The 113251-nt window shown below is 65.8% G+C and carries 108 protein-coding genes and 2 pseudogenes (1 of these 110 cut by a window edge); 44 read left to right on the top strand and 66 right to left on the bottom strand.

Annotated elements, in window-relative coordinates; translation table 11 throughout:
- Window positions 1-652: 652 nt before the first annotated feature.
- Window positions 653-2026, top strand: coding sequence for a M23 family metallopeptidase (locus tag DT069_RS15795; RefSeq protein WP_119461289.1), 1374 nt, complete (start codon window positions 653-655; stop codon window positions 2024-2026).
- 65 nt (window positions 2027-2091) lie between these two features.
- Here DT069_RS15795 and clpB read toward each other — a convergent pair whose 3' ends face one another.
- The 11 genes from clpB to DT069_RS15850 all read right to left on the bottom strand — a co-directional run bounded on the left by clpB (window position 2092) and on the right by DT069_RS15850 (window position 17511).
- The gene (gene clpB / locus DT069_RS15800; RefSeq protein WP_119461290.1) at window positions 2092-4686 is read right to left on the bottom strand and encodes an ATP-dependent chaperone ClpB; all 2595 of its coding nucleotides are present in this window, start codon (window positions 4684-4686) and stop codon (window positions 2092-2094) included.
- A gap of 249 nt (window positions 4687-4935) precedes the next feature.
- Window positions 4936-5439 (bottom strand): DUF4167 domain-containing protein, encoded by a 504-nt coding sequence (locus DT069_RS15805; protein ID WP_119461291.1) that lies wholly within the window; start codon window positions 5437-5439, stop codon window positions 4936-4938.
- Window positions 5440-5671: 232 nt separating this feature from the next.
- Window positions 5672-6523 carry a peptide chain release factor N(5)-glutamine methyltransferase gene (prmC, locus tag DT069_RS15810; RefSeq protein ID WP_119461292.1) on the bottom strand — a complete coding sequence of 284 codons (852 nt, stop codon included), beginning with the start codon at window positions 6521-6523 and terminating at the stop codon, window positions 5672-5674.
- Window positions 6520-7596, bottom strand: coding sequence for a peptide chain release factor 1 (gene prfA, locus DT069_RS15815; protein ID WP_119461293.1), 1077 nt, complete (start codon window positions 7594-7596; stop codon window positions 6520-6522). The genes prmC and prfA overlap by 4 nt, the downstream gene beginning before the upstream one ends.
- On the bottom strand, window positions 7593-8894 hold the full coding sequence (gene hemA, locus DT069_RS15820) for a glutamyl-tRNA reductase (RefSeq protein ID WP_425450285.1): 1302 nt from the start codon (window positions 8892-8894) through the stop codon (window positions 7593-7595). The genes prfA and hemA overlap by 4 nt, the downstream gene beginning before the upstream one ends.
- Before the next feature lie 40 nt (window positions 8895-8934).
- Window positions 8935-10179, bottom strand: coding sequence for a histidine--tRNA ligase (gene hisS, locus DT069_RS15825; RefSeq protein ID WP_119461295.1), 1245 nt, complete (start codon window positions 10177-10179; stop codon window positions 8935-8937).
- 33 nt (window positions 10180-10212) lie between these two features.
- Entirely contained in the window at window positions 10213-11376 is a 1164-nt protein-coding gene (gene ispG / locus DT069_RS15830; RefSeq protein WP_119461296.1) for a flavodoxin-dependent (E)-4-hydroxy-3-methylbut-2-enyl-diphosphate synthase, read from the bottom strand.
- A gap of 153 nt (window positions 11377-11529) precedes the next feature.
- Complete coding sequence (locus DT069_RS15835; RefSeq protein ID WP_162913235.1) at window positions 11530-12669, bottom strand: helix-turn-helix domain-containing protein; 1140 nt, start codon at window positions 12667-12669, stop codon at window positions 11530-11532.
- A 295-nt stretch (window positions 12670-12964) separates the two neighbouring features.
- Window positions 12965-15235, bottom strand: a complete 2271-nt coding sequence (gene ptsP, locus DT069_RS15840) for a phosphoenolpyruvate--protein phosphotransferase (protein ID WP_119461298.1) — start codon at window positions 15233-15235, stop codon at window positions 12965-12967.
- Window positions 15235-16266, bottom strand: a complete 1032-nt coding sequence (locus DT069_RS15845; protein ID WP_425450286.1) for an NAD(P)H-dependent flavin oxidoreductase — start codon at window positions 16264-16266, stop codon at window positions 15235-15237. The genes ptsP and DT069_RS15845 overlap by 1 nt, the downstream gene beginning before the upstream one ends.
- Before the next feature lie 24 nt (window positions 16267-16290).
- Complete coding sequence (locus DT069_RS15850) at window positions 16291-17511, bottom strand: aspartate kinase (RefSeq protein ID WP_119461487.1); 1221 nt, start codon at window positions 17509-17511, stop codon at window positions 16291-16293.
- Window positions 17512-17668: 157 nt separating this feature from the next.
- Here DT069_RS15850 and ubiG point away from each other — a divergent pair, with 157 nt between their 5' ends.
- On the top strand, window positions 17669-18451 hold the full coding sequence (ubiG, locus tag DT069_RS15855; RefSeq protein ID WP_119461300.1) for a bifunctional 2-polyprenyl-6-hydroxyphenol methylase/3-demethylubiquinol 3-O-methyltransferase UbiG: 783 nt from the start codon (window positions 17669-17671) through the stop codon (window positions 18449-18451).
- Between the two features lie 18 nt (window positions 18452-18469).
- Here the strand turns inward: ubiG and DT069_RS15860 are convergent, their stop codons facing one another.
- Both DT069_RS15860 and DT069_RS15865 read right to left on the bottom strand, forming a co-directional pair.
- Entirely contained in the window at window positions 18470-19417 is a 948-nt protein-coding gene (locus DT069_RS15860) for a bifunctional helix-turn-helix transcriptional regulator/GNAT family N-acetyltransferase (protein ID WP_425450322.1), read from the bottom strand.
- 87 nt (window positions 19418-19504) lie between these two features.
- Window positions 19505-19921, bottom strand: a complete 417-nt coding sequence (locus DT069_RS15865; protein WP_119461302.1) for a DUF1178 family protein — start codon at window positions 19919-19921, stop codon at window positions 19505-19507.
- A gap of 107 nt (window positions 19922-20028) precedes the next feature.
- On the opposite strand from DT069_RS15865, the gene DT069_RS15870 reads away from it, so the two are divergent.
- Together DT069_RS15870 and DT069_RS15875 are read left to right on the top strand one after the other, a co-directional pair.
- The gene (locus tag DT069_RS15870; protein ID WP_119461488.1) at window positions 20029-20589 is read left to right on the top strand and encodes a class I SAM-dependent methyltransferase; all 561 of its coding nucleotides are present in this window, start codon (window positions 20029-20031) and stop codon (window positions 20587-20589) included.
- 116 nt (window positions 20590-20705) lie between these two features.
- Window positions 20706-21365 carry a peroxiredoxin gene (locus tag DT069_RS15875; RefSeq protein ID WP_119461303.1) on the top strand — a complete coding sequence of 220 codons (660 nt, stop codon included), beginning with the start codon at window positions 20706-20708 and terminating at the stop codon, window positions 21363-21365.
- 16 nt (window positions 21366-21381) lie between these two features.
- Here DT069_RS15875 and DT069_RS15880 read toward each other — a convergent pair whose 3' ends face one another.
- From DT069_RS15880 to DT069_RS15890, 3 genes are all read right to left on the bottom strand, one after another.
- Entirely contained in the window at window positions 21382-22242 is an 861-nt protein-coding gene (locus tag DT069_RS15880; RefSeq protein ID WP_119461304.1) for a carbon-nitrogen hydrolase family protein, read from the bottom strand.
- Window positions 22239-22502 carry a glutaredoxin 3 gene (gene grxC / locus DT069_RS15885; protein WP_119461305.1) on the bottom strand — a complete coding sequence of 88 codons (264 nt, stop codon included), beginning with the start codon at window positions 22500-22502 and terminating at the stop codon, window positions 22239-22241. The genes DT069_RS15880 and grxC overlap by 4 nt, the downstream gene beginning before the upstream one ends.
- 107 nt (window positions 22503-22609) lie before the next feature.
- Window positions 22610-23368 carry a ComFC family protein gene (locus DT069_RS15890; RefSeq protein WP_425450287.1) on the bottom strand — a complete coding sequence of 253 codons (759 nt, stop codon included), beginning with the start codon at window positions 23366-23368 and terminating at the stop codon, window positions 22610-22612.
- An 83-nt stretch (window positions 23369-23451) separates the two neighbouring features.
- Between DT069_RS15890 and DT069_RS15895 the strand changes: the two genes are divergently transcribed.
- The gene (locus tag DT069_RS15895; RefSeq protein ID WP_119461307.1) at window positions 23452-24375 is read left to right on the top strand and encodes a methyltransferase domain-containing protein; all 924 of its coding nucleotides are present in this window, start codon (window positions 23452-23454) and stop codon (window positions 24373-24375) included.
- Between the two features lie 5 nt (window positions 24376-24380).
- Here DT069_RS15895 and DT069_RS24990 read toward each other — a convergent pair whose 3' ends face one another.
- The 4 genes and pseudogenes from DT069_RS24990 to DT069_RS15910 form a co-directional block, all read right to left on the bottom strand.
- Entirely contained in the window at window positions 24381-24785 is a 405-nt protein-coding gene (locus DT069_RS24990; protein ID WP_425450323.1) for a (deoxy)nucleoside triphosphate pyrophosphohydrolase, read from the bottom strand.
- Between the two features lie 129 nt (window positions 24786-24914).
- Window positions 24915-25343, bottom strand: a pseudogene (locus DT069_RS24995) (GNAT family N-acetyltransferase); the annotation flags it as partial.
- Between the two features lie 37 nt (window positions 25344-25380).
- Window positions 25381-26613 (bottom strand): bifunctional glutamate N-acetyltransferase/amino-acid acetyltransferase ArgJ, encoded by a 1233-nt coding sequence (gene argJ, locus DT069_RS15905; RefSeq protein WP_119461309.1) that lies wholly within the window; start codon window positions 26611-26613, stop codon window positions 25381-25383.
- 27 nt (window positions 26614-26640) lie between these two features.
- Complete coding sequence (locus DT069_RS15910; RefSeq protein WP_162913236.1) at window positions 26641-27531, bottom strand: peptidylprolyl isomerase; 891 nt, start codon at window positions 27529-27531, stop codon at window positions 26641-26643.
- A 176-nt stretch (window positions 27532-27707) separates the two neighbouring features.
- Here DT069_RS15910 and DT069_RS15915 point away from each other — a divergent pair, with 176 nt between their 5' ends.
- Window positions 27708-29552 (top strand): cation:proton antiporter, encoded by a 1845-nt coding sequence (locus DT069_RS15915; protein ID WP_162913237.1) that lies wholly within the window; start codon window positions 27708-27710, stop codon window positions 29550-29552.
- A 79-nt stretch (window positions 29553-29631) separates the two neighbouring features.
- Complete coding sequence (gene secA, locus DT069_RS15920; protein ID WP_119461489.1) at window positions 29632-32373, top strand: preprotein translocase subunit SecA; 2742 nt, start codon at window positions 29632-29634, stop codon at window positions 32371-32373.
- A gap of 85 nt (window positions 32374-32458) precedes the next feature.
- Here the strand turns inward: secA and DT069_RS15925 are convergent, their stop codons facing one another.
- The 5 genes from DT069_RS15925 to DT069_RS24670 form a co-directional block, all read right to left on the bottom strand.
- Window positions 32459-33415 carry an acetyl-CoA carboxylase carboxyltransferase subunit alpha gene (locus DT069_RS15925; protein ID WP_119461312.1) on the bottom strand — a complete coding sequence of 319 codons (957 nt, stop codon included), beginning with the start codon at window positions 33413-33415 and terminating at the stop codon, window positions 32459-32461.
- A gap of 276 nt (window positions 33416-33691) precedes the next feature.
- Window positions 33692-34672, bottom strand: coding sequence for an HpcH/HpaI aldolase/citrate lyase family protein (locus DT069_RS15930; RefSeq protein WP_119461313.1), 981 nt, complete (start codon window positions 34670-34672; stop codon window positions 33692-33694).
- Between the two features lie 132 nt (window positions 34673-34804).
- Window positions 34805-35806, bottom strand: a complete 1002-nt coding sequence (gene xerD / locus DT069_RS15935; RefSeq protein ID WP_425450288.1) for a site-specific tyrosine recombinase XerD — start codon at window positions 35804-35806, stop codon at window positions 34805-34807.
- A 9-nt stretch (window positions 35807-35815) separates the two neighbouring features.
- The gene (locus DT069_RS15940; RefSeq protein ID WP_425450289.1) at window positions 35816-37666 is read right to left on the bottom strand and encodes a serine/threonine-protein kinase; all 1851 of its coding nucleotides are present in this window, start codon (window positions 37664-37666) and stop codon (window positions 35816-35818) included.
- Window positions 37667-37700: 34 nt separating this feature from the next.
- Entirely contained in the window at window positions 37701-37841 is a 141-nt protein-coding gene (locus tag DT069_RS24670; RefSeq protein WP_162913238.1) for a hypothetical protein, read from the bottom strand.
- A gap of 249 nt (window positions 37842-38090) precedes the next feature.
- Between DT069_RS24670 and DT069_RS15945 the strand changes: the two genes are divergently transcribed.
- The 4 genes from DT069_RS15945 (at window position 38091) to DT069_RS15960 (ending at window position 41822) form a co-directional block, all read left to right on the top strand.
- Entirely contained in the window at window positions 38091-38678 is a 588-nt protein-coding gene (locus tag DT069_RS15945; RefSeq protein ID WP_119461491.1) for a shikimate kinase, read from the top strand.
- Window positions 38675-39790 (top strand): 3-dehydroquinate synthase, encoded by a 1116-nt coding sequence (aroB, locus tag DT069_RS15950; protein ID WP_425450290.1) that lies wholly within the window; start codon window positions 38675-38677, stop codon window positions 39788-39790. The genes DT069_RS15945 and aroB overlap by 4 nt, the downstream gene beginning before the upstream one ends.
- Before the next feature lie 91 nt (window positions 39791-39881).
- Entirely contained in the window at window positions 39882-41180 is a 1299-nt protein-coding gene (locus DT069_RS15955) for an HlyC/CorC family transporter (RefSeq protein WP_119461316.1), read from the top strand.
- 93 nt (window positions 41181-41273) lie between these two features.
- Window positions 41274-41822, top strand: a complete 549-nt coding sequence (locus DT069_RS15960; RefSeq protein ID WP_119461317.1) for a DUF2889 domain-containing protein — start codon at window positions 41274-41276, stop codon at window positions 41820-41822.
- A 193-nt stretch (window positions 41823-42015) separates the two neighbouring features.
- Here DT069_RS15960 and DT069_RS15965 read toward each other — a convergent pair whose 3' ends face one another.
- Window positions 42016-42294, bottom strand: a complete 279-nt coding sequence (locus tag DT069_RS15965; RefSeq protein ID WP_119461318.1) for a BolA family protein — start codon at window positions 42292-42294, stop codon at window positions 42016-42018.
- A gap of 166 nt (window positions 42295-42460) precedes the next feature.
- On the opposite strand from DT069_RS15965, the gene DT069_RS15970 reads away from it, so the two are divergent.
- The 9 genes from DT069_RS15970 (at window position 42461) to queG (ending at window position 52161) form a co-directional block, all read left to right on the top strand.
- Window positions 42461-43324 (top strand): DMT family transporter, encoded by an 864-nt coding sequence (locus DT069_RS15970; RefSeq protein WP_425450291.1) that lies wholly within the window; start codon window positions 42461-42463, stop codon window positions 43322-43324.
- Window positions 43325-43394: 70 nt separating this feature from the next.
- The gene (locus DT069_RS15975) at window positions 43395-43991 is read left to right on the top strand and encodes a J domain-containing protein (protein WP_119461319.1); all 597 of its coding nucleotides are present in this window, start codon (window positions 43395-43397) and stop codon (window positions 43989-43991) included.
- Between the two features lie 69 nt (window positions 43992-44060).
- A complete protein-coding gene (cobS, locus tag DT069_RS15980) occupies window positions 44061-45023 on the top strand; it encodes a cobaltochelatase subunit CobS (protein WP_425450324.1) in 963 nt (320 codons plus the stop codon).
- A 26-nt stretch (window positions 45024-45049) separates the two neighbouring features.
- Window positions 45050-46969 (top strand): cobaltochelatase subunit CobT, encoded by a 1920-nt coding sequence (gene cobT, locus DT069_RS15985; RefSeq protein WP_119461321.1) that lies wholly within the window; start codon window positions 45050-45052, stop codon window positions 46967-46969.
- 17 nt (window positions 46970-46986) lie between these two features.
- A complete protein-coding gene (locus DT069_RS15990) occupies window positions 46987-48006 on the top strand; it encodes an esterase-like activity of phytase family protein (RefSeq protein WP_119461322.1) in 1020 nt (339 codons plus the stop codon).
- Between the two features lie 186 nt (window positions 48007-48192).
- Window positions 48193-49230 carry a tRNA preQ1(34) S-adenosylmethionine ribosyltransferase-isomerase QueA gene (queA, locus tag DT069_RS15995; RefSeq protein ID WP_119461323.1) on the top strand — a complete coding sequence of 346 codons (1038 nt, stop codon included), beginning with the start codon at window positions 48193-48195 and terminating at the stop codon, window positions 49228-49230.
- Window positions 49227-50366 carry a tRNA guanosine(34) transglycosylase Tgt gene (tgt, locus tag DT069_RS16000; RefSeq protein ID WP_119461324.1) on the top strand — a complete coding sequence of 380 codons (1140 nt, stop codon included), beginning with the start codon at window positions 49227-49229 and terminating at the stop codon, window positions 50364-50366. The genes queA and tgt overlap by 4 nt, the downstream gene beginning before the upstream one ends.
- 98 nt (window positions 50367-50464) lie before the next feature.
- Window positions 50465-50929, top strand: coding sequence for a preQ(1) synthase (gene queF, locus DT069_RS16005; RefSeq protein ID WP_119461492.1), 465 nt, complete (start codon window positions 50465-50467; stop codon window positions 50927-50929).
- A 95-nt stretch (window positions 50930-51024) separates the two neighbouring features.
- Window positions 51025-52161, top strand: coding sequence for a tRNA epoxyqueuosine(34) reductase QueG (gene queG, locus DT069_RS16010; protein ID WP_119461325.1), 1137 nt, complete (start codon window positions 51025-51027; stop codon window positions 52159-52161).
- A gap of 41 nt (window positions 52162-52202) precedes the next feature.
- Here the strand turns inward: queG and DT069_RS16015 are convergent, their stop codons facing one another.
- The 6 genes from DT069_RS16015 to DT069_RS16040 form a co-directional block, all read right to left on the bottom strand.
- Window positions 52203-52976, bottom strand: coding sequence for a hypothetical protein (locus tag DT069_RS16015; protein ID WP_119461326.1), 774 nt, complete (start codon window positions 52974-52976; stop codon window positions 52203-52205).
- Between the two features lie 269 nt (window positions 52977-53245).
- Window positions 53246-53545 carry a 50S ribosomal protein L28 gene (gene rpmB, locus DT069_RS16020; RefSeq protein ID WP_119461327.1) on the bottom strand — a complete coding sequence of 100 codons (300 nt, stop codon included), beginning with the start codon at window positions 53543-53545 and terminating at the stop codon, window positions 53246-53248.
- Between the two features lie 151 nt (window positions 53546-53696).
- Complete coding sequence (locus DT069_RS16025) at window positions 53697-54203, bottom strand: GNAT family N-acetyltransferase (RefSeq protein WP_425450292.1); 507 nt, start codon at window positions 54201-54203, stop codon at window positions 53697-53699.
- A gap of 33 nt (window positions 54204-54236) precedes the next feature.
- Complete coding sequence (gene meaB, locus DT069_RS16030) at window positions 54237-55247, bottom strand: methylmalonyl Co-A mutase-associated GTPase MeaB (protein ID WP_119461329.1); 1011 nt, start codon at window positions 55245-55247, stop codon at window positions 54237-54239.
- Window positions 55248-55253: 6 nt separating this feature from the next.
- Window positions 55254-55676, bottom strand: coding sequence for a VOC family protein (locus tag DT069_RS16035; RefSeq protein WP_119461493.1), 423 nt, complete (start codon window positions 55674-55676; stop codon window positions 55254-55256).
- A gap of 72 nt (window positions 55677-55748) precedes the next feature.
- Entirely contained in the window at window positions 55749-55994 is a 246-nt protein-coding gene (locus tag DT069_RS16040; protein ID WP_119461330.1) for a hypothetical protein, read from the bottom strand.
- A gap of 123 nt (window positions 55995-56117) precedes the next feature.
- Here DT069_RS16040 and DT069_RS16045 point away from each other — a divergent pair, with 123 nt between their 5' ends.
- Window positions 56118-56864 carry a class I SAM-dependent methyltransferase gene (locus DT069_RS16045; RefSeq protein ID WP_119461331.1) on the top strand — a complete coding sequence of 249 codons (747 nt, stop codon included), beginning with the start codon at window positions 56118-56120 and terminating at the stop codon, window positions 56862-56864.
- Window positions 56865-56873: 9 nt separating this feature from the next.
- Here the strand turns inward: DT069_RS16045 and DT069_RS16050 are convergent, their stop codons facing one another.
- The 5 genes from DT069_RS16050 to DT069_RS16070 form a co-directional block, all read right to left on the bottom strand.
- A complete protein-coding gene (locus DT069_RS16050) occupies window positions 56874-58703 on the bottom strand; it encodes an ABCB family ABC transporter ATP-binding protein/permease (protein ID WP_119461332.1) in 1830 nt (609 codons plus the stop codon).
- A gap of 145 nt (window positions 58704-58848) precedes the next feature.
- Window positions 58849-60996, bottom strand: a complete 2148-nt coding sequence (gene scpA, locus DT069_RS16055) for a methylmalonyl-CoA mutase (protein ID WP_119461333.1) — start codon at window positions 60994-60996, stop codon at window positions 58849-58851.
- Window positions 60997-61094: 98 nt separating this feature from the next.
- Window positions 61095-62204 carry an ABC transporter substrate-binding protein gene (locus tag DT069_RS16060; protein ID WP_425450293.1) on the bottom strand — a complete coding sequence of 370 codons (1110 nt, stop codon included), beginning with the start codon at window positions 62202-62204 and terminating at the stop codon, window positions 61095-61097.
- Window positions 62205-62330: 126 nt separating this feature from the next.
- On the bottom strand, window positions 62331-63224 hold the full coding sequence (locus tag DT069_RS16065) for a TIGR01459 family HAD-type hydrolase (protein WP_119461334.1): 894 nt from the start codon (window positions 63222-63224) through the stop codon (window positions 62331-62333).
- Window positions 63221-64288 carry a quinone-dependent dihydroorotate dehydrogenase gene (locus tag DT069_RS16070; RefSeq protein WP_425450325.1) on the bottom strand — a complete coding sequence of 356 codons (1068 nt, stop codon included), beginning with the start codon at window positions 64286-64288 and terminating at the stop codon, window positions 63221-63223. Before DT069_RS16070 ends, DT069_RS16065 begins: the two co-directional genes overlap by 4 nt.
- Window positions 64289-64473: 185 nt before the next feature.
- Between DT069_RS16070 and DT069_RS16075 the strand changes: the two genes are divergently transcribed.
- The 4 genes from DT069_RS16075 (at window position 64474) to DT069_RS16090 (ending at window position 66939) form a co-directional block, all read left to right on the top strand.
- Complete coding sequence (locus DT069_RS16075; RefSeq protein WP_119461335.1) at window positions 64474-65109, top strand: S24 family peptidase; 636 nt, start codon at window positions 64474-64476, stop codon at window positions 65107-65109.
- Between the two features lie 108 nt (window positions 65110-65217).
- Window positions 65218-65484, top strand: coding sequence for a hypothetical protein (locus DT069_RS16080; RefSeq protein ID WP_119461336.1), 267 nt, complete (start codon window positions 65218-65220; stop codon window positions 65482-65484).
- A 129-nt stretch (window positions 65485-65613) separates the two neighbouring features.
- Complete coding sequence (locus DT069_RS16085; protein ID WP_119461337.1) at window positions 65614-66450, top strand: branched-chain amino acid aminotransferase; 837 nt, start codon at window positions 65614-65616, stop codon at window positions 66448-66450.
- 21 nt (window positions 66451-66471) lie between these two features.
- Window positions 66472-66939, top strand: coding sequence for a GFA family protein (locus DT069_RS16090; RefSeq protein WP_119461338.1), 468 nt, complete (start codon window positions 66472-66474; stop codon window positions 66937-66939).
- 24 nt (window positions 66940-66963) lie between these two features.
- On the opposite strand, the gene DT069_RS16095 is transcribed toward DT069_RS16090, so the two are convergent.
- Together DT069_RS16095 and rnk are read right to left on the bottom strand one after the other, a co-directional pair.
- Window positions 66964-67881, bottom strand: a complete 918-nt coding sequence (locus DT069_RS16095) for a glutaminase (RefSeq protein WP_119461339.1) — start codon at window positions 67879-67881, stop codon at window positions 66964-66966.
- A gap of 20 nt (window positions 67882-67901) precedes the next feature.
- Window positions 67902-68339 carry a nucleoside diphosphate kinase regulator gene (gene rnk / locus DT069_RS16100; protein WP_119461340.1) on the bottom strand — a complete coding sequence of 146 codons (438 nt, stop codon included), beginning with the start codon at window positions 68337-68339 and terminating at the stop codon, window positions 67902-67904.
- Between the two features lie 553 nt (window positions 68340-68892).
- Here rnk and DT069_RS16105 point away from each other — a divergent pair.
- The gene (locus DT069_RS16105; RefSeq protein ID WP_119461341.1) at window positions 68893-69279 is read left to right on the top strand and encodes an SgcJ/EcaC family oxidoreductase; all 387 of its coding nucleotides are present in this window, start codon (window positions 68893-68895) and stop codon (window positions 69277-69279) included.
- A 75-nt stretch (window positions 69280-69354) separates the two neighbouring features.
- Here DT069_RS16105 and DT069_RS16110 read toward each other — a convergent pair whose 3' ends face one another.
- A complete protein-coding gene (locus tag DT069_RS16110; RefSeq protein WP_119461342.1) occupies window positions 69355-70941 on the bottom strand; it encodes a lysine--tRNA ligase in 1587 nt (528 codons plus the stop codon).
- A gap of 164 nt (window positions 70942-71105) precedes the next feature.
- Between DT069_RS16110 and DT069_RS16115 the strand changes: the two genes are divergently transcribed.
- From DT069_RS16115 to DT069_RS16125, 3 genes are all read left to right on the top strand, one after another.
- Window positions 71106-72563 carry an AMP nucleosidase gene (locus DT069_RS16115; RefSeq protein WP_119461496.1) on the top strand — a complete coding sequence of 486 codons (1458 nt, stop codon included), beginning with the start codon at window positions 71106-71108 and terminating at the stop codon, window positions 72561-72563.
- A 124-nt stretch (window positions 72564-72687) separates the two neighbouring features.
- Window positions 72688-75507 (top strand): ATP-dependent DNA helicase, encoded by a 2820-nt coding sequence (locus DT069_RS16120; protein ID WP_119461497.1) that lies wholly within the window; start codon window positions 72688-72690, stop codon window positions 75505-75507.
- Window positions 75508-75650: 143 nt separating this feature from the next.
- Window positions 75651-75824, top strand: a complete 174-nt coding sequence (locus DT069_RS16125) for a DUF1059 domain-containing protein (protein ID WP_119461343.1) — start codon at window positions 75651-75653, stop codon at window positions 75822-75824.
- A 166-nt stretch (window positions 75825-75990) separates the two neighbouring features.
- Here the strand turns inward: DT069_RS16125 and DT069_RS16130 are convergent, their stop codons facing one another.
- The 3 genes from DT069_RS16130 to DT069_RS16140 form a co-directional block, all read right to left on the bottom strand.
- Window positions 75991-76401: a DUF2852 domain-containing protein gene (locus DT069_RS16130; RefSeq protein ID WP_119461344.1), complete on the bottom strand. Its 411-nt coding sequence runs from the start codon at window positions 76399-76401 to the stop codon at window positions 75991-75993.
- Window positions 76402-76494: 93 nt separating this feature from the next.
- On the bottom strand, window positions 76495-77142 hold the full coding sequence (locus tag DT069_RS16135) for a TetR/AcrR family transcriptional regulator (protein WP_119461345.1): 648 nt from the start codon (window positions 77140-77142) through the stop codon (window positions 76495-76497).
- Window positions 77143-77312: 170 nt separating this feature from the next.
- Window positions 77313-77555 (bottom strand): hypothetical protein, encoded by a 243-nt coding sequence (locus DT069_RS16140; RefSeq protein ID WP_119461346.1) that lies wholly within the window; start codon window positions 77553-77555, stop codon window positions 77313-77315.
- Window positions 77556-77778: 223 nt separating this feature from the next.
- Between DT069_RS16140 and DT069_RS16145 the strand changes: the two genes are divergently transcribed.
- Entirely contained in the window at window positions 77779-78183 is a 405-nt protein-coding gene (locus DT069_RS16145; protein WP_425450326.1) for a tellurite resistance TerB family protein, read from the top strand.
- A 12-nt stretch (window positions 78184-78195) separates the two neighbouring features.
- Window positions 78196-79116, top strand: coding sequence for an NAD(P)-dependent oxidoreductase (locus DT069_RS16150; RefSeq protein WP_119461348.1), 921 nt, complete (start codon window positions 78196-78198; stop codon window positions 79114-79116).
- Between the two features lie 60 nt (window positions 79117-79176).
- Here the strand turns inward: DT069_RS16150 and groL are convergent, their stop codons facing one another.
- Both groL and DT069_RS16160 read right to left on the bottom strand, forming a co-directional pair.
- On the bottom strand, window positions 79177-80835 hold the full coding sequence (gene groL / locus DT069_RS16155) for a chaperonin GroEL (protein ID WP_119461349.1): 1659 nt from the start codon (window positions 80833-80835) through the stop codon (window positions 79177-79179).
- Between the two features lie 15 nt (window positions 80836-80850).
- The gene (locus tag DT069_RS16160) at window positions 80851-81171 is read right to left on the bottom strand and encodes a co-chaperone GroES (protein ID WP_119461350.1); all 321 of its coding nucleotides are present in this window, start codon (window positions 81169-81171) and stop codon (window positions 80851-80853) included.
- Window positions 81172-81420: 249 nt separating this feature from the next.
- Here DT069_RS16160 and DT069_RS16165 point away from each other — a divergent pair, with 249 nt between their 5' ends.
- Entirely contained in the window at window positions 81421-82071 is a 651-nt protein-coding gene (locus DT069_RS16165; protein ID WP_119461351.1) for a hypothetical protein, read from the top strand.
- A gap of 20 nt (window positions 82072-82091) precedes the next feature.
- Here the strand turns inward: DT069_RS16165 and DT069_RS16170 are convergent, their stop codons facing one another.
- From DT069_RS16170 to DT069_RS16180, 3 genes are all read right to left on the bottom strand, one after another.
- Complete coding sequence (locus DT069_RS16170) at window positions 82092-83141, bottom strand: hypothetical protein (RefSeq protein WP_119461352.1); 1050 nt, start codon at window positions 83139-83141, stop codon at window positions 82092-82094.
- Window positions 83138-84070 (bottom strand): hypothetical protein, encoded by a 933-nt coding sequence (locus DT069_RS16175; protein ID WP_119461353.1) that lies wholly within the window; start codon window positions 84068-84070, stop codon window positions 83138-83140. Before DT069_RS16175 ends, DT069_RS16170 begins: the two co-directional genes overlap by 4 nt.
- 102 nt (window positions 84071-84172) lie before the next feature.
- Window positions 84173-84943: a hypothetical protein gene (locus DT069_RS16180; RefSeq protein ID WP_119461354.1), complete on the bottom strand. Its 771-nt coding sequence runs from the start codon at window positions 84941-84943 to the stop codon at window positions 84173-84175.
- Window positions 84944-85314: 371 nt separating this feature from the next.
- On the opposite strand from DT069_RS16180, the gene DT069_RS16185 reads away from it, so the two are divergent.
- Both DT069_RS16185 and DT069_RS16190 read left to right on the top strand, forming a co-directional pair.
- On the top strand, window positions 85315-85581 hold the full coding sequence (locus DT069_RS16185; RefSeq protein ID WP_119461355.1) for an usg protein: 267 nt from the start codon (window positions 85315-85317) through the stop codon (window positions 85579-85581).
- A 175-nt stretch (window positions 85582-85756) separates the two neighbouring features.
- The gene (locus DT069_RS16190) at window positions 85757-86830 is read left to right on the top strand and encodes a COX15/CtaA family protein (protein ID WP_425450294.1); all 1074 of its coding nucleotides are present in this window, start codon (window positions 85757-85759) and stop codon (window positions 86828-86830) included.
- A gap of 110 nt (window positions 86831-86940) precedes the next feature.
- Here DT069_RS16190 and DT069_RS16195 read toward each other — a convergent pair.
- The 3 genes and pseudogenes from DT069_RS16195 to DT069_RS16205 form a co-directional block, all read right to left on the bottom strand.
- Window positions 86941-87423 (bottom strand): annotated as a pseudogene (locus DT069_RS16195) (SRPBCC family protein).
- 135 nt (window positions 87424-87558) lie between these two features.
- Entirely contained in the window at window positions 87559-88077 is a 519-nt protein-coding gene (locus DT069_RS16200; RefSeq protein WP_119461357.1) for a DUF1697 domain-containing protein, read from the bottom strand.
- Window positions 88078-88353: 276 nt separating this feature from the next.
- Window positions 88354-89601, bottom strand: coding sequence for an O-antigen ligase family protein (locus DT069_RS16205; RefSeq protein WP_119461358.1), 1248 nt, complete (start codon window positions 89599-89601; stop codon window positions 88354-88356).
- Window positions 89602-89927: 326 nt separating this feature from the next.
- Here DT069_RS16205 and DT069_RS16210 point away from each other — a divergent pair, with 326 nt between their 5' ends.
- On the top strand, window positions 89928-90137 hold the full coding sequence (locus DT069_RS16210) for a cold-shock protein (protein WP_119461359.1): 210 nt from the start codon (window positions 89928-89930) through the stop codon (window positions 90135-90137).
- 284 nt (window positions 90138-90421) lie between these two features.
- On the opposite strand, the gene DT069_RS16215 is transcribed toward DT069_RS16210, so the two are convergent.
- Complete coding sequence (locus tag DT069_RS16215) at window positions 90422-90880, bottom strand: chromate resistance protein ChrB domain-containing protein (RefSeq protein WP_119461360.1); 459 nt, start codon at window positions 90878-90880, stop codon at window positions 90422-90424.
- Window positions 90877-91866, bottom strand: coding sequence for a Fe-Mn family superoxide dismutase (locus tag DT069_RS16220; RefSeq protein WP_119461361.1), 990 nt, complete (start codon window positions 91864-91866; stop codon window positions 90877-90879). The genes DT069_RS16215 and DT069_RS16220 overlap by 4 nt, the downstream gene beginning before the upstream one ends.
- 101 nt (window positions 91867-91967) lie before the next feature.
- On the opposite strand from DT069_RS16220, the gene DT069_RS16225 reads away from it, so the two are divergent.
- The 3 genes from DT069_RS16225 to DT069_RS16235 are packed head-to-tail and all read left to right on the top strand — an operon-like array spanning window position 91968 to window position 95704.
- Window positions 91968-92981: a chromate resistance protein ChrB domain-containing protein gene (locus DT069_RS16225; protein ID WP_425450295.1), complete on the top strand. Its 1014-nt coding sequence runs from the start codon at window positions 91968-91970 to the stop codon at window positions 92979-92981.
- A gap of 16 nt (window positions 92982-92997) precedes the next feature.
- Window positions 92998-94419: a chromate efflux transporter gene (chrA, locus tag DT069_RS16230; protein WP_119461362.1), complete on the top strand. Its 1422-nt coding sequence runs from the start codon at window positions 92998-93000 to the stop codon at window positions 94417-94419.
- Window positions 94420-94435: 16 nt separating this feature from the next.
- The gene (locus DT069_RS16235; protein WP_119461363.1) at window positions 94436-95704 is read left to right on the top strand and encodes an MFS transporter; all 1269 of its coding nucleotides are present in this window, start codon (window positions 94436-94438) and stop codon (window positions 95702-95704) included.
- Here the strand turns inward: DT069_RS16235 and DT069_RS16240 are convergent.
- From DT069_RS16240 to betC, 4 genes are all read right to left on the bottom strand, one after another.
- On the bottom strand, window positions 95668-96459 hold the full coding sequence (locus tag DT069_RS16240; protein ID WP_119461364.1) for an ABC-2 family transporter protein: 792 nt from the start codon (window positions 96457-96459) through the stop codon (window positions 95668-95670). The two genes, DT069_RS16235 and DT069_RS16240, sit on opposite strands and share 37 nt — an antisense overlap.
- Before the next feature lie 16 nt (window positions 96460-96475).
- The gene (locus tag DT069_RS16245) at window positions 96476-97279 is read right to left on the bottom strand and encodes an ABC-2 family transporter protein (protein ID WP_119461365.1); all 804 of its coding nucleotides are present in this window, start codon (window positions 97277-97279) and stop codon (window positions 96476-96478) included.
- Entirely contained in the window at window positions 97260-98273 is a 1014-nt protein-coding gene (locus DT069_RS16250; RefSeq protein ID WP_119461366.1) for an ABC transporter ATP-binding protein, read from the bottom strand. The genes DT069_RS16245 and DT069_RS16250 overlap by 20 nt, the downstream gene beginning before the upstream one ends.
- A 291-nt stretch (window positions 98274-98564) precedes the next feature.
- A complete protein-coding gene (gene betC, locus DT069_RS16255) occupies window positions 98565-100115 on the bottom strand; it encodes a choline-sulfatase (RefSeq protein WP_119461367.1) in 1551 nt (516 codons plus the stop codon).
- A gap of 151 nt (window positions 100116-100266) precedes the next feature.
- Here betC and DT069_RS16260 point away from each other — a divergent pair, with 151 nt between their 5' ends.
- The 4 genes from DT069_RS16260 (at window position 100267) to DT069_RS16275 (ending at window position 104322) form a co-directional block, all read left to right on the top strand.
- On the top strand, window positions 100267-101214 hold the full coding sequence (locus tag DT069_RS16260; protein WP_119461368.1) for a choline sulfate utilization transcriptional regulator: 948 nt from the start codon (window positions 100267-100269) through the stop codon (window positions 101212-101214).
- 130 nt (window positions 101215-101344) lie between these two features.
- Window positions 101345-102331: a tripartite tricarboxylate transporter substrate binding protein gene (locus DT069_RS16265; RefSeq protein WP_425450296.1), complete on the top strand. Its 987-nt coding sequence runs from the start codon at window positions 101345-101347 to the stop codon at window positions 102329-102331.
- Window positions 102332-102360: 29 nt separating this feature from the next.
- Window positions 102361-102822: a tripartite tricarboxylate transporter TctB family protein gene (locus DT069_RS16270; RefSeq protein ID WP_162913239.1), complete on the top strand. Its 462-nt coding sequence runs from the start codon at window positions 102361-102363 to the stop codon at window positions 102820-102822.
- A complete protein-coding gene (locus tag DT069_RS16275; protein ID WP_119461370.1) occupies window positions 102823-104322 on the top strand; it encodes a tripartite tricarboxylate transporter permease in 1500 nt (499 codons plus the stop codon).
- Window positions 104323-104368: 46 nt separating this feature from the next.
- Here DT069_RS16275 and DT069_RS16280 read toward each other — a convergent pair whose 3' ends face one another.
- Together DT069_RS16280 and DT069_RS16285 are read right to left on the bottom strand one after the other, a co-directional pair.
- Window positions 104369-104767, bottom strand: a complete 399-nt coding sequence (locus DT069_RS16280; protein WP_119461371.1) for a VOC family protein — start codon at window positions 104765-104767, stop codon at window positions 104369-104371.
- A gap of 81 nt (window positions 104768-104848) precedes the next feature.
- Window positions 104849-105271 (bottom strand): VOC family protein, encoded by a 423-nt coding sequence (locus tag DT069_RS16285; protein WP_119461372.1) that lies wholly within the window; start codon window positions 105269-105271, stop codon window positions 104849-104851.
- A 106-nt stretch (window positions 105272-105377) separates the two neighbouring features.
- Here DT069_RS16285 and DT069_RS16290 point away from each other — a divergent pair, with 106 nt between their 5' ends.
- Window positions 105378-105986 carry a TetR/AcrR family transcriptional regulator gene (locus tag DT069_RS16290; RefSeq protein ID WP_119461373.1) on the top strand — a complete coding sequence of 203 codons (609 nt, stop codon included), beginning with the start codon at window positions 105378-105380 and terminating at the stop codon, window positions 105984-105986.
- Between the two features lie 20 nt (window positions 105987-106006).
- On the opposite strand, the gene panE is transcribed toward DT069_RS16290, so the two are convergent.
- The 6 genes from panE to DT069_RS16320 all read right to left on the bottom strand — a co-directional run bounded on the left by panE (window position 106007) and on the right by DT069_RS16320 (window position 111383).
- Window positions 106007-106960 (bottom strand): 2-dehydropantoate 2-reductase, encoded by a 954-nt coding sequence (gene panE, locus DT069_RS16295; protein ID WP_119461374.1) that lies wholly within the window; start codon window positions 106958-106960, stop codon window positions 106007-106009.
- 148 nt (window positions 106961-107108) lie between these two features.
- Window positions 107109-107624 carry a hypothetical protein gene (locus tag DT069_RS16300; protein ID WP_119461375.1) on the bottom strand — a complete coding sequence of 172 codons (516 nt, stop codon included), beginning with the start codon at window positions 107622-107624 and terminating at the stop codon, window positions 107109-107111.
- Window positions 107624-108235 carry a hypothetical protein gene (locus DT069_RS16305; protein ID WP_119461376.1) on the bottom strand — a complete coding sequence of 204 codons (612 nt, stop codon included), beginning with the start codon at window positions 108233-108235 and terminating at the stop codon, window positions 107624-107626. Before DT069_RS16305 ends, DT069_RS16300 begins: the two co-directional genes overlap by 1 nt.
- Window positions 108222-108992, bottom strand: a complete 771-nt coding sequence (locus DT069_RS16310; protein WP_425450297.1) for a MotA/TolQ/ExbB proton channel family protein — start codon at window positions 108990-108992, stop codon at window positions 108222-108224. Before DT069_RS16310 ends, DT069_RS16305 begins: the two co-directional genes overlap by 14 nt.
- Window positions 108993-109239: 247 nt before the next feature.
- The gene (locus DT069_RS16315; RefSeq protein WP_425450298.1) at window positions 109240-110610 is read right to left on the bottom strand and encodes an MATE family efflux transporter; all 1371 of its coding nucleotides are present in this window, start codon (window positions 110608-110610) and stop codon (window positions 109240-109242) included.
- A 158-nt stretch (window positions 110611-110768) separates the two neighbouring features.
- Complete coding sequence (locus DT069_RS16320; protein ID WP_162913240.1) at window positions 110769-111383, bottom strand: sigma factor-like helix-turn-helix DNA-binding protein; 615 nt, start codon at window positions 111381-111383, stop codon at window positions 110769-110771.
- A 659-nt stretch (window positions 111384-112042) separates the two neighbouring features.
- Here DT069_RS16320 and DT069_RS16325 point away from each other — a divergent pair.
- Entirely contained in the window at window positions 112043-112312 is a 270-nt protein-coding gene (locus DT069_RS16325) for a hypothetical protein (protein ID WP_119461378.1), read from the top strand.
- Between the two features lie 168 nt (window positions 112313-112480).
- Here DT069_RS16325 and DT069_RS16330 read toward each other — a convergent pair whose 3' ends face one another.
- Window positions 112481-113251, bottom strand: the 3' portion of a protein-coding gene (locus tag DT069_RS16330; protein WP_425450299.1) for a Crp/Fnr family transcriptional regulator. Its footprint extends 33 nt past the window's final position; the window shows 771 of its 804 coding nt (coding positions 34-804); its start codon lies off the right edge, out of view — the gene reads right to left on this strand; the stop codon is at window positions 112481-112483.

Below are 113251 nucleotides of genomic sequence, written 5' to 3' on the forward strand. Positions count from 1 at the left end.
CGAAACACCCAGTTGCAACCAGGCTCCTGTCCCGGCGACACCGCCGCCGATCAAGCCGGCCCACCGTGTCGCGGAGCGGGCTTATACGCCCCTCACACAGAATGTGTCAAACGCTTTTCACAAACTTTTTCTGAACCATGATCGAGCCACTCGCCCGACGCCGGACCTTTCGGCAAACATGCCGGGCTTCGACGCCGAATATCGCTCGATTCCGTTCCGGCGGATCGCCTAGATAATCCCCTGCCGAGACCGGTTCAAGACCCCCTCGAAGAGCGTCCCACCCCGATAACACGACCTTGCTTGAAATAGCGATCCCGCACCCGCATTCAAGGGCCGGGTGCGAAGAATCTGTTTTAATTTCAGGTGCTTCAATCTTGACAGCGGCATATATGGCCGCGCAAGCACCGATAACAAGAGCCTTCCTCGAAGATGCCGGGCTCCGGGGCGTTTCAACGCTCCCTTCCGGTCCCCGCCATGTTCTGCTTTATAGTTGACAGACCGAAGGGCGCTCGGCATCCTGCGCTCGTTATTCTAAGTTAACTCTTTGAAAATCTTCCAGTTCTAACGTCCTTAAACTTGAAGAACGCGGCATTAGCAGTGCGTTGCCGCCGACTATCCTGTGTGAGGGGGGCAGGTATTGCCGGGGAAGCATTTGAAATTAGCCGCGCCGTTTCGGCATTGGGCCGTCAAGTCCGGAGTCGGGCTTGCCGTCGTCGGGTTGGCCAGCGCCTCTTGGTATACGACCTCCTTCATCGGTTCGCGCGTCGACGCAGCCGATTTCCCCCCACCCTCCGATCTGGAACAGCAACTGCCGCCGGAGCATTTCGTGCTGCTGCACAGCGTGCCCGACAGCTTGCTTGAGGACGTTCATCTCGGCAAGGCCGGCCGTCTCGTCGAGGAGGTCGTCGAGGTTCGGAGCGGCGACACGCTGATAGGGCTCCTGGTCGATGCCGGGATCAATCGCGGCGAGGCCTATGAGGCGGTCACCGCCCTTGAGAAGGTGTTCGCACCGAGGGAACTCAAGCCGGGCCAGGAGCTTCGGCTCAATCTGAGCACGCCGGGCCAAACATCCGAGGCGCGCGAGCGCCAGTTGGTCGAGATGAGCCTGCAGCCGGATGTCGAGCGCGACGTCCATGTGACACGAAATGACGATGGCGGGTTCGTCGCGGCGACCATTGAGCGCCCGCTCACCGTTGAGGTTGCGCATGCGTCGTCAAGCATCAGTTCCAGCCTGTTCGAAGCGAGCCTGGCGCAGGGCGTTCCCCTTGGCGCGATGGCCGAAATCATCCGGGCTTTCAGCTACGATGTCGATTTTCAGCGAGAGATCCATCCGGGCGACCGCTTCGAAATTCTGTACGAGGAATATCGCGACGAGCAGGGCAATTTAGCCAAGGTCGGCGATGTTCTTTTTGCCGCACTGACGTTGAAGGACCGAGAGCTTAACATCTATCGCTTCACGCCGAGCGATGATCGCGCCGACTACTTCAACCCCAAAGGGGAGAGCATTCGCAAGGCACTGTTGCGGACCCCGATCGACGGCGCGCGCATATCGTCGGGCTTCGGCCTGCGGAAGCATCCGATTCTCGGTTACAGCAGGATGCACAAGGGCACCGACTTCGCCGCGCCGACGGGCACGCCGATCTTCGCCGCGGGCGACGGCGTGATCGCCAGGATCGGCCGGAACGGCGGCTATGGAAACTATATCCAGATCCGTCACAATTCCGAGTTCTCGACCGCATATGCCCATACCAGCCGCTTCGCCAAGGGGCTCAAGAAAGGCAGTCGCGTGGAGCAGGGCCAGGTGATCGCCTATGTCGGGACGACGGGCCGTTCGACGGGCCCGCACTTGCATTATGAAGTGCTGCAGAACGGCAAGCAGACCAATCCGCTGAGCATCAAGCTGCCGACGGGCAAAATACTCGAAGGCAAGGACCTACAGGCGTTCCAGGCGGTAAAGGACGATATCGACCAGTTGCGGAAGACGCTGCATCAGGATCGGGTCCTTATCGCTCGTCAGCCCTCCTGACGCCTCGCGGCGGAGCCGATCAAGGGCTCCGCCGCAAAGACACCTGAGCGAATACCGGACCGCCCCTACTGCGCCGCAGCGACCATGTCGCTGTTGATCACGAGGCCGCTATCATCGGCGGTGACCCGCACCGTATCGCCGTCCTTGATGCGCCCTTCGAGGATCATGCCGGCCAGCGGATTCTGCAGCTCGCGCTGGATCACCCGCTTCAACGGCCGTGCGCCATAGACCGCGTCGTAACCGGCTTCGGCCAGCCAGGCGCGAGCCCGCTCATCCAGCTCGAGCGTGATCTTCCGGTCGGCCAGAAGCGCCCGCAGCCGCTGCAGCTGGATGTCGACGATTCCGGTCATCTGCGGCCGAGTCAGCCTATGGAACAGCAGGATCTCATCGACTCGGTTGAGGAATTCCGGCCGGAACGCCCCCCGCACCACCGCCATGACCTGCTCGCGCACCGCGGCGGAGTCCTGACCTTCCGGCTGGCCGGCCAGAATATCGCTGCCGAGGTTCGAAGTGAGCACGATCAGCGTGTTGCGGAAATCGACCGTCCGGCCCTGGCCGTCCGTCAGGCGGCCGTCGTCGAGAACCTGCAGCAGGACGTTGAACACATCCGGATGCGCCTTCTCGATTTCGTCGAACAAGATCACTTGATAGGGCCGGCGGCGAACCGCTTCGGTCAGGGAGCCGCCTTCCTCGTAACCGACATAGCCGGGCGGCGCGCCGATCAGCCGGGCCACGGAATGCTTTTCCATATACTCCGACATGTCGATCCGGATCATCGCCGATTCGTCGTCGAACAGAAAAGCCGCCAGAGCCTTCGTGAGCTCCGTCTTGCCCACGCCCGTCGGACCCAGGAACATGAAGGAGCCGATCGGCCGGTTCGGGTCCTGCAATCCGGCGCGCGCGCGACGCACAGCGTTGGCGACGGCGACGATCGCCTCGTCCTGGCCGATGACGCGGGTCCGCAGCGCCTCTTCCATCTGCAGCAGCTTCTCGCGCTCGCCCTCGAGCATCTTGTCGACGGGAATGCCGGTCCAGCGTGACACGACGGCGGCGATGTCCTCTTCTGTCACCACCTCGTTCAGCATGTGATGCTCACCAGCCGACTCGCCGTCCTTAAGCTTTCGCGTCAGGTCGGGAATGATCCCGTAGGCGAGTTCGCCGGCCCGCTCCAGATTGCCCGTCCGCTGCGCCTGCTCGAGCTCGATGCGCGCATGGTCCAGCTGCTCCTTCAGCTTCTGGGCGCCGACGAGCTTTTCCTTCTCCGCCTGCCAGACGGCCGTCAGATCGGCCGACTTCTTCTCCAGTTCGGCGACTTCGCCTTCGAGTTTCTGGAGGCGGTCCTTCGATGCCGGGTCCGCCTCCTTCTTCAGCGCCTCACGCTCGATCTTCAGCTGGATCAGCCGCCGGTCGAGCTCGTCGATCTCCTCCGGCTTCGAGTCGACCTCCATCCGCAGGCGGCTTGCCGCCTCATCGACGAGGTCGATCGCCTTGTCCGGCAGGAACCGATCGGTGATATAGCGATTCGACAAGGTCGCAGCACTGACGATTGCGGAGTCCGTGATCCGCACGCCGTGATGCAACTCGTACTTCTCCTTCAGGCCGCGCAGGATCGAGATCGTCTCCTCGACCGAGGGCTCGCTGACGAAGACCGGCTGGAACCGCCGGGCAAGCGCCGCATCCTTCTCGATATGCTTGCGGTACTCGTCCAGCGTCGTCGCGCCGACGCAATGCAGCTCGCCGCGGGCAAGCGCCGGCTTCAGCATGTTGGACGCATCCATCGCGCCTTCGGCCGCACCGGCGCCGACAAGCGTATGAAGCTCGTCGATGAATAGAACGACGTCGCCGGCCGCAGCGGAGATCTCCTGCAGCACCGCCTTCAGACGCTCTTCGAACTCGCCACGGAATTTGGCGCCGGCCACCAGCGCCCCGAGATCAAGCGCCATCAGCCGCTTGTCGCGCAGGCTTTCCGGCACGTCGCCATTCACCATCCGCAGGGCCAACCCCTCAACGATGGCGGTCTTGCCGACACCGGGCTCGCCGATCAGCACCGGGTTGTTCTTGGTGCGTCGCGACAGCACCTGGATCGTCCGGCGGATCTCCTCATCCCGGCCGATCACCGGATCGAGCTTGCCTTCCCGCGCCGCCGCCGTCATGTCCCGCGCATATTTCTTCAGCGCGTCATAGCTGTCTTCCGCCGTCGCGCTGTTCGCCGATCGTCCCTTGCGAACGTCGTTGATCGCCTGGTTGAGCGACTGAGCGGTAACGCCGGCCTGCCCAAGGGCACGCGCCGCCGGAGTGCCGGTGGCGAGCGCCAAGGCGAGCAGCAGCCGCTCCGCGGTGACGAAGCTGTCGCCGGCCTTTTCCGCGAGTTGCTCCGCGGAGTCGAACATGCGCGCCGTCTCCGGCGCGAGATAGACTTGCCCCGCCCCGCCGCCTTCGACTTTCGGGAGCTTTGCCAACTCGGTCTCGATGCCTTGGAGGGCCTCGGCGGGGTCGCCGCCGGCGGCCCGAATCAGATTGGCCGCCAACCCCTCTCGGTCGTCGAGCAGAACCTTCAGCAGATGTTCCGGGGTCAGGCGCTGATGTCCGCTGCGCAGAGCCAGACCTTGCGCCGCTTGGATGAACCCGCGCGAACGTTCGGTGTATTTTTCAAAGTCCATTTTCGCCCTCTAGCGTCTGCGCCCGACCATTACGGCACGCAGTCGTTGATGCATTGAACCCAATCAACCCTAGCTCCGATATGGGTTTTTAGGAACAACACGCAAGAGGGCACAAGAGGGCGTCCATGGGCACGCTCAGCACCCGTCTGGCGGCATCCGTCCGGGCAAGAGCGCCATGAGGCTCCGTCGATTAAATTTTGAACTGCGGACCGGGCGAAGGGGTATCCGCCCCGCTATGCGCCTGTCCGCTTAGGCGATGCCTTCCGTCGGCTCGTCGGCCCCATCGATGTCGGCGCCGGCCGAGTTCTCTCCCATGCTCTGCCCGATGCCTTGCTCGGGGCCTTGCGATGATGCGCCTCGCGCCGAACGACGCCGGCTCGGCGGCCCGGCCTCATCTTCCCCATCGTCTCGAGCTTCGTCATCCCGGGCCTCTTCGTTGTTCCGGTCGAAGCCGTTCGTTTCGGATCGACCGTTGCCGCGGCTTCGGCCGTTCGGCCCGTGCTGCTCGCCGGAATTGGCATTCAGGATGCGATAGTAATGCTCCGCGTGCTGCAGATAGTTTTCCGCTGCAATCCGGTCACCAGCAGATGTCGCATCGCGCGCCATAGCGAGATACTTCTCGAGAACTTGGTAAGCGCTTCCCCGAACCCGGATATCCGGTCCGTTACTGTCGAACGTCTGCTTCCCCCCGCCCGCATGCGGTTTCCGTGGGCCGCGCCCGCGCGACCGCCTGGGATTGGAACCTTGTCTCATTGCAATTTCACTTCATGTTGATGATAAATTCCCGCTCCGACGCCTGACGGGTCATTCTCGCCACGGCCGCAGCACGCGTCGTTCGGAGCAACTTTTGGGAATAGAACAGGGGGCCTAGCTTCACAAAGCCTTATCGGTGCCCCTCCGTCGCAGATACCCTAAACAGTAAATGCTGGCATTCCAACTGTTTTCTTCTTCGACTTTCGAAGCGCCGGCCATCATAGACTGGCTGTCATTCTCGCTCGAAAACAAGGCACCTTTCGACCCCGCTGAGGTCGTGAGCCCGTCTCAGCGGCCGTAGCCCGACCGCGGCAAGAATACCCTGTACCTTGTCGGCCTGCCCCAGGCCGACCTCCACAACCGCATGGCCCCCCTTCTTCAGAAGGCGATGCAAGTCCGGCGCTATGGCGCGATAACAATCGAGTCCGTCGGGACCACCAGCCAGAGCCAATCGCGGCTCGTAAAGCGCCACCTCGGGTGCGAGGCCGTGGATCTCCGTAACTGGAATATAGGGTGGATTGGTAAGGATCAAATGAAAATCTTCATCCAGACCCTTTCCCCAGTCGCCGGAGGCGAACACCGCCCGGTCGGCAAAGCCGAGCGCGGCCGCATTGGCTCGCGCGACCTCGACCGCGTCCGGATTGCGGTCGACGCCAATGCCGGTCGCATGCGGCCGTTCGCTCAGCACAGCCAAGAGAAGGCAGCCCGTCCCGCTCCCTAGGTCGAGGACCCGTACCGGCAGCACCGGATCCGCAATGCAGTCGAGCGCCGCCTGCACCAACGTCTCGCTGTCCGGCCGGGGATCCAGCGTCTCCGCCGTGACCCGGAAAGGAAGACTCCAGAACTCCCGCCAGCCGAGAATATGCGAGAGCGGTTCGCGACGGACTCTCCGTCCGGCGGACTCGGCAAGCCGATCGCTTTCGGCGACCGTCAGGCTCCGCTCGGGGCCGGCGATGATGGCCTCCGGCCCGATCCCGAGCACATGACCGACGAGGAGTCGGGCCTCGCGACGCGGTGACTCGATGCCGGCCTGTCGCAGTCGTCTGGCAATCTCGGCGAGCGCGGCTGAGACAGTCTGCGTCACTCGATCTCCGTCAGGCGGGCCGCCTGATCCTCGGCGATCAGGGCCTCGACGATCTCGTCAAGCGCCTCGCCCGCCATGACGCGATCGATCTTGTAGAGCGTCAGGTTGATTCGATGGTCGGTGACGCGCCCCTGCGGGAAGTTGTAGGTGCGAATCCGCTCGGAGCGATCGCCGCTGCCGACCTGCGTGCGGCGCGAGGCGGCGCGCTCCGCCTCGCGCGCCGTCCGCTCGAGGTCGTAGAGCCGCGCCCGGAGAACCTTGAGCGCCTTGGCCTTGTTCTTGTGCTGCGATTTCTCGTCCTGCTGCTGCACCACCAGCCCCGTCGGCAGATGCGTGATGCGCACGGCGCTGTCCGTGGTGTTGACGGACTGCCCGCCCGGACCGCTGGATCGAAAGACGTCGATGCGAAGATCCTTTTCATCGATGTCGACGTCGACCTCCTCTGCCTCCGGCAGGACCGCCACGGTCGCAGCCGAGGTGTGGATCCGGCCGCCAGCCTCCGTCTGCGGAACGCGCTGCACCCGATGCACGCCGGATTCGAACTTCAGTCGTGCGAAGACGTTGCGCCCCGAGATCGTGGCCGTGGCTTCCTTGTAGCCGCCGATGCCGGTCTCGTTGACGCTCAAGATCTCCACGCGCCAGCCATGCAGTTCGGCATAGCGCAGATACATGCGAAACAACTCGGCCGCGAAGAGCGCTGCTTCCTCGCCGCCGGTGCCGGCGCGAACTTCGAGAATCGCGTTGCGCGCGTCCGCCTCATCCTTCGGCAGGAGGAGAATCTTCATGCGCTGCTCGAGCTCCGGTACGCGCTCCTTCAGCGCAAGGAACTCCTCTTCGGCCAGCGCTTTCATGTCCGCGTCAGCGCCGGGATCCGCCATCATCGCGGCGAGGTCGCTCATTTCCACCTTGGCCTTCTCCAGAGCCATGACGCCGTCGACGACGGGCGTCAGTTCTGCATATTCCTTCGACAGGCGCGCATAATCCTGGGAGTCCAGCGATCCGGGACTCGACATTACGGCGCTCAACTCCTCGTGGCGCTGCACCACACGCCTCAGCTTGTCTTGCAGACTCACTCGCCCTCCTTCTGACGCTTCCGATCCGCGTTGGTCAGATCGTCCGGCATCTCGTCACATTCGGCCTCGGTCAAGCCAAAGATGGCGCAGAGAAGCTGCGCCGCCGCCTCCGGCTCCACCGGTCCGCCCGCCCGCCGCGCAGCCGCCATGGCGCGCAGCATTTCCGATGGGTCATGCAGTAGCTTGTTGACCAGCAGCCGCGTGGCCTCTTCCGCGTCGCCGGGCCGCGTCGCCTCCAACACCTCCGTGCGCAGCGCCTCGAAGTGGCGGCGCAGGGCGATCAAGGGCGGCACGCCGGCCCGTTCGTCCCGCTTCCGCAGGAAGTCCATAACCTCCTGATCGACGATGCCCCAGGCCTCTTCCGCCGCCGCAGCGCGCGTCGAGCGACCCTGCATCGCGAGCCGCTCGAGATCGTCGAGATCGTAGAGGAAAGCCTCCTCGATCTCTCCGACCGTCATCTCGATGTCTCCCGGCACGGCGACGTCCAGCAGGAGAATCGGCCGCCGCCGCCGCATCTTCAACGCCGCCCGGATCATGGGAGCCGTCACGACGGACTTGCCGGTACCCAAGGAGCCGATGATGATATCCGCCGCCTCGAGGCCCGGCGGCACGCCGTTCAGACCAAGGAAATGACACGCCAGGCGCTGCGCGGTCAATTCCGCCCGCTTTTGCGAGGGGTGCGCAACGGTCAGGCGAGCCAACCCGGCCTTGGCAAGCTGGTCGGCCATCAACTCGCCCATCTCGCCGGTTCCGATCAGCAATCCGCTGCATCGCCCCAGGTCGCCATGGACCTTCCGGGCGAGCTGGACCGCCGCCGCGGCAATCGAGACCGGCTGTTGGGCCAGGGCCGTTTCGGTCCGAACCCGCTTGGCCGCCCGGTAAGCGCCCTGCAGCGCCGCCTCCAGATCTCCGCCGACCAGCCCGGCCTCACGGGCGATCCGGTGGCTGGCCTTGAGCTGCCCGAGAACCTGCGGCTCGCCGATCACCAGGCTGTCCAGCGAGGCGGCAACCGCGAAGATATGGCGCAGCGCCGCCTCATCCGTCAGCCGGTAGGCTTGGCTCGCCAGCTCTGCCGGCGCGACCGCCGAGCGGCCCGCGAGAATGGCGATGATACGCTCGGCCGCCACGGTCGGCTCGGCATGCACCGCCTGCACCTCGGTACGATCACAGGTCGAAAGCACCAACGCCTGTTCGAATCCGGCCGCCTTCAGACCGGCAAGCGCTTCGGGTTGCGCCGCCTCCTCGACGAACAGATGATCCCGCAGGGCGGCCGTTCCGCTACGGTGGCTGATGCCCACGACGATAAGATCCGCGCGCGTCCTCGACGGCGCCATGACGCTAGCGGTAGCGGGCGAGGTGATCCCTCAGCGCGTTGAGCGGCACCTCCTCCTGCTCGCCCGAATCGAGGTCGCGCACGGCGGCGACGCCGCGAGCCTGCTCGTCCTCACCCAGAATGACGGCGGCCGACGCGTTCATCCGGTTGGCGCGCTTCATTCGCTTGCCGAGATTTCCTCCATAGCCGAGATCGACGGTAATGCCCGCCCGCCGCAACGACTCCGTGAGCCGCAGGGCCGCGGCCTCTTCAGCGGCGCCGACCGGGATCACCGCGATCGGCCGGATCGCCGGCGTCTCCGCGGCGAGAAGCATCGCGAGACGTTCGATGCCGGCGGCCCAGCCGATGCCCGGCGTGGCGGGGCCGCCCATCATCGCGACCAACCCGTCATAGCGGCCGCCGGCCATCACCGTCCCCTGCGCGCCAAGCGCCTCGGTCGTGAACTCGAAGGCGGTGTGGCAGTAATAGTCGAGGCCGCGTACCAGACGCGGGTTCAGCTTGTAAGGAATGCCGAGACTCTCCAGCCCGGCAGTCACGGCCGCGAAGAAGTCGCGGCTTGCGTCGTTCAGAAAGTCGGTGAACAGCGGCGCCTCGGCAACCAGCCGCCGATCGCCCTCGTCCTTCGAATCGAGAATGCGGAGCGGATTGCGTTCCAGCCGGCCGAGGCTGTCCTCGGAGAGACGGTCCCGATGCGCCTTGAAATAGTCGACCAGAACGGCGCGGTAGGCTTGGCGGCTCTCGGTGTCGCCGAGCGTGTTGAGCTCCAGCACGACGCGGTCGTAGACACCCAGTTCCCGAAGGATCTGGGCACCGAGCGCGATCACCTCGATATCGCCGAGCGGCTGCGCAACGCCCAGAAGCTCCACGTCGATCTGGTGGAACTGCCGGAGCCGCCCCTTCTGCGGGCGCTCGTACCGGAACATCGGGCCGTGACAAAAGAACTTCAACGGAAGCTGCTGGGACAACCCGCCCGATATCAGGGCCCGCGCGACTCCTGCGGTCGCCTCCGGCCGAAGCGTCAACTGTTCGCCGCCCCGGTCGGTAAAGCTGTACATCTCCTTGGTGACGATATCGGACGTGTCGCCCAAAGTCCGCTTGAACACCTCCGAGAACTCGAAGATCGGTGTCGCTATTTCCTGATAGCCGTAGCATTCGGCCACGCGGCGCGCGATATCGATGACCGCGCGATGCCGGCGCGCAGTCTCGGGCAGAAGGTCATGCGTGCCGCGGACGGGCTGCAGGGAAGACAAGGGGGACTCCGAAATCGTTATTGGCCAAACTCGTTATTGGGCGACGGCGGCCGTCGATCTTGCCGCTTGCGAAGTCGCATTGTCCGCGTCCTCCGCGGCCTTTGCAGCCTCGATATCGGCCGCCTTCTTCTCGATCAGCCCGACAAGATGGTCGACGATATCGCTGTCCTTCAGGCGGTGGTCCGGCAGGCCGTTGACATAGACCATGTGCGTACCGTTGCCGCCGCCGGTGAACCCGATATCCGTCTCGCGCGCCTCGCCGGGGCCATTCACCACACAACCGATCACCGACACCGTCATCGGCGTCGTGATATGGGACAGGCGCCCCTCCAGAACCTCGACGGTTTGGATCACGTCGAACTGCTGCCGGGCGCAGGACGGGCAGGAAATCACGTTGACGCCGCGATGGCGCAGGTTCAGCGACTTCAGCATGTCGAAGCCGACCTTGACCTCCTCCACCGGATCGGCGGACAGCGACACGCGGATGGTATCGCCGATCCCCGACCAGAGCAGCATGCCGAGCCCGACGGAGGACTTCACCGTCCCGATCCGCTGACCGCCGGCCTCCGTGATTCCGAGATGCAGCGGATAGTCGCAGGCCTCCGCCAGGCCCTGATAGGCGGCAACGGCCAGGAAGACGTCGGACGCCTTGACGCTGATCTTGAACTCGAAGAAGTCGTTGTCTTCCAGGATGCGCGCATGGTTGAGCGCGCTCTCGATCATCGCCTCGGGGCAGGGCTCGCCGTATTTCTCCAGAAGATCCCGTTCGAGGCTGCCGGCATTGACGCCGATGCGCATCGAGCAGCCGTGATCCTTGGCCGCCTGGATCACCTCGCGAACGCGCGCGGCGGAACCGATATTGCCCGGATTGATCCGCAGGCAGGCGGCCCCGGCCTGCGCCGCCTCGATCGCCCGTTTATAGTGGAAATGGATGTCGGCAACGATCGGCACCGAAGTCTGAGCGACGATCTGGCGGAGAGCCGCCGTCGATGCCTCGTCGGGACAGGAGACACGCACGATATCGGCGCCCGCCGCCTCGAGCCGCCGCACCTGCTCCACCGTCGCCGCAGCATCCGCCGTCAACGTATTGGTCATCGACTGGACCGAGATCGGGGCGTTGCCGCCGACAGCCACCTTGCCGACATGGATCGTCCGGCAAGAACGGCGTTGAATATCCCGATAGGGCCGAATGCTCATGACAGACGCTCACTTGATCATACAGGATCCCCGCCGACAGGACTCGGCGATCATGGGATCGGGAGGTCGGAGTCGAGGCCGAAGATGCGCAAACGCTTCGGAAAGATCAAGGGTTGCGGCGGGGCCTGCCGTGAAGGCTGCCGTGGGCAGCCGCTATCTCTGCAGGGCCGTCCCGGAGACCAGCCGCTCCGGATCGAGCAGGATGTCGCGACGCACGACCCCGACCGGTCCCAAAGGCGGCATTGCGCGGCCATCGACAACGATATCGAGACCGCCGGCATTGCCGGTCGCCAAGGTCAGCCCCGGCCGGTCCGGAACCTGATATCTGTCGCCGACCCGCAACACGCGGGTCAGGAGAATCCGGTCGGCGGCATCGGTGACCTGAACCCAGCTTTCCAACCGGGCACGGAGCACGATGCGAAACTCCGTGTTGGCGGAACCGAAGACCTGCGGATCGGGTTCGGCAACAGGAGCGGCCGGCGCGGCGGGAATGGCGGCAACCGTCGTTTCGGTTTCCGCCTCGTTCGCCCCGCTTGCCGGCGCGGGTGGGGGGGCGCTGGCTGCGGCCTGTGATTCGACCTCAAGCTGTGGTTCGGGCTCGCTAGACGGCGCCGCCTCGCTTGACGCCTCGTCGACGACCGCCGGTGGCTCCGCAACTGCGACGTCGTCATCGGCTGCTTCCGGCTCGCGCGCCTCGGCCACGGCCTGTGCCTCGGCCGCCTGTGGCTCGGCCGCCTCTGACTCGACTGTCCCTGATATCGACGGATCAGCGGCACCTCCCGCCGGCGCCAGGTTCCCGGACACCAACCCCATGATCTGCTCGGGCACCGCCGGGATCAGATCGAGGACGTTCGCCCGCTGGTCCGAGAGGTAGTACCAGGCACCGTAGGCGATGCCGGCGAGCAGGACCGACAGCAGCAGAATGGCGCCGCCCGGGAACTTGCCCTCGGTCGCGGCCGCCGGAAAGATCAACTGCGTTTGCCCGCTGACTTCCGCCGCCTCCTCGCGGAACCGGCGCAGCACCTCCTGGGCATCGAGCCCCAGATACTCCGCATAGGTCCGGACAAAGCCGACGGCATAGGTGGAACCCGGCAGATCCCTGAACCGCCCCGTCTCGATGGCCCGCAGATAATTGTTGCGGATACGCAGCTGCATGGCCACGGCGTCGATGTCCTGGCCAAAGCCTTCTCGCGTGCGCCGGAGCAGATCCCCAACGGTCCCGCCTGCCGCGGGGTCGTACCTTTCGGGATCGAAGTGGGAATCGCGCCGCAGTTCTTCCGCCGGTGAAACCATTAAGCGCGCTTTCTTTCCTGGCATTATGAGATTACCCGCACTTGCCCGGGATCCTGTCGTCGCCGACGGCTCCTCAATGTCCCGCTGGCACCGGAAGCAGCCTCGACCATCTTCCGGGAAATCCCCTAAGAAGTCGTCTAGCCGAACCGATCCGCGTTCGCAGTGCGTTCTGCAGGTAACCCCCCCGAGTCGTTCCTGCCCGAGGTCTTTCTACCAAAACAAGCAGCGGCGGAGCAACGGCTTAAGAATGCCTAACAGTATTTAATCACGGTTTAGGCATTCTAAATCGCGCGCTCTAAATCGCGACTCCATGATCTTGAGCATAGGCGCGAAGCTGCCGCCGCAGGCTCGGAACCGGCTGCGGGAGCAATCGATCGAGATAGCGCCGCAGCGGATCGGCCTCCAGGCTGCGGATCATCGTCTTGATCGGTCCGATGGACGACGGTGACATGGACAGGCTGCGAAAACCGAGCCCGATCAGGGCCATGGCTTCGAGCGGCTGCCCCGCCATTTCCCCGCACAGGCTCAAAGGAACGCCAGCCGCCCCGCAGGCCCGCACCAGCTCGGCGAGCAATCCCAGCATCGGCGGCGACAACACGTCATAGCGATCGCTCATCTGCGGGTTGCCGCGATCGCTTGCGAACAGGAACTGGCGCAGATCGTTGCTGCCGATCGAGACGAAATCTACGCGAGGCAGCAGCAGCGGCAGCTGCCATGCCAGGGCGGGGATCTCGAACATGATGCCGACCTTGATGTCGGCCGGCAGCACGGCGCCGAGCCGCCGCGCGCGGTCTAGCTCGATCTCGAAGAGGCGCCGGGCGGCATCGAACTCCGGAACATCTGCGATCATCGGGAACATAATGTTGAGCGAGCGCCCCGCGGCGGCCGTGATCATCGCGCGCAGTTGCTGTCGCAGCATGGCCGGACGGTCGAGGGCGATGCGGATAGCCCGCCAGCCCATGGCCGGATTCTCGCCGCCGGTCCCGCGCCAGTAGGGCAGCAGCTTGTCGCCGCCGATGTCGAGCGTGCGGAAGACCACCGGCCTGTCGCCGGCCTGCTCTAGGGTCTTGCGGTACAGATCGGTCTGGGCGGCGACGTCGGGAAAGGCATGGCGCGCCATGAAATGGATCTCGGTGCGGTAAAGGCCGACTCCATCGGCCCCGCTCTCCGCGAGATGCAACATATCGATCAGCAGGCCCGCATTGATGTTGAGCGAGATCCGGACGCCGTCGCGGCTGTCCGCCGGCAAGCCGCGTGTCGCGACGAAGGCCGCCTGCCGCTGCGCGCGGACCTGCATGCTTTCGGAATAGATCTGCTGAATATCCTCGGCCGGTCGGATGAACAGCTGTTCGTGGTCGGCGTCGACGATGACACCGTCGCCCGATTCCACATAGCTCAGCGCATTCGGGACCCGCCCGAGGACGGGGATGTCGAGCGCCCGCGCGACGATCGCGACATGCGCGGTCGGCGACCCTTCCTCGAGGACCAGACCCCGAAGGCGGTCCCTGTCGTAATCGAGCAGCTCGGCGGGACCCATCGTACGGGCGAAGAGCACCACATCGTTAAACAGGAGATCCGCGGATTGCGAGATCACGTCGCCAGCGAGGTGTTGGATCAAGCGGTTCGCAAGGTCGTCGAGGTCGAGCAGCCGTTCACGCAAATAGGGGTCGACGATCTGCCCCATGCGCGCCCGGGTATCGTTCTTCACCTTCAGGACGGCGGCCTCAGCGGTCAGACCGCTGTTGATCGCCTCGGCGATCCGGCCGAGCCAACCGCGGTCCGCCGCGAACATCCGATAGCTTTCGAGAATGTCGCGATGCTCGCCGCCATCGGCGATATCGCTCGCCGCAAGCATGTCGTCGAGCGCATTGTGCATGCCCGCCACGGCGGCGCGGAAGCGCTCCAGCTCCTGGCGCGGGTCCTCCGCGACGGTCTGGCTCAGAAGGATACGCGGCTCGTGCAGCACCGCCTGACCGGTCGCTAGGCCCTTGTGGAGGGCGACACCCTCGAGGCGCAGCGGCAACAGGCCGATTCCTTCGATCGGACGCATCTCGTCGGGGCTGACGAGTTCACCGCTCGCGACCAGTTCCGCCAGGACCATCGCAACGGTCTCGAGCGCTTCGGCCTCCTCCTCGGCATAATGCCGTCGGGTCCGGTTCTGGACGACCAGAACGCCGACGACGCGACCGCCATGCAGGATCGGGACCCCCATGAGCGACTGGTAGACTTCCTCGCCCGTTTCCGGACGATAGGCGAAGTTGGGATGGGACTGGGCGTCGGACAGGGCGAGCGGACGCGGGTGGGCCGCGATGTGGCCCACGAGACCCTCGCCGATCCTCAGGCGGGTCTTGTGCACCGCCTCCCGCTTCAGGCCCTCGGTCGCGAACAGCTCCAGGACATCGCCGGCGCGCCGGACATAGGCGGAACAGACCTCGGCGACCATATCGGCCGCGATGATCGTGACGACCTTGTTGAGCCGGTCCTGGGCGCTGCCGCCGCCGGCCATCACGTCGCGCAAGCGTCGGAGAAGCAGACGGGAGCCCGTAAGGCCGCCGCTCTGCGGCATCAGCCGACCGCCCCGATCCGCTCTTTCTCCGCCTCCTCCCTGGCCAACAGCGCCGTAAGCGCCTGATCCACCAGTTCGCGCAGAATGACGGCGGTCGCCTGTTCCTCGCTGACCATGCCGACGCTCTGTCCGGCCATGATCGAGCCGTTGTCGACATCGCCGTCGATCACGGCGCGGCGCAGCGCGCCCGCCCAGAAATGCTCGATCTCGAGCTGCGCCGCCTTCTGGTCGATTTCACCGCGGTTGAAGCGCTCGATCACCGAGCGCTGCATCTCCATGAACCGCTGCGTGGCGGCATTGGCCAGCGCGCGGACCGGAATCACCGGGAAGCGGGGGTCGAGCTGGACCGACGGCACCGCATCGCGGGCGCTGGCGCGCAAGAAGGCCTGCTTGAACCGGGGATGGGCGATCGACTCCGAAGCGCAGGCGAAGCGGGTGCCCAGTTGGCAGCCGGACGCCCCCATCTCGAGATAGCCCAGGATCGCTTCGCCGCGGCCGATTCCGCCGGCGACGAACACCGGCACGTCACGAACCGCCGGCAGGATCTCCTGCGCAAGCACGCTGGTCGAGACCGGGCCGATATGCCCGCCCGCCTCCATGCCCTCGATGATCAGGGCGTCCGCGCCCGAGCGCACCAGCTTCTTCGCCAGCACGAGGGCCGGTGCGAAGCACATCACCTTGGCACCGCCACCGCGGGCGCGGGCGATAGCGGCGCCAGACGGCAGCCCTCCGGCGAGGACGATATGCCTGACCCGATGATCGAGGCAGACGTCGATCAGGTCCAAAAGCTGCGGATGGAGGGTGATGAGGTTCACCCCGAAGGGACGGTCGGTCAGGGCGGCCGTCGCGGTGATCTCGGCGGACAGCAGATCCGGCGTCATCGAGCCGGAGGCAATGATCCCGAAACCGCCGCCGTTCGAGATGGCAGAGACCAGATGCCGCTCGGAAACCCAGGTCATGGCGCCACCGAGGATGGCGTAGTCGCAACCAAGGAACGCCCGGCCGCGCTGCCAGAGCCGATCGAGCCTCATCTGCACAGATCCGTCGGACATACGCTAGGCGGCGTCCAGGCCATAGGCCGTATGAAGGCTGCGGACCGCGAGTTCGGTGTATTCCTCCGCGATCAGAACGCTGACCTTGATCTCCGAGGTCGAGATGACTTGGATGTTGATCCCCTTCTCGGCGAGCGCGCTGAACATCCGCTGGGCGACTCCGGCATGGCTGCGCATGCCGACCCCGATGACCGAAACCTTGACCACGTCGGAGTCGGGCACGAGCGCCCGGTAACCGAGCCGGTCGCGTCGCTCTTCGAGCACCTTGATCGCGCGGTCGAGATCGCTCTTCGCCACCGTGAAGGTGAGATCGGTCGTTCCGCCGCCCTCCGACACGTTCTGAACGATCATGTCGACGTTCATGCTGGCCTCCGCCAGCGGCCCGAAGATAGCGGCGGCCACACCGGGCCGGTCGGGCACGCCGGTGAGCGTGATCTTGGCTTCGTCGCGGCTATAGGCGATTCCGCTGACAAGTTCCTGTTCCACGATCTCGTCCTCATCAACGACCAGCGTTCCCGGCTGGTCGACAAAACTCGAGAGCACCTGCAGGCGGACGCGGTGCTTCATCGCCATCTCGACCGAGCGGATCTGCAGCACCTTGGCGCCGAGCGACGCCATCTCCAGCATTTCCTCGTAGGTGATCTTATCCAGCTTGCGCGCCTTGGCAACGATACGCGGATCGGTGGTATAGACGCCATCGACATCAGTGAAAATGTCGCATCGATCCGCCTTCAAGGCCGCCGCCAGCGCCACCGCCGAGGTGTCGGAGCCGCCCCGGCCGAGCGTCGTGATCCGGTTGTCGCCGCCCAGCCCCTGGAAACCCGCGACGACGGCGACTTGCCCTTGGGCGAAGCGCTTCTCGATCTCGTCGGTCCCGATGCCGTTGATCCGCGCCTTGCCGTGGACGTCGTCCGTGTGGACCGGAATCTGCCACCCCAGCCAGGACCGGGCCGGCACGCCGAGCTCCTGCAGGGCCAGGGCGAGAAGCCCGCTCGTCACCTGCTCGCCCGCCGAGACGACGACGTCATATTCCCGCGCATCATGGAGGCGGGAGATCGCGCGGGTCCACTCGACGAGCTGGTTCGTCGTGCCGGCCATGGCTGAGACGACGACCGCAACCTCATTGCCCCGATCCACCTCCGCCTTGACCCGGCGGGCCACCGCGTTGATGCGATCGACATCGGCCACCGAGGTGCCGCCGAACTTCATGACGATTCGCGCAATATGCGGCTTGGATGCCATTGGACCTCTTGGTAGGGCTTCTCGCCGGCGAGCGGACAAGCGGCAGTCGCGGGTTGCCCGCCCAGCGGCGCGTATCCATACTCATTCAAGACAGCCGAGGCAAGAGCACTCCGGCCGAGCAGAAGGGAGAGGGAGTCCGATGGGTGGTGGCGCGGTGAACCGGGAACCGTCGGCGGAGACCACGTCCGTCGACGCCGCGAGCGTCGACCCGGCGGAGATCGCCAAGTTCACGGCAATGGCCGAGGCGTGGTGGGACCCTCGGGGCAAGTTCCGCCCGCTGCACAAATTCAACCCGACCCGAATCGCCTTCATCCGCGACCGGGTTGCGGCGCGTTTCGGCCGCGATTCGCTCGCCGGGCGGCCGTTTGAAGGTCTGCGGCTTCTCGATGTCGGCTGCGGCGGCGGCCTCCTGGCCGAGCCGATGGCCCGGCTCGGCGCGCAGGTGACCGGCCTGGACGCCGCGGCCCGCAACATCGCCATCGCCCGCTCGCATGCCGCGCAAAGCGGCCTGGATATCGACTATCGCTGCGACACGGTCGAGGCCCTCGCCACGGAGGGGACCCGGTTCGACGTCGTCCTGAACATGGAGGTGGTCGAGCATGTCGCAGATCTGAGGGCCTTCCTCAGCAGTTGCTGCGAGCTTCTGAAGCCGAACGGCGTGATGATCGTCGCGACGCTGAACCGGACGCCCAAGGCTTTCGCCCTCGCGGTCGTCGGGGCCGAATATGTCCTGCGGTGGCTGCCGCGCGGCACGCATGATTGGCGCAAGTTCGTCCGCCCGTCCGAGCTTGCGGCGGCGCTCCGTCCGAGCGGGGTGGACATCGTCGAGATGACCGGGGTCAGCTACAACCCCCTCTCGGATCGTTGGTCGCTGTCGAAGGATCTCGACGTCAACTACATGATCGTTGCGACGCCCCGCTAGATCGACGAGAGCCGGGGACTACAGCTTCAGCTCCCAGGTTTGGCCATTGAGATCATGGCCGAAGCTGTGATGCGGTTCTTCGTGAACCAGGCGGAAGCCGGCCGCTTCGTAGATATGCCGGGCGGCATACAGCACGTCGTTGGTCCACAGCGTGATCTTCCGATAGTCCGCCTGCCGGGCAAAGCGCACGCACTCGCCGACCAGCCGGGCACCGATGCCCAGCCCACGCGCTTTGGGCTCGACCAGCAGCAGGCGCAGCTTGGCTACCGTCTTCGACGATGCGACGAGGAACACCGAGCCGACATTCTCGCCATCCTTTTCGGCGATCCAGCAGCGCTCCCGCTTCGGGTCGTAGTTCCGGATGAACGTTGCCACGATTTCCGCGACCAGCGCCTCGAACCGTTCATCCCACCCATACTCCCGGGCATACAAAACACCGTGCCGGTTGACGACCCAGCCCATGTCGCCCGGCTGAGGAGGCCGGAGAAGGTAAGAAGCCTTCTGCTCGGGCGGGATGCCGAGCAATGACTCGATCGTCCGCATCGCTTCGGTCAGGCGGTCTTGCTGAGCCGTGGGCAGGCCGCTCAGCATTGCACCGATTTCATCTCGCGAGCGCGCATTGAGCAGTGCGAAGGCCTCCCGCCCCTGCTCCGTCAGCCATAGGAGGCTTTGCCGGCCGTCGGTTTCCGACGGCCCCTTCTCGATCAAGCCGCGCTTTTCGAAACCGCGCAGGATACGGCTCAGATAGCCGGCATCCAAGCCCAGCTCCCGGCCGAGTTCGCTCGCCGCGGGCTTCTCGCGGTGGGCAAGCTCGTAGAGCACGCGCGCCTCGGCCAGGGAGAAGGGGCTGCTCAACAATCCGTCCCGCAGCACGCCGATCTGCCTCGTGTAGAACCGATTGAAGCGCCGCACCGCTTCCACGCACTGATCGAAATTGCCCTCAACCACCATCACCCCCTGGAGCACGCTCAAAGATCATGCCAGAGTCAATTATATCTTTGACTTTGTCAACTTTCTGGTCGCGAATCAACTTCCGCAGATAACGGAACTGCGCTAACTATCCTGCCGCGGGAGCCAGGGAATCTGCGCGAACTCGACCCCTTCTTCGGTCAGGGCACTCGCCTCCTCGTCGGAGGCCTCGCCATAGATGCCGCGCGGATCGACCTCGCCATAATGGATGCGCCGGGCTTCCTCGGCGAACTTGTCGCCGACATAGTCGCAGTTCGATTCGACCTTCTTGCGAAGCTCCTTCAATTCCCGAAGCACGGCCGCCTGTATTTCCGTCTGCTTCGCTTCCTTCGCACCATGCTTGCCGATCCGCGGAGCCATGAGCGCCTTGGTGATGCGGCGACTGCCGCAGATCGGGCAATTGATCTTCTTCGCCGCGGCCTGGGCGTCGAAGGCATCGCCGTCGCGGAACCATCCCTCGAACTGGTGGTCCTTGGCGCATTTCAAATTGAACAGAATCATGGTCGAACCGCGCTAAGCTCCTCCGGAGCCGTAAAAAATTCGTTACGTCTAATAGATGGAGCAAGAAACGATGCCAGACAAGCACCCGAACGTGGGGAGTGCCAACCGTGGCGAACGCGGGTGAAGTCCCTTCATCCGGGCCATGCGCGGACGCACCGCCGCCCTCGGCCTGGGTCCAACGATTTGCACCATTGATTCCGGCGGTAGGAGAAGTCCTGGATCTTGCCTGCGGCAGCGGCCGGCATCTGCGCCTCCTGCTGGCGCGCGGCCAGCCGATGGTGGGCGTCGACCGCGACTTGTCGCAGCTTCAGGATCTAGCCGGCACGCCCGCCCTCGAGCTGATCGCGGCCGATCTCGAGGAGGGCCGTTCGTGGCCGCTCGGCGAGCGGCGGTTTGCCGGCGTGGTCGTAACCAATTATCTGCATCGTCCGCTGCTGCCGGCGATCGTGCGGGCTGTCGCACCGGGCGGAATGCTGATCTACGAAACCTTCGCCCTCGGAAACGAACGCTTCGGGCGGCCGCGCAATCCCGACTTCCTGCTCCGTCCGGGTGAGCTTCTGGATGCGGTCACGGGCCAGCTGGAGGTTCTTGCCTATGAGAACCTGGAAGTCGACAAGCCCCGGCCGGCGGCCGTCCAGCGGATTGCCGCGCGTCGTCCAACGCCCTGACCGCATGCCGCCAGGGCCGTTCTCGGTGAGGCAATTGTCATCACAACGACACTCCACTACGATCGCCATGTTCACGGATCATGCAGGGGACGGTTTACGGGGAGGAGAAGTAAGCCATGTCATTGCGGATCAACTCGGAAGCACCGAACTTCACTGCGGAAACCACACAAGGCACGATCAACTTCCATGACTGGATCGGGGACGGATGGGCCATTCTGTTTTCGCATCCGAAGGACTTCACCCCGGTCTGCACCACCGAACTCGGCTATATGGCGGGGCTGAACCCGGAGTTCGAGAAGCGCAACTGCAAGATCATCGGTCTCAGCGTCGACCCGGTCGACAATCACATGAAATGGTCGAAGGACATTGAGGAAACGCAAGGGCATGCGGTGAATTACCCGATGATCGGCGACCCCGAGCTGAAGGTGGCGAAGCTCTACGACATGCTGCCGGACGATGCGGGCGACACCTCCGAGGGCCGGACGCCGGCGGATAATGCAACCGTGCGGTCAGTCTTCGTGATCGGACCCGACAAGAAGATCAAGGCGATGCTAACCTATCCCATGAGCACGGGCCGGAACTTCGACGAGGTGCTCCGTCTGCTCGACTCCTGCCAACTGACGGCCACGCACTCCGTTGCGACGCCGGTCAACTGGAGGCAGGGCGACGATGTCATTATCCCGCCCTCGGTTTCGGACGAGCAAGCCAAGGAAAAGTTCCCCGGCGGCTGGAAAACGCTGAAGCCTTACCTGCGGGTCACGTCGCAACCGGGATAAAGGCGCCGGCTCCCGTTTACGCGCCGGCCGCGTTCAGTGGCGGCCGTACGGTCGGCGGCACGGTGAACGGCCTGTCATGAGAGAGTGCCGGCACCATGCGGCGCGCCTCCTCAGTTTTGGCAGGATCGATCTCCGCCAGGATCAGGCCGGGCTCCTCTCCGCCTTCCGCCAAGATTTCGCCCCAGGGCGCAACGATCAAGGAATGGCCGTAGGTCTTCCGCCCCTCGGCATGCTCGCCGCACTGCGCCGGCGCAAAGACAAAGCAGCCGGTCTCGATCGCGCGGGCACGCAGCAGCACATGCCAATGCGCCTGCCCGGTCGGGCGGGTAAAGGCGGCCGGCACGGTCAGGAAATCGGCGCCGGCTTGGGCCAGCGCCCGGTAGAGATGCGCGAAGCGCAGATCGTAGCAGACGGAGAGGCCGACCCGGCCCCAGGGCGTGTCCGCGACCACCGCCTCGCCGCCCGGCCGGAAGCTGGCGGATTCCCGGTAGCGCTCGCCGCCGGCGAGATCGACGTCGAACATATGAATCTTGTCATACCGCGCGGCGATGCGGCCGGCATCATCGAGCAGGAAGGAGCGATTGGCGCAGCGCCCGTCCTCGAGCCGGATCGTCAGCGAGCCGATCAGCAGCCAGGCGCCAATCTCGGCGGCCAGCGCCTGAAAGGCCGGCAAGGCGGGATGCTCCGCCTCGGGCTTGGCCTTCTCAAGCAGAAGCGCGCGCTTCGACTCGATCATGGTCGTGTTCTCCGGCGTCAGGATGAAGTCCGCACCGGCGGCCCGCGCCTCCCGGATCGCCGTCGACGCCGCTGCGATATTGGATTCGATTTCGCGGCCCGCGGTCATCTGCACGCAGGCCGCCGTGAATGGTCCGCTCATCCTGTCGCCTCCAGCATGGATGCCAGCCGGCCCGAACGCTCCAGCGCGTAAAGCTCGTCGCAGCCGCCGATATGCGTGCCGTTAATGAAGATCTGGGGCACCGACGTGCGTCCGCCGGAGCGCGCTACCATCTCCTGCCGCCGCGAAGGTTCCGCAAAGACATCATAGTCCGTGACGGCGACGTCCTTCGTGCTCAGCAGCCGCTTCGCCCGCATACAATATCCGCAGAACTGGGTGCTGTAGATTTCGACCGAGGCCATGGCTTCCTTTCCGCCAGTGATCCACGACACCCCAATAAGTGGCATCGCCAGTCGAATTTGTCACTATTCGGCCCGGAGTCCGGCAATACGGGACGCAAGACCGCCCCTCATTGCGAGGGCCGGACGACCTGCGCCACCGTAAGGATATCGACCGCTGCCGCGCCGCCCCGGCGCAAGGCCCGGGTACAGGCGTTTACCGTTGCACCCGTGGTCAGCACGTCGTCGACCAGGAGGACGCGGCGATCGGCGATCCGGTCCCGCCGCTCCGGCTTCACGACAAAGGCTCCCTCGACATTGCGGCGGCGGGCCGTGGCGCTCATCCGGCCCTGAGGCGGGGTCGCGCGGCGACGGCGCAGGACATCGACCGCGACCGGGACGCCCGAGCTCCGCGACAGAGCGAGCGCGAGCAGAGCCGCCTGGTTATACCGGCGGGTGAACAGGCGCAGCCAATGCAGCGGCACCGGCACGATCACCTCCGCCTCGGCCAGCAGCTCGGCGCCCGCCCGCGCCATCCATCGGCCGAGCGCCGAAGCGCCGTCGGTGCGATCGCCATGCTTGAAACCGAGAATGATGTCCCGGCTCGCCTCGTCATAGCGCAGCACGGCCCGTGCCCGGTCATAGAGCGGGCGATCGCGGCTGCAGGCACCGCACAGCGCCCCCTCGCCCATCGCGAACTCGAAGGGATAGCCACAGGCGGCGCAGCAAGGCGGCGCCAGGAAGGTCACCGATGCCCAGCAGCTCGGGCAGAGCAGCCCTGGCTGATCGACGACGGCGCCGCATTTCAGGCAACGCGGCGGCAGGACCGCGTTGAGCGCCGCGCGTCCGATGCGACGGACGCCGTTAACCATTGTCGCGCGACTAAGCATTACTGATTTTCGACTGCGTGCTGGCAAGCCGTCAATGAGCGAACAGATTTGCAGACGACACCGGCCGCCGCCATATTGGCAACATGTCCGACCCCATGAACCTCTTCGACCGACGGCTGGTGCGCCGGCACCGCGACCGCGCCGCCGCAGATCTCGACTCCCACGATTTCCTGTTACGCGAGACGGCCGAGCGGCTGACCGATCGGCTGGACGACGTGACCCGCAAGTTTCCCCGGGCGCTCGACCTCGGCTGCCATGGCGGCGAACTGGCCGATGCGATCGGTACGCGCGGGGGCATTCGGGAACTCGTGCAGTGCGACCTCTCGCCCATCATGGCGCGGCGCGCGGCGGACCGGCGCGGCGGTGTGCCGACGGCCGTCGTCGACGAGGAGTTCCTCCCTTTCGCTCCCGCCTCCTTTGATCTGGTCCTGAGCAATCTCAGCCTGCATTGGGTCAACGACCTGCCCGGCTGCCTGCGGCAGATCCGTCAGATCCTGAAGCCGGACGGCCTGTTCCTCGGGACGATGCTGGGCGGCGCCACCCTGGCGGAACTGCGAACGGCGCTTTTGGAGGCCGAGCTCGCCGAAACCGGCGGCGCCAGCCCGCGAATCTCGCCCTTCGCCGATCTGAGCGACGCGGGCGGGCTGCTGCAGCGCGCGGGCTTCGCCCTGCCGGTCATCGACACGGATGTCCTGACCGTCACCTACCCCGATCCCTTCCGGCTGATGCGCGACCTGCGCGGCATGGGCGAGACGAACGCCGTGCGCGAGCGGTCCCGGCACCCGACGCGCCGCGCCACCCTGTTCCGCGCCGCCGCGACCTATCAGGAGCGCCATGCGGATGATGACGGACGCCTTCCGGCAACCTTCCAGATCGTCTACCTGACCGGATGGGCGCCGCATGAGTCCCAGCAGACAGCGCTTCGCCCTGGCAGCGCCCAATCACGCCTGGCGGATGCGTTGGACACGACGGAGATCCCGGCCGGCGCGAAAACGCGGCCGCATTGAATCCGCTACAGCAGGTCGCGCAGCATCGCGACGAGCGGCTTGTCGGCCGGCGGCATCGGATAGTCGGTAATTCGGTTCGGCCGGACCCAGGCCAGCGCCTGCCCCTCCAGAGCCCGAACCTGCCCTTTCCAGACCCGGCAGACATAGAGCGGCATCAGAAGATGGAACGTCTCATAGCGGTGCGACGCGAAGGTAAAGGGCGCGAGGCAGCTTTCCGCCACATCGATTCCCAGTTCCTCCTGCAGCTCGCGGATCAGCGCCGCTTCCGGCGTTTCCCCCGGATGGACCTTGCCGCCGGGAAACTCCCACAGCCCGGCCAGGGGCTTGCCTTCCGGCCGTTGCGCGAGCAGCACCCGTCCGTCCAGATCGACGAGCGCCACGGCCACGACCAGGACGATCGGAAGCGCCAGATCTGCTTGTGTTCCGGCGGCCCGCGATTGCTCAAACGCCGCGCGGGTCAGGAGACGGCGCTCGACCTTGATCGGCCCGCCGCGCGCCGGCGCCGGCTCCTCGCCCTCATCCACGAAGGTGAACCCCACCTTTTCCTGAACACGGATCGAACCGCGGTTTTCCGGCATCGCCGAGGCGGTCACCTGTGCCAATCCGAAATGATCGAAGGCGAAGCCGACAAACGCCGCGAGGGCTTCGGTGGCATAGCCCTGTCCCCAGAAGGGCCGACCGAGCCAGTAACCGACTTCGGCCGTTCCCGCGGCTGGATCCGGCGACAGCCCGATGCAGCCCAGGAACGCGCCGTCGGCCCGGCGCTCGACGGCCAGCACGATCTCCGCGTCCTCGTCGGTCGGCTGCTGTAGGCTGGCGAGCCAGGACTCGGCCATGCCGTCCTCATAGGGGTGCGGAATTCGAGCCGTATAGCGAGCAACCTCCCAGTCGCCGGCAAGGCGACGGATCGCCGGAGCGTCCGCAAGGTCGGGCGGCCGCAGGATCAGCCGATCGGTTTCCAACCGCATGGTATCGAGCCATCGCTAGAAGAAGGCGGACGGCCGCTCAGCTCCGGTAGTCCGCGTTGATGTCGATATAGCCGTGGGTGAGATCGCAGGTCCAGACGCGGGCCCGGCCGTTGCCCACGCCGACATCGATCGCGATGTCGATCTCCTGGCCCTTCATATGTGCGGCCACAGGCCCTTCGTCGTAGCCGAGGCAGCGCTGGCCCTTCTCGGCAATGGTAACGCCGCCGATCGCGATGGCGAGCCGGTCGCGGTCGGCCTTCTCGCCGGCCTTGCCGACGGCCATGACGATGCGGCCCCAATTGGCGTCCTCACCAGCGATCGCCGTCTTGACCAGCGGCGAGTTGGCGACGGCGAAGCCGATCCGCCGGGCCGCGCGGGCAGAGGCGGCGCCGGTCACGGTAATGGTCACGAACTTCCGCGCGCCTTCGCCGTCGCGCACCACTTGGCAGGCCAGATCGATCAGAAGATCCTCGAGCTTGGCGCGGAAATCGGAGAGCCTGCGATCCCCGGGCTCCCGCACGGCGGCGTGGCGCGGCCCCTGTCCGGTGGCGCAGAGCAGCAGCGTATCGCTGGTCGAGGTGTCGCTGTCGACGGTAATCGCGTTGAAGGATCGATCCGCCCCCCGCCGCAGCAGCGGCTGCAGCACGGCGGCGGGAAGCTTGGCATCCGTGGCGACGAAGGCCAGCATCGTCGCCATGTCCGGCGCGATCATACCGGAGCCTTTCGCGATTCCGTTCAGCGTCACCGCCACGCCGTTGATCGTCGCGGTCCGCGTCGCGAGCTTCGGAAAGGTGTCCGTCGTCATGATCGCCTCGGCCGCCGCGCGCCAGCTCGCCGGATCGAGATCCTGCGCTAGGCCGTCAAGTCCGGCGATGATCCGCTCGTCGGGCAGCGTTTCGCCGATGACGCCGGTGGAGGCGATGAACACCTCACGCGGCCGACAGCCGATCCGCTCGGCAACCTGCTTGACGATCCCGTTGACGGAGGCAACGCCGACGCCGCCGGTGAACGCATTGGCGTTACCGGCATTGACCAGAATCGCCCGCGCCTTCCCTCCGGCCAGATGCTTCCGGCAGAGCTCGACGGGTGCCGAGGCCGTTAGCGAGCGGGTGAAGACGCCGGCGACTGCCGTTCCGGCGGCGAATTCCAGGAGGCAGACATCCTTGCGCCCGCGATAGCGTACGGCGCATTCGCGCGCGGCCAGCCGCACGCCGGCGATCGACGGCAGAGCGGCCGGGACCTCCGGCGCGAGGGGCGAACGGGGCAGCATCGGAGCGGCGCGCGAGAGAGGCCGGCGCTACTCGGCCGGCTCACCCGCCCCTTCCGCCGGCGATTCGGCGGGCGCTTCGGCGGCAGGCGGGGTTTCCGGAATGAACTTCTCGATCTCGGCGTCCTCGCGCAGGTCGGCAAGGAACGCCGTGACCAGCTCCTGCGACAGCTCGCCTTCGATTTCCGCCCGCATCTCTTCGAGGCTCGGCGCCTCCCGTTCACGGCGGTCCTCGACCTTGATTACGTGCCAGCCGAACTGCGTCTGCACCGGCTCCTGGGTGATCGCGCCCTCCTCGAGGGCGAAGGCGGCTTCGGCGAACTCGGGCACCATCTGGTCGGCGACGAAGTAGCCCAGATCGCCACCCTCCGGTCCCGAGGGGCCGGTCGAGCGGCTCTGCGCCAGCTCCTCGAAGTTTGCGCCAGCCTTCAGTTCCTCGATGATCGCTTCCGCCTCTTCCTTGGTCTCGACCAAAATATGGCGCGCCCGAACCTCCGGCACCGGCTCGAAATCCTCGACGCGTTCGGCATAGCGCTGCTGCACCGCCTCGTCAGTTAAGGCTTCTTCCAGATAGCGCTGCAGCAGGATTTCCCGGATCGCCTGATCCTCGAAATCGGTCACCATCGCGCGGACGGTTTCGTCGTCCTGCAGATCGCGCTCGCGCCCTTCCTTCGCCAAGAGGGTCAGGTCGATCAGCCGGTCCAGCAGCGCCGGAAAGATCCGGTCGATGTTCTGCTGATAGGCGGGGGGCAGCGAACTGGCCGATTCAATCACGTCTGACCGATGCAACTCCTGGCCGTCGACGACCGCCACAACGGGATCCGCCGCCGGATCTTCGGACTGCGCCTGGACGACCGCAACCGCTAAAAGGAGGAGGCCGGCCGCCGCCGCCCCGATGACCCCAAAGACTTTAACTCGCATGAACTCTACCTCGAGAGCCGATGACCGCACCGCCTGCGGCCTTCTCCGGGCAAGCATCATGCACAGGCCGCCGCGCAGCACAAGGCCGCAATCCGGGGGCGGACCGGGGGCCGAATTGGGCCAGTTCCCAAGCTCCGGCAGTCGGCGAGGCCCTCTTCGGTGTATATAACCTAGAAATGGAAGAGCACCTCCTTCTGCTGATCGTTCTGGTCAGCACCGCGGGGATCGCGGCTCAATGGATCGCCTGGCGGTTCAGCCTGCCCGCGATCGTGATCCTGCTCGCCGCGGGATTTCTGCTCGGTCCGCTCACGCGGATTCTCAGTCCCGAGCAGAATTTCGGCGCCCTGCTCGACCCGGCCATCGGCCTCGCCGTCGCCATCATCGTCCTGGAGGAGAGCCTTGGCCTGAACTTCGCGGAGCTCCGGGCGAGCGGCCGGGGCATCGCACGGATCGTCGGCTTGGGAGTCCCCCTGATCGCGGCCATGGGCACGGCGGCCGCGCATTTCATCGCCGGCCTCTCCTGGCCCATTGCCGCCCTCGTGGGCGTGATGCTGGTCATTACCGGGCCAACCGTGATCACGCCGCTCCTCCGCCAGGCGAAGCTCGCCCATAGAACCGATTCCCTGCTGCGCTGGGAAAGCGTCGTCAACGAGCCGATCGGTGCCGTGCTGACCGTGATCGTGCTGGAATTCCTGGTGCTGTGGGATGCGGCGCGCCAGATCGAGGCGCCGCTGACCGACGTCGCCCTCAGCCTCGTGACGGGGACCTTGGCCGCCGCGGCCTTTGGGTTCGGCACGGCCTTCGCCATGCGGTTCATGTTCTATCGGGGCCATGTGCCCGAGTTCCTCAAGTCGCCACTGGTCCTGGCGGTGGCGCTGCTGATCTATGCCCTCTCCGACGTCGTGCAGTCGGAGGCGGGGCTGATCGCCGTCGCCGTGCTTGGCGTCGCATTGGCGAACTTCAACCTGCCCGAGATCGAGGACCTGAGACGGTTCAAGGCGGCGCTTAGCACCTTTCTGGTTTCGGGCGTCTTCATCGTGCTCACGGCGAATCTGGATATCGAAACGTTCCTACACCTCGATTGGAGGGCCTTCGCCTTCATCGGCGCAGCCCTTCTCGTCGTGCGGCCGCTGGCCATCGGCATCGCCACCATCAGCTCGGGCCTGACTTGGCAGGAACGGCTGTTCCTCGGCCTCATCGCACCGCGCGGCATCGTTGTCGCGGCGCTCGCAGGCTTCGCCGGCACGCGGCTTGCCGGATCAGGGTACGACGGGGCGGAGATGGTTGCGCCGCTGGTCTTCTCCATCATTATCGTCACCGTGGTCCTGCACGGGCTGATCATGGGACCCCTGTCGCGGTTCCTCGGCCTGGCCTCGGAACGGCCTCCCGGTCTGCTTATCGTCGGGGCCAGCGATTGGACGGTCGCCTTGACGAAGGCGCTGACCCGGCTCGGCACCCCGGTCGTGCTGAGTGACCGCTCCGGGGCGGCGTTGCGGCCAGCCGAAGGAATCGCCGTGACGACTCATACGGGCCACCTTCTGGCGATGGAGGAAGAGGAGGAGGAGCTTCTGCTGGAAACCGAGTTCCTCCTCGCCGCGACCGAGGACGATGCCTTCAACGCCCTCGTCTGCCAGAAGTTCGCTCCGGAGTTCGGCCAGCAGAACGTCCATCAGCTGGCCTATGCCGACAGGAGCGAAACCGCACAACGCTTCCACCGGGAATGGCGGGGAAAGATCATCATCGCCCGCGAGGCGACCCTGGCGGAGCTGAATCGCCGGCTGTCGGAGGGCTGGCGCTTCGAGCTCAAGCCGGTGCGGGACGAGGATACGCGCGAGGCGCTCGACCCATCGCCCGACTCGAGCATCCCCGTGGTTCTCGTCAAGACGGGCGGCGGCCTGCTGTTCGCCTCGCCAGAGAGCGAGTTTTCCCCGGATGTTCAAGGGACGTTGGTGGTTTTTCAGGCCCCGGCAGCGGCGGAGAAGGCCGGTGCAAAGCACCACCAGCCGCGCGCCGGTCGTTGACAGCCCTCCCCCGCCAGCCTATCTCTCAGGCACCCATGAAAAATCATGCTATTCGCCGTCCAGCGTTATCGAGGTCTTGATGTTCGCCGTCCTTGCGAAGCGGGTTTTCGGATCGGCTAACGACCGTTTCATCAAAAGCTTAACGAAGCAGGTTGCCGCAATAAACGCCCTGGAGCCGTCACTCCAGACGCTGTCCGACGAAGAGTTGCGCGGCCGGACCGAATGGCTGCGCGGCCGCCTCGCAGCCGGAGAGACGCTTGACGACCTGTTGCCGGACGCCTTCGCGACGGTCCGCGAGGCGGCGAAGCGCACGCTTGGGCAGCGGCATTTCGACGTCCAGCTGATGGGCGGCCTGATCCTGCATCGCGGCATGATCGCCGAGATGAGGACCGGCGAGGGCAAGACCCTGGTGGCAACGCTCGCCGTCTACCTGAACGCGCTGGCCGGCAAGGGCGTGCATGTGGTGACGGTAAACGACTATCTCGCCCAGCGCGACGCCGCCTGGATGGGCCAAGTCTATCAGTTTCTCGGGATGACCGTCGGCTGCATTGTCGCCGGCCTGCGCGATCCGGAGCGCCGCGCCGCCTATGCCGCGGACATCACCTATGGCACCAACAACGAGTTCGGCTTCGACTATCTCCGCGACAATATGAAGTTTCGCCTGGAGGACATGGTCCAGCGCGAGTTCAACTACGCGATCGTCGACGAGGTCGACAGCATCCTGATCGACGAGGCACGGACGCCGCTGATCATCTCCGGTCCGACCGAGGATTCGTCGGAGCTCTACACCAGCGTCAATCGCATCATTCCGAAGCTGAGCGAGGCGGACTACGAGAAGGACGAGAAGGCGCGGCAGGTTACGCTGACCGAGGAAGGCGCCGAGACCGTCGAGCGGCTGCTGACCGAAGCCGGCCTGCTGAAGGGCTCGCTCTACGACATTCACAGCGTCTCGCTGGTCCACCATGTGAACCAGGCGCTCAAGGCGCACAAGCTGTTCACCCGCGACACCGACTATATCGTGAAGGACGATAAGGTCATCATCATCGACGAGTTTACTGGTCGGATGATGGAAGGGCGGCGCTATTCCGAGGGCCTGCACCAGGCGCTGGAGGCGAAGGAACAGGTAAAGATCCAGAACGAGAACCAGACGCTCGCCTCGATCACCTTCCAGAATTATTTCCGCCTCTATCCGAAGCTCGCCGGCATGACCGGCACCGCGATGACGGAAGCCGCCGAATTCGCCGAGACCTATGGTCTCGAGGTCGCCGAGGTTCCGACGAACGTACCCTGCATCCGCAAGGACCATGACGACGAGGTCTACCGCACGGCGAAGGAAAAGTACGACGCGATCGCCAATCTGGTCGAGGAATGCCGGGAGCGGAAGCAGCCGGTTCTTGTCGGCACCGTCAGCATCGAGAAATCGGAGATGCTGTCGGCCCATTTGAAGAAGAAAAAGATCCCGCACCAGGTCCTGAACGCCCGCTATCACGAGCAGGAGGCGGCCATCATCGCACAGGCCGGCGTGCCCGGGGCGGTAACGATCGCCACCAACATGGCAGGCCGCGGCACCGACATCCAGCTCGGCGGCAATTTCGACATGCGGGTCGCGCAGGAGGCGGCCGCCATCGAGGACGAGGCGGCGCGCGCGCGGAAGATCGAACAGATCCAGGAAGAGATTCAGGCCGCGAAGGAAGTCGCGCTCAATGCCGGCGGCCTCTATGTGATCGGCACCGAGCGGCATGAGAGCCGCCGCATCGATAACCAGCTCCGCGGCCGGTCGGGCCGACAGGGCGACCCGGGCGCGTCACGCTTCTTCCTGTCCCTCGAAGACGATCTGATGCGCATCTTCGGCTCCGAGCGCATGGATTCCATGCTGCAGCGCTTCGGCCTGAAGGAAGGTGAGGCAATCATCCACCCCTGGGTCAACAAGGCGCTGGAGAAGGCCCAGCAGAAGGTGGAAGCGCGCCACTTCGAGGCCCGCAAGCATCTGCTGAAGTACGACAACGTGATGAACGATCAGCGCAAGGTCATCTACGAGCAGCGCAAGGACCTGATGCGGTCGACTGACCTCCACGAGACCGTCGCCGACATGCGCCACGAGGTCATCGACGGTTTGATCGCCCGCTTCATCCCGGCGAACGCCTATGCCGAGCAATGGGATGTCAAGGGGCTGCATGAGGAATGCCTGCGCCTCTTCGGCCTCGACCTTCCAGTCGAGGACTGGTCGAAGGAGGAGGGGATCGCCGAGGAAGCGATCCGCGAGCGGATCACTCAGGCCGCGGATCGCAAGATGGCGGGGAAGGCCGCCAACTTCGGGGCCGACTTCATGCGGATGGCGGAGAAGAGTCTGCTGCTGCAGCTCCTGGACCAGGCCTGGAAGGACCATCTGCACAGCCTGGATCATCTACGTCAGGGCATCAATCTGCGCGCCTACGGCCAGCGGGACCCGCTGAACGAATACAAGCGCGAAGCCTTCGAGATGTTCGAGGAGATGCTGAGCAAGCTGCGCGAGACGGTGACCGGCGTGCTCAGCCATATCGAGATCCGCAGCGCTCCCCCGCCCCAGCCCGCCGCCGCACAGCCAGCCGCGGCCCGCCCGGCACAGGCCGAGCCGGCCCTAGTAGGCGCGGGCGCGACTGAAGCCGAGATGCAGGGACCCCCGAGCAATCCGGTGCGCCCGCCGGCAGCGCCGGCACCGCGCCGCGCCGCGACCGCCGCGCTCGACCCGAACGACTCCAAGACCTGGGGCAAAGTCTCCCGCAACGCCGCGTGCCCCTGCGGCTCGGGCAAGAAGTACAAACACTGCCACGGGAAAATCTGAGGAGGCCGATCGCCGGGCAATGGCTCCCTCCGCCCTTTCCCGCAAGGGAAGCCCTTTCCCGCAAGGGAAGAGGACGTTCGACAAGCTAACTCAGCCGCCCCTCGCCCATCTCCAGGAACTTCTCCCGCCGCCGGCTGCGCAGCGTGGCGGGATCGCCTTCCTTCAGCTCGCGGAGCGCCGCCTCCAGCGCATCGCCGAGCGCATTGATCGTCTGAGCGCGTGCGCGATGCGCGCCGCCCAGCGGCTCCGGCACCACGTCGTCGATCACGCCCAGCCTGAGCAGGTCGTCGGCGGTCAGCTTCAGGGCCTCGGCCGCTTCCTTCGCCTGGTCCGCGCTCCGCCAGAGAATCGAGGCGCAGCCTTCCGGCGAGATCACCGAATAGACGGCATGCTCCAGCATCAGCACGCGGTTGCCGGCGGCGAGCGCGATCGCCCCGCCGGACCCGCCTTCGCCGATGATCGCCGAGACCAGTGGCACCCGGATGCGGAGACAGGTCTCGATGCACCGCGCGATCGCCTGCGCCTGGCCGCGCGCTTCGGCGTCGACGCCGGGATAGGCGCCCGGGGTATCGACCAGCGTGATCACCGGCAGCCGAAACCGGTCGGCGAGTTCCATCAGGCGCTGCGCCTTGCGATAGCCCTCCGGGCGCGCCATGCCGAAATTATGGGCCACCCGCGAGGCCGTATCCTGTCCCTTCTCATGCCCGATGAGGACGATCGAATGGTCACGAAACCGGCCGAGGCCGCCGACGATGGCGTGATCGTCGGCGAAGGCGCGGTCGCCGGCAAGCGGCGTGAAGTCCTCCATCAGCGCTTGTACATAGTCGCTGAAATGCGGGCGTTCGGGATGACGCGCCACCAGAGTCTTCTGCCACGGCGTCAAGCGGCCATAGGTCTGCCGAAGTAGCCGGTCCGCCTTCGCTTGAAGTCTCCCGACCTCCTCGGCGATATTGATGTCCCCCGCGTCCGAAAGATGCCGCAGCTCCTCGATCTTGCTCTCGAGTTCGGCGATCGGCTTTTCGAATTCCAGGAAGGTCGGCATTAAGTTCCCCCTACCGCGCCCCATCGGGCCGCGACCGTCAAATCCAACAAGACTCGGCTTCCGCGAAGCTCACAGCCACTTTGGCGCCGGCGCTCAACAAAGCCCGGCACGACTGAAAGTGTAGTTAACAGGTTTCACGGAAGGTTGATAGATTCTGCAAGCGCAGGCACCCGGATCACGCCGGGTCACTATGGCTTCGAGAGCCGCGACGGGCTCCGAACCGTACGATCAGGTTCGGAGCCCGCGGTGCGGCGGGTCTCCGTTATTGGTCTGGCATCAGGCGCTGGCTGAGATCTGCTTTGCCTTCTGAACCAGCACCTCCGCCTGCCGAATCGAGGCAAGGTCGATCAGCTTGCCATCGAGCGACACCGCGCCCTTGCCTTCGCGCGCGGCATCCTTCATCGCCTGGATGATCCGCTCCGCCTTCATGACCTCTGCCTCGCTCGGGCTGAAAAGCTCGTTGGCGAGACTGATCTGGGACGGATGAATCGCCCACTTGCCCTCGCAGCCGAGAACGCCGGCACGGTTGGCGGCGGCGCGATAACCCTCGGCATCGGAGAAATCGCCGAAGGGCCCGTCAACCGGACGCAGCCCGTTGGCGCGCGCCGCCACGACGAGGCGGGCGATCGCGTAGTGCCACATGTCGCCCCAATGCACCTGCCGCTGCTCGCCAGGCTCCGCGTCGGTCAGCACGGCGTAGTCGCGGTTCACGCCGCCGATATTGGTGGTCCGGGCCTTCGTCGAGGCGGCGAAATCGGCGACACCGAAATGCAGCGATTCATTGCGGGGGCTGGCCGCGGCGATCTCGTCAATATTGGCCATGCCGAGCGCCGTCTCGACGATCATCTCGAAGCCGATCCGCTTCTTGCGGCCGATGGCGGCCTCGCACTGGGTCACCAGCATATCGACGGCGTAAATGTCGGCGGCGGTGCCGACCTTTGGAATCATGATCAGGTCGAGCCGCTCGCCGCCCTGCTCGATGACGTCGACGACGTCCCGGTACATGAAATGCGTGTCGAGGCCGTTGATGCGGACCGAGAGCGTCTTGCTGCCCCAATCGACGTCCCGTAGCGCGGCAATGATGTTCTTGCGGGCCTGGGCCTTGTCGTCGGGCGCGACCGCATCCTCGAGATCCAAAAAGATGACATCGGCTGCCGATTTGGCCGCTTTTTCGAACAGCTGCGGCTGGCTGCCCGGGACGGCCAACTCGCTGCGATTGAGTCGTGGAGGCGCCTGCTCGACAATCTTGAAGCTCATCTCACCCTCCCGCCACGCTTGGATTTGTGAATGGAACAGCGAGCCGGTCTGGTGTAGGCCGGCCGCCAGAACTCGTGCGTGTCGTTAGATGCCGCGTCGCAGCATCGCTTGTCAACCGCGCGAAATGACGCATCAACCCGGTTTGCGGGCTCTCGATCGGCCCGCACCCACCGCCGCGAGCGGGTGGCGATCGCGCACCAGCGCCTTCATCCGCTCGCTCGCCACATGGGTATAGATCTGCGTCGTCGAGATATCGGCATGTCCGAGCATCTGCTGAACACTGCGCAGATCAGCCCCGTGATCCAGGAGATGGCTGGCGAAGGCATGCCGCAGGATATGAGGCGACACCTTGCTGGGATAAATCTTCGCCTCGATGGCCAGTTCCTTCAGCAGCTGGGCCAGGCGATGCCGCGTCAAATGGCCGCTTCCGCCGTAGGATGGGAAAAGCCAGATCGACTCCTTGCGGCGGCCGTTCTTCGGCAGGAACTCCGCCCGCCGCTCCAGATATCTGGCAAGCGCGTCGCGCGCCGGCTCGCTCAGCGGGACTATCCGCTCCTTGCCGCCCTTCCCGCGCACCATCAAGACCCGCGTATCACGCAGCACGGCCGCCAACGGCAGGGCGATCAGCTCCGACGCGCGCAGGCCGGTCGCATACAGCATCTCGACCAAGGCCGCCAGCCGAGTACCGTCCGCACCTTTCCTTGACCGCGCGGCCGTCAGCAGCCTGTCGACCTCGTGCTCGGTCAGCAGCTTCGGGAGCGGTCGGCCCTGGCGCGGACTGTCGATCAGCGCCGAGGGATCATCGACCCTGACTCCGTCACCGACGAGGAACCGGTAATATTGCCGAATGGCGGACAGGTGGCGTGCCGTCGTGCGCGGCGCCATGCCAGCCCGGGACATCTGGGCGAGATAGGCGCTGATCGCCTCCCCGTCGGCCGTCTCCGGTCGCGTCCCGCGCCGGGCGAGAAAGCCGGTGAAATTCTCGAGATCGCGGCGATAGGCCTCGACCGTATTGGCGGCGGCGTTGCGTTCCGCCACCAGCATTTCGAGAAATGCCTGAAGATGGCGCCCCGGCAGGTGCATTGCACCGGCAGCGCCGGCCGTTTGGGATCCGAGCCTGTCGGGCGCGGCCATTCCGGTCGGTCAGACGCCGCTCGCGATCGCCGCCTCGAGGCCGAGCGCGCGAGCTTCCGCCTCGAAACCGATCGCGCGCAGGCTCGACAGGACTCGGCTGAGGATGATCGGGTTGGCCATCGCGGGACCGTCCTGACCCAGGCTGATCAACGCAAGCAGAACGGTTTCACCGACCCGGCCCGCATCGGCGGCATCGCCGAGGACGAACCACAGCGCCGCGTCCGGCAGCGTCTGCCGGTCCGGAGGCGCGCCGTCGGCGAGCACCTGCCAGGCCGCGCCGACAGGTTCGTCGAGAGCCTCCAACACGGCGAAGAGCCGGGCGGCGCGCTGGGTGGCGTGATCGTCGCCGCCGGCAGCCTGGTGGTCGCGCCAGGCCGCGACCGAGGCGGCGTCCCACACCAGAGGCTGATCGCCCATGCCCGCGATTCGGGCCAGCAGCCAGAGAGTGGACGCCGCTGTGGCCGCCTCCGAATCCCGCGACGCTTCCTCCTGCGCAAGCAGGCGCCATGAGTCTGCAAGCTCATGCCGGCCGGCGAAGTAAAGCGCGCGACCGGCGTCGAGAGCGAACCAGGCAAGTTCGGGTGCCGGGGTGAGCTCCGTCAGAAACGGCAGATTGACCTGCACCGCGACAGGGTAGCCGCCGTTCTGGAGCGCCAGCTCGAGCGCCTTCTGCAGGATCGTTGCACGGGCGACCGCCTGCGAGACCCGAGCGGCCGCCTGATAGAGTGCCGCACGGCTGCGCGGCCCCGGCTCCTTCTCGGCAAGGCTCAACGCCGCATCCAGTTCGGCCGGTTCGATCGGCTGGTCGGCATAGATGCGCCGCAGATCCTCGATCGGCAGGGCCCCGACGGCCGCAGCCCGCTCGGCCGCGGAAAGCCGCAGAGCAGGCTCGGCGCCCGGGCCGGTGGCGACTCCGGCAAGAATCGTCGGATTCTCCGACTCCAGAATGCTTTCCGGCACCGGCTGCCCAGCCGCTCGCAGCATCGCAAGATGCAGGGGCGAGGGCGCCGGTAATGCCTCCACCGTCGCACCCTCGACGCCGCTCAGCGCGTCGACCAGCCTGTAGAAAGCGTCGTCGTCCACGCGGCCCTGTTCCCGCAGCAGGCCGAGCCCCAGCGCCGCCTCGTCAAGCTGTCCGGCGCGGGTCTGGCAGAAGATCAGCGCCTTCTGCCAATAGACTTCCTCGTTGAACTGCTGAATCCAGCTCCCGGTCTCCGAGCAAGCGGCATCGAGATCGTTTGCCAAAAGCAGCGCGTCCACCGTGAGTCGAGCCGCGGTCTCGTCGATGTCGCGCTCCCGCATCAGGCGAAGCAGGCTGGCGGCATCCTGATAGCGGCCCATCGCGGCCAGGCGCTCCGCCCGCAGCGCAATCAGGTTCTCGTCGCCCCCACCGCCAGCGGGAGCCTCCGCCGAGGAGAGCAGGAGCCGCCGCGTCAATTCCTGCATTGTCGGCGACCGCGTCGTCACCGGAAGATTCGGCAGCAGTCGCGTCACCAGGGCGCGGTCCGTGCCGCGCCACATCGTCGCGCCCAACCCCCCGTCCTCCGCGCCGAGGACGCCGGCATAGTCGGTCCTGGCTTCCGGCAGCGGCGTGACTTCGATCCCGGACGGCGTGCGCGGCAGTCCGGGCGCTCCTGTCGGTGGGGGCGCCCCGCCGCCAGTCACTCCACCGTCAATCGCTCCATTGTCAGTCGCCCTGTTCGTATCGCCCGGGCTATCGTCCGATCCCGTCATCGGCCCGAGCAGGGTCGGCGGGCCGACCTGCGCCAAGTCGGTCCCCGTCTCCGCCAGAGCCGGACCAACCGCGCTGAATCCCAGAAAGAGGACGAGCCCGCCGAGACTTGCGGGCAATGGGGACAATCCCGCTCCCGACCGCCAACTAGTCCGCCGCCACCTAGAAGGTAAAGCGGTCATTGGAAATGACCTTCTCGACCGGCTGCGTCGGTGCGGGAATATTCCAGGTCGCGAGGACGGTCAGACCGCCGCCGATGAGAACGACGACAGCGAGAGCGGCAATTAACAGAATTTTTTTCATGAACTCTATTCGGTCAAAGGGCTCGGTCAGGGACTTGGCAGGAATTTAACCGGAACGGCCGCAACGTCGCGAACATTCCGGGGGGATGGTGGGTTGCAACTTATCGAGCGATTTATGCTAGATTTCGTTTATGGCGAGTTTGCGGCAGTCTACCGATGCATGAACGAGGATTCAACGATGGCGGATCGTCTCCCGATCCCCGTGGGCGGACCGCCTGGAACCACTGAGATCGGGATCGCGTCCGCTGAGATGACTTCGACCGCCGCCCTGCATGTTCCAAGGACCATTGTTCTCGTCGGCCTCATGGGCGCCGGCAAGAGCTGCGTCGGCCGCCGGCTGGCGGCACGGCTGGATCTCGCCTTCGTGGATGCGGATCGCGAAATCGAGGAGGCCGCCGGCTGCTCGATCCCGGAGATCTTCGCACGCCATGGCGAGCAGGGCTTCCGCGACGGCGAGCACCGCGTGATCATGCGGCTCCTCGACGGTCCGGTTCGTATCCTAGCCACTGGAGGCGGCGCGTTCATGGACCCGCGGACGAGGGCCCGGGTGCGCGAACAGGGCATATCCGTCTGGCTCCGCGCCGAATTGGACCTGCTGCTGCGCCGGGTGCAGCGGCGGAACGACCGTCCGTTGCTGCAGGTCGACGATCCGCGCAAGCGGCTTGAGGACCTGATGGCGCAGCGATATCCGATCTATGCTGAAGCAGACCTGACGGTCGACAGCGACGACGGGCCGCCTGAAATGACCACGGAAAAGGTGCTCGGCGCCCTCGCCCTATATCTGCAGCGGCCTGGTGGACAATCAATGGGCGACATCGGACGGCGAGTCGTAAAGTGAGTTCCATCGAGCGCCTCGGCGTCGATCTCGGCGCCCGCAGCTATGAGATTTTGGTCGGCAGCGGCCTGCTGGCGACGGCGGGGCATTGTATCAAGCCGTTGCTGAAACAGCCGCGCGTCATCGTGCTGTCCGACCGGGCGGTCGCCGACCTCTATCTGGCCACGCTGACCCGGGCGCTGGACGACGCCGGCATCGCGCATGAGGCGATCATCGTTCCGGTGGGCGAGCAGACGAAGAGTTTCGGAGAGCTTGCGCGCGTGGTCGACGCGCTGCTCGCCGCTCGGGTCGAGCGGGGCACGACACTCGTCGCGCTCGGCGGCGGCGTCATCGGCGACCTTGGCGGCTTCGCCGCCAGCATCGTGCTGCGGGGCATCGATTTCATCCAGATCCCGACGACCCTGCTCGCCCAGGTCGACAGCTCCGTCGGCGGCAAGACCGGGATCAATACGACTCACGGCAAGAACCTGGTCGGCAGCTTCTATCAGCCCCGGCTGGTGATCGCCGACATCGACGCGTTGTCGACCCTGCCGCGCCGCGAGCTCGCCGCGGGCTATGCTGAGGTAGCGAAGTACGGGCTGATCGGCGATGCCGCGTTCTTCGGTTGGCTCGAGGGTCACGCGGCGGGGCTGATCGAGGGTGACGAGGCGGCCCGCCAGCATGCCGTGCTGAAGAGCTGCGCCGCCAAGGCCGCCGTCGTGGCGAGCGACGAGCGTGAGGCCGGCGCCCGCGCGCTGCTCAATTTCGGCCATACCTTCGGGCATGCCCTGGAAGCCGAGTGCGGTTATTCCGATGAGCTGCTGCATGGCGAGGCGGTGGCGGTCGGCATGGTCATGGCGTTCGACCTGTCCGCCCGCCTCGGCCTCTGCCCGCTCGAGGATGCGGCGCGGGTCAGCCGTCATCTCGCCAGCGTCGGCCTGCCGACGACGCCGGCCGCCATCAGCGACCGGGTCTGGGATCCGGACCGCCTGATCGAGCACATGCAGCAGGATAAAAAAGTCCAGGACGGCAAGATCACCTTCGTCCTGGCCCGCGGCATCGGCGAGGCGTTTCTGGCCCGCGATGTCGAGCTCCATGAGGTGCACCGTCTATTGCAGGGCGCGATCGCCGCATAGTTGATGAATCGGGCCGATGGATGGGAGCGTCTGCGTCGCGCCGGCAACGCCGTGATCGCGCCAGAAGAATTATCTCGAGGATGAATCGACGATGGCCGTGACGATTTGCGCGATTGTTCTGCTATTGGCCCTCTCCGCCTTCTTCTCCGGATCGGAGACGGCGCTCACCGCGGCCTCGCGCTCGCGCATGCACACGCTCGAACTGCAGGGCAATCGCGCCGCGGCGCGGGTCAACCGACTGCGCGCGCATATGGAACGTGTGATCGGCGCCATTCTGCTCGGCAACAACCTGGTCAATATTCTGGGCTCGGCCCTGGCAACGAGCGTCCTGATCGCACTGTTCGGCGAGACCGGAATCATCTATGCGACGATTGGCATGACGGCGCTGGTTCTGCTGTTCGGCGAGGTGATGCCGAAGACCTACGCGATCAACAACGCCGACAAGATGGCGCTTGCCATCGCCCGGGTGATGCAGCCGATCGTCCTGATATTCAGCCCTGTCACGCGCGTAGTTCAGTTCATTGTCCGCTGGATCTTCCGGCTGTTCGGAGTGAAGGTCGTCGCCAATATCGGCACCGATTCGACGGAGGAGGAGTTGCGCGGCGCGATCGACCTGCACGCCGGCTCGGCCGTCGAGGTGCACCACGCCGGCGCGATGCTGCACAGCATCCTCGACCTTGATGATGTCGAGGTCAGCGACATCATGGTGCATCGTCGGAACATCGTGCTGGTCGAGGCGGACTTGCCCCCGGCGCAGATCATCGACGAGGTGCTGAACAGCCCCTATACGCGCATCCCGCTCTGGCGGGGCGAGCCCGACAACATCATCGGCGTCCTGCATGTGAAGGCGCTGCTGCGGGCGATGCAGGCCAATGGCGGCTCGGTCGCCGGGCTTGATGTCGTGCAGTTGGCGGCGGCACCCTGGTTCATTCCCGACACCACCAGCCTGCTGGCCCAGCTCCAGGCGTTCCGGACGCGACGCGAGCACTTCGCCCTCGTCGTCGACGAGTATGGCGCCCTAATGGGAATCGTGACGCTCGAGGATATCCTGGAGGAGATCGTCGGCGACATCGCCGACGAACATGATGTCAGCGTCGCAGGGGTGAAAGTCGAGAGCGACGGCTCCTACACGGTGAGCGGCGTGGTCACCATTCGCGACCTGAACCGGGAGTTCAACTGGCGGCTGCCCGACGAGGAAGCCTCGACGATCGCCGGCCTGGTGCTGCACGAAGCGCGGCAGATCCCGGAAAAAGGGCAGGTGTTCGTGTTCCACGGCTTCCGTTTCGAGGTGCTGGAGCGCCAGCGCAACCAGATCAAGACATTGCGTGTTACGCCCGGCAGTTCGGGCAGTGGCGAGACCGAGCCCGTCAGCCCCGAAGGGGCCGCCTGAGAACAGGAACGCCGCCGCGGCCGCGATTGACGCACCGTTGCGGCAGTCTATAGGCTCCGCGGTCACTCCGCAGATCGAAAAGAGACTGGATATATGGCGCTGTCAGCCCCCGTCGAGCGAGAGCATCTGCATACGCGCAAGTTCGATTTCCGCGGCTACCGCCGCTCGGACGGCCTTTGGGATATCGAAGGTCACATGACCGACGCCAAGACCTATAGCTTTCCCAACGAATGGCGCGGCGGGATCGCCCGGGGCGAGCCGATTCACGACATGTGGATCCGCTTGACCCTTGACGACGACTTCGTCGTCCGGGACATCGAGGTCGTGACGGCGGCCGGCCCGTTCCGCACCTGCCCCGCGATCACGCCGAACTTCGCCGTCGTCAAGGGAGAGCGCGTCGCTCCGGGTTGGCATCGCCGGATCCGGCAATTGCTGGGTGGGGTCAAGGGTTGCACCCACCAGCTCGAGATGCTGGGGGCGCTCGCCACGGTCGCCTTCCAGACGATCTATCCGGCGATGAGCGGACGCGGCGACGCAAGCGCGAAGGAAAGACGACCGCCGCATCTGGACACCTGCCACGCCCTGGCCACCGACGGCGAGGTCGTGAAGCGCTTCTGGCCGCGCTATTACACTGGCAAGTAAAGCAGCCTAAATGACTTTGGAATTATCCCATTCTGTCATTGCCGAGCATGACAATGGGAGGCTGCATGCCAGAACAGGCGTTTCACCAAATACGGGCGCCCCGCTTAAACCGGGCAGCCGTGGATCAAGCCCGGGCATGACAAAGAAGAGTGGCCTCCCGACCCGGCTCGGTCCTTCGAGATCCCGCCCGGAGTCAGCCCGGCTGCTCCTCCGCCGGCGTGCGCGTCTGCAGTGCCAGCGCATGCACCGGCCCGCGCAACTCCTCGGCCAGTACCTCGTAGACGCGTCGCTGCCGGGCGACGCGCGACAATCCGTCGAAGGCGGGCGTCGTGATCTCCACCCGGAAATGCGTTTCCCCCTCCGGCCGCGCGCCGGCGTGACCGGCATGCAGATGCGATTCGTCGATCACGCGCAATCGCGTCGGCGCCAGGGCGTCCGTCAGCTTCCGCTCGATTCGATCCGCGACCCGCATCTCCCGCTCCATTCGCTACACGATTGCGCCAGCCGCCAGGAGATAAGCGCTCCGCGGCTTCGGCGCAACGACGGCGCCACGCAAAGGTAACCGGAACTTGGCAGAAACCTCTCGCCGGAGTACAGCCGTCCCGAGCGCGGCAACGGCGTCACGCGGCAGTGCCTATTTGCTGCTGTTGCTCGTCATCCTGTTGTGGGGCGCCAACTGGCCGGTCATGAAGGTGGGGCTGAACCATATCCCGCCGCTCTGGTTTGCGGTCGCGCGCATGGCGATGGGTGCGATCACGCTGTTTGGCGTGCTCGCGCTCTCCGGTCGGCTGGCCCGCCCGACGAGGCACGATCTCCCGCTGCTCCTCAGCGTCGGCCTCCTGCAGATGGCGGGCTTCCTGGCGCTGGTGAATTTCGGCCTGCTGCATGTCGATGCGGGGCGGTCGGCGATCCTGGCCTACACCACCCCGCTCTGGGTGGTGCCCGGCGCGGTGCTCCTGCTGGGCGAGCGGGTCACACGGCTGAAGCTTATCGGCCTGCTGCTCGGCCTCGCCGGCGTCGCGGTGATGTTCAACCCGTTCGGGTTCGATTGGACGCGCAGCGAGGTCGTCCTGGGCAACGGCCTGCTGATGCTGGCGGCCATCATCTGGGCGGGTGCGATCCTGCACATTCGTAGGCATGTCTGGCATCTGTCACCCTTGCAGCTCGCGCCGTGGCAGATGCTGGTCGCGCTCCCGCCGCTGCTGGGGCTTGCCCTCTGGCTCGAAGGCGACGCGCCGATCCGCTGGTCGGGCGAGTTGCTGATGGTGCTGATCTACAACGGCCCGATCGCATCGGCATTCTGCTATTGGGCGGCTGTCACGGTTACGCGCGCCCTGCCGGCGATCACAACCTCCCTCGGTTTCCTCGGCGTCCCCGTCGTCGGCGTCGCCGTCTCGGCCCTCAGCCTCGGCGAGTCCCTGACGGCAACGCTTCTGGCCGGCTTCGGGCTGATCCTGGCCGGCCTTCTCTTCGTCAACCTCGCCGACCAGCGTGAGCGTTAAGAGTCTCTGAACGGCGGCTTTTCACGCGGGCCGGCTTGCCAGCAATCAAGGGCCACCCCATACTCTGCCAATGCGTAAACCCGGTTCCCGTGCCCAGACCTTCCTGCCGGATGAAGGAGCGCCGCCCTCGCAGGGTTGCGACCATCCCCGCTGCACCGAAGCGGGCCTTTATCGCGCGCCCAAGGCGCGCCAGCGGCTGAACGAATATTACTGGTTCTGCCTCGACCATATCCGCGACTACAACCGCATGTGGAACTATTACGAGGGCATGAGCTCGGAAGAGATCGAGGCGCATATCCGCGAGGACACGGTCTGGCAGCGGCCGACCTGGCGCCTTGGCGGCTGGAACTCGGGCGGGCGCGGCCCGACGATCGACGACCTGCAGGACGGGTTCGGGCTCTTCAACGAGGATCGGCGGCGACAGCGGGAGGACCAGACCCGGCGGCGCGAGATCCGGACGCCGGAGGAGCAGGCGCTGGCCGTCCTCAACCTCACGCCTCCGGTCACGATGGAGGCGGTGAAGATCCGTTACAAGGACTTGGTGAAACTGCTCCATCCGGACGCCAATGGAGGCGACAAGTCCGCCGAAGAGCAGCTAAAATTGATCAATCAGGCCTACAGTACGCTGAAGAGCAGCACTACATTAAAGGACGGCGCTTATCCCTGACGCCCCACACCGCGGTAACATCCCGAAAGCAGATTGATGGCAGTTCAGACAACCCCTTCGGCCGCCGGCATGACGGTCCCCGACATCACGATCTCGGTGGAGCAGACCTTCGGTATCGACTGCGACATGCAGGTTCCGGCGTTCAGCCAGCCGGGCGAGCATGTTCCGGATATCGACGAAGCCTATCGCTTCGATCATGATACGACGCTCGCGATCCTCGCCGGCTTCGCCTACAACCGTCGCGTCATGATCCAGGGGTATCATGGCACCGGCAAGTCGACCCATATCGAGCAGGTGGCGGCGCGGCTGAACTGGCCCTGCATTCGGGTCAATCTCGACAGCCACATCAGCCGAATCGACCTGATCGGCAAGGACGCGATCGTCCTCAAGGACGGCAAGCAGGTCACGGAATACCGGGAGGGGCTCCTCCCCTGGGCACTGCAGAATCCGACCGCGCTCGTCTTCGACGAGTACGACGCCGGCCGGCCGGACGTCATGTTCGTGATCCAGCGCGTGCTCGAGGTCGAGGGCAAGCTGACCTTGCTCGACCAGAACCGGGTGATCCGCCCGCATCCCGCCTTCCGCCTGTTCTCGACGGCCAATACAGTCGGCCTCGGCGACACCACGGGCCTCTATCACGGGACGCAGCAGATCAACCAGGGCCAGATGGACCGCTGGAACATCGTCGCCACCCTGAACTACCTGCCGCATGACGACGAGGTAAAGATCATCCTGGCCAAGGCGCCAAGCTATGACACCGAGGAGGGTCGGACGAAGGTGAGCGCGATGGTGGCGCTGGCCGACTTGACGCGCGCCGGTTTCGTCAACGGCGACATCTCGACCGTCATGTCGCCCCGCACGGTCATCACCTGGGCCGAGAACGCCAAGATCTTCAACGATGTCGCCTTCGCCTTCCGGGTGACGTTCCTGAACAAGTGCGACGAGGTCGAGCGGTCGATCGTGGCCGAATATTACCAGCGCTGCTTCGGCACCGAGCTGAAGGATGCCGGCGTCAAGACGATGCTGGTCTGAGGCGGGCCAAGTCCGATCGCAAGAGAATGATCCAGAAGGACAGCAGCGCCGTCGAGGAATTCCGCCGCGTAACCGGCGCAGCGTTGCGCGCGATCGCCGAACGCGACGATATCACCGTGACCTTCGCGCCCGGGCAGAACACGGGGCAGAACCTGGGGCAGAGCAGCCTGAGCGGCGGCGACGCCCGATTGCCGATGCCCTCGCGCGAACTGCCGGCAAGTGAAGTCGCTCAGATCCGTGGCGAGGCCGACGCGATCGCGTTGCGCCTGCGACATCACGACGCCGCCCTGCACCAGCGCGAAACGCCGGCCGGCGACGTCGCCCGCGGCGTCTTCGATGCTGTCGAGCAGGCCCGGATCGAGGCGCTCGGCGCGCGGACGATGGTCGGTGTCTCCGAGAATCTTGCCGCTGCCCTCGACGAGCACTGTCAACAGTGCGGCTATGGCCGGATCACCGAGCGCGAGAACGCACCGCTTGCCGAGGTGATTCGGCTTCTGGTGCGCGAGGCGATGACCGGGGCGCCGCCGCCGCCGAGCGCCCGGCGGATGGTCGAGCTGTGGCGGCCCAACCTCGACGATCGCGTCTATCAGGACGTCGCCCGTTTGGCCCGGCTGATGAACGACCAGGGCGCCTATGCAAAAGCAGTGCGGCAGTTGCTGACCGATCTGGATATCGATGTCGGCGCCGAGGAAGCCAGCCCCGCCGAGGAGGAGTCGGAGAGCGAGGGCGATAACAGCCAGGACGAGTTGAACCAGGGTCAGGGCGAATCGGGCGCCGAGGAGGCGACGGACTCGGCCGCCGCCATGGAGGGGCACGAGGCCGAGGAGGGCGAAGACGGAACCGACAGCACGGCTGCGGACAGCGATACGGAGATGCGCGGCGAAGGCGGCGAGGACGATCCCGGCCGGCCAGGCCGACCGCCCGTCGACGCCCGGCACAATATCCGCAACGAACCTGCCTATCATCCCTTCACCACCGAGTTCGACGAGGTGGTCGACGCGGTCGAGCTGTGCGATGCCGACGAGTTGACGCGACTGCGCCAGCTGCTCGACCAGCAGCTCTCGAGCCTTCATGCCGTGGTGTCGAAGCTGGCGAACCGGCTGCAGCGGCGCCTGATGGCCAAGCAGTCGCGCGCCTGGGAATTCGACCTCGAGGAAGGCCTGCTCGACAGCGCCCGACTGTCGCGCATCGTCATCAATCCGGTGATTCCGCTCTCCTACAAGCGGGAGAAGGACACCGAGTTTCGCGATACCGTCGTCACGCTACTGATCGATAATTCGGGCTCGATGCGCGGCCGGCCGATCACCGTCGCGGCGATGAGCGCCGACATTCTCGCCCGTACGCTGGAGCGCTGCGGCGTCAAGGTCGAGGTGCTGGGCTTCACCACGCGGATGTGGAAAGGCGGCCATTCGCGCGAGCGCTGGATCGCTGGCGGGAAACAGACCAACCCGGGTCGCCTGAACGATCTGCGCCACATCATCTACAAGCCGGCGGACGCGCCGTGGCGGCGCGCGCGCAAGAGCCTTGGCCTGATGCTGCGGGAAGGTATTCTGAAGGAGAATATCGACGGCGAGGCGCTGCTCTGGGCGCATAACCGTCTGATCGCCCGGCCGGAGCAGCGCCGTATCCTGATGGTGATCTCCGACGGGGCCCCGGTCGACGATTCGACCCTGTCGGTCAATCCGGGCAACTATCTCGAGCGTCATCTGCGCGACGCCATCGAATGGATCGAGACCGCGTCGCCGGTGGAGCTGATCGCCATCGGCATCGGGCACGACGTCACGCGATACTACCGCCGGGCCGTGACGATCGTCGACGCCGAGCAGCTTGGCGGCGCGATGTTGGAGAAGCTGGCCGAGCTCTTCGACGAAGACGCCAGCTCGGCGAGAGGCTCCGGAGCGCGGCGCGGGCCCGCCACGCGGCGCGCGGCCGGCGGCCGGCGATAGGCCTCACCGGCTTTCGCGTGACGCGGAACGCGCCCGATCGCCGTTCGGCGCAGCTCCTTTCCCGATCCGCGATCCGGTGCGCCTTCCTCGCTTGGCTCTTTCTTTTCCCGACGGCGAATGCCGCAGCCGCGCCCGTCGAAATCGACGCGCAATCGATCCCGCTGAACCCGCGAGAGCCGGACCAAAGCAAGGTTGACTGGATCGACTATCTGGCCGGATTCGAGCTGCGGAGCGACGCCGAGGACTGGGGCGGCCTGTCCAGCATGCGGCTCACGGCGGATGGCAGTCGGCTGCTGGCCCTGTCCGACCTCGGGTTCTGGATCACCTTCACGCTCCATCACGATATGGACGGCCGGCTGACGGGCGTCAGCGACGGTGTGATCGCGCCGCTGCTCGATGAGAAGGGCCATCCTCTCGCGGGAAAGCGGCGGGCCGATGCGGAAGGGCTCGCGCGTGACACCGACGGCAGCCTCCTCGTAGCCTTCGAGCGCGACCATCGGATCTGGCGCTACGGCCCGGCCGACGATCCCTTTCAGGCGGCCGCGAAACCCGTCGAACCGCCGGATACGATAACAAATCTGCCTGGCAATGGCGGTATCGAGGCGATGGCGGTACTGGGGCCAGGGCGCATCCTGCTGTTGAGCGAGGACGGCGCAGACGCGGCGGGCGATATTCGCGGCTGGATTAGCGCGGCCAATGGATGGGCCGAGATCAGCCTGGCCCGCACCGGCCGCTTCAAGCCGACCGATCTCGCCCTGCTGCCGGACGGCGACGTTCTGTTGCTGGAGCGGCGCTATAGCCCGATCGGCGGTCCGGCGGCACGGCTATCGATCCTCTCGGCGACGGAGATCCGCCCCGGCATCCGGCTCACCGGACAGCCGATCGCTGAGTTGACCCTGCCGCTGAGCGTCGACAACTTCGAGGCGCTCGCCGCAGCGCCGGCGCCGGGCGGCGGCACGCTCATCTATCTCCTCTCGGATGACAACCGAAGCATGCTGCAGCGGACGCTCCTGCTGCAGTTCCTGCTGCGGCCCTGACATCAGCCCGCCTGCCGCACTTCTTGAGACATGGTCGGATAATTCCCATCTGTTCCGCGCCCTTGGTTGTCCGCAGCTATCCGGGCGCTTTCCCGGCCAAAAGCTTTCCCAAAGCTTTTCCCGTCGGGGTGGCTGGTCTATATCCTGCGGACCCGTTCGCCACCCGTTCCGACGAGGAGCCGATGCATGAAAGTCGACGCGTTCGACTTCGATCTGCCGCGCGCGTTGATCGCCGACCGGCCCGCCGTGCCCCGGGATGCCGCGCGGCTGCTGGAGGTGGCTGAGACCGATCGCGACTGGAGCGTGCGCGACCTGCCGGCCCTGCTGCGGCCGGGCGACATCCTGGTGTTCAACGACACTCGGGTCATTCCTGCGCAGCTCAGCGGCAAGCGCGGAACGGCGACGGTCGGAATCACCCTGCACAAGCGCGTGGCCGAAGATCGCTGGCTGGCCTTCGCCCGTCCGGCGCGGAAGCTCCGCGTCGGAGACAGGATCATGTTCGCGCCCGATTTCTCGGCCGAGGTCCTGGAGAAGGGCGAGGCCGGCGAAGTCGCGCTCGGCTTCGACCGGTCGGGCGCCGCGCTGCTGGAGGCCCTGCGGCAATGGGGGCACACGCCGCTGCCGCCCTACATCAAGCGCCCGGAGGGGCCTGACGCGCGGGACCAGGCGGATTACCAGACCATCTTCGCGCGCGAGGACGGCGCTGTCGCCGCCCCCACCGCCGGCCTCCATTTCACGCCGGAGCTGCTCGCGGCGCTCGACGCTCGCGGCGTCCGGCGCGCGACCGTGACCCTGCATGTCGGCGCGGGAACCTTCCTGCCGGTCAAGGTCGAGGACCTACGCGACCATGTCATGCATGCCGAGATCGGCGTGATCGCCCCCGCGGCGGCCGAGGCGATCAACGCGGCGCGGGCGGCGGGCGGGCGCATCGTCGCGGTGGGCACGACGAGCCTGCGGCTCCTCGAGACGGTGGCCGACGAGGCGGGGCGGCTGCATCCTTTCTCCGGGGAAACCGACATCTTCATCACGCCCGGCTATCGGTTCAAGGCGGCGGATCTGCTACTCACCAATTTCCACCTGCCACGCTCGACCCTGTTCATGCTGGTGTCGGCCTTTTCGGGGCTCGCGCGGATGCAGGCGGCCTACGCGCATGCCAAGGCGGCGAATTATCGCTTCTATTCCTACGGCGATTGCTGCCTCCTGCATCGGGAGAAGACGTCTTGACCCCCTCTGGCCGCCCCTTTCGATTCCACCTGATCGCCACCGACGGCGCGGCGCGGCTGGGCAGGATCGAAACCGCTCATGGCCCAATCGAAACGCCGGCCTTCATGCCGGTCGGCACGGCCGCGACGGTCAAGGCGATGATGCCTGAGGCGGTGGCTGCGACCGGCGCCCAGATCCTGCTCGGCAACACCTACCATCTGATGCTGCGCCCGGGGGCGGAGCGCGTCGAACGGCTGGGCGGCCTGCATCGGTTCATGAACTGGCCGCGGCCGATCCTGACCGATTCCGGCGGCTATCAGGTGATGTCGCTGACACAGCTGCGAAAGATCGACGAGCGCGGCGTCACCTTTCGCTCCCACATCGACGGCAGCCCGCACGAGCTCACGCCGGAGCGGTCAATCGCGATCCAGCATGCGCTGGACGCGGACATCATAATGGCCTTCGACGAATGCACCCCTTACCCCGTCGAGGAGGCCGAGGCCGCCGCCTCGATGCGGCTGTCGATGCGCTGGGCGGAGCGGTCGAAGGCGGCCTTCGTCGATCGGCCGGGCTATGGCCTGTTCGGCATCGTGCAGGGCAGCGTCTATCCGGACCTGCGGGCCGAATCCGCCGAGGCGCTGACCCGGATCGGCTTTCACGGCTATGCGGTCGGCGGGCTCGCCGTCGGCGAGGGGCAGGAATTGATGTTCCGGACGCTGGACCGCACCGTCGGCCTGCTGCCGGCCGCTCGGCCGCGCTATCTGATGGGCGTCGGCAAGCCGGCCGACATCGTCGGCGCGGTGCGGCGCGGCATCGATATGTTCGATTGCGTCCTGCCGACCCGCTCGGGCCGCACCGGCCAGGCCTTCACCCGGCGCGGGCCGGTCAATATCCGCAACGCCCGTCACCGCGACGATCCGCGGCCGCTCGACGAGAACTGCGGCTGCCCGGCTTGCACCGGCTACGCCCGCGCCTATCTCCATCACCTGTGGCGCGCCGGCGAGATGCTTGGCCAGATCCTGCTGAGTTGGCATAATCTTCAATATTATCAGGATCTCATGGCCGGACTGCGGCAGGCGATCGCGGCCGGCGCCCTGGAGGCCTGGGCCGCCGATTTCGCCGCACAGCAAGAACTGGGCGATATCGAGCCGCTGTGACGCGACCGCTCTTTTTCGTGTGACCCGCGGGTCCGTGGATGCCCGGGTCAAGCCCGGGCATGACAATCGATGCATATGCTCTGGAGCCATCGCATCTCATGACCGATTCCATCTACGAGTCCCTGACGCAGCTCGGCGGCAAGGCTTCCCTGCCCGCCTCTCCAGAAGAGGCGGTGCTGGAGACCGTGCCCAACCCGCAGCGCGACGCCCGCTATCTCGTCCGCTTCACCTGCCCGGAGTTCACCTCGCTCTGCCCGATCACCGGCCAGCCGGACTTCGCCCATCTGGTGATCGACTATGTCCCGGACGAGCGGCTGGTGGAGAGCAAGTCGCTGAAGCTCTATCTCGGCGCGTTCCGCAACCACGGCGCGTTCCACGAGGACTGCACCCTGACCATCGCGCGGCGGCTCGAGGCGGTGCTGCAGCCGATCTGGCTGCGCATCGGCGGCTATTGGTACCCGCGCGGCGGCATGCCGATCGACGTGTTCTACCAGACCGGTCCGGCACCGGAAGGCGTGTGGATTCCCGATCAGGGCGTCGCGCCCTATCGCGGGCGGGGATGACCACTAAGCCCTCCAACCTACATGCTTCGACAGGCTCAGCATGAGGACCTCACCCTGAGCTGTCGAACGGCGAGGCCCGACTTCCCGGACGAGTGATGCAAGGAGCCAAAGAAACCGATCCGGCGGCAATCAAGGACGCCATTCGCGCTAAGGCGATCGAGCTTGGATTCGGCACGGTCGGTTTTGCCACGGCCAAGGCGGACACCTCCACGAAGCAGCATCTTGCCGACTTCCTCGCCGAGGGCCAGCAGGGCGATATGGGCTGGATGCAGGAGACGTTCGAACGGCGGGCCGATCCGCGCACGCTCTGGCCGGAGGCGCGCAGCATCGTTGCGCTGGGCATGAACTACGGGCCGGGCCACGACCCGCTGGCGCTGCTCGACCGGCCGGATCGCGGGATCGTCTCCGTCTATGCCCAGGGCAAGGACTATCACGACGTCGTCAAATCTCGGCTGAAGCAGCTCGGCGGCTGGATCCACCGAAGCTATGGCTGCGAGCTCAAGGTCTTCGTCGATACCGCGCCGGTGATGGAGAAGCCTGCGGCCGAGAAGGCCGGCATCGGCTGGCAGGGCAAGCACACCAATCTGGTGTCGCGCCGGTTTGGCTCCTGGCTGTTCCTGGGCGAGATCTTCACGACGCTCGACCTGCCGCCGGACGAAAGCGAGACGGACCATTGCGGCGCCTGCCGCCGCTGTCTCGATGCCTGTCCGACCAAGGCCTTTCCCGCGCCCTATCGACTCGACGCCCGGCGCTGCATCTCCTATCTCACGATCGAGCATAAGGGCCCGATCCCGCGCGCGTTCCGCCGGGCGATGGGCAATCGGATCTATGGCTGTGACGACTGTCTCGCGGTATGCCCCTGGAACAAGTTCGCGTCGCGGACGGCCGAGTTCGCCTTCCAGCCGCGGGCGGAGCTGACCGCGCCACGCCTCGCGGATCTCGCCGACCTCGACGATTCCGCCTTCCGCGCCCTGTTCTCCGGCTCGCCGATCAAGCGAGTCGGGCGCGACCGCTTCGTCCGTAACGTCCTGGTCGCGCTCGGCAACTCCAGCGATTCGGGACAAGCCGAACGGATCGAGGCGCTGCTCGACGACGCGGCGCCGCTGGTGCGCGGCGCGGCCGTCTGGGCCCTGGCGCAACTCGCCGATCCTGCCCGCTTCGAAGAGCTGCGGGCGCATCATCTACGGAACGAGGCCGATTCCGAGGTTCGGCAGGAATGGCAAGCGAACTAGCTGGCCTGGCGTGTGCAGAGGTTACCGACCGCAGGCCGACATCACGGCTCCGCCCTCCCGATTTTCTCATACTCGATGGCCACGCTGAACCCGCCGAGGATCTCCATGCAGAACTCGTTGTTGTTCTGATAGAACAGGTCCGATATCGATTCGAAGGCAAGCTCGAAAGGTCTCTCCGGGCGCGGGACGAGTCGCTGGACGAACTTGGTGACGTCGATCTCGCGATCATTGATGCCCGGCAGGCCGAGTGAAACGGTCCGGGTGAACGGAAACCTGCCGGTCTCGATCAGATCGGCCCTGGCCCTGACATCATGCCATCCCCGCTCCCAGGATTCCGCGGGGGCGCGAAGCATGGGGCAGTTTGTGGAGGAAAGACCGTCCGCCACCGATCGAACCAATTGCGGCGGCTGACCGGCGCTCAGCGGCCGCTCATGAAACCGCAGCGTCGCGCTGCGAATCGCAGTGGCTCGCCCGAGATCGCGAAGCGGCTGCGTGTCGAACTCCACGAATGCCTGATGAATCCAGGTGTAGCGGCGCCGGCACTGGTCTTCGTGCCGGAACCAGTTCCTGAAGCCGGCCCCCACCTCCCCCGTCTGCAGGTCGTCCTCGCGGACAGTTAGCGGGTAAGGCGCCCGGTCGAAGCCGCAGACGATATCGTCCCCCCACTCCATAAGCGTGTAGGTGGCCGTTCGCTTCGGTTCGAGAACGATCACACTTTCCGCGACCGCACCTTCCTCTACCGCGACAGGCGCACAGCCGGACATGATGAGCAGCGCGATAGCGGCGATGCAGAATGAACGCAGTTGCGTGAACACGGTGACTGGCCCCTCGAGAAGCGTTCGGCCTTTCCTGCCCCCGTCACGCGACGGCTGAACGCGGCGCAGTCGGTTTTGCCACGATTTCCTTTATGTCTTGTTAACCTAGAGTACGATCCGATCAGGTTGACCCAGTCTGACCGATGAATCAGTTTCTAGGCGCGCCAGGAGAATGGCGGCGAGACAGCCTTCTTTCGGGAGGCGCCCATAACAGAAAAGCCCGCGGGTCACGCGGGCTTTTCCGACTCCGGCCGTTCGGCGCCTGGCTGTCAGGCAGCCTCGCCGGCAACCGCGGCGGCCTTGACGATGCGCCGCTTCAGGCGCCGCGTCTCATCCGTCAGCTTCGAATCGTTGGTGCCGAGCAGGTAGGCGTCGAGCCCACCATTATGCTCGATCGTCCGAATCGCATGGGTCGTCAGCCGCAGCCGGACCATCTGCCCCAACGCATCGCTCAGAAGCGACGTTTCCTGCAGATTCGGCAGAAAGCGGCGACGGGACTTATTATTGGCGTGACTGACGTTGTTGCCGGTCTGAACGCCCTTTCCGGTGACGGCGCAGCGTCGTGCCATGACCGCATTCCTCTCTCGGGAAAATGACAAAACCGGGCCCTGGCGGCCCGGAGAAGCCGGGGTTTTACGGCAGACGCGCCGGATCGTCAAGGCCGAACACGCCGGCCGATCGTTAACCCAATCCTTAACAAGGCAGAGCTGCGATCACCGGTCAATCCAGCGCCAGCTTCATCCCGAGATGGCTGCCGACGAAGCCCAACCTCTCATAGAACTGGTGCGCGTCGCTGCGCGTCTTGTCGGTGGTCAGCTGGACGAGGCGGCACCCTTGGGCCCGGGCTTGGTCGATCGCATACCGCAGGAGGCGTTCGCCGACCCGCTGGCCTCGGCAACGCGAATCGACGCGCACGCCCTCGATCAGCGCCCGCCAAGCCCCCAGCCGCGTCAGGCCCGGAATAAGCGTGAGCTGCAGGCAGCCGACCACGGCCCCATCCATCTCCGCGACGATCAGCAGATTGTCGGGTCGCGCGGCGATCGCGTCGAAGGCGTCCCAATAGGCTTGCGGAAGAGGCTCCGCATAGTGCTCGCGACTGGAGCCCAGTGCGTCGTCGGCGAGCAGCCGCACGATCGCGGGCACCTCCTCGCGCCGCGCCTGCCGGAACCGCAATGAGCGACCGGCTATGACGCCGGCCTCACCATCATCCGCGTTCATTGACGTCATGACCACCTCCTCATCTGGATTCGCCCCCCGGCGCTACGGCGCCTTCTCCTCGCCGAGGAAGGCGGAGAGGAGCGTCCGGGCAGCCGTCGTCGGCGTCACCCTGCCCTGAGCCACCTCGGCCTCCAGCGCGGGCAGCCGCCGCGCGATCTCTGGATGCGCCTTCAGCGCCGCCAGCAGGCTGTCCGACAGCTCGGCCCGCAGCCAGCTCCGCGCCTGCGTGGCGCGGCGGCGGGCGATCTCACCATGCTCGGAAAGCGCCGCTCGATAGTGCTCCACCGCCTGCCACACCTCGGGCATGTCGGCGCCGGTGAGGCCTGAGCACTGCAGGACCTGTGGCGTCCAGGCCGCCGAGGCGGGCCGCAACAGGCGCAGCGCGTTCCGGTACTCGGCCGCAGTCCGGCCGGCCGCGGCCGCCAGATCGCCATCCGCCTTGTTGACCAGCAAAAGGTCGGCCAATTCGACGATGCCGCGCTTGATGCCCTGAAGATCGTCGCCACCGCCTGGCATAAGCAGCAGGATGAACATGTCGACCATATCGGCCACGGCGGTTTCCGACTGGCCGACGCCGACGGTCTCCACCACCACCACGTCGAACCCTGCCGCCTCGCAGGCGAGCAGCGTCTCGCGCGTGCGTCGCGCCACCCCGCCGAGGCTGTCGCCGGCGGGCGACGGCCGGATGAAGGCTTGCTCCTGCCGCGCCAGCTCGGCCATGCGCGTCTTGTCGCCGAGGATCGAACCGCCACTGACCCGCGATGAGGGGTCGACGGCCAGCACCGCGATGCGGTGGCCCTGTTCGATCACGTGCTGGCCGAAGCTCTCGATGAAGGTCGATTTGCCGACGCCCGGCGCGCCGGAGATGCCAAGGCGGATAGATCGGCCCGTCGCCGGCAGCAGCCGCGACAGCAGGTCCTCCGCCTCACGGCGATGGTCGGCCCGCGTCGATTCGATCATCGTAATGGCGCGCGCCAGCGCCCGGCGATCGCCGGCGAGAACGCGCGCGGCAAGGTCGCTGGGCTGCGTGGCCGGATTGGGACGGTCGTTCAAGCGGTCTCAGTCCCCATCGGGCGCGCCGGGGCCGAGCGGTTGGCCATAGCTGAATTCGACGAAATTGCCGTCCGGATCGCGCAGGCCACAATAATAGCCGACGGGATAGTCATCCTCCCGCGGCGGCCAGGCGAGACAGCCGGCACTCTCGCCGCGGCGGGCGATCGCATCGACCGCCTCGCGGCTCTCCAGCGCGAAGCCCAGATGGCTGAAATCGGTTTCGGCCTGATCGCGACCGGGGCCGCCGGGCAGCAGGACGATGATGAATTCCTTTTCGCGCCCCGGCTCGGCCAACCAGACGATGGATTTGCCGCTGTCCGACTGCGCCCGCTCATGCACCGGCCGCATGCCGCAGAACTCGCGGTAGAAGGCGACCACGGCAGGAAGGTCGCGCACATGCATCGCGATATGCGTCAAGGCAGGAGTCATGCCCATAACCTATCGCCACGACACCGAAAGTTAAAGTCCGCGGCAGCGGAGACAGCAAGCAGACGATTGACCCTACCGCTTGTCGTCCATCATGCGACGGATTACGTCGGCGACACGCTTCGTACCGGCGGAATCGGCGAGGTCTCCGAGTAGGTCCTGCTTCGCCCGTCTTACCGCCATGGCACGCGCGATGAGCGCCTCCCGCTCGGGCGTCATCAACTGCTTGCCGAGTTCCCGGCGCTGCTCCCGGGCATCATCTGCCGGCGCCGCGCGGCGCCTGATCCCGGCTGCTCCGAACAGTCTGGAAATCAAACTCATGCAAAGCCCCGAAACGGCGTTTCGACCGGGAATAAGAACCGAAGACCCGTTAACAAGCCGTGGACTAACCCCGGCCCGACGCCACATGCTCGACGTTCGGGAACCGCAAGGAAAGGACGGGACATGGCGCAATCCGAGAAGGCTCAGCCTGCCGGATGGACCGAGGAGACATCGGCCCATTTCATCGATCTCGGCCGCTATTACGTCCCGGAGCGGGAGGCACAAATCGCGGCGATCTGCGACCTGATTCCGGATCTCCCGAACGCCCCGGATGCCGTCGAGCTGTGCTGCGGCGAGGGACTGCTGTCCCGCGCGATTCTGACGCGCTTTCCCGCCGTCAGGCTCCACGCCCTCGACGGTTCGCGGACGATGCTGGACAGCACGATCCGGCTTGCCGGGACAGACGCCGGCCGCCTCGAAACCCGGCTGTTCGATCTCGCCGCACCCGGCTGGCGGCAGTTCGACTTTCCGCTGCGCGCCGTCGTCTCGTCGCTTGCGATCCATCATCTGGACGGGCCGAGCAAGCAGGCGCTGTTCCGCGACATGGCGGCCGCGCTTGCATCCGGCGGCGCGCTGATCATCGCCGACCTCGTCTCGCCGGCGACGCCGCAGGCCGCCGCCCTGGCGGCGCAGGCCTGGGACGACGAGGTTCGCCGCCGCGCCCGCGAGATCGACGGCAATGAGACAGCGTTCGACCGGTTCCGGGCGGAGGGCTGGAACTATTATCGCGATCTGGAGGCGGATCCGATCGACCAGCCCTCCTCGCTGTTCGACCAGCTCCGCTGGATGGCGGAGGCCGGGCTGGAGGCAGTCGACGTCCACTGGATGAAGGCGGGGCACGCACTGTTCAGCGGGCGGAAGCCGCTGTAGAGCCGGTGCTTAAACGGCCTCGACCAGCCGCTTCTCCTCTTCCGCTTCCTGCTGGCGCGCCCACATCGCGGCGTATCTGCCGCCGAGCGCCAGCAGGTCGCCATGGCGGCCGCGCTCGACGATCCGGCCGGCCTCCAGCACCAAGATCTCGTCGGCATGGATCACGGTCGACAGGCGGTGGGCGATCATCAGCGTCGTGCGGTCGGCGGAGACCTCGCGCAGGCTCTTCTGGATCTCCTTCTCCGTGTGGGTGTCGAGCGCCGAGGTCGCCTCGTCGAACAGCAGCACCGCCGGCCGCTTCAGGATCGTGCGGGCGATCGCGACGCGCTGCTTTTCGCCGCCGGACAGCTTCAAACCGCGCTCGCCGACCCGCGTGTCGTAGCCGTCGGGCAGCGCCAGAATGAAGTCGTGTATGCGGGCGAGCCGCGCCGCCGCCTCGACCTCCTCGCGCGTGGCGTCGGGGCGGCCATAGGCGATGTTGTAATAGACCGTGTCGTTGAACAGCACCGTGTCCTGCGGAACGATGCCGATGGCGGCGCGCAGGGTGGATTGCCGGACGTCGCGGATATCCTGTCCGTCGATGGTGATGCGGCCCTCGTTCACGTCATAGAAGCGGAAGAGGAGACGCGAGATCGTCGACTTGCCGGCACCGCTTGGGCCGACGATCGCGACGGTATGCCCGGGATCGACCGCGAAGGAGACATCCTTCAGGATCGGCCGCCGCGGATCATAACCGAAGCTGACATTCTCGAAGGCGACCGCCCCGCGCTCGGCCTTGAGCGCCGGAGCGCTGGGCCGGTCCTCGACCTCGACATCCTCATGCAGCAGGTCGAACATCGATTCCATGTCGATCAGCGACTGGCGGATCTCGCGATAGACAGTGCCGAGGAAGTTGAGCGGCATATAGAGCTGGATCAGATAGGCGTTGACCAGCACGAAATCGCCGACGGTCATCCGGCCGGCGGCGACGCCCCGGGCCGCCATCCCCATCATCGCCGTCACGCCGAGCGCGATGATCACGCTCTGCCCCACATTCAGGAGCGAGAGGCTGGTCTTGCTCTTGACCGCCGCCTTCTCGTAGGTCTGCAGGGCGACGTCGTAGCGGCGCGATTCGTGCGCCTCGTTGTTGAAGTACTTGACCGTCTCGTAGTTCAGCAGGCTGTCGATCGCCTTGGTGTTCGCCTCGCTGTCGGACTCGTTCATCCGGCGGCGGTACTTGATGCGCCAGTTGGTGACCGCGAAGGTGTACCAGACATAGCCGACGATGGTGACAAAGGTGACCGCGGCGAACCAGAAATTATAGAGCGTCCAGAGAATGCCGCAGACGAGTGCGATCTCGAGGATCGTCGGCAGCACGTTGAACAGGACGAAGAACAGTAGGAACTCGATACCCTTCGCGCCGCGCTCGACCGCGCGGCTCAAGCCGCCGGTCTGCCGGTCGAGATGGAAGCGCAGCGACAGGTGATGCAAATGGTTGAAGGTCGCCAGCGCGACGCGGCGGATGGCGCGCTGCGCGACCTTGGCGAAGACGCCGTCGCGCAGCTCCGCGAAGGTCTGCGACATGACCCGCGCCAAGCCGTAGGCCAGCAGCAACCCGACCGGGACGACCAGCGCAGCCGCGCCCTCGGCCGACAGGGCGTCGACCATTCCCTTGAAGAAGATCGGCGTATAGACGGTCGCGAGCTTGGCGAGCACTAGGAAGACCAGCGCGATCACCACGCGGGTGCGGAGTTCCCAATCGCCCTTCGGCCAGAGATTCGGCAGCAGCGCGACGAGCGCGCCCCACTGCCCCTTGCCCCGGCGCCTGAGGGGTGAAGAGTCCACGGTGAAGGAAGTCATGTCGGGGGCTCCGGAGAGGACGTCGCAGCCCGTGGCGGGGCGACGAGAGGAATGTGCAGCATGCTCATTAGGTAAGTGCGCGACCCCCGAAGGCCAAGCGCCACTCCTCCCTCTCCTCTTGTGGAAGAGGGCGATACTCCACGCGTTACGCCGCCTTGCGCCGCTGGATAAGGTCGAGGATTTCTGCCGCCGCCAGCGGGATGTTGGTGCCCGGACCATAGATCGCCGAGACGCCCTTGGCCCGCAGGAACTCGTAGTCCTGGGGCGGAATGACGCCACCGCAGACCACCAGGATGTCGCCCGCCCCGGCCGCCTTCAGCGCGTCGACGAGTTGCGGCACCAGGGTCTTGTGGCCGGCTGCCTGGGAGGAGACGCCGATGACATGCGCATCGTTCTCGACCGCCTGGCGCGCCGCCTCGTCGGGAGTCTGGAACAGCGGCCCGACATCGACATCGAATCCGAGATCGGCGAAGGCCGTGGCGATGACCTTGGCACCGCGGTCGTGCCCATCCTGGCCGAGCTTGACCACGAGCATTCTCGGCCGGCGCCCCTCGGCCTCGGCGAAGGCGCGCACTTCACCTTGGATCCGGGTGAAGCCCTCGTCGCCCTCATAGGCTGCGCCATAGACGCCGGAGATGCTGCGGGTCGTGGCCCGGTGGCGGGTGAAGACGGTCTCGAGCGCATCCGAGATCTCGCCCACTGTAGCCCGTGCCCGAACCGCCGCGACCGAGAGCTCGAGCAGATTGCCCTCCCCGCTCGCCGCCGCCTTGGTCAAGGCCTCGAGCGCGGCGCGGCAGCGCGCCGGATCGCGCGTCTCGCGGACCCGCTGCAGCCGGGCGATCTGCGATGCCCGGACCTTGCTGTTGTCGATATCGAGAATCTCGACCTTCTCGTCTTCGGCCGAGCGATATTTATTGACGCCGACGATCACCTCCTCGCCGCGGTCGATGCGCGCCTGACGCCGGGCCGCCGCCTCCTCGATACGGAGTTTCGGCATGCCCGATTCGACGGCCTTGGTCATGCCGCCCAGCGCCTCGACCTCCTCGATCAGTGCCCAGGCCTCGGCCGCGAGGCTCGCGGTCAGCGCCTCGACGTAATAGCTGCCGCCCAGCGGGTCGACGACCTTGGTGATGCCCGTCTCCTCCTGCAGGATCAGCTGGGTGTTGCGGGCGATGCCGGCGGAGAACGGCGTCGGCAGGGCGAGCGCCTCGTCCAGCGCATTGGTGTGCAGCGACTGGGTGCCGCCGAGCGCCGCGGCCAGCGCCTCGATCGTCGTGCGGATCACGTTGTTGTAGGGCGCCTTCTCGGTCAGGCTGACGCCCGAGGTTTGGCAGTGGGTCCGGAGCGCCAAGCTGGCCGGGTTCTTCGGGTCGAACGGCTGCATCATCCGCGCCCAGAGAAGGCGCGCCGCGCGCAACTTCGCAACTTCCATGAAGAGGTTCATGCCGATCGCGAAGAAGAACGACAGCCGCGGCGCGAAAGCGTCGATATCGAGGCCGCGCGACAGCGCCGCCCGCACATAGTCGAGCCCGTCGGCGAGCGTGAAGGCGAGCTCCTGCACCGCCGTCGCCCCCGCCTCCTGCATATGGTAGCCGGAGATCGAGATCGAGTTGAACTTCGGCATGTGCGCCGCCGTATAGGCGATGATGTCGGCGACGATCCGCATCGAGGGCTCAGGCGGATAGATGTAGGTGTTCCGGACCATGAACTCCTTGAGGATGTCGTTCTGGATCGTGCCGGAGAGCTGGTCCGGCCGCACCCCCTGTTCCTCGGCGGCGACGATGTAGCCGGCAAGCACCGGTAGCACCGCGCCGTTCATGGTCATCGACACGCTCATCTCGTCGAGCGGGATGCCGTCGAACAGGATCTTCATGTCCTCGACGGAATCGATCGCCACCCCGGCCTTGCCGACATCGCCGACGACGCGCGGATGGTCCGAATCATAGCCGCGATGGGTCGCCAGATCGAAGGCGACCGACAGCCCCTTCTGCCCGGCCGCGAGGTTCTGCCGGTAAAAGGCGTTGGAGTCCTCGGCTGTCGAGAAGCCGGCATATTGCCGCACGGTCCAGGGCCGGTTGGCATACATGGTGGCGCGCGGCCCGCGCAGGTAAGGCGGGAAGCCGGGCAGGCTGTCGACCTGTTCCAAGGCCTCGAGATCGGCGGCCGTGTAGAGCGGCTTGACCGCGATGCCTTCCGGCGTGGTCCAGTCGAGCGAGTCCAGCGGCCGGCCGCGCAGTTCCTTGCGCGCCAGCTCCGCCCAGTCGTCCATCGTCTTCTTCGGGAAATCCGCCACCGGCCCTGCTCCCTCTCTTCGCAGATGCGAAGTATAGCGAACCGTGCGCCGCTTCGTCCATGCGGCGCACGGTCTCGAGGAAGGTGCGCCAGCGCCGGTCAGTAGCCGGCCTTGACCTCTTCGAACATGCGAGTCACGGCATCCGCATCGCGCATCGGCCGCAGCACGACGCTGTTGTCGAGCATGATCGACGGATCCTTCGGCAGCCCGAGCTCCGCCAGGCGCGCCTCGCTGATGAGTTCGAACGCCTTCCGGTTCGCGTTGCCGTAGCCGTACTCGTTAATCAGATAAGCCCCCGACTCCGGCGCCAGCCGAGCATTGATGAAGTCGTAAGCCTTGTCGAGGTTAGGCGTGCCCTTGTGCAGGACATAGCCACAGACCCAGGTGAGAATGCCTTCTTTCGGCTGCATGAACTTGACCGGGAGGCCCTGCTGCGTCAGCCGCACCATCGAATCGTTCCAGGTCATCGCCGCGACCAGCTCACCGGACGCCAACGCCTGCTCGACGCTGGTCATATCGGTGGTGTACATGCGGACCAGCGGACGCTGCTTCTCGAGCGCGGCCCGCACCTTCGGAAGATCGGCATCGGAGAGGTTGAACGGATCGACGCCGGCGACGATCGCCGCAACGACCGGCGTGTCATGGATCGCGTCGATCGTCGCCATCCGCCCGGAATAGCGGTCGTCCCAGAGCAGGCTCCAAGACTCTTCCTTGATCTCGACGAGATCCGTCCGGTAGAGGATGGAGGTGTTGCCCCAATCCCAGGGAACGAACCAGACCTGCCCGTCGGACTGAACGCCCGGCAGGCTCGTCAAGGACGGGAAGAGGCTCGCCCACTCGGGAATCCGCGAGACGTCGATCGGCTGGATCAGGTCGGCGGCGCGGAAGCGATCGATCTTGTCGAAGCAGGGATGGGTAATGTCGGGACTGAACCCCGCGCGTATCTTCTGAAAGCCTTCCTCGTCATCGCCGAACAGGCTCGCCTCCGGTCCGGCCCCGTACTTCTCGACATAGGCCTTGTGGAACTCTGGAATTTCGTAGCCGGACCAAGTGAAGTAGGTAAGGTCGGATGCCGCGGCAGCAGGGCGACGCAACAACGGCACGGTCATCAGACCGATGCCGAGCGCCGCCAAGGCCGTGTTGAAGGGACGCCGACCAATCTGCTGCTGTGAGAAAACGCCCGCGAGAGACTCCTTGCGCATCGTCATGGACGCCTCCTGCTGATGTCGCACCAGGCGCCGGGCGGTGCATCGGCGACCGTCCGGCCGCTGCTTTTGCCTTCCCACTATAGACGTAAGTATTTGAAAGTTTCGTATGAATTTTTCGCCGACCTCCTACCAGGTGAAGGTCGGAACCGAGGCCGTCGGCTGGTGGCCGAGCCGTGCCGAGAGCGCCGCCAACCGCTGTGGATCGAGCGGCGCGCCGGGTGGGATGGCCAACTCCTCGGCATGGATGCCGCCGATGACCAGCAGCGAATCGATACCGGCGCCGGCGGCCCCGGCGATGTCGGTGCGCAGCGAATCCCCAACCCCCAGAATCCGCGCCTGGTCGGCGATGCTGAGAAGATCGAGGCAGGATCGGTAGACGGACGGATAGGGCTTTCCATGATACCGCACCTCCCCGCCCAACTCCTCGTAGCGGGCGGCAAGAGCACCGGCGCAGAGCTCGCGCACGCCGTCGCGCACGACCTCGAGGTCGGGATTGGCGCAAATCAAGGGGATCCCACGGGCGGCACCGGCCGCGAGGGCCGGCTCATAGGTGGCGACGCTGTCCTCCGGGCCGTCGAGACCGGTCGCGAGAATGAAATCCGCCGCGGCGGCATCCGGCACTTCGTCGATGTCGAGGCCCTCGAGCATGCCGCGGTCGCGCGCCGGCCCGAGATGGCAGAGCCGGCGTCCAAGTTCCGCGTACCAAGGATCCTGCCTCGCCTGCAGCGATTGCCAGGCTTCCTCGCCAGAGGACAGCAGATGATCGTAGAGGTCCGGCGTGATGCCGATCTCGGCCGTGCGGCGGGCGACGGCCTCGGCCCGGCGCGGCGCGTTGGACAGGATCACGATGCGCTTGCCGCGCTCGCGAAGCCGCCGCAGGCAGTCGACCGCGCCGGGATAGGCCTTCGCGCCGTCATGCAGCACGCCCCACAAATCGATGATGTAGCCGTCATAGTGGTCGGCGAGGCCCGACAGGCCGGATTGGATCGGAACGGCAGGGAAAGCGGACTGGATGGTCATGAAGGTCCTCGGTCGTTTCGGTGATCGGCGCCGACGGCGTCCGCGACGCTCGCGAACCCATCAGCGCGAAGGCAGGCCGCCAGCTCCCGCTTGATTCGGCGGACCAGTCCGGGCCCGGCATAGATCAGCGCGGTATAGAACTGCACCAGCGATGCGCCGGCTCGGATCTTGGCATAGGCGTCGGCGCCGCTGGCGACCCCGCCGGCCCCGACCAGGGGCAAACGGCCGCCGGTCAGTAGATACATGTCCGCCAGCACGGCGGTCGACGGCTTGAACAACGGCCGGCCGCTGAGACCGCCGGCCTCGCCGGCGTGGCGGCCGCGAAGATCCGCCGGCCGCGCGATCGTCGTGTTGCTGACGATCAGCCCGTCGACGGGGGCGGCGAGCGCCACCTCGGCGATGTCGTGCTTGTCCTCCTCCGTCAGGTCCGGCGCGATCTTGAGCAGGAGCGGCGGCGGCGATGTCGGCACCGCCCGTTGACGCGCGGCCAGCACAGCGTCGATCAGGTGGGCCAGCGGCTCTCGACCCTGGAGCGCGCGCAGGCCCGGCGTGTTAGGCGAGGACACATTGACGACGAGGTAATCCGCCAAGGGCGCCAAGGCGGCGACACCGGCCGCGTAATCGGCCGCCGCGTCCGCACTGTCGCGGTTCTTGCCGAGATTGGCGCCGACGATGCCGCAGCGCGGACCGCCAGACGGCCGTCGGCGAAGCCGCGCCGCGACCGGCTGGAGGCCGTCATTGTTGAAGCCGAGGCGGTTGATCACGGCGCCGTCCTCGGCCAGGCGGAACAGCCGGGGCCGCGGGTTTCCGGGCTGGGGCCGCGGCGTCACGCTGCCGATCTCGACAAATCCGAAGCCGAGGCCGAGCGTCGCCGCGAACGCCTCCGCGTTCTTGTCGAATCCGGCGGCGAGGCCGATCGGGTTGGGCAGATCCAGGTTCCAGACGCGGGTGGCGAGAATCGGATCGTCCGGCGCCGTCTCGGCCGGCACGAGGCCCGCCGCCAGGGTGCGAATCGTCAGCCGGTGGGCCGATTCCGGTGGGAAAAGCCGCAGAAGGGCCGTCATGGTCGAGAGGGGTAGCGTCAACATGCGGCCGGACCCTAGCAAAAGGTACGACTGCGGAACAGATAGCGCGTTCAGGCCCCAAGGGTGGGTTTCCGACAGGGTCATGGCCATATTTTCCTGCTCGGCGCGAAAAGGGGGCCTTTTTTCCTGCTGACAAACCCCTTATTTCCTAAGAAGTTGTTCCCATGCTGCGCCATTCAGATATCTGGCGGGCCATCGATCGTCTCGCTGCCAAATACGACATGTCGGCCTCGGGGCTGGCGCGACGCTCGGGTCTTGACCCGACCACATTCAACAAGAGCAAGCGGAAGACCCGCGAGGGCAAGCTGCGCTGGCCCAGCACGGAGAGCATTGCCAAGATCCTGGAGAGCACCGGCGAGCCGCTGTCCGGCTTTCTGAACCTGATCGGCGAGAGCGGCCGTGGCGGCGGCACGCTGCCGCGGCTTCCGGTCCTGGGCTATGCCCAAGCCGGCCAGGCCGGCTATTTCGACGACGCCGGCTTTCCCGCCGGCAATGGCTGGGACGAGATCGAGTTCCCCGAGGTCAGCGACAGCAACGCCTACGCGCTGGAGATCACCGGCGACAGCATGGAGCCGGTCTATCGCGAGGGGGACATCATCGTCGTCTCGCCGGCCGCCAGTCTCCGACGTGGCGATCGGGTCGTGCTGAAGACCCGCGCCGGAGAGATCATGGCGAAGCAGCTGATCCGGCAAAGCGCGCGCAAGATCGAGCTCGTCTCCCTCAACCCGAACTATCCGCCCCTCACCTTCGGCAGCGACGACATCGTCTGGATGGCCCGTATCATCTGGGCCAGCCAGTAGATCTTGACCGGCCGCGGGCTTTTGACCGGAGAGGTCATAGGCTTATATTCCTTGACCTTCGACCGGCATTCTGCTTCAATGACCGGCCGTCGCTGCTCGGACGCGCCAATGAGCCGATCGAACCCGCTTTTCACCTTGGCCGCCATCGAGCGGCGTTATGACGGCCCGATCCCGCTCCTGCCGCGGGACCGGATGGTCGAAGCCGCGGCCCAGAGTGCGCTGTTCGACCGCCGCGCCCGTAATGCTACGCTGGCACGTGCGCGTGCCAGGGCGCAGAGCCATAGGATTCCGGATGAAGCCGCAGACGGCCGGCTTGCTCGCGACCTTCTGCTCTATCGCCAAGCCGGCCTCGCCTGGCGGAACCTGTCGGGGTAATCGCGGTTACGCTTTCGGCTGTGAAATCCGTCCCGTTGCCAAACGACGGTCACCGGTTATTCTGACTCGCCTCACTCGGCAGACGACGTCCTCGGGGCGCATGATGCGCACAGCGCATGGAGAGGTCGCATGAACGCGTGGCATTACATCGACGGCCGATGGGTCGATGGTAACCCGCTGCTGATGGGGGCTTGGTCGCATGCCACCTGGCAGGGCACGGCGGTGTTCGATGGTGCCCGCGCGTTCGAGGGAACCACGCCCGACCTCGACCTGCATTGCGCGCGTGCCGTCCGCTCCGCAACAGCGCTGGGGCTTAGCTCGCCATTGACGGCGGGCGAGATCGAGGAGATCGCCCGCGAGGGGATTGACCGGTTCCCGAAGGGGACGCCGCTCTATATCCGGCCCTTCCTATGGTCGGAGGAGGGCTGGATCGCGCCCGATCCGGAAAGTACGCGCATCGCGATCTCGGTCATCGAAACGCCGCTGCCTGAGCCGACGGGAACCAGCATCTGCCTGTCGAGATATCGCCGCCCCACACCCGAGACGGCGCCGACCGACGCCAAGGCGGTCTGCCTCTACGCCCAGGCTGGCCGCGCCAGAGGCGAAGCGAAGAACAAGGGCTTCGACGATGCGGTCATGCTCGATGCGCTGGGCAATGTGGCGGAGTTCAGCTGCGCCAACATATGGATCGCCAAGAACGGTGCCGCTCACACGCCGATGCCCAACGGAACCTTCCTCAACGGCATCACCCGCCAGCGACTCGTCAAGCTGCTGCGCAAGGCCGGCATTGCGGTCCATGAGCGAACATTGAGCTATCAGGAGGTGCTGGAGGCCGACGAGATCTTCTCGAGCGGCAACCATGCCAAGCTGCTGCCGATCACCCGCATCGAGCAACGCAACCTTCAGCCCGGCCCGATCTACGCGCGCGCGCGCGAGCTGTACTGGGCATTCGCACATCAAGGATAGGGCATCGGCACGGGGGATCGGATGAAAGACGGCCTGGAAGGCGGCTGCGCCTGCGGCGCAGTGCGTTATCGGCTCGGCTCCGCGCCGATGTTCGTGCATTGCTGCCATTGCCGTGACTGTCAGCGGCAGACGGGAAGCGCCTTCGTCATCAACGCCTTGATCGAGACCGACCGGATCACGCTACTTTCGGGCGATCCTAGGCCGGTTGCGGTGCCCACCGATAGCGGCCGCCCGCACGAAATCCACCGTTGCCCGGACTGTGGGACCGCAATCTGGAGCAACTATGGCGGCCGCCCCGCCCTCCGCTTCGTCCGTGTCGGCACGCTCGACGACCCAACGGCGCTGCCCCCGGACGTGCATATCTACGTCCGGTCGAAACTGCCCTGGATTCCGCTACCGGAAGGCACCCCCGCGTTCGATGCCTATTACGATCTGCAGGCGCAATGGCCCGCCGCCAGCCTCGAGCGCCGCCGCGCGATCCTCGGCTGACCGACGACTGCCGGCGTGGTCCGCTCAGAGGATCGACATCTTGGTCATCCGGACGAACAGCTCGAGCGCGGCGGTGCCGACCAGCGAATTTCCGGAACGGTCCAGTTCCGGCGACCACACGGCGATGCAGCATTGCCGCGGCACGACGGCGACGATGCCGCCGCCCACGCCGCTCTTCGCCGGCAGGCCGACCCGGAAGGCGAAACTGCCGACCGAATCATACATCCCGCAAGTCATCATCAGCGCGTTGATCCGCCGCGCCTGTCGGTCGGTGAGGACGGCTTCCTCCAGGATCGGCGAAACGCCGGCATTGGCGAGCGGCAGAAAGGTCCTGGCGAGATCCGAGCAGCTCATCTCCAGCGAGCATTGGTGGCAGTACGCCGAGAGCAGATCGCCGGGGTCATGCCGGATCGTCTTGTGGCATCGCAGCAGGTTCGCGATTGCCGCGTTCCGATGCGCTGCCCGCAGCTCGGAGGCGGCGACCTTGGCGTTATAGTCGACGGAGAAATCGCGCGAAAGCACGCGGGCATAGTCGAGGATGACCTGCGTCGTCTCCTTCCCGGTTCGCGCCATGACGCAGTCGAGCACGACCAGCGCCCCGGCATTGATGAACGGGTTGCGCGGCACACCCTTCTCGTACTCGAGCTGCACTAGCGAGTTGAAGGGCGTGCCGGACGGCTCCTTGCCGACCCGCCGCCACACCTCGTCTCCCCTGATGCTCATGGCAAGCATGAGCGTGAGCAGCTTCGAGATGCTTTGGATCGAGAATTTCTCGTCGACATCACCGACGGTGAATTCCCTGCCGTCCACCATGCTGACCGCCATGCCGAACTTGGTGGCGGGCACGCGCCGCAGCGCGGGGATGTAGGAGGCAACCCGGCCTTTGCCGAAATAGGGCCGGACCTCCCGAGCGATCTCCTCCAAAAGTTCGGCAAGGTCCATCGAGAGGCAGCGGCACTTACTTAGGCTGACGGCAGAGCGTCGCGGCTCTGTTCGGCTTGCGGCTGGAACAGTAGCTTGACCACGGTCAGGCTCTTCCACTCGCCCTTGGGCGTCTCCCGTTCGATCGATTGCCCCTCCGAGAGCCCGAGCAGCGCCGCGCCGATCGGCGTGAGGATCGAGACCTTGCCCTCGGCGATGTCCTGCTCGCCCGGATAGACAAGGGTGATCGTCCGGCGCTCCCCGGTCGCATCGTCCTTGAACTCGACGCGGGAGTGCATCGTGACGACGGTCGGCGCAATCTTGTCGGCGTCGACCACCTGGGCACGGTCGAGCTCGTCGGCGAGGAATTCGCCGACATGCGGCATCTGCCGCAGAGCGGCCGAGGTCAACTCGGACAGGCGCTCGTGATCGTTTCGCGTCACGACGATGGGGGGAGACTTATGGGGTAGGCTCATCATGGTCCTCCTTTCCTGAATTCGGCCGCCGGCTGTGCTTGCAACTGCTTCCTCTAAGCCGCACTGCCCGGCCCTGGACCGTCATCTTCCGACGACGGTTGCTTCGGCGAGGGTCTTGGTTGAAACGGGACGACGTTGTCGCTCACCGGCATGCCGCAGCTGTCGCAAACCGCGGCCGCGGGAGACAGGCGTGTATGACACTTCGCGCAAGTTCCGCTGTCCATGACATGACAATCCCAATGCTGCGCCACAACCCCGAAGGAGCTGGAGGGCAAGTCAGAAAGTCGTCGAAGCTTTGGAGATTTGCCCCGGATCGCGGGCGCCAGGGACCTTAGTCGCGCCGGTCAGACCCGGGGAAAGATGCCTGCTTGAAGGCTACCGGCGCGGAGCAAAAAGCGATGTGTGATGCAAAAGGCCTGCATAATAATCAAATCATAGCAGGCAGTACCGCGGAGTCAACGCGTCGGGAAGGAACGCGATATCTCAATTTGAATCTTGCGTTATGAGTAGGTGAGGCGTGGGATATGTTTCACTGAACGGCGACGGAGCAAGAAAGTTGACGGAAGACGAGCGTGCCATTCGCGAACTGGTCGATACTTGGCTCGCCGCCACCAAGGCCGGCGACCTCCGAACGGTGCTGAGCTTAATGACGGAGGACGTCGTCTTCATGGTTCCTGGCCAAAAGCCGTTCGGGAAAGAAGCCTTCGAGGCCGCCTCTGAAGGAATGACGAATGTCCGGATCGACGGAACGAGCGACATTCAGGAGATTCAGGTCCTGGGCGATTGGGCCTATCTTCGCACATATATCGAGATGAGCATGAGTCGACCTGACGACGAGGCACTGGTACGCCGATCCGGCTACACGCTCACGATACTGCGCAAGGAGCCTGACGGGCGATGGCGCCTTGCGCGTGATGCGAATTTGCTGACGGCAGAGATGTAGCTGCCGCTGCGTTGATCATGCCTTGCGGGTCCGCAAATGCCGGCCTCAGGACGAAGCGGGATAACAGCGCGACGTCTATCCCACGCCCAGATCCTCGCCCGCAAGGGCGCGGCGGATGAGCGCCTTCGTCTCCTCAAGCCCATAGAGAGCGATGAAGGAGCCCATACGCGGCCCCTGGCTCTGCCCCAGCAGGACCTCGTAGAGCGCCTTGAACCAGGCGCGCAGCTCGGGGAAATCGTGGCGCTTGCCGGTTTCGTAGACCTGGGTCTGAATCGCCTCGGCACCGGCATCGGCCGGCAGGCGCTCCAGCTCCTGCAGCAGGTCCTCGAGTGCCGCACGCTCGGTCTGCGTCGGCGCACGATAGCGCTTCGCCGGCTTGACGAAATCCTGATAGTAGCGGATCGCATGGCCGACCAGCCGGTCGAGCATCGGCGCCGTCTCGGGCCGGGCCTCGGGCGCATAGCGCGAGATGAAGCCCCACAGCACCGCCTTGTCCTCGCTGTTGCAGACGCTCGCCAGGTTGAGGAGGATGCCGAAGCTCAGATGCGCGGCTTCGACCGGCGGCTTGCCGTTATGGATGTGCCAAGCCGGATTCTCCAGCCGCGCCGCCGGCGCCTCGCCCTCGAACTTCTCGAGGAAAGTCAGATAATCGTCGACGGCGCGCGGGATCACGTCGAAATAGAGCCGCTTCGCCGCGCGCGGCTTCTGAAACATGAACAGCGACAGGCTCTCCGGCGGCGCGTAGGCCAGCCACTCCTCGACGCTGAGGCCATTGCCCTTGGACTTCGAGATCTTCTCGCCCTTCTCGTCGAGGAACAGCTCGTAATTGAACCCTTCCGGCGGCGGGCTGCCCAGGATCGAGCAGATCCGGCTCGCCAGCTTCACGGAATCGATCAGGTCCTTGCCGGACATCTCGTAGTCGACGCCCAGCGCATGCCAGCGCATTCCCCAGTCCGGCTTCCACTGCAGCTTGCAATGGCCGCCCGTCACGGGCACCTCGACTAGGCTGCCGTCCTCGTCCTTGTAGGAAACCGTGCCGGCGGCGACGTCATGCGCGACGATCGGCACCTGCAGCACATGACCGGTCTTCGGGCTGACCGGCAGGAAGGGGCTGTAGCTCGCCGCCCGCTCCTCGCGCAGGCTCGGCAGCATCACCTTCATCACGGCGTCATAGTTTTCGAGGACCCTGCGCAGGGCGGCGTCGAACCGGCCGCTCTTGTACCAGTCGGTCGAACTCTGGAACTCGTACTCGAACCCGAAATCGTCGAGGAAGCCGCGCAGCATCGCATTGTTGTGATGCCCGAAGCTCTCATGGCAGCCGAACGGGTCGGGAACGGACGTCAAGGGCAGATGCAGATGCTGCCGCAGCATCTCCTGGTTCGGCACATTATCCGGCACCTTGCGCAGCCCGTCCATGTCGTCGGAAAAGGCGAAGAGACGGGTCGGCAGGTCGCTCATCCGCTGGAAAGCCTGACGCACCATGGTAGTGCGGACGACTTCGCCGAAAGTGCCGATATGGGGCAGGCCCGACGGGCCATAGCCGGTTTCGAACAGGACATAGCCCTTCTCCGGTGCCTTGTCCGCATAGCGGGCGAGCAGCTTGCGCGCCTCCTCGAAAGGCCAGGCCTTGGCGCCAAGAGCCAGTTCGCGTTCGCTCGTCATTTCTCGTCCGCCCACCGCAAAAGTTCTGGAAATTACCAAAACGGCAATTCGCGGCGGAAGTTAAGGAGAACCGGCCGGAACGTCAACGAAGGTCGCGACGGGCTGGCAGTCGGCCGCACGCTCTGATACTTCAAGACCATTCGAGGGTAAATATGAAGGCGGGAATGCCAGAAGCAGACCACGGCGATGTTCACGATCTCCGGTCCTTCACGGACGCCGAGGCGGCAGTCCGCAGAATTACCGAGATCTACGAAGCCAGCGCGGAGCGGATCCGCAGCCGCTTCGCGCGCTTCAGCGCCGGCGAGCGGGTGGGAAACGATACCTTCGCGGCCTGCTATCCCTATCTCGGGGTCACCGTCGGACAGAACGACCTGGTCTTCGACGCCCGCCCCTCCTACGGGACCCTGCCCTATGCCGGCACCTACGGCACCACGCTGACCCGGCCCGACCTCTTCGCCAGCTATTACCAGGAGCAGATCGAGCTGCTGCTCCGGTACCATAAGGTGCCGGTGTTCGTCGGTGTGAGCGACCGGACGATCCCTCTGCCCTTCGTGGTCGAGGAGGCCACGGCCGATATCAGCGTGGCAGATCTGCGGGCGCTGCAGGATGTGTTCCGGTTCCCGTCCCTGAGCCAAATCGACGATTCCATCGTCAACGGCACCTATGTGTCGCCGCCGGGCGCGCCGCTGCCTTTGGCGCACTTCACCGCGGAGCGCATCGACCTCGCACTCCAGCGGCTGCATCACTACACGGCGACCGACCCGCGCTATTTCCAGCGCTTCGTCCTGTTCACGAACTATCAGCGCTATGTCGACGAGTTTGCCGACTATGGCCGGCGGCAGGTCAGCGAGGACGAGGAATACATCGCCTTCGTCGAGCCGGGTGACGTGACCTCGGAGGCCCGACAACCGGCCGCCCGGCAGTCGCCGGCGCAGCCGCAGATGCCGGCCTTCCATCTTGTTCGCGAGGACGGCCTCGGCATCACCCTCATCAATATCGGCGTCGGCCCGGCCAACGCGAAGACGATCACCGACCATCTCGCCGTCTTGCGGCCCCATTGCTGGATGATGGTCGGCCATTGCGGCGGCCTCCGACGTTCGCAGCAGCTCGGCGATTATGTCCTGGCGCACGCCTATATCCGCGAGGACCATGTCCTGGACGACGATCTGCCGGTCTGGATTCCGGTGCCTCCGATCGCCGAGATCCAGGTGGCGCTGCAGGAGGCCGTGGCCAGCATCACAGGCTTCCATGGCCGCGACCTGAAGATCCGCATGCGCACCGGCACGGTCGCGACCACCGACAACCGCAACTGGGAGCTTCGCTACGACGAACTCTACACGCGCTTCAACCAGTCGCGGGCGATCGCCATCGACATGGAGAGCGCGACCATCGCCGCCAACGGCTTCCGCCTGCGCGTGCCCTACGGCACGCTGCTTTGCGTGTCCGACAAGCCGATGCATGGCGAAATCAAGCTACGCGGCATGGCGAACGCCTTCTATCGCCAGCGCATCAACCAGCATCTCGCCATCGGCCTGGAGGCCATCCGCCTGCTTCGCGAGGCCGGCGTCGACCAGCTCCACTCCCGCAAGCTGCGCAGCTTCGACGAGCCGGCGTTCCGGTGAGTGGCCGGCGGCCTCTGCCTCTGCCTCTGCGACAAGCTCACCCTTCGGCTGGGCTAAGCATGAGGGCCTCACCCTGAGCCAGTCGAAGGGTGAGGCCCGGGCCGCCGCAGTGTATCCTGCCGCGATGACGCGCCCGCACCCTCAGCCCGCCGCCCTGAAGCTGCCCGATGCGCCGGTGCTCGTCACGGGCCTGACGCAGACTGCATGGCTCGATCCGACCGGCGAGATCGAGACGCTTGCGCTCGACGCGGCGGCGGCGCGCGTGAAAGGGCGGCCGCCGATCCTCTGCCATGCTCCGGCGACCGCGCGACGGCTAGGCCTTGAAGGGTTGGCCGGATTCGATCTGCTCGAGTTGTTCGCCTTCGTGCATCCGGCACGGTTCTGTCTGCCGACGCCGCGCGGCCTGGCTCTTGCGCTTGGCCTTCCTGCGCCGATCGGGATCGAAGACGAGGCCGCGACCCTCCATGCGGCGATGCGCGCGCTCCTGACGACGTTGGCCGATCCGGCGGCGGGACGGCCGCGTCGTGATCGGCGGCTTCAAGCCATCGGCGCGGCCATGGCGCGCGGTGGCTGGGCCTGGGGGCCGGCGGTGCTGGCGGCGCTCGGCCACCAATCGGACGGCAAGGTTGAGCGGAGCAACGGCTTCGCGGTCTGGGACGATCTCGAGGAATGGTCGGAGCATGCCCCCGAGCCGCCGCCCGGCAACGTCCCCGTCGAGCCGACAGAAGCGCGCCGCCGGCTGGCCGCGCTGCTGGGCGCCGGTGCCGAGACCCGGCCGCAGCAGGCGGACTACGCCTCGGCGGTCAGCGCCGCCTTCACGCCTCGGGCCGAGATCGGCGCGCCACGGCTGGTTCTGGCGGAGGCCGGCACCGGGGTCGGCAAGACGCTGGGCTATCTGGCGCCGGCGAGCCTGTGGGCGGAGAAGAATGGTGGCGCGGTCTGGATCAGCACCTATACCCGAAATCTGCAGCATCAGATCGACGGCGAGCTGGACCGGCTCTATCCCGACCGAACGGTGAAGGCGCTGAAGGCGGTCGTGCGCAAGGGCCGCGAAAACTATCTCTGCCTGCTGAACCTCGAGGAGGCGGTGCGCGCCCTCCCCACACGGCCGCAGGATGCCGTAGCCCTCGGACTCATGGCGCGCTGGGCTGAGGCGACCCGAGACGGCGACCTGACCGGTGGTGACTTTCCCGGCTGGCTCGCCGACCTGATCGGCCGGGGGCGCAGCCTCGGCCTCGCCGACCGCCGCGGCGAATGCATCCATTCCGCCTGCCCGCACTATCACAAATGCTATATCGAGCGCAGCGTCCGCCGGGCGCGGCGGGCCGAGATCGTTGTCGCCAACCATGCGCTGGTGATGATCCAGGCGGCGCTCGCTGACACGGACGAGACCGACGAGGGCCGGCTGCCGAGCCGCTATGTCTTCGACGAGGGGCACCATGTCTTCGATGCCGCAGACGGCGCCTTCTCCGGCCATCTGAGCGGCCAGGAGACGGCCGAGTTGCGGCGCTGGCTGCTCGGCGCGGAAGGCGGCCGGCAAGGCCGGCTGTTCGCCAGCCGTGCCCGCGGGCTGAAGCGGCGGATCGAGGACTTGGTGACGGGCGAGACAGGGGGCGGGTCCACCGCTGAAGCCGATCTCGCCGAGGCGCTGCGCGCGGCCCGGGCGCTGCCGGGCGAAGCCTGGCATCAGCGTCTTGCCGACGGCGCGCCCGACGGGCCGGCGGAACGGTTCCTCGCCGCCGTGCGGCAGCAGGTCTATGCCCGCGCCCAGGGGGCGACGAGTCCTTACAGCCTGGAGACGGAGACAACCGCGCCGCTGCCGGAGCTGACCGAGGCGGCGACCGCGTTGGACGAGGCGCTCGCCCGCCTGCAACGCCCGATCGCCCGGCTGATCCGCCGGCTGGCCGCGCGGCTCGAGGACGAGGCGGAGACGCTGGACACAACCACGCGGCTACGGATCGAGGCCGTGGTCCGCGGCCTGCGGCGGCGCGGCGAGGTCGAGATCGGCGGCTGGCGCGCCATGCTGCAGGCGCTCGCTACCGAAACGCCGCCCGCCTTTGTCGATTGGTTCTCGGTCGACCGGCTGGACGGGCGCGACATCGATGTCGGCATGCATCGGCACTGGATCGATCCGACGGTGCCCTTCGCCGCGGCGGTCGCAGCGCCGGCGCAGGGGCTGCTGATCACCTCGGCAACGCTGACCGACGGTGGCGGGGAGGACCCCAGCGAGACCGAGGCCTTCTGGACGACGGCAGAGGCACGGACCGGCGCGGTCCACCTGCCGGCGCCGGCGATCCGCGCCCGGGTGCCCTCGCCCTTCGACTATTCAGCGCAGACGCGGGTCTTCGTCGTTACCGACGTACGCAAGGACGATCTGGACCAGGTCGCCGCCGCCTATCGCGCGCTGTTCCTCGCGTCCGGCGGTGGTGCACTCGGCCTGTTCACCGCGATCGCGCGCCTCAGGGGGGTCCATCGCCGAATCGCGCCGGCGCTGGATGCCGCCGGCCTGCCGCTGCTGGCGCAGCATGTCGACGGGCTCGACACCTCGACGCTGGTCGACATCTTCCGGGCCGAGGAGGATGCCTGCCTGCTCGGCACCGACGCGGTGCGCGACGGCGTCGACGTGCCCGGGCGCTCGCTGCGGCTGATCGTCTTCGACCGGGTGCCCTGGCCAAGGCCGGACATCCTGCACCGCGCGCGTAAAGCCGCCTTCGGCGGCCGCGCCTATGACGACCGGCTGACCCGGCTCAAACTCCGCCAGGCCTTCGGCCGGCTGGTCCGCCGCGCCGACGACCGCGGCGCATTCGTGCTGCTCGACCCGATGATGCCGAGCCGCCTCGCCGACGCCTTTCCCGGCGGCGTCGCGGTGAGCCGCGTCGGTCTGGCCGAGGCGGCGGCGGCGGTGCGGGAGTTTCTTCGGGCCAAGCCACACCCAGGCTCATAGGAGAAAGCCGTCAAACCGTCTGTATTTCTCCGCGCCTGTCCGGCCAAGCCGAAGAGAGGCGCTCTTCACCGGAGGATCCGGAAGCCAGATTATAGCTGAGTTCCGTCCTGCCGGTTGCACGCAGTCTCGATGGGGAGACTTTCATGAAGATCCTGGAATGCCGTTCCGTCGTCCCCGGGTGCAACTTCGTCACCCACGGCGAAAGCAAGGAAGAGGTGATGCTGAAGGCGGCCGAGCACGTCCGCTCGGCCCACGACGTGGCGCATATGTCCGAAGAGCTGAGGGCCAAGATTCACGCGGCGATCCGCGAGGAATAAAGGCGCGCAGGAAGAACCGTCTCAGAGATCCGGGATGGGCCTTGTCTTGCCGGTTGCGGTAGTTGCGGGGGGCGGAATTGAACCCGCCCCCCGCAGAATTCGAAGCCTTTCGTGCTCCGACGCTCGTGCTGGTCGGTTCGAGCGTCGGCGCCGCACGGTCGGGCGTCTAGCCCTGAGCCTCCGGCGCCGAGGCGTCCGGACGCCTGCCGCGCTCGGCCATGAACTGGTCGAACTCGCTCTTGTCCTTGGCTTGGCGCAGACGATCGAGAAACGCCTTGAACTCCTGCTCCTCCTCTTCCAGGCGGCGCAGCGTGTCGGCGCGATACTCATCGAAGGCGACATTGCCGCTCGAGCCGGTGAACGCCCCGCCGCACCACCGTCGGGCATTACCCTGCGCACGGTCCGCAACGTTATGCCAGCGGCCCCTGCCGCCGTGATTCCAGCATCCCATTCGTCCACTCCATATCAGATAGCCGAGGATCGCGAGGCCAAGCGGCCAGAAAGTGAGGAACCCCAGGATCACCAAGCCGATCCAGGCGGGCTTCCCCCATTCGTCGATTTTCGCAGCGAACGCCATCACAGCCTCATGTAAATGTTACTTACATTTACATACTTGGCAGCGGCACGCCGCTTGTCAAGACATCCGGACATCATTTCACGCCGGCGATCCTCATCCGGTCGGGTCGCCGCCGAGGCCGAGGCCTTGCAAATAAACCAGAACCCCCGCCTCGAGCAGATCCTCGGACGGCATCGGCAGCTTACGCTGGGCGGCATCGCCGCGCCCGAACAGGGAGGCTATGCCATGGGCCAACGCCCATATATGCAGGCTCATCATCAACGCGGGCGGGCGGCTCCTCTCCGGGAGCTCCGCCCGAAGGGCGTCGGAGGCTTTTCGCAGAACGTTGAAAGCACGGTCCCCTGCCTGGCGGAGGTCGGCGTCCGTATCGGGCGCGACCCCGGACTCGAACATTGCCGAATAGTAGGCAGGCTCCGTTCGCGCGAAGGCGAGATAGGCTCGGCCGACATTGTGCAGGGCGCCCAAGGAATCCGGCCGGCCGTCGTTCCAGGCCTGGGCGAGTTCGGCCTCGAAGCGCTCGAATCCGCGCCGCGCCACATCGGCCAGCAGCGCGTCGCGATCGCGGAAATGCCGGTATGGCGCCGCCGGGCTGACGCCGGCCGCCCGCGCCGCCTCCGCGAAGGTAAACCCGGCCGGGCCCTTCTCGGCGATCAAGTTCAACGCGGCCTTGATCAAGGCCTCCCGCAGATTGCCGTGGTGATAACCGCGGCGCCCCGCCCCGTGACCGTGTTTCCAGCTCATGTGAAGATCTTTTACATCAGCCGCGGCGCCAGCGCAGCCGAAATGCTCGCCGCTCGGCTCGGGACGGACGCGGCAACGCCCTGATGCAGGTGATCTGGGCGGGAAATCGCGAGACGGATCAAAATTCGCCAGCACAGGCGACAGGAAGGAGAGAGACGAGTCCCTTCCTACTATACCCGCGGGTCGCCGCCTTCGGCCATCTCCTCCCGCAGGTCCTCATAGGCCTTCAGGAACAACTCCGCGTCGCGCAAGGTGCGATCGTGGAGGTGCGGGTTCACGCGGATGATGGCCATCACCTTCCTCTCGTCGACGGGGAGGCCGTCGGCCTGCCGCTTCATGGTCAGCCAGCGGGCCGCCAGGCGTTCGACGAGCTGTCTCCGCGTCGCCTGCTTTTCCATCAATTCGTCGATCATCTCATTCTTCCCGCCTGTGCTGCCGTCGCTCGCCCCTTCAAGCGGGCGCCTAGTCCTTTCCATAATATGGTAGGTCTGAACCGGCGGAAAAGGCCGCCCCGCCGGCCCTCCGTTCCACCGCCGCCGCCCGTTGTCCTATCCCCGGGGCCCACCCCCGAGGGCGACCCTTGAGTCCCCTGTCGGCCTCCGCGTAGAGTCCGGCCACCCCTGACTGGAGAGAATGATGATCGATCACCACGCCGCCCTCATCTACACCATGGTCCTGGTTTCGGCCGCGGACCGGAACATGACCGACGCCGAGCTGATCTCGATCGGCGATATCGTCGGCTATCTGCCCGTGTTCCGCGATTTCGATCGGGACAGACTGACCAAGGTCGCGAGCGACTGCGCCGAGCTGTTGAACGGCGAGGACGGTTTGGACACGGTCTTCGACCGGATCAAGGCAGCCCTGCCGGAAAAACTGCGCGAAACCGCCTATGCGATGGCCTGCGACGTGGCGGCGGCGGACGGTGCGGTCACGCAGGAGGAGCTGCGCCTCCTGGAAATCATCCGGGACCGCCTCGCCATCGGTCGCTTGGCGGCCGTCGCCATCGAGCGCGGCGCCCGGGCGCGCCACGCAACCTTGTAAACGGCCCTTCCTATGGACGCTCCTGGGGGCGCCCCGGGGAACGCCCCGCCCCTCGCCGGCCGCAGCATCGGCTTCATCGGCCTCGGGCTAATGGGGCGGCCGATGTGCCGCAATCTCAGTGCCGCCGGGGCGGCGCTGATAGTCCAGAACCGGACACGGGCGATGGCCGAGGCGCTGGCGGCCGAGTTGGGCCGCGTCCAGGTCGTCGACAGCCCTGCCGCAGTCGCGGCGGCAACGGACCTGCTGATCGCGAATCTCGCCGATACTGCGGCCGTCGAGCAGGTTCTGCTGGGCGAGACACCGGCCGGAGTCCTGTCCGGCCTTCGCCCCGGCGCCCTGGTCATCGACATGGGGACCACGGCGGCGGGGGCGACGCGACGGTTCGCCGAGGCCGTTCGGGCGGCCGGCGGCGATTATGTCGACGCGCCGGTTTCAGGCGGCGTCGTCGGCGCCGAAGCGGCGAGCCTGACGATCATGGCGGGCGGCAGCGTCGCGGCGTTCGAGCGGGCGCTGCCCGTCCTGCGGACGCTGGGCGCGAACATCACCCGGTGCGGCGAGGTCGGCGCCGGGCAGGTCGCGAAGATCGCGAACCAGATGATCGTCGGCCTGACCATCGGCGCGGTCGCCGAGGCGCTGGCGCTGGCGCGGCGCGGCGGCGTTGATCCGGCGACGCTGCGCCAGGCGCTCGCCGGCGGCTTCGCCGATTCGCGGATTCTCGCCTTGCATGGAAAGCGCATGGCCGAGGGCAGCTTTACGCCGGGCGGCAAAGTCGTCACCCAGCGGAAGGATATGCAGCTGGCGCTGGACCTCGCCGCGGAGGTCGGGATCGAGCTTCCCGGCGTCGCGCTGAACCGCGAGCTGTGGGACCGGATGATCGAGCAGGGATGGGGCGAGCTCGATCACAGCGCGCTGATCAAGCTGTACGAGGATTAAAAAAGAAAGGGCCGCGCCCGAAGGCGCGGCCCCACGACTGTCGCGATGGAACGGACGGACTTAGAAGTCCATGCCGCCCATACCGCCCATGCCGCCCATTCCGCCCATGTCGCCGCCCGGCATGGCCGGCGACTTCTTCTCGGGCCTTTCGGCGACCATCGCCTCGGTGGTGATCAGCAGGCCGGCGATCGAAGCCGCGTCCTGCAGCGCCGCACGCACGACCTTCGTCGGGTCGATGATGCCCGCCTTCACGAGGTCGGTGTACTCGCCGCTCTGGGCGTCGAAGCCAAAATTGGCGTTCTTGCTCTCGAGCAGCTTGCCGATCACGATCGAGCCGTCGACGCCGGCGTTCTCGGCGATCTGCCGGGCCGGCGCGATCAGGGCCCGCCGGACGATGTCGATGCCGACCTTCTGGTCGGCATTCTCCGGCTGCAGCTTCTCGAGCGCCCGGGAGGCGTAGAGCAGGGCGACGCCGCCGCCGGCGACGATGCCTTCCTCGACCGCGGCGCGGGTCGCATGCATCGCGTCGTCGACCCGGTCCTTGCGCTCCTTCACCTCGACCTCGGTGGCGCCGCCGACCCGGATCACCGCGACGCCGCCGGCCAGCTTGGCCAGCCGCTCCTGCAGCTTCTCGCGGTCATAGTCGGAGGTCGTCTCCTCGACCTGCGCCCGGATCTGGTTGCAGCGGCCCTCGATCTCCTTCTTCTTGCCCGCGCCGTCGACGATCGTCGTCTCTTCCTTGGTGATGACGAGCTTCTTGGCCTTGCCGAGCATGTCGAGGGTGACGTTCTCGAGCTTGATGCCGAGGTCCTCGGACACGACCTGACCGCCGGTCAGGATGGCGATGTCCTCGAGCATCGCCTTGCGGCGATCGCCGAAGCCCGGCGCCTTGACCGCCGCGACCTTCAGGCCGCCGCGCAGCTTGTTGACCACCAGGGTGGCCAGGGCCTCGCCCTCGACGTCCTCGGCGATGATCAGCAGCGGGCGGGTCGACTGCACGACCGCCTCGAGCACCGGCAGCATCGCCTGCAGGCCCGACAGCTTCTTCTCGTGCAGGAGAATATACGGATTCTCCAACTCGACCTGCATCTTCTCGGCGTTGGTGACGAAGTACGGGCTCAAGTAACCGCGGTCGAACTGCATGCCCTCGACCACCTCGAGCTCGGTCTCGAGGCCCTTGGCCTCCTCGACCGTGATCACACCCTCGTTGCCGACCTTCTGCATGGCGCGGGCGATCATGTCGCCGATCTCGCGCTCGCCATTGGCCGAGATCGTGCCGACCTGGGCGACCTCGTCGGAGGTGGAGACCTTCTTGGAGCGCTTCTTCACGTCCTCGACGACGGCCTCGACGGCGAGATCGACGCCGCGCTTCAGGTCCATCGGGTTCATGCCGGCGGCCACCGCCTTGGCGCCCTCGCGGACGATCGCCTGCGCCAGCACGGTCGCCGTCGTCGTGCCGTCACCGGCCAGATCGTTGGTCTTCGAGGCGACCTCGCGGACCATCTGGGCGCCCATGTTCTCGAACTTGTCGGAAAGCTCGATCTCCTTCGCGACGGTCACGCCGTCCTTGGTGATGCGCGGCGCGCCGAAGGCCTTGTCGAGCACGACGTTGCGGCCCTTCGGGCCCAGCGTCACCTTCACCGCATTCGCCAGCGTGTCGATGCCGCGCAGCATCCGATCGCGCGCATCCGGACCGAATCTTACGTCCTTGGAAGCCATATTCCAGAGCCCTCCTTAGGCAGCTTTCTTCTTGGAACGGGCGCTTCCGCCCTCGATCACGCCCATGATGTCCGATTCCTTCATGATCAGGAGATCCTCACCGTCGACGCGCACTTCGGTGCCCGACCACTTGCCGAACAGGACATGGTCGCCCGGCTTCACGTCCAGCGGATGGATCTTGCCGTCCTCGCTGCGCGCGCCGTCGCCCACCGCGATCACTTCGCCTTCCATCGGCTTTTCCTTCGCGGTATCGGGAATGATGATCCCGCCGGCGGACTTTTCGTTCTGCTCTACGCGGCGAACCAGCACGCGGTCATGGAGCGGTCGGAACTTCATTGCAGAACCTCCGTCATTTCCTAAATTGTTAACGTCATCTCCCTTGCTGGTCCGCGCTACCTTAGCACTCTCCAGCATCGAGTGCTGCTCATCTATAGAGTCGGCAATTTTCTGTCAAGGGTTCGGCCTCGATTCGGATGGCAGTTTGACCAGACTCGAGATGCATATCATGATGATTGGAGCAGATATGTAGGGGGCATATTTAGCCGGCCAGGTTCGGCTAACCGTCGTCAAGGGGAGGATATCGTCATGAATCGCTCCGCCTGGGTATTTGCCCTGCTCGTTCCGATCTTTGCCGCCGCGCCGGCGCCCGCACAGGACGCCATCGAGCGATATAATGAGCTCCAACGCGTTCCGGAAATGGTAAACGACCCCGATCCGCTGATGCGGATCGTCAACTTCGAAGCGATAGTCGCCGAGAACGACCAATTGAAGACCGAGGTCGCAATCCAGACCGCCATGGGCATCGATGACGCCCGCCTGCGCGCGCTGGCAACCAAGACCTATTTGTCGACGGTCGGTGACGTGACCTTCGCCTGGACACTGCCCGAGCTGGTGTCGGCCAAGCTGGCGAATGGGCCGGACAAGCTCTCAAAAACCGAAGCCGCCCTCTATGACGACCACCTCAGCAGAAGCGGGCTTGTGCCGGTTCGTTTCTCCGGCATCGACAACGGCAACGCCTTCCAGGTCGAGCAATATGGAGCCATCTTCCAGGCAGCGGAAGGGCGGGTTCTCGGCGATCGGCTGGTTTTCCGTGCAATAGTGCAGTTCCGTGGCGGCACCCGGAAATACTGCAATTTCGATTTCGCCCCGACCGCCGAGCTGACGCTGGAAGGGACGATGAGCTGCGAAGACTACTGGTGGGGAGGGCCGATGGGGATCAAAGCAGAGATGTTCTAGCGATTCGGCCGCAACGCCTGCTACTCCCGCGCCTCGATCCGGATCTGGCCGAGGGCGATTGGCTGGGGGTCGGCCGCCTCAACGAACGTGAGACGCAGCCGTGCCACTGAGCGCGGCGCAAAGGGGCAGGCGAGCGATGCCGAGCCCGTCTTGCCCCGGCAGCTCAGCAGGTAGGTGAGCGGTCCCGCCGCACCGCCGACTTCCACGATAACCCGATCCGTCCCGAGTGCCCGCCCGGATGGCGCCTCGATTGCCAGCCCGGCAATGGTGCGAATCCCGGCCAGACTAACCGAGAGGATGACACGCCGGTCCTCGGCAACGAGTTCCGCAGCGCCGGTTCCGTCGAGGAGATCGCCGATCGCGCCTGCCGCAACGCGCCCGGCCGTCAATACCATGTCGTGGATGAGGGCGGCCTCAATCGGCTCGACTTCGGGCGTCCCTGTACCGAGCGCGGCCATCTTCGCCGCGGCAATGGCATCGAAACGGTAGGCGAGCCCGATCCCCTCCTCCACGTAATAGAGCATGGCCAGAGGGCGTCCCTCGCTGAACACCACGCCGCCGCTCATACCCTCTTTCAGGTTCTCGGCGCCGGCCACGGGGGCGATGGCCAGCACAGCCCCGCCATACTCGTCCCGCGCCGCGGCGACGCGCTCGACCCGGATCGCCTGCTGGTCGACCGGCGTAGCGATCGAGAGGATTCCGTCCTGCATCCGCGCGAGAAGATGATCGAGCGACTGGTTCGACAGGCGCGACAGCGAGCACCCGTCGGCGCTCACCGTCGGACTCGCCTCGAGGAATGCTAGATCGATCGTCTCATCCGGAGGCGCGACCGGTCGGCTCGTTGCCGAGCGTCGCCCGGTGCGTTCGATCATGTCGGGCGCGGCCAGCGCGCCGTCATCGCGCCTCAGAACGTGCCGGGGCGTGGCGATGCGGCAGGTTCCATCGAAATCCAGGAACAGCCAGCCTAGCCCGATACGGCTGCCGTCGGTTAGCATAACCGTCTCGGCCCGGACGGATCCGCCAAGCGCCAGCAGGGCTGCGATGGCAAGAACCAAGGCCGACGACTTCACGCTTCCGCTCGCTGTCTGGCGTCTGCGGTCCGCTCCTTGTCGGGCTCGCCTGACTTGGCGCCGGCGCCTTGCAGCGCTGTGGAGACTGGATCGGGCTTCTCGCGTTCCCGCTCGTCGGCGGCCAGTGAGACGAGGCCGATCATGATCGGCAGCAGGAGCACGAGGATCAGGATGTAGGCGCTGAGCCGCAGCACGTTCGGGTCGTTCAGGATCTGCGTGAAGGTGCCGATCTCGATCCGGATCGGATCGGTTCCAGATCCCGGCGGATGGACGTTGATCTGCTCCGCCGCGGTGCTGACCGCGACGTCCAGGGGCTCCCCCGACGTGACGGTGGCGAATCCGACGAGCGCCGTTCGCGGGTCGGAAGCCGCGCCGAGCATGGTGTCGAGTTCGCTGCCGGCCGGCAACAGGATCGGTTCTGAAAAAGCGGGGTACAGCGCCCCGCCCGCGCTGAAGCTGGGTAAGGGGATCGACAGGGTCCGTCCGTAGACGTTCAGCGAGCCGCTGAGCAGGAGATAGCTCCAGCCCTCAAACCTTTGGCTGAGCCTGTCACCCAACCTACCGGGGCCGAAGACCGGCAGCCGCATCCCCTGGGCCGACCCGCAGCCCTCTGCGACAAGGGCAATCGCCTTTTCTTCATCGGCGGCATCGCGCCGTGCTTGCGAGCCGATCCGGCGATAGTTTTCGACTTCGATAACCAGCGGTTCATCGCGGCGACTCGTATAAGTGACGAGGCTGCCGAGTGCCGGTTCGATCTCTTTCCGGCCGCAGGCTATCGGGCCGGCGGCCTCCGTGCTCAGCCGCATGTTGTCGACGGAGATTACGGCCTGTTCAGCATTGGAAACGCGGAACTCGATCTTTTCGACCTGTGCATTGATGATGCTGAGCGTCGGGACACGACCGAGAAACAACAGGCCCCCGATAGCCATGAACGTGAGAACGAGCGATAGCAGAAACGCTACAGCGACGCCTTGCAGACACCAGCGGTTCGGAGCAAGGCGAATGGCGCGGTCCCTCCGGTCCTGATTCCCCTACCACGCAAAGACGGCATAGTCGCGCGACGTGCCTGTGCCGATCAGGCTGGTCACGTCGATCCACAGCGTCATCGGCTTGCCGGAGGGCAGTTCTTTGACCGGAAGTGAGCAGATTCGCGAGTAGGCGACATGGCTCGTCTCCGGCCGCTCGCAATCGGGATCCTTCGCGACCTCACGGCCCTCGTGCATCAAGCGCGCCCCGACCCGTCCGCGATTGATATTGACGTAGGCCAGCAGGTGATCGGGAGCATCAGCCATATTTACCCGGGCAGCGATAAATGTTTTCGGCGCGCCGCCGTCACAGCCGCCGGCGAACGCCAGCACCAGGAAATCCCCGTTGCTGTAGGTCCTCAGCTCCTTGTCATGTCTCGTCGGGATCGGGAGAGTTGGCGGCTCCCCGTAGCGGCCCTGCCCGTCATAGGCGTTCAAGGCATAATACCGGCCGTCGCTCGTCGTAAACCGGACGCAGACCTCCTCGGCCAATTCAGCGCCGGGATAGTCGAGGCGGATTTCATTGATGTCGAGTGGCGCGTCACCGGTCTCATAAGCGAGCGCCGCAAGCAGCTCGCCGCTCACATCGGCACCTCCGGCGAATTCCTCCTGGAAGTTGCCCTCGGAGAGCCGAAGCTCTTCCGCCGCAAGATCCCCACCCGGCGGAAACCCGGCGGCGAACGCCAGCAGTGAAAAAAACACCGTGCCGAGCAATGGGTATTGCGACAAGGCTTGCCCCCGTTTCATTGCGAGCAGCAAGACAATTGCCGACAGCATTACATCATTGCCTCACCCGATCAACAATCGCCGATACGCGCGCCCCCGATTTCCGACGGATCCTGAACGGCGTTCTTTGGATCACCCGGCCAAAGCTACCGGCAGTTTCTCGCCGTCCTGAAGGCGATCGGGCTCGATGCATCGCACCGCGAAGGCGTCGCTGTGGCCGCCCCTGCTCGGCTTAATCGAATGTTCAGATGTGGCCTTGCTGAAACATTCAGGCCCGGCATGTCCAAACTGGCAGCACTGCCGAGGGTAGGCTGCTAGACCGTTGTTATTAATCGATCTTTATATATTAGGTCGGAACCTGATGTGACAGAATGACGTTGTCCAAGGCCGAAAATAAACGGCTGCGATCAGAAGGGTCCGATATGACGAGCGAACTCGCAAAGCAACTCAAGGACTACCGGCTGACGACTGCGGAAATCCTCTATCACATGCCGGACTATCCGACGTTGCTGCAAAGCTATGTGTGGCAGGATTTCGATATGGCGCCGGAATTTCCAGTGCTGCGTCGGTTCCTTGACTTCTGGAGCAGGACGCTGGACGGCAAGCTGCATTCCGTGAAGGTCGCCTCCACGCAGCTCATCCGTCCGGCCGAGTTCCGCCTGACCGACAGCTATTTGACGCTGCACTGACCGTCCGACCAGCAAGGCTGCGCCAATTCGACGCGGTCGCTCGGCCTTGCGGCCGCCGGCCGCGTCCTTTACAAGCCGCTTGATGAAATGAGGGGGGGTTTCGCGACGGCGCCGAAGGCCTATCTGGCTGATGTCGCCGGCCTTTGCCCTCGGCGATCGGACAAGCAGCGATATCTTGACCTCAGCCGAACTCCACCGTAACGCGCCAGACGTGCCGGCCGTCACCACCGACGACCGGCCGATCGCCTATTGGCTGTTGGCGTGCTGCGCCATGATCTTCGCGATGGTGGTCATCGGCGGCATCACGCGACTCACCGAATCCGGCCTGTCGATCGCCGAATGGCGGCCCGTCACCGGCATTTTTCCGCCGCTCAGCGAGGCGGACTGGCGGCGCGTCTTCGACCTCTATCGGCAGATTCCGCAATATGAGCTGATCAACCGGGGCATGTCCCTGGCGGAATTCAAGGAAATCTTCTGGTGGGAGTATATCCACCGGCTGTGGGGCCGGCTGATCGGCTTCGTCTTCGCCCTGCCCTTCCTCTATTTTCTGATCCGCGGGCGCATCCGCCGCGCGCTGCTGCCGCACCTCCTGGTCATGTTCGCGCTCGGCGGCCTACAAGGGCTGCTCGGATGGTACATGGTCCAGAGCGGGCTGTCGGTGCGCACCGATGTGAGCCAGTACCGCTTGACCGCCCATCTGGGCGCGGCCCTCGCGATCTACGCTTATATCTTCTGGGTTGCGCTGACGCTGCTGTGGCCGACCGCGCCAGCCCAAACGGCGCCGGCTGCCGCCAGGCTGCGCCGCCACCTCAAGGCCGTGACCGGTCTTGCCGTGCTGACGCTGCTGTTCGGCGGTTTCGTCGCCGGCCTCAATGCCGGGCTGATCTACAACACCTTCCCCTTGATGGACGGGCAGCTCATTCCCGATGGACTGCTGTTCCTGGAGCCGGCCTGGATCAACCTGTTCGAGAATCCCGAGATGGTGCAGTTCGTCCATCGGGTCCTCGCAATGACGCTCGTTGCGGCAACGCTCTGGCTCTGGATACGGGTCCGATCCGTTCCGCTGGCCGGCCGGGCTCATCTCTCCTTGCACCTGATGACCGGAATGGCGCTGGTTCAGGCGTCGCTCGGCATCGCCACCCTTTTGCTCGTTGTGCCGATTCCGCTGGCGGCGGCGCATCAGGGCGGGGCCGTGATCCTGCTGACGCTGATCCTCTGGGCTCTGCACGAGATGCGCGGCGCCCGATAGCCTCGCAACAGGGGCCGGCAGCGGTAAGTAGATCGGGAAGAACGCGCGCCCGTTCGATGGAACGGCGGCGCGGTTCGGCCTCGCCCTTCCGGCGTCGGAGTTTCGCGGTGTCAGAGTTTTGCGACAAGGGCCGCGAGCTGGTCGGCGCACTGGCCCCAACCTTCGTGGAAGCCCATCTTTTCATGCGCTTCACGGTCGGCCGCCGTCCAGTGGCGTGCGCGGGCGGTGTATTTCGTTTTGCCGCCCTCATCCTCGAAGGTCAGGATCACCGTCATGAACGGCTTTTCCGACGGCTCTCAGGCCTTGCTGTAGGCGTCGGTGATGACGAGCCGCTCGTTCTCGACCACTTCCAGATAGACACCGCGGTTCGGCATGTCGTTGCCCTGGGGGTCGCGCATAACGATCAGGTTCCCACCACCCGGCCGCACGTCGAGCTCCGCGACCGGTGTGGTGTAGGGTAAGGGCGCGAACCATTGCTTGAGGAGTCCGGGATCGGTCCAAGCCCGGAACACCTTCTCGCGCGGCGCATCGATGATACGGGTCAGCACGAGCTCGCGACCCGAAGACGGGGCGGTTTCAGCGGCAGCGGTCATTCGGCTTCTCCTCTCGGCTGTTTCCTAGGGAGGACGAATGGCCGATCCGTGATCCGACACCGCCCGCAAGAATTTTTCTTCGGGGACCAGGGGAAACACCCACATCCTTAACGCATCTTGTATCCGGCCGAACGTCTATGCCTTCATCGCCTCTGTCATTTCAACCAGCTTGGCAATGGTATTAAGATTTCGGGCGGTGCCGGCACCTGCCGAAGCGAGCTTCAATTTCGACCGCCCCATGCCGTCCGGGTAGTAAACATAGATTTCCCGGCCCACCGGTCGGACCTCCTCCCGTCCGGGGATGGCGAGATCATCCAGGAAGGTCCTTGGGACCGGATCGGCGAGAAAGACCACCGCAGTCTGCGCAGGCTTGCCGTTGGGGAACGGGTTGGCTTGCAAAATGGCCCGCAGTTCGGAGGCGGTCCGAACCATGACATCGACTTTCTTGCCCATCTTTCCAGCCAACGCTCGCTCCAGATCGGCCTTGATCCGCTGTTCCGGAAGGGCGCTCTCGAACAGGACATTGCCGCTCTGGATGTAGGTGCGGGCGTTTTGAAGGCCGAGATCCATGCACAGGGCCGATAGCTCCTTCATCGGCAGCATTCCCGTTCCGCCGACATTGATCGCACGCAGGAACGCAATGAAAATGCCCATGATGCCGCCCCGTTCACCGCCCTCTCCCGCGACGGAGTATCTCGATCCCGAAGGCTGAGCGCAAATATCCTCAAGCCTACGCGAACGGAGCGATGCCCCGTAACTCGCATGTGACCTATCCGCCGCTCAACACCTTCAAGCGCGTCGTAGAGAATCTCTGGATCGTCGACGGCCGGTCATCCGGTTCGGCATGCCTTGGTCCAAGATGCGCCGGGCGTTGCGCTGGATCCTGGATGAGACGGCGCCGCCGGTTTCAGACCGTATCAGCGGGCCGGATCAACGGGACTGAACGGCCGCGGCATCGCGGCGGAACGGCATCACCACAGCGAGCGCCGCCGCGAGGAGCCATGCCGCCGCCAGCCACCAGTTCTGCCAAGCACCGCGGCTGAGCTGGCCGTACACCAGGTAGCAGGTGAGCGCCGCCGCCGCCGTCGCCACGGCCGCCCGATCGTCGGCGAGCCGCAGCAGATATTGGAACAGGAGAACGCCGAGCCAGCCGGCGATCACGACCCCGACGCCTCCCAATTCCAGCCATAGCTGAAGCGAGAAATTATGCGGGTGCAGGGCGAGCGTGCTGCCCGATACGACGTGGCTCTGAATCGCGCCAAGCGATCGGGTTGCGTCGAATCCCCAACCGAGCAACGGCCGCTCCGCGATCTTGTCGGCGGCGAACAGCCAGATCTCGACTCGGTGCTGCCACGAGAGCGGCAAATACTCGATGCCCTGCTCCAGGGGCGCGGTCGCGGCCAGGACGGGCGGCAGCAGCGGCGTTGCGGCGAGGCTGACCAGGAGCAGGCCGAAGAGCAGCCTGAGCATCGGTCGCGGCCAGGCATAGACAAGCGCGAACGCCGCCGCGCCCGCGCCGATCGCCACCACCGAAGCCGTGATCGGCTGCAGATACAGAAGCGCCGGGATCGGCAGGAACAGGAGCGCGGCGGCACGGCCGCCACTCAGTCGCGCGGCGGCAAGCAGCGCCGGCCAGCACAGCACGGCAAACAGCGTTCCCCCGCGCGCCAGCGGAACACCGTCCGTCCGCTCCATCAGCTCTGCCATATTCATATCGCGGATGAATCGCGTCAGCGCCGCGTTGCTGGCGGTTTCGACGACGAGCAGCAGCAGCATGAGCGCGCCGCCGAGCGCGATGCCGATCGCCGCCCGCCGCCGCTCTGTCGGCTGCAATCCGGCGGCGCTGCTCACGCAGATCAGGCCCGCGGCGAACAGCAGGCCGCAGCGCAGGGTCAGAACGAAGCTCCCGCCCGGATCGGGCGCCCAGACCGCCGACAAGGCGGCCCAGACCAGGAAGGCGATCAAGGCAAGGGACAGCGGACTCGATAGCGCGCGCAGTGCCGCACGCAGTTCGGGCAGGCCGAAAGCCAGGACGGCACCGGTGATGGCGACCACCAGAACCGTGCCGGCGCTGGCGAAGACCGCAACCGGCGCCAGCGCCAGCGCCGCCAGCGCCAGCGCTAGTCCGGGTCGCCGCTGAATCGGCCATGCCCTGCCGCTTGTCGTTCGCCACGACACGCTGATGACGATGCCCCCAAGTCAAGGTGATCGCGCTTGATAGCCTGGCAGGCGGCGTTAACGGAGATGCCGCGGACGTTACTCGCGTCGTCGAGTCCGGTCAAGACGGCGCTCGCGCCAACTTCCGTGCCTCGGGGGTGGAATTCGGACAAACTGGTTGTATTATCCCCGGTTCGCCTGCATACTGGAGGCCAACAATTCATCGGCCGGCCGATCCTCTCGTCGCCGAGCGCCGCGGCGCCTGACAAGTGACTCCCGACCCTGATTGTTGACTAAAGTTGCTGCGTGGCGCGGCGTGGCTCGTTTTGATCGTGACGGAGAAGATAATGCCGACTGGCACCGTAAAATGGTTCAATCCCACGAAGGGATATGGCTTCATTCAGCCCGAGAGCGGATCCAAGGATGTGTTCGTGCACATCTCGGCCGTCGAGCGGGCTGGAATGCAGACGCTGAGGGAAGGTCAGAAGCTGAGCTTCGAAATTCAGCGCGGAAGCAACGGCAGGGAATCTGCTGAGAATCTGACCGTCGTCGGCTAACAGACGACATCCTGATCAGCGCCCGCACCCCGAGAGGAGTGCGGGCGTTTTGTTTCGAGCGGCGCTTTCCTTCCGAAAGCAAACGCGCTCTCCCAGTCACAGACCAAGTCCACGCCTGACCCGGCTCCGCCAAGCCGGAACGCTCATCAGCAACGCGCCAGGGCCACGAGGCATACGCTCGCGGAACGCGAACGCGATCCCGATTTGCTCAACCGATCACCGCCCATCTCGCAGACGATCAACGCGATGCGCGCGGAATCTGCCTTTCGGAAGACGCCAATACCTCACACGGCCGCCACTGGCGGCCAATTGTGCGTTTCGCCCTGAAGCGACCGGCACCAGGCGTAGAGCGCGTCATACATGACCAGCCCGTGTTCCAACATTTTGTGATCGTCCTCGAATACCGCCGAAAGGCCGAGCGAGATGGCGAAGAGACCGGCCGACTGCGGAGTCAGATCAAGACGCGACGTATCGGCACCACGGACGATCACTGCGAGCCGCTGCAGCGCCGGATCGGTTAGCCCATAGCGGTCGAGAAACGCGTCGAAACTGCACTTCTCGCCCACATGCGAGAATTCGACGCCCGGGATGTCATACGGGATGGCGCCCGTCTCTTCGGCAACCTTCAACACCCGATCACTTGGCACATAGAGAAACTCGGGATCCTTGTCGATGAACCGGGCAATCAGCCAGGGGCAGGCGATCCGATCAATCTTGGGGCGCTCGCGCGTAACCCACTTCACAGGTCGTCCTCCTTCACGAAGGCCGGCAACGGAACAGTGGGCGCCGCGATCGCATGCCAGGCAGCGATGCCGCCGGCTAGTATTCGGGCGTCGACGCCGCGCCGCCGCAACTCGGCGACGGCATCTCCACTGACTTGGAAGCCGTAGATACAGTAGACGACGACCGGCCGGTCCCGCGGCAGCTCGTCGGCCCATTCCCCGATCCGCTCCGGTGCGCGAATCAGCGCCCCCGGGACCATGTCGCTCCGCTTGGCCAAATCCTCGGCGAGGCACAGGTCCAGCACGACGACGTTCTCGCCACGCTCCAACTTCTCGCGCAACCGCTCCGGAGGAAGCGGCCTACCCTCGGACGTCAAGGCATCGGCGGTCAAGGCGGCGGCATCACCGGGCGCCGCGCCCACCGCCCGGCGGTGACGCGCCGCGATGCGCTCCCAGTGAAGATTGTTCATGACGGCACTGACATAGGGCGCCGCCTTGGCCCCGAAATCGAGGTGATAGGCATGCTCGTACATGTCGAGCGCCAGGATCGGCACGCCGCCGGCGAGACCGTGCGCGTGATCCGATGCCCACTGGTTCACGAGTTTTCCAAGGCGCGGCGACCAGATCAGCAACACCCAGCCCGAGCCGCCGGCCAACGCCTCGCCCATGGCCGTGAACTCGGCCCTCCACTGCGCGAAGGAACCGAAATCGCGCTCAAGCGCCGCGGCGAGATCGCTCGAGGGCTTGCCGCCCGCCCCTCCGAGGCCGTCGAAATAGATCTCGTGGAGGACCATGGAGTTGGCCGCGATCAACGCCTCGCGTTTTAGGCCGTTGATTTCGAACATGGGCGCGTTTGCCCAGTCGAGCTCGGCCAAACGGCGCTCGATTGCGTTCAGGCGCCGAACGGCACCGCCGTAATTGTTCTCGTAGTGACTGGCAAGAAGCCGCTCGGAAAGGCCATTCAGGCGCGGCGGCTTGAACGGGAGTGGCGTGACCGCGTGCGACATGGCGAACCTCCATCGGCCCAGATTAATGATACAAAAACTACGTTGAAACATACCTAAGATACAGGTGTTGCATATAGATGCAACCGTGATACGATTCGCACATGAGCAGGCCTGAGGACCGTGCGACCACCGCGGCGGCGACCGCCGAACGCTGGTTGCTGCTGATCCATCAGCTCCCGGCCAAGCCGGCGTACTTCCGCGTGAAGATTTGGCGGCGGCTCCAGGGTCTTGGCGCGGTCGCAGTCAAGAACGCGGTGTATGCGCTGCCGGCCAACGATCAGACGCGGGAGGACTTCGAATGGCTCCTGAAGGAAATCGTCGAGGGTGGCGGCGAAGCGATCCTGTGCGAGGCGCAGCTGGTGGACGGGCTTTCCGACCAGGAGGTCCGGGCGCTCTTCGACAGAGCCCGCGACGAGGACTACGACGCCATCGCCAAGGAGGCGCGCGTCCTCGCGGCTCGGCTGGACAAAGCGACAACTGAGGATCGAGTCGAGACGACGGCGCAGCTCGCACGGCTCAAGAACAGGCTCGCCCAGGTGGTCGGCATCGACTTCTTCGGCGCGAACGGGCGCGAGGCCGTCGATGGCTTGGTCGCGGGGATCGAAGCCAAGCTGAAGGAGGACGAGATGGCGGCGACTGATATCGGCATGGACGCCGCGTCCAAAGCGGAGGCAGGTCTCGAACCGCTGATCGGTCGCATGTGGGTGACGCGGCGCGGCGTCCATGTCGATCGCATCGCCTGCGCTTGGCTGATCCGGCGCTTCATCGATCCGGATGCGCGCTTCCGGTTCGTCGACCAGAAAGGGCATGTGCCGCGGCCGGGCGAGCTGCGCTTCGACATGTTCGAAGCGGAGTTCACTCATGAGGGCGACCGGTGCAGCTTCGAGGTACTGCTAGGCCACGCCGGCCTCGACGATCGGGCGCTGCAGACAATTGGCGAGATCGTCCACGACATCGATTTGAAGGACGGCAAATTCGGTCGCGAGGAGGCGACCGGCATCAAGCACCTGATCGCCGGAATCGCCATGGCCCATCGCGACGACGAAGAGCGGATCGCGCGCGGAAGCGCCGTCTTCGACGATCTCTACGCCTACTTCCGCACGAAGCGCGGCTGATGCCGAGGATCGGACGATGACGAAGATTGGGGACACGGTCGACACGGCACCGGTGCCGGCCGAAGCGGCACCGGATCACGGTGTCCCGTTCCGGGAAGCCTTCTGGGTTTGGGTAAAGGTAGCTTGCCTGAGCTTCGGCGGCCCCGCCGGGCAGATCGCGGTGATGCATCGCATCCTGGTTGAGCAGAAGCGCTGGATCGGCGAGACCCGGTTCCTGCATGCGCTCAACTACTGCATGCTGCTGCCTGGTCCGGAAGCGATGCAGCTTGCCGTGTATATCGGCTGGCTGCTTCACAAGACACGCGGCGGTATCGTCGCCGGCACGCTGTTCGTCCTTCCGGGGATCGTCGCAATCATGGCGCTGAGCTGGCTCTATGCCGGGCTCGGCAATGTTGGCATCGTCCAGGCGCTGTTCTTCGGGCTGAAAGCGGCGGTGCTCGCAATCGTGCTCGAGGCGGTCATGCGCATCGGCCGGCGGGCGCTGAAGAACAGCGTGATGCTCGCGATTGCCGCGGCGGCCTTCGTCGCGATCTTCTTCTTCGACGTGCCCTTCCCGCTGATCATCCTAAGCGCTGGCCTGATCGGCTTCGTCGGCGGCAACATGGGCGCGCGGCCGTTCCTGGCGGGCGGCGGTCACGGCAAGGTCGGCGGCCATGCCCTGGCCGACGCGGACTCGGCGCTCGGCGAAGGCACTCCGGCGCACGCGCGGCCGACGCTCGCCTGGTCACTGCGGGTGTCGACGATCTTCCTGCTGCTCTGGCTGGGACCGGTCGCGGTGCTGCTGCTGACCTTGGGCGGCGACAGCCTGTTCACCGATATCGCCGTTTTCTTCAGCAAGATGGCGGTGGTCACCTTCGGCGGCGCCTATGCCGTTCTGGCCTATGTCGCCCAGCAGGCGGTCGAGACCTATGGCTGGCTGGCGCCGGGCGAGATGCTGGACGGGCTCGGCATGGCCGAGACGACGCCGGGGCCGCTGATCATGGTCACGCAGTTCGTCGGCTTCATGGGCGCGTTCCGCGAGCCGGGCACGCTGCATCCGATGCTGGCCGGCACGCTGGCCGGGCTGCTGACGACCTGGGTCACCTTCGTGCCCTGCTTTCTATGGATCTTCCTCGGCGCGCCATTCATCGAGACGCTCCGCGACAATCGGGCCTTGAGCGCGGCGCTGGCCGCGATCACTGCCGCCGTGGTCGGCGTCGTCCTGAACCTCGCAGTGTGGTTCGCGCTCCACGTCCTGTTCGCCGAGGTCGAAGAATTGCGCGCGTTCGGCATGACGCTCGACCTGCCGGTCCTTGCAACCGTCAACCTGCCCTCCTTGGCGCTGACGCTGGCGGCCCTGCTTGCGGTGTTCCGATTCAAGATCGGGATGATCCCGGTGCTCGGGGCCTGCTCCGCGGCCGGCATCGCCTATCATCTTGCGACGGGCGCGGTCGGATAGAGCGGGCGAAACAGGCATGACGTTGGGCCTTCTCCCGGACGGCGCGGCACCCGAGGCCCGCCTCCTGCTTGCCTCGCGCGGGTTGCGCGCCTTCGGCGACGGTCTGGTCAGCCTGCTGTTCCCGGTCTATCTGGCCCAGCTCGGCTTCGGCGCCTTCCAGATCGGACTCCTGGCGACCGCGACGATGACAGGGTCCGCGATTCTGACGCTCCTCGTCGGCGTCTATGCACACCGGTTCGCGGGGCGTCGGCTGCTGATCGCCGCCGCCCTGCTGATGATCGCGACCGGCCTCGCCTTCATCCTTGTCGATGCGTTCTGGCCGCTGCTGCTGATCGCCTTCGTCGGCACGCTCAACCCATCCTCCGGCGACGTCAGCGTCTTCCTGCCGCTCGAGCAGTCGCAGCTCGCCCGGTCGGTCGCCGACCGGGAGCGCACCAGCCTCTTCGCCCGCTACAGCCTCATCGGCTCGCTAGCCGCGGCCAGCGGCGCCCTCTGTGCCGGCGTACCCGAGATCCTGGCCGACCGTTTCGAGGACGGCCTCAAGCCTGCCCTGGAGATCGCTTTCCTCCTCTATGCGCTCCTCGGGCTGGCCGCCTTGGCTCTCTATCACCGGCTTCCGGTCGTGCCGGCCGGGTCCGCAGCCGCGCCTTCGGAACCGCTGCGCAAGTCCCGACGGATCGTTCTCGTCCTGGCGGCGCTGTTCAGCCTCGATTCCTTCGCCGGCGGCTTCGTCGTGCAGTCGCTGCTGGCGCTCTGGCTGTTCGAGCGGTTCGGCCTCTCGCTGGCCACGGCCGGCGCGATCTTCTTCTGGACCGGCGTGCTGTCGGCGCTGTCCTATCTGGTCGCGGTCCGGATCGCACGGCGCATCGGCCTCATCAACACGATGGTCTTCACCCATCTGCCGGCCAATCTCTGCCTCCTGCTCGTCCCCTTCATGCCGAGCCTCGGCCTGGCCATCGCTTTGCTGCTGATTCGGAGCGCGCTGTCGCAGATGGACGTGCCGACCCGCACCTCCTACGTCATGGCGGTGGTGACGCCCGGCGAGCGATCCGCGGCGGCGAGCGTCACCGCCGTGCCGCGCAGCCTCGCCGCCGCGGCCAGCCCGATGCTCGCGGGCTCGCTTCTGGCGATGTCCGGCTTCGGCTGGCCGCTGGTCATCGGCGGCGGGCTGAAGATCCTTTATGACCTTCTCCTGCTGGCGATGTTCCGCAAGGTCCGGCCACCGGAGGAAATCCAGTCCACTGCGCCTCAGCGGAGTTCCAGGAGCCGATTACCGGAGGCATAGCGCCGGAGGCCACGATTGAACACAGTCACGGCAAGCCCCGCATAGAAGACAGCCGCGCCGAGCACGGCGAGCGCCTTCAGCGGATCCGCCTCGCGCACCGCCTCGACCGGGAGAAGCGTCACGAACGCCGTCGGGAAGACGGTAAACAGCACCAGCCGCACCGTGAAGCCGAACGGATGCTGCGGATAGAAGCCCACCATCAGAAACATGTTGAACACCTCCTCGCACAGCAGGACAGCGCCCGGCAGCCAGAACACGAGGCACTGGATCAGCGCAGCCGTGGCGGCCAAAACCACGGCTGCCGCCGTCGCGACGAGCAACAGAAACGGCAGCTCGTCGAGTCCACGGTCCGCGAGCCAGATCCAGAACACGAAGGCGCTGGCAAGGTCGCCGAAGCCCGACGGAAGCGATCGGCTCATGAGCAGGCTCAACAGCGGATGGCGGGGTCGGCCAAGATGCACATCGAGCTCGCCATCGACGATGCTGTGCGCCATGTGTCGAACGCCGCCGACGAAGACCACGGTGAGGCCGAACGCCCAGGCGCAAATGCCGATCAAGAGCGCGAGGTCCTTCAATCCCCAGCCGCGCAGGTTCGAGAAATTGGCGAAATAGATGACCCAGACCAGAAAGAAGATCAGGTTGTTGCCGAACATGAGAAGCGCCGAGGTCGCGGCAATCCCCGGCTGGGCGAGGCCGGCCCGGAGGTTGTGGCGCACCAGCGCCGAGAAATAGCTGAGGAGCGCGCGTGAGTTCATGGCCTCCACGTTTCCCTCAAACGCCCCGGTCCGCGAAGCGGGCTGTCGCCGCGCGGTCCACGAGCGTGGTCGCGACGGCAAGCAATGCCAGCCAGACGATCTGCTGAACCAAGGCTGTCGCGATCGCGCTCGTCGAAGGCGCCAAGAGGATCGACCCAGGCGCGAACAGAATGGCCGCGAACGGGCTGAGCGCCGCCGTCGCCCGGAACGGCTGCGGATAGAGTGTCAGCGGCAGCAACAGACCGCCGAGCACGAAGAGCAGCTTCTGCCAAATCCAGAATAGCGGCGCTGCGGAACCGACCCAGGCCACGGCATAGCCGAGCTGCAACTGAAACAGCAGGATGATCGAACAGCCGAGAACGCCGGCGAGCAGTAGGGGCGCCACCGCCGCCGCGTCGAGCGGGACCGTTCCGGTGAGCCATGTCGCCATCGCCGTACCGGCAGCGCCCAGGGCGATCAGGTGCAGGCCGGACGCCCCCGCCCACTCGGCCAAAGTGGCGACCGCATAAGGCACCGGCCGCACGAGCGACGTCTCGATCCGGCCGGTGCGGATGGTCTCCTCGACGTCCCGATAAGGCAGGCCCGCAGCGAACACGATCCATTCCGTGACGGCGACGTACCAGAGCAGGTCGGGCACACCGAGACCTTGCCCCGCCAACTCCGCCAACGGGGTCGCGCGCCAGAGATGCCAGAATATAACGAGGATCAGCATATAGAGGAGCAAACGGCCGGCCAGAGCGGCACGCTCGGCAGCCGCCCGCCGCCAGCCCAGGACGACGAAGGCCCAGACGGCCCTTGCGTCAGACAGGTTCTGCCTCACCGTTCACCCCCAGCTCGCCGCGATAGATCGCCCGGATGACCTCTTCGAGCGGCGGATTCTCGATGACGAGATCGCGGACCGTCAGACGTGCCAAGGCACCGGTGACAATCTGGTCGATCGACGTCACGGTCGTGTCGATCGCCAGCGTCAGACGATAGGGCTCTTGCGCGACCACGGCGACGCCGGCCATGTCGAGAGCAGGCCGCTCCTGCTCTGTCACGATGACGACGGCGCGGCGCCGCAGGAAGTCTCGCCGCAGCCTTTCGAGCGGCCGATCGAGCAGCAGCCGGCCGCGGTCGATAACGATCACGCGGTCGCAGATGCGTTCGATATCGCCGGTGTCGTGCGATGTCAGCAGCACGGTCGTGCCGTCCTCGCGCGACAGCGCGTTCAGATGGTCGCGCAGCGCCGCCTTCGCGGTGACGTCGAGGCCGATCGTCGGCTCGTCCAGCAGCAGCACCGCCGGTCCATGCAGGAGGGCGGCGGTGATCTCGCAGCGAAGCCGCTGACCGAGCGAGAGCTGCGCGACGGGACGGTCGAGCAAGTCGTCGATCGCGAAGATTCGGGCCAAGCGAGCCAAGCGTTCGCGCTGGCGCGCCCGTTCGAGCCCATAGATGTGCCCCAGCAACTCGAAGCTGGACCGTACGGGGAGATGGTACCAGAGCTGCGAACGCTGGCCGAACACGATGCCGATGCGGTGCGCGAGTTGGCGGCGATGGCGCCAGGGCACAAAACCTGCGACCTCCACCTGTCCCGAGGTCGGGTGCAGAATGCCGGTGAGCATCTTGAGCGTCGTCGACTTGCCGGCTCCGTTCGGGCCGATGAAGGCGACCCGCTCACCGCTCTCGATCGCAAAGGAGATGCCGCGAACAGCCGGCGCGTCGATCGCCGGAGCCCGATGCAGCAGTGCGCGCAAGCGCCCCAGGCCGCGACCGGGTACGGCGGGCCGGACGCGAAAGGTCTTGACCAGGTCGGCGACAACAATTGCTGGCATGACTCAACCGTGGAACTGCAGGCCCGTGACTCCCCGTTTCCTCGCCATGGCCGTGGGGCCGGAACGGATCGAAATACAGAAAAGAAAAGCCCCCAAACCGTCTCCGGCGGGGGCCTTGGTGATCCATCGTTCTGTGCGCGCTCAGCGCATGCGAAGATCCCTCGGCCCACCGGCATGCCGGGTCGAGCAGATGACGACCATGAGGTTGAGGCGTACGTATTGCATGACGTTACGGTAGTGGAGCCTGCGTTGATCTGTCAATCGGCACCGCAACCGAAGCTTGTTTGCGCCTCACTCCGCCGCCGCCCCGACATCGTCGGGCGACAGCGCGACCGGGAATCGCGAGCGACGCTCGAGATCGTCCAGGTCGAGGTGGTTGCGCATATATTGGCGGCCCGCGTCGCGGCGGGGCTGGAAATCCCAGGAGGTGTGCGCGCCCGCCATCAGCGACGCCGCGACCAGATGTCGCCGGCGCTGGCTCGCGATGACCTCCTGCCGCAAGCGATCGGTGTCCCAGCGTCGCGCCGCTTCCGCGCGGAAATTCTCGATGACGTCGCGATGTTCGGGATCACCGGCAAGATTGACCCGCTCCCGCGGATCGGCCGACAGGTCGAACAGCTGATCCGGATCGGGGGCTGAGCAGACATATTTGAACCGCTCCCGGCGGATCATCAGCAGTGGCGCGATCGCGCCTTCCCCGAGATATTCGCCGAACACCTCGTCATGCCCGCCGTTGCCGGAGAGATGCGGCAGCAGGCTCCGGCCGTCGAGCGGCGCCGCATAATCGGGCGCCTTGCCGTCCCCGGCGATTTCCGCCAGCGTCGGCAGCAGATCGATCAATGAGACGGACTCGCCGACGCGCCTCGGCGCGAACTGGCGCGGCGCATGGACGATCAGCGGCACCCGTGCCGACCCTTCGAACCAGCTCATCTTGTACCAGAGCCCGCGCTCGCCCAGCATGTCGCCATGGTCGCCGGTGAAGACGATGATGGTGTCGTCGGCCATACCGGTCTGCCGGAGCGTCGCCAGCAGCATCCCGATCTGATCGTCGACATAGCTGATCGAGCCGTAATAGGCGCGCCGCGCCCGGCGGATCTGCGCCTCGGTCAGCGGGTAGCGATCCATGTCCGAGACATGGCGCAGCCGCCGCGAATGCGGGTCTTGATCCTCCGGCGCGATATCGACCGCCGGCAGGTCGATCTCCGCATCGTCATAGCGCTCCCAATATTCGGGGAGGATCGCATAGGGGTCGTGCGGATGGGTGAAGGACACGACCATGCAGAACGGCCGTTCGTCGGTGCCGCGGGCGATGTCGAACAGATGCCGCTTGGCGGCGAACGCCACCTCGTCGTCGAAGTCGAGCTGGTTGGACCGGAAGCAGGGACCGGCCTGCACGACCGACAGCATGTTGTGATACCAGCTCGGCCGGGCTTCCGGCCGCTCCCAGTCCGGCGTCCAGCCGTAGTCGGCCGGATAGATGTCCGTAGTCAGCCGCTCCTCGAAGCCATGAAGCTGGTCGGGGCCACAGAAATGCATCTTGCCGGCGAGCGTCGTGCGATAGCCGGCGAGACGCAGATAATGCGCGAAGGTCGGCGCGTCGGCCGGAAAGTCCGCGGCATTGTCATAGGCACCGATCGCCGAGGGTAGGCGCCCCGCCATCATCGTGAAGCGCGACGGCGCGCAGAGCGGACTGTTGGAGTATGCCGAGTCGAAGACGACGCCGCCTTCGCCAAGTGCTGTCAGGTTGGGCGCCCGCACCACACCATGGCCATAGAGCGGAAGCGCCGACGCCGCCATCTGGTCGGCCATCAGGAAGAGAATATTGGGGCGTTTCCGGGTCATTGCGTCGTCTCCACCTCTGTAAAGGGCCGGCCCATTCATCTCATGAGAAGAATTGATGGCACGCCGAACCCAGATTCCACGCAGCGACTTTATTCTTTGTGTGATAAGTCGTAAACCTGCCGCAGGATCATGCAAGCCATAAAGGATAGTAATGTCGTCAGCGCCGCGCGACCTGCCGCCGCTTCAAGGCCTCGTGGTGTTCGAGGCGGCGGCGCGGCATTTGAGTTTTACCCAGGCCGCGCGGGAACTCGGCACTACTCAGCCGGCCGTCAGCCATCAAGTGCGCCGTCTCGAGGCGCATCTGGGCGTGGCGCTCTTCCGGCGGCTTTATCGCGGCGTGGCGTTGACGCCCGAAGGCCGGCAACTGTTCGATGCCGTCGAGACGGGGCTCGGCACGATGACGGATGCGGTGTCTCGGATTCGCAGTCCAAAGCGCCATGCCCGGATCGACGTGGCCACCGATTTCGGGTTCGCCGCCTTCTGGCTGCTGCCGCGGCTGCCCTTGTTCCGCTCGCGACATCCGGCGATCGACGTCCGGATCATCACTTCGCAGCGCGAGTTCGACCTGCGGACCGATCCGGTCGACGTCGCCATCGTCTTCGGCGCGGGCAAGCACCGTCACGGTACCGCCACGCACCTCTTCGCCGAAGAGGTCTATCCCGTCTGCAGTCCACGCCACCTCGAGAAGCAGCCGGCGATCCGAACGGCCCGGGACCTCGTCACGCGCCCCCTCCTCCATCTCGACAATGACAGCCGGATCTCGGGGGGCGGCGATCGCTGGTTCAACTGGCGAAGCTGGCTGAGGGCGGCCGGGATCGACTCGGCGCCCAACGATCCGCTGCTGAGCTTCGACAATTATACGCTGTTGATCCAGGCCGCGATCGCCGGCCAGGGGATCGCGCTGGGCTGGGCGTCCCTAGTCGATCACCTGATCCGGAAGGGACAATTGGTACGGGCGCTTGATCTCTCCTTCACAACGCATCGCGGTTATTTCCTCCTGCTTCCAACGGGCCGGACGCCGACGCCGGACAGCCTGGCGTTCCACGATTGGGTCCTCTCCGAGCAGGCCGGCGCAACGACCGAGCCTGGAGAAATTTGACTCTCCTTCTTGTGGGCCTTGCGACCGCTCCGAGATCGGGCATTCGCTTGTCGCCCCCAAACTCCCTGTGTATCGTGTGCCTCGGAGCCGCGGAGCAGACACCGCGGACGAACCGACTGGGAGGACAGCAATGCTCGATTTCGCGGGCCGCCGAGCGCGCCGGTGGCGGATTCCGTTCGCCGCCGCCGCGATGATGATGACCGTCGCGACCGCTCCGGCGGCTCAGACCCTGGACCGCCTCGAGCTCATCGCGCCCGCCTCGCCCGGCGGCGGCTGGGACCAGACCGCGCGGTCGATGCAGGAAGCGATGCAGAGCGAGGGCATTATCGGCAGGGTCGAGGTCGAGAACATTCCCGGCGCCGGCGGCACCATCGGGCTGGCACAGTTCGTCGATAGCCGCGCGGGCCAGGGCGATGCGATGATGATCAGCGGCCTTGTGATGGTCGGTGCCATCCTGACGAACCAGGCTCCCGTCACACTCGAGCAGGTCACGCCCATCGCCCGGCTGACCGGCGAGTATGAAGTGATCGTGGTTCCGGCGGATTCACCTCACCAGTCGCTGCAGGATCTCATCGACGCCTTCAGGGAAGACCCCGGCTCGGTGTCCTGGGGCGGCGGCTCGGCCGGCGGCACCGATCACATTCTGGTCGGTCTGATCGCCCAGGAGGTCGGGGCCGATCCATCGAAGATCAACTACATCCCATTCTCCGGCGGCGGCGAAGCGCTCGCCGCGATTCTCGGCGGCCATGTCACGGCCGGGGTCAGCGGCCTCGGCGAATGGGTCGGGCAGATCCAGGCCGGAGAGCTTCGCGCGCTCGCCATCTCTTCGCCCGAGCGGCTGCCGGGTGTCGACATCCCGACGCTAATGGAAGGGGGCGTCGATCTCGACCTCGTCAACTGGCGTGGCGTCGTCGCGCCGCCCGAGCTCGACGAGGCGGAGCGTGAGGCGCTGCTCGGCGCCGCGGACACCATGGCCAAGAGCGAAACCTGGCAGGGCATCCTCGAGAATCGGAATTGGATGGACGCCTATCTGCCGGGCGACGAGTTCGCTGCATTCCTCGAGGAGGAGCGGCAGCGCGTCGAGGGCGTCCTGCGCGACATCGGATTGGTCCAATAGCTCCAAACAAGTCACAGCAACGGCGGGTCGTGCCGGGCGAACTGCTCCTGGCGCTCGGCATCGTCGCCTTGGGCGTCTTCATCGCCGTGGAGACAGCGACCTTCCGGGTCGCGCCCCTCTACGCGAAAGTCGGGCCGCGGCTTTTTCCCGGCCTCGTCGCCACAGGCCTTATCCTAATCGGCGGCCTGTTGGCCTGGCAGGTGCTTCGCGGCGATGGGCGGGAGCCGTCCGTACAACCGCGGACGCCGCCGCAATGGGCCCCGCTTGGCCTCGTCAGCGTCGGCCTGCTGCTCCAGATGCTGCTGATCGAGTGGCTCGGCTTCGTCTTGGCTTCGAGCATACTGTTCTGGTTCGTCGCGGTCGGATTCGGCAGCCGTCGGTATCTTCGAGATGCGGCGATCGGCGTGATCCTGTCCGTCGTCGTCTTCCTCGGCTTCACCCGTGGCCTTAACCTCTCGCTGCCGGCCGGCATCCTTGAGGGGCTCCTCTAGATGGAGGCATTCGGCTCACTCCTCGATGGCTTCGCCCTGGCGCTCACGCCGCTCAATTTGTTCTGGGCACTCTTAGGCGTCACCCTCGGCACGGCCATCGGCATCCTGCCGGGGATCGGACCGGCGCTGACCGTCGCCCTGCTGCTGCCGGTGACGTTCCAACTCGATGCGACGAGCGCCTTCATCATGTTCGCCGGCATCTATTACGGCGCGATGTATGGCAGCTCGACGACATCGATCCTGCTCAACACACCGGGCGAGAGCGGCTCGATCATCACCGCCATCGAAGGCAATCTGATGGCGCGCAAGGGACGGGGCGCGCCGGCACTCGCGACCGCCGCCATCGGTTCGTTCATCGCCGGCACCCTGGCCACGCTCGCACTGACCTTCCTTGCGCCGATCATCGTCGACCTGGCGCTCCGCTTCGGGCCGGCGGAATATTTCGCCCTCATGATTCTGGCCTTCACGACCGTCTCGGCCGTGCTCGGCGCGTCAATCCTGCGGGGCCTCGCCAGTCTGTTCCTGGGCCTCGCCCTCGGCCTTGTCGGAATCGACCTGCAGACCGGACAGGCCCGGTTCACCCTCGGCTTTCCGCAGCTGCTCGACGGCATCGACATCGTGATCGTCGCGGTCGGGCTGTTCGCCGTGGGGGAGGCCTTCTACATCATCTCGCGCCGGGACCTAGCGACGGAAGAGGTCGTGCCGATCAAGGGCTCGATCTGGATGACGGCCGCGGAATGGGCGCGATCCTGGAAACCCTGGCTGCGCGGCAGCGTCATTGGTTTCCCGCTCGGCGCCATGCCGGCCGGCGGAACCGAGATCCCGACATTCCTGTCCTACCTCGTCGAGCGGCGCCTGAGCCGCCATCCCGAGGAGTTCGGCAAAGGCGCGATCGAGGGTGTCGCCGGACCGGAGGCGGCCAACAACTCCGCCGTCGCCGGCGTTCTCGTACCGCTGCTCACGCTCGGTCTGCCGACGTCGGCGACGGCGGCCATCCTGCTCGCCGCCTTCCAGCAATACGGCCTGCAGCCGGGTCCGATGCTCTTCCAGAACGAGGGCGAGCTCGTCTGGAGCCTGATCGCCAGCCTTTATATCGGCAATCTGATGCTGCTGGTGCTGAACCTGCCGCTGGTGGGACTCTGGGTCCGCCTCCTGTCCATCCCGCGTCCTCTGCTCTATGCCGGCATTCTGGTCTTCGCGACGCTCGGCACCTACAGCCTCAACGGCTCCGCTTTCGACCTGGTCCTGCTCTACATCATCGGCGTGGTCGGTTTTCTGATGCGCCGCTTCGGCGTTCCAGTCGCACCCTGCATCATCGGCCTCATCCTCGGGCCGCTCGCCGAACAGCACTTCCGGCGGGCGCTCTCGATCAGCCAGGGCGACCCGACGGTGTTCTTCAGCTCCCCGCTCTCGGCGACCCTGCTGGCGATCGCCGCTCTGGCGCTGTTCGGACCGATGATCTTGCGGTGGCGGATGAACCGCGCGGCGCAGAGTAGCTGACGGCGCGCGTCAGCGGCCTCAGACAGCGAGAAGACCGATCCAAGACCTATTTCAGGTTCAGTTGCCAAGAGACACCGTAACGGTCGCTCACCCATGCGAACCGGCGACTGAACCCATACTCATCCAACGGCATGAGCGTGGCTCCGCCCTCTGCTAGCACGGAGGAAAGCCGGCGAATTTCCTCCTCGGCTTCGCAGTCGACGAAGAGGGAGAATGCTGGCGTGAAGGTGAAATCGTGTTTCACGGGGCTGTCGATACACATGACAGTCTGGCTTCCGATGGAGAAGCTTGCTGTCATCACCGTTCCTTCGGCGCCGGCCTCGCCTGGGCCGTAGCGGACGATGTCGATGATCTCACCGCCCGGGAACAGAGAGACATAGAAGTTCATCGCCTCTTCGGCGTTGCCTTGAAACATGAGAAAGGGTCGAATCTTCGTGCCCACCATACTCTCCTTGCCTTTCGTTTAGCGCAGCAACCAAGCTGGCCAGAGGTGAGCATATCCCGGAAGGGCCGACCACACCCGAATTCAGGAAGGCAAAGCCTCCGGATGGTAGAGTGCGGCGAACTCGGCGCTCGGTGGAATCGGCGTGATGACATCGATCAGAACGCCGTTCGGATCGGCGGCGATAAAGTGCCGCTGGCCGAACGGCTCGTCGCGAAGCGCGAGCTGAACGGGAACAGTGTCGCGCAGGCGCTCATATTCGGCGTCCACATCCTCGACCTCGAGGTTCAGGAGCAGCCCGCGGGCGGATGCCCGGAAATCCTCCGGAATGGTCGTGTGGCGAGAATCGAGGACCGCGAGATTCACGCCCGGTGCGGACTCCAGCGTCAGATGGACGTACCAATCGGCCGCAAACACGGCCCTGAAGCCGAAATGGGTTTCGTAGAACGCCTGTGTCGCCGCGACATTCTCGGTGCAGATCACGGGATAGTAGCTGGTCAGCTTCATCGCCTGTCTCCTGATCCTCCTTACGACAGCGCTGGATCATAATCCTTACGCTTGGCGCACTATCAGATACAATCTGTCTGTATGCGATGAAAAACAGGCAGCTTGTATGTCAACGTCGAGATCCAAAGCCGAAAGACATGCGCAGACCCGGGCGGCCCTCCTGCGAGAGGCCCGTCGCCTGTTCGCGGAACATGGCTTCGCCGACAGCTCGACCAACGAGGTGGTGGCGCGTGCGAAGGTGACACGCGGCGCGCTCTATTATCACTTCCCCGACAAGCGGGCGCTGTTCGAAGGCGTGTTCGAGGCGGTGGCTCAGGAGATCCTGGCGCGGATCGAGACGGCGACGGCCGCCTCCCCGTCACCGGCCGAAGCGTTGGTTCGCGGCTGCCGCGCCTTTCTCGATGCCGGCCTCGATCCTTCGGTCCGTCGGATCTATCTCCTCGACGCGCCGTCCGTGATCGGCTGGCGCCGGTGGCGGGAGATCGACGCCCGCTATGCGATGGGCTCGCTCCGCCTTGGAATCGAGGCGGCTCTCGAGACGCCTTCGACGCGGCGAGAGCTGGATGCGGAGACATTGACCTATCTGCTCTCGGGCGCGCTCAATGAAGCGGCCCTGTGGATCGCCGAGGCGCCTGACGCGGAAGATGTTCGCCGCCGGTGCGATGCCTCCATCGAGCAGTTGGTCCGCTCCGTCTTTGAAGAGGCAAAGGCTTAGAGTGCCGAACAGACCGCTCGTTATCGGGCCGGGGAGGCGTCCTCGGTCGCGGCGTTGCGGCTCTCATAGGCTTGCAGGTGGCAAACCGCCACGCGCAGCAGCGGGGTCGGGACGCCGAGCCGGGACGCGCGGCGAAGCAGATCGCCGAGGACATGCTCGCCCTCGACCGGTCCGCCGCGCTCGATGTCGCGCAGCATCGAGGCGGTGAAGGTCGAGCCGCGCGCCGTCAGAAGCTCTCGCGACTGGGTCAGGAATGTTGACCGCGGCGCGTAGCCGGCCGCGGCCGCGACGGTGGCGCACTCGTCCAGAAATTCCAGCATCAGCCGCTCGCCCTCTTCGGTCGCCATGATGGCACCGACGCTGGCCCGCATCAGGCAGGTCATGCCGGCGAGCGTCGCCAGCATCACGAACTTCTCCCACATCTCCTGGCCGATGGTATCGCTCGGCCGTGACCGGAAGTTGGCCTGGCCCATGATTTCGCCAAGCCTCTCGACGCGCTCCGTCCGTTGGCCGTCGAGTTCGCCGAAGACGAGATTGTGCGCCCGGTTCAGATGCAGGATCTCACCCGCGGGGGACAGGGTCGCTGCGATCTGGCAAAGGCCGCCCAGAACCCGGTCGGCGCCGAACCGCGCCTGCAGCGCATCCAGGTGGGCGAGCCCGTTGAGGAGCGGCAGGACGGCGCTGTCGGGGCCGACCGCCGGGGCCACCGCCGCCATCGCGGCGGGCAGATCATAAGCCTTGCAACAGAGCAGAATGACATCGAAGCCGGCGTCGGTCGGCATCGGCGCGCCTGCTCGCAAGACCGCGACCTGCAGGACCGCGTTTCCGAACGCGCTCCGGATCGCCAGACCGTCGGCGTTCAGGAGGGCGGCGCGCGCTTCCCGCACCAGGAAGGTCACATCCGCACCGGACTCGGCAAGGCGGCCGCCGAAATAGCCGCCGACCGCGCCGGCGCCGAGAATCAAGAATCGCATCGCCCGCCTCCGCATGTCGCCGCGACGCCGCCGGGCCGCATGGCAGCGTCATCGTGCGGCTATCGTTAGCATGTGGCAGACGAAGATGGATAGGCTGGATGATTGCAGCGTCGTGCTGGACGTCATGCGCCCGCTATGACGCTTCGGCTCAGATTTCGGTGCCGGGGTGCTCGTAGACCATCGGGCCTCGATGGTCGCGATCCTTCGGCGGCAGCGCCGGCTGCGGCAGGGCATAGAATTTCGGCTCGCGCGTATCGAGGCTCGGCTCGAAGGGCGCAATCATCCGAACGCCGTTCCCGTTGGTTTCGGCATCCTCGAGCGCAGACTGCAGCTGCTCAGCTGTTTCCTGGTCCCATGGCATCACATAGGAGCGCGGCCCGGCGATGCCGGCGATCTGAAGCCAGAGGTAGATTCCCTGCCCCTCCTCGATGCTGGCGCTCAGCACCGTCGCCTCGGGCACATTACGCTTAACCCACTCGAGATTGACCGGCTTCGGCTTGCTCAACAGGTCGGCGAGGCTGGCATAGCCGACAACGAGCAGCAGCGACGCCGTGACGACGGCGCTCCCCTTGACCCACAATTTGCGGGGCGCCCAGATGCTGATGCTGGCAAGCAATGAGGCCAGCAGAACAGTGGCGCCGAACAGGTAGATCAGGTTTTCCATCAGCCGGCCCTCGCAGTCCGAAGCTCGCGGAATAGGCTGTGAACACTTCCCGGTACGAGTTGCCCCTTGTCGTCCAGACGGAACCGGAACGCGGTGAGTTCCTGGTTCTCACGCCTGAGCTCGACATTGGTGGTCAGAAGCTGTCTGGTCTCCGCCTTTGGCGCCTCCTTGACGCTGACGACGACCTTCACCGGCACCGGATAGCTGATGCTGACGCCACGGTACATATGGACATTGACCGTGTACTCGCCCGCCGGAACGCCGCGGCTGTAGGACATCTCGTAATTCAGGTCGGTGATATCGGAGACCTTGCCCAGGTCATCGCGCAACAGGTTGAATATCTGGCCGCCTTTGTTCGAATAGCCGACAGGCACGTCGCTGGGCGCCTGCACCCAAAGATCGACATCGGCATCGAGATTGTCGGGCCACTGGATCTCGACGACGACATTGCCCGGTGTCTTGCCGTCGCCTTGGGCCAGCTTCGCTTCCGGGTTTATGAACGGCAGCAGCAGGAGGACGATGGCGACGAAACCGGCCAGCGCCAACATGATGACGTCACGAAAGACTGTCCCGCCGTCATCATCGTTGTTGAAAAGGTCAAGACCGCCCATGCGCTTCTCCGATCTCGACGATCGCGGTGATCAAGCTGACGGTGCCCGTGGCCAGAATCTGATAATTCATCATCAGCCAAAGATTGAGCACGCTGCCGATCAGGGTGGTGTAGAGAGCCACCGACATGCCGCCGATCAAGGTCGAAACCATTGGAGAGATGGCGTTGACGTCGGCGCTTGCCTGCGGATCGACGCCGGATAGCGCGATGATGAAACCGATCACCGTGCCGATGAGGCCGAGCAGCACCAAGCTGTTGGCCGCGAAGCGAACAACACCGATCCGGCTCGACAGCTTCAGACGCAGAGCCGACGCGGCGATGGCACGGCTCTCGCCCGGACGTCCGCGAACCTGGGAGAGATAGCGCAGGGCCAGCGACGATTGCGGCCGGAAGGGGTCGAACTCCTTCGCCAGATTGAGCTCGCGGCTGGTTCGCCAGATCTTGCCGGCGCAGATCGTGAAGCCGGCGAGGAACACGCCGACGATAACGAACGAGAGGCGCGTGCTGTCGGAGGCAAGCGCTGTCCCGACCCAGCCCTGGAGATAGGCTGCGGTCAGCAACGCGACACCGGCGATATTGACGACGCCGAACCGCAAGAGCAGCAGATATCGGTAAGCGAATTCGCGTCCGTCACGCCATACGGAAAGGCCACTGCCGAGGGCCGCGTCGGCTGAGGGGCCATCCTCCCCCGGCGAATGCCTTCCCTCGTCACTCCTGGTACTCACATCGACCATGACCGGTCCCTTTCGGAGGTTCATGTGCCTACCCTGTGAGGTTAAGACTGCAGGATCTTCCGACTAACGGTAGGCGCTGCTGGTAAACAATGTCTAAACTCTTTCGATTGTTCCCGCGGCGCCTTTCCCGTCGAAGCGGTACGCGGCGCATGGCAGTCCGATTCAGCGCATCCCAACGGCCCGGCATGGAACGCACCGTCGCTCTTGCTGCCAACCCTGCCTGTTCGTTTGTAATCGCCGTTCGAGTCGAATGGTTCCCTGATCGGACCGCTCAGCCCAGGCTGCGTTCCAACCTCGAATAGAAGGCGCCGAGACTCATCGCCCGGACCAGCATGAAAAGCGTGAATGCGAGCCACAGGCCATGATTGTCGAGGAGCGGGACCAGAATCCAGCAAGCGGGAAGGAACACGGCCAGAGAGAAGATCATCGCGTTGCGCATCTCGGCCGTGCGGGTCGCCCCGATGAAGATTCCGTCGAGCTGGAAACTCCATACGGAGACGACCGGCGACAGCACCAGCCAGGGCAAATAGAGGATGGCGACCCGGCGGACCTCGTCGATGCCGGTGAACAGGCCGATGATGCTCGGCCCCAGCAGGGCGTAAATACCGGCCATCGCCGCCGCAGCACCCAACGCCCAGACCGTGCTGGTCCGCACGGCGGCGCGGAAGGCATCACGGCTCCGCGCCCCGACGGCACCGCCCGCTAGGATCTCGACGGCATGAGCGAAGCCGTCGAGACCATAAGCGGCGAACTGCTGCAGATGCATGAGAATGGCATTGGCGGCCAGGGGCACATCACCCATCCGCGCGCCCTGTGCGGTGAAATAGCCGAATGCGAAGATCAGGCAGATCGTCCGCACGAAGATGTCGCCATTGACGCGGAACAAGGCGACAAGCCGCTCCCGGCGCCAGAGCCGGGCTTGCTCCCGCCGCGCGCCGCCCTGCCGGCCGGACCGATCACCACCGGTTCGGATAAAGATCCGGAAGGCGATGGCGAGGCCCAGCACTGCCGCGCCATATTCCGCGAGGACGCTGGCGAGCGCCACACCGACGATACCCCAGCCGAGGCCGATCACGAAGAGCAGGTCCAGCGCGGCATTGGCGCCGTTGAGAACAAGCTGCACGATTAGCGCCGTCCGCGCGCGCTGTGTTCCAAGCAGCCAGCCGAGCAGCGCGTAGTTCGCCAATGCCGCCGGCGCGCTCCAGATCCGGACATCGTAATAGGCATGCGCCAGGGCCTCGACCTCGTCGCTCGCGGTCAGCAGGGAAAGCGCAACGACGCGGATCGGCATCTGCAGCAGGATGAGCAGCGCCCCCAGCGCCGCGGCCAGAATCAGCGGCCGCAACAGCGTTGCCTGCAGCTCCGTCCGATCCCCGGCGCCATAAGCCTGCGCGGCGAAACCCGTGGTTCCCATGCGCAGAAAACCGAAACCCCAATAGAGAAAGCTGAAGATCAAAGCGCCCAGAGCGACGCCGCCGATATAGGCCGGATCAGGCAGATGGCCGACGACGGCGGTATCGACGGCGCCGATCAGCGGTGTCGACAGGTTCGACAGGACAATGGGAATGACGAGTCGCCAGACCCGGGCGGTCCAGCCTCCCGTGGGCGCACCGGGCGGGTTCGATACGGGCATGTCGGTCATAAGGTGGTCCGAGCGATCGCAGGCCGGGCGACGATATCAATATTCCCCGTCGCCCGCCATTCGGCACTCGGTTCCGGCCCGGCCCGGCGGCGGCCTTCGTTACCGGCTCTCCGTCGATGCGACGGGTCGGCGCCGGGCCGTCGGCAACGCTTTCCCGCTCAGGATCTGCCGAAACGGACGATGGCCGCCGTGCCCTGATGCGGCTCGCCGTTCGGGCCGCTGCGCTGCTTCAGGATATGGCTGCGCTGCGATGGTCGCACCGGCTGACGTTGCAGCCCGTTCGTCTTGCGCTCGACGCTGCGCAACCGCTTCTTGATCTGCCAGAGACGCAGCATGAACGTGCCGAGCGGCAGGCCGAGCACCTCGGCCGCCTCCTGATGCGACATCCCTTCCAGCCCGATCAGCAGCAGGATCTGCTGATCCTCGGCGGAGAGTTGCCGGAACGCGTTCTCGAAGTCGCGCACCGTGAAGCCGGTGGCGGACGGCGAACGGACCCCACCGGACGCCCCGCCGAATGATTGCCGTCCGGCTGATAGGCCGGCAGCCTCGTCACCCGGGCGCAGAAACTCCCTCGCATATCGATCATGGAGAATCGTGAAGAGCCAGATACGAAGATTGGCCGCCGACTCGCGCTGCTGACGGCGCAGGACCGCCTCGCTCAAACAGTCACGCACGAGTCCATCGGCCTGGTCCGCGTCATGCAGCAACGCGCGTGCGAACCGCCGCAAATGCGGGACGAACTGCTCGATCGCTTCTAGTTCGCTGATGGTCATCCGAGTTCTCCCCATCCAGCTTGCGTGTGCCGCGGCGGAAGCAGGTGGAAGCGGATTTCGTATCGCCTCCAGCCATGGCTCGCGGGCTCGACAATGTCGTGAACCTTAGCCACCGATACACTTGGCGATATTGATCTGGGTCAATCTTTCCATCCCATTTCCCGGCATGTCTGTGGTCGTTTTGTGGCATTCGGCATCCGCGTCCCTACCCCAGAAAAAAGCAGACATGCATGGCGAAAATTCGGCAGCGCCATGGCGAACCGATGGTATCGCGGCGGGCGACCGGCCACGCGCCCGAAGCTCCCCCATCGATAATTTTTTGATCGGCTTGATCCAGGTTAAAGCCACCAGGGCCGCGTTTCTGCACATTACCCCCCGTCGCGTGGTGAATGGTTGTGTATCGCCTTATCCGGAGTCCCGCGCCCCCCTGCGAAGGCGAGCCGCAGCCCTACCCGCAAAAGTCCAAGGGTTTCCCTTGAGACGATTCGGGACTCGCCACGCGACACCCCCCCTTCAACGTCCCCCCACCGAAAATCAGCCGCGACCTCCGATGCTCCGAATCCCTTGGCATCGGACCCTCTTGTGGTGGCCGCGAGCCAACGACACATTGAGTCTCGAGTTCCCGTGTGATGCTCGAACGATGCAGGGGAAGAGCGCCAATGACCGATCTTACCCGCGAGAAGATTATCGAGATCGTCGGTCCGCTTGAGGATGATCAGATAACAGCGATCATCGCGACGGGCGCGACCGACGCCGACGTGATGGAAGCCTTCGCCTGGCTCAGCGAGGACGAGTATCTCGGCAACACGCTGCAGCGCCCGATGCGGGGCATCGTTTCGGAGGTCCACGAGATTCTGAAAGCCGACGAGCCCGACGAGGAAGACGGCCGCGGCTTAGGCCTGCCCGGGAGTGGCCCGGACGTTGAATGACCCCGGGCGCTGAATGAACCGGGCACGCCCATCCCGGCTCTCTCCGCCATGGCGGAGAGAGCCGGGATGGGCGCCGAACCGAGTTGTGGAACGCGTGTGATTCAGCTTCCGATGATTCAGCTTCCGAAGTTCGGCACAAACGATGTGCCGAACTTCGGAACCATTATATTAGCGTCGCACATAGGGCTGGCTGCCGGCGGCGCGGCTGTTGGCGTTTGCCGAAGACGGAAGACCGATGGGACCGCCATGCGGTACGCGTGACCGGATCGCGGCGGGCATCCTGGCCGGCAGCCAGCTCTCCGCCGGCGGCCGCGGCGAGGATGGATCGAGGGTCTCGTCGGAGACCTCGATCCATTGGCTGGCGCCATCGACATCCATTACCGCCGCCTCGAACAGCCCTTCCGGATCGAATATCTCCAGAAGGCCATCTCTGAGCTGCAGAATTCCGTCCTCGCGCAGCGCTTTGAGCGTGCGGCTCACATGGATCGAGGTGAGGCCCATCGCATCGGCGATATGCGCTTGGTTGAGCGGTAGCCCGATGACCTCGCCCCTGGCCTGCGGCAGCCGCTGTTGCGCCCGGCAGAACAGCTCGAGCAGCAGATAAGCCACCCGCTCGCGGGCCGACCGCCGCCCGATGCTAGTGAGATGTTCATAGAGAAGCATCTCGTCGCGCTTGCCGAGCCATGCGAGTTGCAATCCCATTTCCGGCTTCTGCTGAATCAGGCGCAGCAGATGCTTCCGTGGAACCGCGCAAACCGTGACGTCACTGAGCGCCTGACAGCCGTATGGCATCGTCGCGACCTGTTCCGGGAAGAGGCCGTAAAGCCCCCCGCACAGCCCGAAGGACAGGATCTGACGCCGGCCGTCCTCAAGGATCAGATAAGTGAACATCCAGCCGGTATGCAAATTGTAGACGTCGTCGCAGTTTTCGCCCTGCCC

The organism is Virgifigura deserti, assembly GCA_003576685.1.
Lineage (GTDB): Bacteria > Pseudomonadota > Alphaproteobacteria > Dongiales > Dongiaceae > Virgifigura > Virgifigura deserti.

Excerpts from the sequence above, each read along its gene's own strand:
- clpB (WP_119461290.1), bottom strand. The coding sequence starts at position 4,686 with ATGGACTTTGAAAAATACACCGAACGTTCGCGCGGGTTCATCCAAGCG.
- DT069_RS15805 (WP_119461291.1), bottom strand. The coding sequence starts at position 5,439 with ATGAGACAAGGTTCCAATCCCAGGCGGTCGCGCGGGCGCGGCCCACGG.
- ispG (WP_119461296.1), bottom strand. The coding sequence starts at position 11,376 with ATGAGCATTCGGCCCTATCGGGATATTCAACGCCGTTCTTGCCGGACG.
- DT069_RS15835 (WP_162913235.1), bottom strand. The coding sequence starts at position 12,669 with ATGGTTTCACCGGCGGAAGAACTGCGGCGCGATTCCCACTTCGATCCC.
- ptsP (WP_119461298.1), bottom strand. The coding sequence starts at position 15,235 with ATGCCGCAGAGCGGCGGCCTTACGGGCTCCCGTCTGCTTCTCCGACGC.
- DT069_RS15845 (WP_425450286.1), bottom strand. The coding sequence starts at position 16,266 with ATGAGGCTCGATCGGCTCTGGCAGCGCGGCCGGGCGTTCCTTGGTTGC.
- ubiG (WP_119461300.1), top strand. The coding sequence starts at position 17,669 with ATGGGTGGTGGCGCGGTGAACCGGGAACCGTCGGCGGAGACCACGTCC.
- DT069_RS15865 (WP_119461302.1), bottom strand. The coding sequence starts at position 19,921 with ATGATTCTGTTCAATTTGAAATGCGCCAAGGACCACCAGTTCGAGGGA.
- DT069_RS15875 (WP_119461303.1), top strand. The coding sequence starts at position 20,706 with ATGTCATTGCGGATCAACTCGGAAGCACCGAACTTCACTGCGGAAACC.
- DT069_RS15880 (WP_119461304.1), bottom strand. The coding sequence starts at position 22,242 with ATGAGCGGACCATTCACGGCGGCCTGCGTGCAGATGACCGCGGGCCGC.
- grxC (WP_119461305.1), bottom strand. The coding sequence starts at position 22,502 with ATGGCCTCGGTCGAAATCTACAGCACCCAGTTCTGCGGATATTGTATG.
- DT069_RS15890 (WP_425450287.1), bottom strand. The coding sequence starts at position 23,368 with ATGCTTAGTCGCGCGACAATGGTTAACGGCGTCCGTCGCATCGGACGC.
- DT069_RS15895 (WP_119461307.1), top strand. The coding sequence starts at position 23,452 with ATGTCCGACCCCATGAACCTCTTCGACCGACGGCTGGTGCGCCGGCAC.
- argJ (WP_119461309.1), bottom strand. The coding sequence starts at position 26,613 with ATGCTGCCCCGTTCGCCCCTCGCGCCGGAGGTCCCGGCCGCTCTGCCG.
- DT069_RS15910 (WP_162913236.1), bottom strand. The coding sequence starts at position 27,531 with ATGCGAGTTAAAGTCTTTGGGGTCATCGGGGCGGCGGCGGCCGGCCTC.
- DT069_RS15915 (WP_162913237.1), top strand. The coding sequence starts at position 27,708 with ATGGAAGAGCACCTCCTTCTGCTGATCGTTCTGGTCAGCACCGCGGGG.
- secA (WP_119461489.1), top strand. The coding sequence starts at position 29,632 with ATGTTCGCCGTCCTTGCGAAGCGGGTTTTCGGATCGGCTAACGACCGT.
- DT069_RS15925 (WP_119461312.1), bottom strand. The coding sequence starts at position 33,415 with ATGCCGACCTTCCTGGAATTCGAAAAGCCGATCGCCGAACTCGAGAGC.
- DT069_RS15930 (WP_119461313.1), bottom strand. The coding sequence starts at position 34,672 with ATGAGCTTCAAGATTGTCGAGCAGGCGCCTCCACGACTCAATCGCAGC.
- xerD (WP_425450288.1), bottom strand. The coding sequence starts at position 35,806 with ATGGCCGCGCCCGACAGGCTCGGATCCCAAACGGCCGGCGCTGCCGGT.
- DT069_RS24670 (WP_162913238.1), bottom strand. The coding sequence starts at position 37,841 with ATGAAAAAAATTCTGTTAATTGCCGCTCTCGCTGTCGTCGTTCTCATC.
- DT069_RS15945 (WP_119461491.1), top strand. The coding sequence starts at position 38,091 with ATGACTTCGACCGCCGCCCTGCATGTTCCAAGGACCATTGTTCTCGTC.
- DT069_RS15955 (WP_119461316.1), top strand. The coding sequence starts at position 39,882 with ATGGCCGTGACGATTTGCGCGATTGTTCTGCTATTGGCCCTCTCCGCC.
- DT069_RS15960 (WP_119461317.1), top strand. The coding sequence starts at position 41,274 with ATGGCGCTGTCAGCCCCCGTCGAGCGAGAGCATCTGCATACGCGCAAG.
- DT069_RS15965 (WP_119461318.1), bottom strand. The coding sequence starts at position 42,294 with ATGCGGGTCGCGGATCGAATCGAGCGGAAGCTGACGGACGCCCTGGCG.
- DT069_RS15975 (WP_119461319.1), top strand. The coding sequence starts at position 43,395 with ATGCGTAAACCCGGTTCCCGTGCCCAGACCTTCCTGCCGGATGAAGGA.
- cobS (WP_425450324.1), top strand. The coding sequence starts at position 44,061 with ATGACGGTCCCCGACATCACGATCTCGGTGGAGCAGACCTTCGGTATC.
- cobT (WP_119461321.1), top strand. The coding sequence starts at position 45,050 with ATGATCCAGAAGGACAGCAGCGCCGTCGAGGAATTCCGCCGCGTAACC.
- queA (WP_119461323.1), top strand. The coding sequence starts at position 48,193 with ATGAAAGTCGACGCGTTCGACTTCGATCTGCCGCGCGCGTTGATCGCC.
- queF (WP_119461492.1), top strand. The coding sequence starts at position 50,465 with ATGACCGATTCCATCTACGAGTCCCTGACGCAGCTCGGCGGCAAGGCT.
- queG (WP_119461325.1), top strand. The coding sequence starts at position 51,025 with ATGCAAGGAGCCAAAGAAACCGATCCGGCGGCAATCAAGGACGCCATT.
- rpmB (WP_119461327.1), bottom strand. The coding sequence starts at position 53,545 with ATGGCACGACGCTGCGCCGTCACCGGAAAGGGCGTTCAGACCGGCAAC.
- DT069_RS16025 (WP_425450292.1), bottom strand. The coding sequence starts at position 54,203 with ATGACGTCAATGAACGCGGATGATGGTGAGGCCGGCGTCATAGCCGGT.
- DT069_RS16035 (WP_119461493.1), bottom strand. The coding sequence starts at position 55,676 with ATGACTCCTGCCTTGACGCATATCGCGATGCATGTGCGCGACCTTCCT.
- DT069_RS16040 (WP_119461330.1), bottom strand. The coding sequence starts at position 55,994 with ATGAGTTTGATTTCCAGACTGTTCGGAGCAGCCGGGATCAGGCGCCGC.
- DT069_RS16045 (WP_119461331.1), top strand. The coding sequence starts at position 56,118 with ATGGCGCAATCCGAGAAGGCTCAGCCTGCCGGATGGACCGAGGAGACA.
- DT069_RS16050 (WP_119461332.1), bottom strand. The coding sequence starts at position 58,703 with ATGACTTCCTTCACCGTGGACTCTTCACCCCTCAGGCGCCGGGGCAAG.
- DT069_RS16060 (WP_425450293.1), bottom strand. The coding sequence starts at position 62,204 with ATGACGATGCGCAAGGAGTCTCTCGCGGGCGTTTTCTCACAGCAGCAG.
- DT069_RS16065 (WP_119461334.1), bottom strand. The coding sequence starts at position 63,224 with ATGACCATCCAGTCCGCTTTCCCTGCCGTTCCGATCCAATCCGGCCTG.
- DT069_RS16070 (WP_425450325.1), bottom strand. The coding sequence starts at position 64,288 with ATGACGGCCCTTCTGCGGCTTTTCCCACCGGAATCGGCCCACCGGCTG.
- DT069_RS16075 (WP_119461335.1), top strand. The coding sequence starts at position 64,474 with ATGCTGCGCCATTCAGATATCTGGCGGGCCATCGATCGTCTCGCTGCC.
- DT069_RS16080 (WP_119461336.1), top strand. The coding sequence starts at position 65,218 with ATGAGCCGATCGAACCCGCTTTTCACCTTGGCCGCCATCGAGCGGCGT.
- DT069_RS16085 (WP_119461337.1), top strand. The coding sequence starts at position 65,614 with ATGAACGCGTGGCATTACATCGACGGCCGATGGGTCGATGGTAACCCG.
- DT069_RS16090 (WP_119461338.1), top strand. The coding sequence starts at position 66,472 with ATGAAAGACGGCCTGGAAGGCGGCTGCGCCTGCGGCGCAGTGCGTTAT.
- DT069_RS16095 (WP_119461339.1), bottom strand. The coding sequence starts at position 67,881 with ATGGACCTTGCCGAACTTTTGGAGGAGATCGCTCGGGAGGTCCGGCCC.
- rnk (WP_119461340.1), bottom strand. The coding sequence starts at position 68,339 with ATGATGAGCCTACCCCATAAGTCTCCCCCCATCGTCGTGACGCGAAAC.
- DT069_RS16110 (WP_119461342.1), bottom strand. The coding sequence starts at position 70,941 with ATGACGAGCGAACGCGAACTGGCTCTTGGCGCCAAGGCCTGGCCTTTC.
- DT069_RS16115 (WP_119461496.1), top strand. The coding sequence starts at position 71,106 with ATGCCAGAAGCAGACCACGGCGATGTTCACGATCTCCGGTCCTTCACG.
- DT069_RS16120 (WP_119461497.1), top strand. The coding sequence starts at position 72,688 with ATGACGCGCCCGCACCCTCAGCCCGCCGCCCTGAAGCTGCCCGATGCG.
- DT069_RS16125 (WP_119461343.1), top strand. The coding sequence starts at position 75,651 with ATGAAGATCCTGGAATGCCGTTCCGTCGTCCCCGGGTGCAACTTCGTC.
- DT069_RS16130 (WP_119461344.1), bottom strand. The coding sequence starts at position 76,401 with ATGGCGTTCGCTGCGAAAATCGACGAATGGGGGAAGCCCGCCTGGATC.
- DT069_RS16135 (WP_119461345.1), bottom strand. The coding sequence starts at position 77,142 with ATGAGCTGGAAACACGGTCACGGGGCGGGGCGCCGCGGTTATCACCAC.
- DT069_RS16140 (WP_119461346.1), bottom strand. The coding sequence starts at position 77,555 with ATGATCGACGAATTGATGGAAAAGCAGGCGACGCGGAGACAGCTCGTC.
- DT069_RS16145 (WP_425450326.1), top strand. The coding sequence starts at position 77,779 with ATGATCGATCACCACGCCGCCCTCATCTACACCATGGTCCTGGTTTCG.
- DT069_RS16150 (WP_119461348.1), top strand. The coding sequence starts at position 78,196 with ATGGACGCTCCTGGGGGCGCCCCGGGGAACGCCCCGCCCCTCGCCGGC.
- groL (WP_119461349.1), bottom strand. The coding sequence starts at position 80,835 with ATGGCTTCCAAGGACGTAAGATTCGGTCCGGATGCGCGCGATCGGATG.
- DT069_RS16160 (WP_119461350.1), bottom strand. The coding sequence starts at position 81,171 with ATGAAGTTCCGACCGCTCCATGACCGCGTGCTGGTTCGCCGCGTAGAG.
- DT069_RS16165 (WP_119461351.1), top strand. The coding sequence starts at position 81,421 with ATGAATCGCTCCGCCTGGGTATTTGCCCTGCTCGTTCCGATCTTTGCC.
- DT069_RS16175 (WP_119461353.1), bottom strand. The coding sequence starts at position 84,070 with ATGGCTATCGGGGGCCTGTTGTTTCTCGGTCGTGTCCCGACGCTCAGC.
- DT069_RS16180 (WP_119461354.1), bottom strand. The coding sequence starts at position 84,943 with ATGCTGTCGGCAATTGTCTTGCTGCTCGCAATGAAACGGGGGCAAGCC.
- DT069_RS16185 (WP_119461355.1), top strand. The coding sequence starts at position 85,315 with ATGACGAGCGAACTCGCAAAGCAACTCAAGGACTACCGGCTGACGACT.
- DT069_RS16200 (WP_119461357.1), bottom strand. The coding sequence starts at position 88,077 with ATGGGCATTTTCATTGCGTTCCTGCGTGCGATCAATGTCGGCGGAACG.
- DT069_RS16210 (WP_119461359.1), top strand. The coding sequence starts at position 89,928 with ATGCCGACTGGCACCGTAAAATGGTTCAATCCCACGAAGGGATATGGC.
- DT069_RS16220 (WP_119461361.1), bottom strand. The coding sequence starts at position 91,866 with ATGTCGCACGCGGTCACGCCACTCCCGTTCAAGCCGCCGCGCCTGAAT.
- DT069_RS16225 (WP_425450295.1), top strand. The coding sequence starts at position 91,968 with ATGAGCAGGCCTGAGGACCGTGCGACCACCGCGGCGGCGACCGCCGAA.
- chrA (WP_119461362.1), top strand. The coding sequence starts at position 92,998 with ATGACGAAGATTGGGGACACGGTCGACACGGCACCGGTGCCGGCCGAA.
- DT069_RS16235 (WP_119461363.1), top strand. The coding sequence starts at position 94,436 with ATGACGTTGGGCCTTCTCCCGGACGGCGCGGCACCCGAGGCCCGCCTC.
- DT069_RS16240 (WP_119461364.1), bottom strand. The coding sequence starts at position 96,459 with ATGAACTCACGCGCGCTCCTCAGCTATTTCTCGGCGCTGGTGCGCCAC.
- DT069_RS16250 (WP_119461366.1), bottom strand. The coding sequence starts at position 98,273 with ATGCCAGCAATTGTTGTCGCCGACCTGGTCAAGACCTTTCGCGTCCGG.
- betC (WP_119461367.1), bottom strand. The coding sequence starts at position 100,115 with ATGACCCGGAAACGCCCCAATATTCTCTTCCTGATGGCCGACCAGATG.
- DT069_RS16260 (WP_119461368.1), top strand. The coding sequence starts at position 100,267 with ATGTCGTCAGCGCCGCGCGACCTGCCGCCGCTTCAAGGCCTCGTGGTG.
- DT069_RS16265 (WP_425450296.1), top strand. The coding sequence starts at position 101,345 with ATGCTCGATTTCGCGGGCCGCCGAGCGCGCCGGTGGCGGATTCCGTTC.
- DT069_RS16275 (WP_119461370.1), top strand. The coding sequence starts at position 102,823 with ATGGAGGCATTCGGCTCACTCCTCGATGGCTTCGCCCTGGCGCTCACG.
- DT069_RS16280 (WP_119461371.1), bottom strand. The coding sequence starts at position 104,767 with ATGGTGGGCACGAAGATTCGACCCTTTCTCATGTTTCAAGGCAACGCC.
- DT069_RS16285 (WP_119461372.1), bottom strand. The coding sequence starts at position 105,271 with ATGAAGCTGACCAGCTACTATCCCGTGATCTGCACCGAGAATGTCGCG.
- DT069_RS16290 (WP_119461373.1), top strand. The coding sequence starts at position 105,378 with ATGTCAACGTCGAGATCCAAAGCCGAAAGACATGCGCAGACCCGGGCG.
- panE (WP_119461374.1), bottom strand. The coding sequence starts at position 106,960 with ATGCGATTCTTGATTCTCGGCGCCGGCGCGGTCGGCGGCTATTTCGGC.
- DT069_RS16300 (WP_119461375.1), bottom strand. The coding sequence starts at position 107,624 with ATGGAAAACCTGATCTACCTGTTCGGCGCCACTGTTCTGCTGGCCTCA.
- DT069_RS16305 (WP_119461376.1), bottom strand. The coding sequence starts at position 108,235 with ATGGGCGGTCTTGACCTTTTCAACAACGATGATGACGGCGGGACAGTC.
- DT069_RS16310 (WP_425450297.1), bottom strand. The coding sequence starts at position 108,992 with ATGAACCTCCGAAAGGGACCGGTCATGGTCGATGTGAGTACCAGGAGT.
- DT069_RS16315 (WP_425450298.1), bottom strand. The coding sequence starts at position 110,610 with ATGACCGACATGCCCGTATCGAACCCGCCCGGTGCGCCCACGGGAGGC.
- DT069_RS16320 (WP_162913240.1), bottom strand. The coding sequence starts at position 111,383 with ATGACCATCAGCGAACTAGAAGCGATCGAGCAGTTCGTCCCGCATTTG.
- DT069_RS16325 (WP_119461378.1), top strand. The coding sequence starts at position 112,043 with ATGACCGATCTTACCCGCGAGAAGATTATCGAGATCGTCGGTCCGCTT.